The sequence below is a fragment of the Lysinibacillus xylanilyticus genome, assembly GCF_001708185.1.
Classification (GTDB): domain Bacteria; phylum Bacillota; class Bacilli; order Bacillales_A; family Planococcaceae; genus Lysinibacillus; species Lysinibacillus xylanilyticus_A.
Window position 1 is genome coordinate 288,356 of sequence record NZ_MDDN01000003.1, and the last position, 115,343, is coordinate 403,698.

Annotated in this window: 120 protein-coding genes, 7 pseudogenes and 1 other annotated feature (2 of these 128 running past the window's edge); of the genes and pseudogenes, 46 read left to right on the forward strand and 81 right to left on the reverse strand. The window is 35.0% G+C overall.

Going from position 1 to position 115,343, the window contains the following annotated elements; genetic code table 11:
• The 6 genes from BFJ97_RS09200 to BFJ97_RS09220 all read right to left on the reverse strand — a co-directional run.
• Nucleotides 1-1,020, reverse strand: partial view of a substrate-binding domain-containing protein gene (locus tag BFJ97_RS09200; protein ID WP_068984346.1) — the 5' portion only. Its footprint begins 219 nt before the window's first position; 1,020 of the gene's 1,239 nt are visible here — the first part of the coding sequence; it begins with the start codon at nucleotides 1,018-1,020; its stop codon lies beyond the left edge, outside the window.
• Nucleotides 1,021-2,155: 1,135 nt separating this feature from the next.
• Nucleotides 2,156-2,974: an alpha/beta fold hydrolase gene (locus tag BFJ97_RS09205; RefSeq protein ID WP_068984347.1), complete on the reverse strand. Its 819-nt coding sequence runs from the start codon at nucleotides 2,972-2,974 to the stop codon at nucleotides 2,156-2,158.
• A 20-nt stretch (nucleotides 2,975-2,994) separates the two neighbouring features.
• Nucleotides 2,995-3,144: a hypothetical protein gene (locus BFJ97_RS24645; protein ID WP_175401722.1), complete on the reverse strand. Its 150-nt coding sequence runs from the start codon at nucleotides 3,142-3,144 to the stop codon at nucleotides 2,995-2,997.
• Nucleotides 3,145-3,364: 220 nt separating this feature from the next.
• Nucleotides 3,365-6,553: a BTAD domain-containing putative transcriptional regulator gene (locus BFJ97_RS09210; RefSeq protein ID WP_068984348.1), complete on the reverse strand. Its 3,189-nt coding sequence runs from the start codon at nucleotides 6,551-6,553 to the stop codon at nucleotides 3,365-3,367.
• Nucleotides 6,554-6,656: 103 nt separating this feature from the next.
• Nucleotides 6,657-7,160, reverse strand: a complete 504-nt coding sequence (locus tag BFJ97_RS09215) for a GrpB family protein (RefSeq protein WP_068984349.1) — start codon at nucleotides 7,158-7,160, stop codon at nucleotides 6,657-6,659.
• 513 nt (nucleotides 7,161-7,673) lie between these two features.
• Nucleotides 7,674-8,654: a diaminopimelate dehydrogenase gene (locus BFJ97_RS09220; protein WP_068984350.1), complete on the reverse strand. Its 981-nt coding sequence runs from the start codon at nucleotides 8,652-8,654 to the stop codon at nucleotides 7,674-7,676.
• 463 nt (nucleotides 8,655-9,117) lie between these two features.
• Between BFJ97_RS09220 and BFJ97_RS09225 the strand changes: the two genes are divergently transcribed.
• Nucleotides 9,118-9,417, forward strand: coding sequence for a hypothetical protein (locus tag BFJ97_RS09225; protein WP_068984351.1), 300 nt, complete (start codon nucleotides 9,118-9,120; stop codon nucleotides 9,415-9,417).
• A 6-nt stretch (nucleotides 9,418-9,423) separates the two neighbouring features.
• Here the strand turns inward: BFJ97_RS09225 and yeiL are convergent, their stop codons facing one another.
• Complete coding sequence (yeiL, locus tag BFJ97_RS09230) at nucleotides 9,424-10,086, reverse strand: transcriptional regulator YeiL (protein ID WP_068984352.1); 663 nt, start codon at nucleotides 10,084-10,086, stop codon at nucleotides 9,424-9,426.
• A 96-nt stretch (nucleotides 10,087-10,182) separates the two neighbouring features.
• Here yeiL and BFJ97_RS09235 point away from each other — a divergent pair, with 96 nt between their 5' ends.
• Complete coding sequence (locus BFJ97_RS09235) at nucleotides 10,183-11,334, forward strand: MFS transporter (RefSeq protein WP_068984353.1); 1,152 nt, start codon at nucleotides 10,183-10,185, stop codon at nucleotides 11,332-11,334.
• Nucleotides 11,335-11,481: 147 nt separating this feature from the next.
• Here the strand turns inward: BFJ97_RS09235 and BFJ97_RS09240 are convergent, their stop codons facing one another.
• Nucleotides 11,482-11,997, reverse strand: coding sequence for a GNAT family N-acetyltransferase (locus BFJ97_RS09240; protein WP_068984354.1), 516 nt, complete (start codon nucleotides 11,995-11,997; stop codon nucleotides 11,482-11,484).
• A gap of 634 nt (nucleotides 11,998-12,631) precedes the next feature.
• Nucleotides 12,632-13,078 carry a hypothetical protein gene (locus BFJ97_RS09250; protein WP_068984356.1) on the reverse strand — a complete coding sequence of 149 codons (447 nt, stop codon included), beginning with the start codon at nucleotides 13,076-13,078 and terminating at the stop codon, nucleotides 12,632-12,634.
• A gap of 148 nt (nucleotides 13,079-13,226) precedes the next feature.
• Here BFJ97_RS09250 and BFJ97_RS09255 point away from each other — a divergent pair, with 148 nt between their 5' ends.
• Complete coding sequence (locus BFJ97_RS09255; protein WP_068984357.1) at nucleotides 13,227-13,835, forward strand: CPBP family intramembrane glutamic endopeptidase; 609 nt, start codon at nucleotides 13,227-13,229, stop codon at nucleotides 13,833-13,835.
• Between the two features lie 246 nt (nucleotides 13,836-14,081).
• On the opposite strand, the gene BFJ97_RS09260 is transcribed toward BFJ97_RS09255, so the two are convergent.
• Both BFJ97_RS09260 and BFJ97_RS09265 read right to left on the reverse strand, forming a co-directional pair.
• Entirely contained in the window at nucleotides 14,082-14,288 is a 207-nt protein-coding gene (locus tag BFJ97_RS09260) for a transcription initiation factor TFIIIB (protein ID WP_068984358.1), read from the reverse strand.
• 202 nt (nucleotides 14,289-14,490) lie between these two features.
• Nucleotides 14,491-15,935: pseudogene (locus BFJ97_RS09265) on the reverse strand (PLP-dependent aminotransferase family protein).
• A 103-nt stretch (nucleotides 15,936-16,038) separates the two neighbouring features.
• On the opposite strand from BFJ97_RS09265, the gene BFJ97_RS09270 reads away from it, so the two are divergent.
• Nucleotides 16,039-16,641 carry a LysE/ArgO family amino acid transporter gene (locus BFJ97_RS09270; protein ID WP_068984359.1) on the forward strand — a complete coding sequence of 201 codons (603 nt, stop codon included), beginning with the start codon at nucleotides 16,039-16,041 and terminating at the stop codon, nucleotides 16,639-16,641.
• A 168-nt stretch (nucleotides 16,642-16,809) separates the two neighbouring features.
• Here the strand turns inward: BFJ97_RS09270 and ileS are convergent.
• From ileS to BFJ97_RS09295, 5 genes and pseudogenes are all read right to left on the reverse strand, one after another.
• Nucleotides 16,810-19,899 (reverse strand): annotated as a pseudogene (ileS, locus tag BFJ97_RS09275) (isoleucine--tRNA ligase).
• 52 nt (nucleotides 19,900-19,951) lie between these two features.
• Nucleotides 19,952-20,191: a binding site (T-box leader), on the reverse strand.
• An 81-nt stretch (nucleotides 20,192-20,272) separates the two neighbouring features.
• Nucleotides 20,273-21,118, reverse strand: coding sequence for a DUF2785 domain-containing protein (locus BFJ97_RS09280; RefSeq protein WP_068984360.1), 846 nt, complete (start codon nucleotides 21,116-21,118; stop codon nucleotides 20,273-20,275).
• 174 nt (nucleotides 21,119-21,292) lie between these two features.
• Nucleotides 21,293-22,255 carry a DUF3221 domain-containing protein gene (locus BFJ97_RS09285; protein ID WP_068984361.1) on the reverse strand — a complete coding sequence of 321 codons (963 nt, stop codon included), beginning with the start codon at nucleotides 22,253-22,255 and terminating at the stop codon, nucleotides 21,293-21,295.
• The gene (locus tag BFJ97_RS09290) at nucleotides 22,248-22,766 is read right to left on the reverse strand and encodes a sigma-70 family RNA polymerase sigma factor (protein WP_254660143.1); all 519 of its coding nucleotides are present in this window, start codon (nucleotides 22,764-22,766) and stop codon (nucleotides 22,248-22,250) included. The genes BFJ97_RS09285 and BFJ97_RS09290 overlap by 8 nt, the downstream gene beginning before the upstream one ends.
• A 197-nt stretch (nucleotides 22,767-22,963) precedes the next feature.
• Nucleotides 22,964-23,410, reverse strand: a complete 447-nt coding sequence (locus BFJ97_RS09295; RefSeq protein WP_068984363.1) for an Lrp/AsnC family transcriptional regulator — start codon at nucleotides 23,408-23,410, stop codon at nucleotides 22,964-22,966.
• Nucleotides 23,411-23,551: 141 nt separating this feature from the next.
• Between BFJ97_RS09295 and BFJ97_RS09300 the strand changes: the two genes are divergently transcribed.
• A complete protein-coding gene (locus BFJ97_RS09300; RefSeq protein ID WP_068984364.1) occupies nucleotides 23,552-24,139 on the forward strand; it encodes a DJ-1/PfpI family protein in 588 nt (195 codons plus the stop codon).
• A 48-nt stretch (nucleotides 24,140-24,187) separates the two neighbouring features.
• Here BFJ97_RS09300 and BFJ97_RS09305 read toward each other — a convergent pair whose 3' ends face one another.
• Nucleotides 24,188-25,039 (reverse strand): LysR family transcriptional regulator, encoded by an 852-nt coding sequence (locus BFJ97_RS09305; RefSeq protein WP_068984365.1) that lies wholly within the window; start codon nucleotides 25,037-25,039, stop codon nucleotides 24,188-24,190.
• A 169-nt stretch (nucleotides 25,040-25,208) separates the two neighbouring features.
• On the opposite strand from BFJ97_RS09305, the gene BFJ97_RS09310 reads away from it, so the two are divergent.
• Both BFJ97_RS09310 and BFJ97_RS24060 read left to right on the forward strand, forming a co-directional pair.
• Nucleotides 25,209-26,351 (forward strand): MFS transporter, encoded by a 1,143-nt coding sequence (locus BFJ97_RS09310; protein WP_068984366.1) that lies wholly within the window; start codon nucleotides 25,209-25,211, stop codon nucleotides 26,349-26,351.
• Nucleotides 26,352-26,405: 54 nt separating this feature from the next.
• The gene (locus tag BFJ97_RS24060) at nucleotides 26,406-27,032 is read left to right on the forward strand and encodes a hypothetical protein (protein WP_139114407.1); all 627 of its coding nucleotides are present in this window, start codon (nucleotides 26,406-26,408) and stop codon (nucleotides 27,030-27,032) included.
• Here BFJ97_RS24060 and BFJ97_RS09320 read toward each other — a convergent pair.
• A complete protein-coding gene (locus tag BFJ97_RS09320; protein WP_254660144.1) occupies nucleotides 27,029-28,477 on the reverse strand; it encodes a YcdB/YcdC domain-containing protein in 1,449 nt (482 codons plus the stop codon). The genes BFJ97_RS24060 and BFJ97_RS09320 overlap by 4 nt on opposite strands.
• Before the next feature lie 40 nt (nucleotides 28,478-28,517).
• Nucleotides 28,518-31,223: an aconitate hydratase AcnA gene (acnA, locus tag BFJ97_RS09325; protein ID WP_068984368.1), complete on the reverse strand. Its 2,706-nt coding sequence runs from the start codon at nucleotides 31,221-31,223 to the stop codon at nucleotides 28,518-28,520.
• A gap of 665 nt (nucleotides 31,224-31,888) precedes the next feature.
• On the opposite strand from acnA, the gene BFJ97_RS09330 reads away from it, so the two are divergent.
• Nucleotides 31,889-32,230 carry an ATPase gene (locus BFJ97_RS09330; protein ID WP_068984369.1) on the forward strand — a complete coding sequence of 114 codons (342 nt, stop codon included), beginning with the start codon at nucleotides 31,889-31,891 and terminating at the stop codon, nucleotides 32,228-32,230.
• A 162-nt stretch (nucleotides 32,231-32,392) separates the two neighbouring features.
• On the opposite strand, the gene BFJ97_RS09335 is transcribed toward BFJ97_RS09330, so the two are convergent.
• The 3 genes from BFJ97_RS09335 to BFJ97_RS09345 all read right to left on the reverse strand — a co-directional run bounded on the left by BFJ97_RS09335 (nucleotide 32,393) and on the right by BFJ97_RS09345 (nucleotide 33,450).
• Nucleotides 32,393-32,608: a hypothetical protein gene (locus BFJ97_RS09335; RefSeq protein WP_068984370.1), complete on the reverse strand. Its 216-nt coding sequence runs from the start codon at nucleotides 32,606-32,608 to the stop codon at nucleotides 32,393-32,395.
• 204 nt (nucleotides 32,609-32,812) lie between these two features.
• Complete coding sequence (locus BFJ97_RS09340) at nucleotides 32,813-33,037, reverse strand: hypothetical protein (RefSeq protein ID WP_068984371.1); 225 nt, start codon at nucleotides 33,035-33,037, stop codon at nucleotides 32,813-32,815.
• 194 nt (nucleotides 33,038-33,231) lie between these two features.
• Nucleotides 33,232-33,450: a DUF3955 domain-containing protein gene (locus tag BFJ97_RS09345; protein ID WP_068984372.1), complete on the reverse strand. Its 219-nt coding sequence runs from the start codon at nucleotides 33,448-33,450 to the stop codon at nucleotides 33,232-33,234.
• Nucleotides 33,451-34,031: 581 nt separating this feature from the next.
• Here BFJ97_RS09345 and BFJ97_RS09350 point away from each other — a divergent pair.
• Nucleotides 34,032-35,285, forward strand: a complete 1,254-nt coding sequence (locus tag BFJ97_RS09350; protein ID WP_068984373.1) for a nucleoside permease — start codon at nucleotides 34,032-34,034, stop codon at nucleotides 35,283-35,285.
• Nucleotides 35,286-35,473: 188 nt separating this feature from the next.
• Here the strand turns inward: BFJ97_RS09350 and BFJ97_RS09355 are convergent, their stop codons facing one another.
• The 3 genes from BFJ97_RS09355 to BFJ97_RS09365 all read right to left on the reverse strand — a co-directional run bounded on the left by BFJ97_RS09355 (nucleotide 35,474) and on the right by BFJ97_RS09365 (nucleotide 37,120).
• Nucleotides 35,474-35,926 carry a VOC family protein gene (locus BFJ97_RS09355; RefSeq protein WP_068984374.1) on the reverse strand — a complete coding sequence of 151 codons (453 nt, stop codon included), beginning with the start codon at nucleotides 35,924-35,926 and terminating at the stop codon, nucleotides 35,474-35,476.
• Between the two features lie 66 nt (nucleotides 35,927-35,992).
• Entirely contained in the window at nucleotides 35,993-36,295 is a 303-nt protein-coding gene (locus tag BFJ97_RS09360) for a hypothetical protein (protein WP_068984375.1), read from the reverse strand.
• A 30-nt stretch (nucleotides 36,296-36,325) separates the two neighbouring features.
• Entirely contained in the window at nucleotides 36,326-37,120 is a 795-nt protein-coding gene (locus tag BFJ97_RS09365) for a phosphotransferase family protein (protein WP_068984376.1), read from the reverse strand.
• A 232-nt stretch (nucleotides 37,121-37,352) separates the two neighbouring features.
• Between BFJ97_RS09365 and BFJ97_RS09370 the strand changes: the two genes are divergently transcribed.
• Nucleotides 37,353-38,309 carry an MBL fold metallo-hydrolase gene (locus BFJ97_RS09370; RefSeq protein WP_068984377.1) on the forward strand — a complete coding sequence of 319 codons (957 nt, stop codon included), beginning with the start codon at nucleotides 37,353-37,355 and terminating at the stop codon, nucleotides 38,307-38,309.
• Between the two features lie 58 nt (nucleotides 38,310-38,367).
• Here BFJ97_RS09370 and BFJ97_RS09375 read toward each other — a convergent pair whose 3' ends face one another.
• Both BFJ97_RS09375 and BFJ97_RS24065 read right to left on the reverse strand, forming a co-directional pair.
• A complete protein-coding gene (locus BFJ97_RS09375) occupies nucleotides 38,368-38,868 on the reverse strand; it encodes an NUDIX hydrolase (RefSeq protein WP_068984378.1) in 501 nt (166 codons plus the stop codon).
• Between the two features lie 36 nt (nucleotides 38,869-38,904).
• Nucleotides 38,905-39,021: pseudogene (locus tag BFJ97_RS24065) on the reverse strand (IS3 family transposase); the annotation flags it as partial.
• A 228-nt stretch (nucleotides 39,022-39,249) separates the two neighbouring features.
• Here BFJ97_RS24065 and BFJ97_RS09380 point away from each other — a divergent pair.
• Nucleotides 39,250-40,170 (forward strand): MBL fold metallo-hydrolase, encoded by a 921-nt coding sequence (locus BFJ97_RS09380; protein ID WP_068984379.1) that lies wholly within the window; start codon nucleotides 39,250-39,252, stop codon nucleotides 40,168-40,170.
• A gap of 69 nt (nucleotides 40,171-40,239) precedes the next feature.
• Here the strand turns inward: BFJ97_RS09380 and BFJ97_RS09385 are convergent, their stop codons facing one another.
• Entirely contained in the window at nucleotides 40,240-42,060 is a 1,821-nt protein-coding gene (locus BFJ97_RS09385) for a DNA ligase D (RefSeq protein ID WP_068984380.1), read from the reverse strand.
• Nucleotides 42,061-42,164: 104 nt separating this feature from the next.
• Here BFJ97_RS09385 and BFJ97_RS09390 point away from each other — a divergent pair, with 104 nt between their 5' ends.
• Complete coding sequence (locus BFJ97_RS09390) at nucleotides 42,165-42,983, forward strand: non-homologous end joining protein Ku (RefSeq protein WP_068984381.1); 819 nt, start codon at nucleotides 42,165-42,167, stop codon at nucleotides 42,981-42,983.
• Between the two features lie 45 nt (nucleotides 42,984-43,028).
• Here BFJ97_RS09390 and BFJ97_RS09395 read toward each other — a convergent pair whose 3' ends face one another.
• Nucleotides 43,029-43,532 (reverse strand): AAA family ATPase, encoded by a 504-nt coding sequence (locus tag BFJ97_RS09395; RefSeq protein WP_068984382.1) that lies wholly within the window; start codon nucleotides 43,530-43,532, stop codon nucleotides 43,029-43,031.
• A 287-nt stretch (nucleotides 43,533-43,819) separates the two neighbouring features.
• Between BFJ97_RS09395 and BFJ97_RS09400 the strand changes: the two genes are divergently transcribed.
• Both BFJ97_RS09400 and BFJ97_RS09405 read left to right on the forward strand, forming a co-directional pair.
• Nucleotides 43,820-44,584, forward strand: a complete 765-nt coding sequence (locus BFJ97_RS09400; protein WP_068984383.1) for a class I SAM-dependent methyltransferase — start codon at nucleotides 43,820-43,822, stop codon at nucleotides 44,582-44,584.
• A gap of 57 nt (nucleotides 44,585-44,641) precedes the next feature.
• Nucleotides 44,642-45,667, forward strand: coding sequence for a serine hydrolase domain-containing protein (locus BFJ97_RS09405; RefSeq protein WP_175401723.1), 1,026 nt, complete (start codon nucleotides 44,642-44,644; stop codon nucleotides 45,665-45,667).
• A gap of 580 nt (nucleotides 45,668-46,247) precedes the next feature.
• Here BFJ97_RS09405 and BFJ97_RS09410 read toward each other — a convergent pair.
• Together BFJ97_RS09410 and BFJ97_RS09415 are read right to left on the reverse strand one after the other, a co-directional pair.
• On the reverse strand, nucleotides 46,248-49,982 hold the full coding sequence (locus tag BFJ97_RS09410; RefSeq protein ID WP_068984384.1) for a S8 family serine peptidase: 3,735 nt from the start codon (nucleotides 49,980-49,982) through the stop codon (nucleotides 46,248-46,250).
• Between the two features lie 663 nt (nucleotides 49,983-50,645).
• Nucleotides 50,646-51,176: pseudogene (locus tag BFJ97_RS09415) on the reverse strand (dihydrofolate reductase family protein).
• A gap of 102 nt (nucleotides 51,177-51,278) precedes the next feature.
• Between BFJ97_RS09415 and BFJ97_RS09420 the strand changes: the two are divergent.
• Nucleotides 51,279-52,223, forward strand: coding sequence for a helix-turn-helix transcriptional regulator (locus BFJ97_RS09420; RefSeq protein WP_068984385.1), 945 nt, complete (start codon nucleotides 51,279-51,281; stop codon nucleotides 52,221-52,223).
• 93 nt (nucleotides 52,224-52,316) lie between these two features.
• A complete protein-coding gene (locus BFJ97_RS09425; RefSeq protein WP_068984386.1) occupies nucleotides 52,317-53,354 on the forward strand; it encodes a DUF418 domain-containing protein in 1,038 nt (345 codons plus the stop codon).
• Between the two features lie 220 nt (nucleotides 53,355-53,574).
• Here BFJ97_RS09425 and BFJ97_RS09430 read toward each other — a convergent pair whose 3' ends face one another.
• The 3 genes from BFJ97_RS09430 to BFJ97_RS09440 all read right to left on the reverse strand — a co-directional run bounded on the left by BFJ97_RS09430 (nucleotide 53,575) and on the right by BFJ97_RS09440 (nucleotide 56,626).
• A complete protein-coding gene (locus BFJ97_RS09430; RefSeq protein ID WP_068984387.1) occupies nucleotides 53,575-53,967 on the reverse strand; it encodes a RidA family protein in 393 nt (130 codons plus the stop codon).
• A gap of 197 nt (nucleotides 53,968-54,164) precedes the next feature.
• Nucleotides 54,165-55,661 carry a serine hydrolase domain-containing protein gene (locus tag BFJ97_RS09435; protein WP_068984388.1) on the reverse strand — a complete coding sequence of 499 codons (1,497 nt, stop codon included), beginning with the start codon at nucleotides 55,659-55,661 and terminating at the stop codon, nucleotides 54,165-54,167.
• Nucleotides 55,662-55,924: 263 nt separating this feature from the next.
• Nucleotides 55,925-56,626, reverse strand: a complete 702-nt coding sequence (locus BFJ97_RS09440) for an SDR family oxidoreductase (RefSeq protein WP_068984389.1) — start codon at nucleotides 56,624-56,626, stop codon at nucleotides 55,925-55,927.
• A gap of 319 nt (nucleotides 56,627-56,945) precedes the next feature.
• On the opposite strand from BFJ97_RS09440, the gene BFJ97_RS09445 reads away from it, so the two are divergent.
• The 8 genes from BFJ97_RS09445 (at nucleotide 56,946) to BFJ97_RS09480 (ending at nucleotide 62,907) form a co-directional block, all read left to right on the forward strand.
• The gene (locus BFJ97_RS09445) at nucleotides 56,946-57,287 is read left to right on the forward strand and encodes an ATPase (protein WP_068984390.1); all 342 of its coding nucleotides are present in this window, start codon (nucleotides 56,946-56,948) and stop codon (nucleotides 57,285-57,287) included.
• A 552-nt stretch (nucleotides 57,288-57,839) separates the two neighbouring features.
• Nucleotides 57,840-58,964 carry a hypothetical protein gene (locus tag BFJ97_RS09450; protein WP_068984391.1) on the forward strand — a complete coding sequence of 375 codons (1,125 nt, stop codon included), beginning with the start codon at nucleotides 57,840-57,842 and terminating at the stop codon, nucleotides 58,962-58,964.
• A complete protein-coding gene (locus BFJ97_RS09455; RefSeq protein WP_068984392.1) occupies nucleotides 58,921-59,310 on the forward strand; it encodes a hypothetical protein in 390 nt (129 codons plus the stop codon). Before BFJ97_RS09450 ends, BFJ97_RS09455 begins: the two co-directional genes overlap by 44 nt.
• 125 nt (nucleotides 59,311-59,435) lie before the next feature.
• Nucleotides 59,436-59,768, forward strand: coding sequence for a hypothetical protein (locus BFJ97_RS09460; RefSeq protein WP_068984393.1), 333 nt, complete (start codon nucleotides 59,436-59,438; stop codon nucleotides 59,766-59,768).
• Nucleotides 59,769-60,328: 560 nt separating this feature from the next.
• On the forward strand, nucleotides 60,329-60,793 hold the full coding sequence (locus BFJ97_RS09465) for an aminoacyl-tRNA deacylase (RefSeq protein WP_068984394.1): 465 nt from the start codon (nucleotides 60,329-60,331) through the stop codon (nucleotides 60,791-60,793).
• 466 nt (nucleotides 60,794-61,259) lie between these two features.
• Nucleotides 61,260-61,811, forward strand: a complete 552-nt coding sequence (locus BFJ97_RS25100; RefSeq protein ID WP_254660145.1) for a hypothetical protein — start codon at nucleotides 61,260-61,262, stop codon at nucleotides 61,809-61,811.
• Between the two features lie 375 nt (nucleotides 61,812-62,186).
• Complete coding sequence (locus BFJ97_RS09475; protein ID WP_068984396.1) at nucleotides 62,187-62,393, forward strand: hypothetical protein; 207 nt, start codon at nucleotides 62,187-62,189, stop codon at nucleotides 62,391-62,393.
• 121 nt (nucleotides 62,394-62,514) lie between these two features.
• Nucleotides 62,515-62,907, forward strand: coding sequence for a YkvA family protein (locus tag BFJ97_RS09480; RefSeq protein WP_068984397.1), 393 nt, complete (start codon nucleotides 62,515-62,517; stop codon nucleotides 62,905-62,907).
• A 266-nt stretch (nucleotides 62,908-63,173) separates the two neighbouring features.
• On the opposite strand, the gene BFJ97_RS09485 is transcribed toward BFJ97_RS09480, so the two are convergent.
• From BFJ97_RS09485 to BFJ97_RS24650, 4 genes and pseudogenes are all read right to left on the reverse strand, one after another.
• Entirely contained in the window at nucleotides 63,174-63,743 is a 570-nt protein-coding gene (locus BFJ97_RS09485) for a hypothetical protein (protein ID WP_068984398.1), read from the reverse strand.
• A 273-nt stretch (nucleotides 63,744-64,016) separates the two neighbouring features.
• Nucleotides 64,017-64,267, reverse strand: a pseudogene (locus BFJ97_RS25800) (IS110 family transposase); the annotation flags it as partial.
• A 223-nt stretch (nucleotides 64,268-64,490) separates the two neighbouring features.
• A complete protein-coding gene (locus BFJ97_RS09490) occupies nucleotides 64,491-65,024 on the reverse strand; it encodes a hypothetical protein (RefSeq protein WP_175401724.1) in 534 nt (177 codons plus the stop codon).
• Between the two features lie 157 nt (nucleotides 65,025-65,181).
• On the reverse strand, nucleotides 65,182-65,580 hold the full coding sequence (locus BFJ97_RS24650; RefSeq protein WP_068984400.1) for a hypothetical protein: 399 nt from the start codon (nucleotides 65,578-65,580) through the stop codon (nucleotides 65,182-65,184).
• Nucleotides 65,581-65,926: 346 nt separating this feature from the next.
• On the opposite strand from BFJ97_RS24650, the gene BFJ97_RS23570 reads away from it, so the two are divergent.
• A complete protein-coding gene (locus BFJ97_RS23570; protein ID WP_368072741.1) occupies nucleotides 65,927-66,127 on the forward strand; it encodes a DUF3888 domain-containing protein in 201 nt (66 codons plus the stop codon).
• A gap of 141 nt (nucleotides 66,128-66,268) precedes the next feature.
• Here BFJ97_RS23570 and BFJ97_RS09500 read toward each other — a convergent pair whose 3' ends face one another.
• The 7 genes from BFJ97_RS09500 to BFJ97_RS09530 all read right to left on the reverse strand — a co-directional run bounded on the left by BFJ97_RS09500 (nucleotide 66,269) and on the right by BFJ97_RS09530 (nucleotide 71,426).
• Nucleotides 66,269-66,667 carry a hypothetical protein gene (locus tag BFJ97_RS09500; RefSeq protein WP_068984401.1) on the reverse strand — a complete coding sequence of 133 codons (399 nt, stop codon included), beginning with the start codon at nucleotides 66,665-66,667 and terminating at the stop codon, nucleotides 66,269-66,271.
• 834 nt (nucleotides 66,668-67,501) lie between these two features.
• Nucleotides 67,502-67,996, reverse strand: coding sequence for a CDI toxin immunity protein (locus tag BFJ97_RS09505; RefSeq protein ID WP_068984402.1), 495 nt, complete (start codon nucleotides 67,994-67,996; stop codon nucleotides 67,502-67,504).
• Nucleotides 67,997-68,211: 215 nt separating this feature from the next.
• The gene (locus BFJ97_RS09510; protein WP_068984403.1) at nucleotides 68,212-68,769 is read right to left on the reverse strand and encodes a helicase; all 558 of its coding nucleotides are present in this window, start codon (nucleotides 68,767-68,769) and stop codon (nucleotides 68,212-68,214) included.
• Nucleotides 68,770-69,046: 277 nt separating this feature from the next.
• Nucleotides 69,047-69,907 (reverse strand): alpha/beta fold hydrolase, encoded by an 861-nt coding sequence (locus tag BFJ97_RS09515; RefSeq protein WP_068984404.1) that lies wholly within the window; start codon nucleotides 69,905-69,907, stop codon nucleotides 69,047-69,049.
• Between the two features lie 273 nt (nucleotides 69,908-70,180).
• The gene (locus BFJ97_RS09520; protein ID WP_068984405.1) at nucleotides 70,181-70,396 is read right to left on the reverse strand and encodes a hypothetical protein; all 216 of its coding nucleotides are present in this window, start codon (nucleotides 70,394-70,396) and stop codon (nucleotides 70,181-70,183) included.
• A 17-nt stretch (nucleotides 70,397-70,413) separates the two neighbouring features.
• Nucleotides 70,414-70,779, reverse strand: a complete 366-nt coding sequence (locus tag BFJ97_RS09525) for a hypothetical protein (RefSeq protein WP_068984406.1) — start codon at nucleotides 70,777-70,779, stop codon at nucleotides 70,414-70,416.
• A 425-nt stretch (nucleotides 70,780-71,204) separates the two neighbouring features.
• Complete coding sequence (locus tag BFJ97_RS09530) at nucleotides 71,205-71,426, reverse strand: hypothetical protein (protein WP_068984407.1); 222 nt, start codon at nucleotides 71,424-71,426, stop codon at nucleotides 71,205-71,207.
• A gap of 185 nt (nucleotides 71,427-71,611) precedes the next feature.
• On the opposite strand from BFJ97_RS09530, the gene BFJ97_RS09535 reads away from it, so the two are divergent.
• Nucleotides 71,612-71,857 carry a gamma-type small acid-soluble spore protein gene (locus BFJ97_RS09535; protein ID WP_083226976.1) on the forward strand — a complete coding sequence of 82 codons (246 nt, stop codon included), beginning with the start codon at nucleotides 71,612-71,614 and terminating at the stop codon, nucleotides 71,855-71,857.
• Between the two features lie 342 nt (nucleotides 71,858-72,199).
• Here BFJ97_RS09535 and BFJ97_RS09540 read toward each other — a convergent pair whose 3' ends face one another.
• Nucleotides 72,200-72,874: a type 1 glutamine amidotransferase domain-containing protein gene (locus BFJ97_RS09540; RefSeq protein ID WP_068984409.1), complete on the reverse strand. Its 675-nt coding sequence runs from the start codon at nucleotides 72,872-72,874 to the stop codon at nucleotides 72,200-72,202.
• Nucleotides 72,874-73,209: an ArsR/SmtB family transcription factor gene (locus tag BFJ97_RS09545; protein ID WP_068984410.1), complete on the reverse strand. Its 336-nt coding sequence runs from the start codon at nucleotides 73,207-73,209 to the stop codon at nucleotides 72,874-72,876. Before BFJ97_RS09545 ends, BFJ97_RS09540 begins: the two co-directional genes overlap by 1 nt.
• A 176-nt stretch (nucleotides 73,210-73,385) precedes the next feature.
• Between BFJ97_RS09545 and BFJ97_RS09550 the strand changes: the two genes are divergently transcribed.
• The 3 genes from BFJ97_RS09550 to BFJ97_RS09560 all read left to right on the forward strand — a co-directional run bounded on the left by BFJ97_RS09550 (nucleotide 73,386) and on the right by BFJ97_RS09560 (nucleotide 76,276).
• On the forward strand, nucleotides 73,386-74,384 hold the full coding sequence (locus tag BFJ97_RS09550; RefSeq protein ID WP_068984487.1) for an NADP-dependent oxidoreductase: 999 nt from the start codon (nucleotides 73,386-73,388) through the stop codon (nucleotides 74,382-74,384).
• Between the two features lie 481 nt (nucleotides 74,385-74,865).
• Entirely contained in the window at nucleotides 74,866-75,375 is a 510-nt protein-coding gene (locus BFJ97_RS09555) for a DUF3231 family protein (protein WP_068984411.1), read from the forward strand.
• Nucleotides 75,376-76,051: 676 nt separating this feature from the next.
• Entirely contained in the window at nucleotides 76,052-76,276 is a 225-nt protein-coding gene (locus BFJ97_RS09560; RefSeq protein ID WP_068984412.1) for a hypothetical protein, read from the forward strand.
• A gap of 289 nt (nucleotides 76,277-76,565) precedes the next feature.
• Here the strand turns inward: BFJ97_RS09560 and BFJ97_RS09565 are convergent, their stop codons facing one another.
• Nucleotides 76,566-76,832: a hypothetical protein gene (locus BFJ97_RS09565; protein ID WP_068984413.1), complete on the reverse strand. Its 267-nt coding sequence runs from the start codon at nucleotides 76,830-76,832 to the stop codon at nucleotides 76,566-76,568.
• Nucleotides 76,833-77,210: 378 nt separating this feature from the next.
• Nucleotides 77,211-78,608, reverse strand: coding sequence for an MFS transporter (locus tag BFJ97_RS09570; RefSeq protein WP_068984414.1), 1,398 nt, complete (start codon nucleotides 78,606-78,608; stop codon nucleotides 77,211-77,213).
• Nucleotides 78,609-78,724: 116 nt separating this feature from the next.
• Here BFJ97_RS09570 and BFJ97_RS09575 point away from each other — a divergent pair, with 116 nt between their 5' ends.
• Nucleotides 78,725-79,612 (forward strand): LysR family transcriptional regulator, encoded by an 888-nt coding sequence (locus BFJ97_RS09575; RefSeq protein ID WP_068984415.1) that lies wholly within the window; start codon nucleotides 78,725-78,727, stop codon nucleotides 79,610-79,612.
• A 393-nt stretch (nucleotides 79,613-80,005) separates the two neighbouring features.
• Here BFJ97_RS09575 and BFJ97_RS09580 read toward each other — a convergent pair whose 3' ends face one another.
• From BFJ97_RS09580 to BFJ97_RS09595, 4 genes are all read right to left on the reverse strand, one after another.
• Nucleotides 80,006-80,206, reverse strand: coding sequence for a cold-shock protein (locus BFJ97_RS09580; protein ID WP_068984416.1), 201 nt, complete (start codon nucleotides 80,204-80,206; stop codon nucleotides 80,006-80,008).
• Nucleotides 80,207-80,697: 491 nt separating this feature from the next.
• On the reverse strand, nucleotides 80,698-81,903 hold the full coding sequence (locus BFJ97_RS09585; RefSeq protein ID WP_068984417.1) for an EAL domain-containing protein: 1,206 nt from the start codon (nucleotides 81,901-81,903) through the stop codon (nucleotides 80,698-80,700).
• Between the two features lie 655 nt (nucleotides 81,904-82,558).
• Entirely contained in the window at nucleotides 82,559-82,933 is a 375-nt protein-coding gene (locus BFJ97_RS09590) for a DUF423 domain-containing protein (RefSeq protein ID WP_068984418.1), read from the reverse strand.
• 11 nt (nucleotides 82,934-82,944) lie between these two features.
• On the reverse strand, nucleotides 82,945-83,370 hold the full coding sequence (locus BFJ97_RS09595; RefSeq protein WP_068984419.1) for an acyl-CoA thioesterase: 426 nt from the start codon (nucleotides 83,368-83,370) through the stop codon (nucleotides 82,945-82,947).
• Between the two features lie 443 nt (nucleotides 83,371-83,813).
• Between BFJ97_RS09595 and BFJ97_RS09600 the strand changes: the two genes are divergently transcribed.
• The 3 genes from BFJ97_RS09600 (at nucleotide 83,814) to BFJ97_RS09610 (ending at nucleotide 86,588) form a co-directional block, all read left to right on the forward strand.
• Nucleotides 83,814-84,428, forward strand: a complete 615-nt coding sequence (locus BFJ97_RS09600) for a DUF3862 domain-containing protein (RefSeq protein WP_068984420.1) — start codon at nucleotides 83,814-83,816, stop codon at nucleotides 84,426-84,428.
• Between the two features lie 157 nt (nucleotides 84,429-84,585).
• Nucleotides 84,586-85,632 (forward strand): Ig-like domain-containing protein, encoded by a 1,047-nt coding sequence (locus tag BFJ97_RS09605; protein WP_068984421.1) that lies wholly within the window; start codon nucleotides 84,586-84,588, stop codon nucleotides 85,630-85,632.
• Between the two features lie 443 nt (nucleotides 85,633-86,075).
• Nucleotides 86,076-86,588 carry a DUF6609 family protein gene (locus BFJ97_RS09610; RefSeq protein ID WP_068984422.1) on the forward strand — a complete coding sequence of 171 codons (513 nt, stop codon included), beginning with the start codon at nucleotides 86,076-86,078 and terminating at the stop codon, nucleotides 86,586-86,588.
• Nucleotides 86,589-86,694: 106 nt separating this feature from the next.
• Here BFJ97_RS09610 and BFJ97_RS25105 read toward each other — a convergent pair whose 3' ends face one another.
• The 4 genes and pseudogenes from BFJ97_RS25105 to BFJ97_RS09625 all read right to left on the reverse strand — a co-directional run.
• On the reverse strand, nucleotides 86,695-87,198 hold the full coding sequence (locus BFJ97_RS25105; protein ID WP_068984423.1) for an SPOR domain-containing protein: 504 nt from the start codon (nucleotides 87,196-87,198) through the stop codon (nucleotides 86,695-86,697).
• 21 nt (nucleotides 87,199-87,219) lie between these two features.
• Complete coding sequence (locus BFJ97_RS25110) at nucleotides 87,220-87,426, reverse strand: hypothetical protein (RefSeq protein WP_068984424.1); 207 nt, start codon at nucleotides 87,424-87,426, stop codon at nucleotides 87,220-87,222.
• The gene (locus BFJ97_RS25435; RefSeq protein ID WP_302621790.1) at nucleotides 87,426-87,551 is read right to left on the reverse strand and encodes a hypothetical protein; all 126 of its coding nucleotides are present in this window, start codon (nucleotides 87,549-87,551) and stop codon (nucleotides 87,426-87,428) included. Before BFJ97_RS25435 ends, BFJ97_RS25110 begins: the two co-directional genes overlap by 1 nt.
• Nucleotides 87,552-87,557: 6 nt before the next feature.
• Nucleotides 87,558-87,887, reverse strand: a pseudogene (locus BFJ97_RS09625) (phage holin family protein); the annotation flags it as partial.
• A gap of 591 nt (nucleotides 87,888-88,478) precedes the next feature.
• On the opposite strand from BFJ97_RS09625, the gene BFJ97_RS09630 reads away from it, so the two are divergent.
• Nucleotides 88,479-88,940 carry a GNAT family N-acetyltransferase gene (locus tag BFJ97_RS09630; protein WP_068984425.1) on the forward strand — a complete coding sequence of 154 codons (462 nt, stop codon included), beginning with the start codon at nucleotides 88,479-88,481 and terminating at the stop codon, nucleotides 88,938-88,940.
• Nucleotides 88,941-89,044: 104 nt separating this feature from the next.
• Here BFJ97_RS09630 and BFJ97_RS24655 read toward each other — a convergent pair whose 3' ends face one another.
• Entirely contained in the window at nucleotides 89,045-89,188 is a 144-nt protein-coding gene (locus BFJ97_RS24655; protein WP_175401725.1) for a hypothetical protein, read from the reverse strand.
• Nucleotides 89,189-89,390: 202 nt separating this feature from the next.
• On the opposite strand from BFJ97_RS24655, the gene BFJ97_RS09635 reads away from it, so the two are divergent.
• Nucleotides 89,391-89,645, forward strand: a complete 255-nt coding sequence (locus tag BFJ97_RS09635; RefSeq protein WP_068984426.1) for a hypothetical protein — start codon at nucleotides 89,391-89,393, stop codon at nucleotides 89,643-89,645.
• A gap of 52 nt (nucleotides 89,646-89,697) precedes the next feature.
• Here BFJ97_RS09635 and BFJ97_RS25805 read toward each other — a convergent pair whose 3' ends face one another.
• The 5 genes and pseudogenes from BFJ97_RS25805 to BFJ97_RS09650 all read right to left on the reverse strand — a co-directional run bounded on the left by BFJ97_RS25805 (nucleotide 89,698) and on the right by BFJ97_RS09650 (nucleotide 91,079).
• A complete protein-coding gene (locus BFJ97_RS25805; RefSeq protein ID WP_439097999.1) occupies nucleotides 89,698-89,802 on the reverse strand; it encodes a RusA family crossover junction endodeoxyribonuclease in 105 nt (34 codons plus the stop codon).
• Entirely contained in the window at nucleotides 89,777-90,103 is a 327-nt protein-coding gene (locus BFJ97_RS25810) for a RusA family crossover junction endodeoxyribonuclease (RefSeq protein WP_254660146.1), read from the reverse strand. Before BFJ97_RS25810 ends, BFJ97_RS25805 begins: the two co-directional genes overlap by 26 nt.
• A 16-nt stretch (nucleotides 90,104-90,119) precedes the next feature.
• Nucleotides 90,120-90,622 (reverse strand): annotated as a pseudogene (ssb, locus tag BFJ97_RS09645) (single-stranded DNA-binding protein).
• 80 nt (nucleotides 90,623-90,702) lie between these two features.
• Nucleotides 90,703-90,942 carry a YopX family protein gene (locus BFJ97_RS25660; protein WP_083226988.1) on the reverse strand — a complete coding sequence of 80 codons (240 nt, stop codon included), beginning with the start codon at nucleotides 90,940-90,942 and terminating at the stop codon, nucleotides 90,703-90,705.
• Nucleotides 90,894-91,079, reverse strand: a complete 186-nt coding sequence (locus BFJ97_RS09650; protein WP_068984427.1) for a hypothetical protein — start codon at nucleotides 91,077-91,079, stop codon at nucleotides 90,894-90,896. The genes BFJ97_RS25660 and BFJ97_RS09650 overlap by 49 nt, the downstream gene beginning before the upstream one ends.
• 384 nt (nucleotides 91,080-91,463) lie before the next feature.
• Here BFJ97_RS09650 and BFJ97_RS09655 point away from each other — a divergent pair, with 384 nt between their 5' ends.
• The gene (locus BFJ97_RS09655) at nucleotides 91,464-92,111 is read left to right on the forward strand and encodes a site-specific integrase (RefSeq protein WP_068984428.1); all 648 of its coding nucleotides are present in this window, start codon (nucleotides 91,464-91,466) and stop codon (nucleotides 92,109-92,111) included.
• Nucleotides 92,112-92,357: 246 nt separating this feature from the next.
• Here the strand turns inward: BFJ97_RS09655 and BFJ97_RS09660 are convergent, their stop codons facing one another.
• Nucleotides 92,358-93,128 (reverse strand): DUF2935 domain-containing protein, encoded by a 771-nt coding sequence (locus BFJ97_RS09660; protein WP_068984429.1) that lies wholly within the window; start codon nucleotides 93,126-93,128, stop codon nucleotides 92,358-92,360.
• A 636-nt stretch (nucleotides 93,129-93,764) separates the two neighbouring features.
• On the opposite strand from BFJ97_RS09660, the gene BFJ97_RS09665 reads away from it, so the two are divergent.
• Together BFJ97_RS09665 and BFJ97_RS09670 are read left to right on the forward strand one after the other, a co-directional pair.
• A complete protein-coding gene (locus BFJ97_RS09665) occupies nucleotides 93,765-94,253 on the forward strand; it encodes a hypothetical protein (RefSeq protein ID WP_068984430.1) in 489 nt (162 codons plus the stop codon).
• Between the two features lie 157 nt (nucleotides 94,254-94,410).
• A complete protein-coding gene (locus BFJ97_RS09670) occupies nucleotides 94,411-94,743 on the forward strand; it encodes a YxeA family protein (RefSeq protein WP_068984431.1) in 333 nt (110 codons plus the stop codon).
• Between the two features lie 58 nt (nucleotides 94,744-94,801).
• Here BFJ97_RS09670 and BFJ97_RS24660 read toward each other — a convergent pair whose 3' ends face one another.
• The 4 genes from BFJ97_RS24660 to BFJ97_RS09685 all read right to left on the reverse strand — a co-directional run bounded on the left by BFJ97_RS24660 (nucleotide 94,802) and on the right by BFJ97_RS09685 (nucleotide 97,370).
• On the reverse strand, nucleotides 94,802-94,966 hold the full coding sequence (locus BFJ97_RS24660; RefSeq protein ID WP_175401726.1) for a hypothetical protein: 165 nt from the start codon (nucleotides 94,964-94,966) through the stop codon (nucleotides 94,802-94,804).
• A gap of 86 nt (nucleotides 94,967-95,052) precedes the next feature.
• Nucleotides 95,053-95,292 carry a hypothetical protein gene (locus BFJ97_RS25665; protein WP_068984432.1) on the reverse strand — a complete coding sequence of 80 codons (240 nt, stop codon included), beginning with the start codon at nucleotides 95,290-95,292 and terminating at the stop codon, nucleotides 95,053-95,055.
• 41 nt (nucleotides 95,293-95,333) lie between these two features.
• On the reverse strand, nucleotides 95,334-95,507 hold the full coding sequence (locus tag BFJ97_RS24665) for a hypothetical protein (RefSeq protein WP_175401727.1): 174 nt from the start codon (nucleotides 95,505-95,507) through the stop codon (nucleotides 95,334-95,336).
• Nucleotides 95,508-96,551: 1,044 nt separating this feature from the next.
• Nucleotides 96,552-97,370 (reverse strand): hypothetical protein, encoded by an 819-nt coding sequence (locus tag BFJ97_RS09685; protein WP_068984434.1) that lies wholly within the window; start codon nucleotides 97,368-97,370, stop codon nucleotides 96,552-96,554.
• A gap of 435 nt (nucleotides 97,371-97,805) precedes the next feature.
• On the opposite strand from BFJ97_RS09685, the gene BFJ97_RS09690 reads away from it, so the two are divergent.
• Together BFJ97_RS09690 and BFJ97_RS09695 are read left to right on the forward strand one after the other, a co-directional pair.
• A complete protein-coding gene (locus BFJ97_RS09690) occupies nucleotides 97,806-98,138 on the forward strand; it encodes a cupin domain-containing protein (protein WP_068984435.1) in 333 nt (110 codons plus the stop codon).
• Nucleotides 98,139-99,342: 1,204 nt separating this feature from the next.
• Nucleotides 99,343-99,858 carry a TerB family tellurite resistance protein gene (locus BFJ97_RS09695; protein WP_068984436.1) on the forward strand — a complete coding sequence of 172 codons (516 nt, stop codon included), beginning with the start codon at nucleotides 99,343-99,345 and terminating at the stop codon, nucleotides 99,856-99,858.
• Nucleotides 99,859-99,947: 89 nt separating this feature from the next.
• On the opposite strand, the gene BFJ97_RS09700 is transcribed toward BFJ97_RS09695, so the two are convergent.
• The 3 genes from BFJ97_RS09700 to BFJ97_RS09705 all read right to left on the reverse strand — a co-directional run bounded on the left by BFJ97_RS09700 (nucleotide 99,948) and on the right by BFJ97_RS09705 (nucleotide 101,527).
• Nucleotides 99,948-100,535 carry a DJ-1/PfpI family protein gene (locus tag BFJ97_RS09700; protein ID WP_068984437.1) on the reverse strand — a complete coding sequence of 196 codons (588 nt, stop codon included), beginning with the start codon at nucleotides 100,533-100,535 and terminating at the stop codon, nucleotides 99,948-99,950.
• 155 nt (nucleotides 100,536-100,690) lie between these two features.
• Nucleotides 100,691-100,867 (reverse strand): hypothetical protein, encoded by a 177-nt coding sequence (locus BFJ97_RS24670; protein WP_175401728.1) that lies wholly within the window; start codon nucleotides 100,865-100,867, stop codon nucleotides 100,691-100,693.
• 87 nt (nucleotides 100,868-100,954) lie between these two features.
• Nucleotides 100,955-101,527 carry a histidine phosphatase family protein gene (locus BFJ97_RS09705; protein ID WP_068984438.1) on the reverse strand — a complete coding sequence of 191 codons (573 nt, stop codon included), beginning with the start codon at nucleotides 101,525-101,527 and terminating at the stop codon, nucleotides 100,955-100,957.
• Between the two features lie 205 nt (nucleotides 101,528-101,732).
• Between BFJ97_RS09705 and speG the strand changes: the two genes are divergently transcribed.
• On the forward strand, nucleotides 101,733-102,248 hold the full coding sequence (speG, locus tag BFJ97_RS09710) for a spermidine N1-acetyltransferase (RefSeq protein WP_068984439.1): 516 nt from the start codon (nucleotides 101,733-101,735) through the stop codon (nucleotides 102,246-102,248).
• Between the two features lie 97 nt (nucleotides 102,249-102,345).
• Here the strand turns inward: speG and BFJ97_RS09715 are convergent, their stop codons facing one another.
• The 3 genes from BFJ97_RS09715 to BFJ97_RS09725 all read right to left on the reverse strand — a co-directional run bounded on the left by BFJ97_RS09715 (nucleotide 102,346) and on the right by BFJ97_RS09725 (nucleotide 104,921).
• Complete coding sequence (locus tag BFJ97_RS09715) at nucleotides 102,346-102,564, reverse strand: hypothetical protein (protein ID WP_083226978.1); 219 nt, start codon at nucleotides 102,562-102,564, stop codon at nucleotides 102,346-102,348.
• Nucleotides 102,565-102,850: 286 nt separating this feature from the next.
• Complete coding sequence (locus tag BFJ97_RS09720; RefSeq protein WP_068984440.1) at nucleotides 102,851-103,477, reverse strand: DUF3267 domain-containing protein; 627 nt, start codon at nucleotides 103,475-103,477, stop codon at nucleotides 102,851-102,853.
• Between the two features lie 34 nt (nucleotides 103,478-103,511).
• Nucleotides 103,512-104,921: a PLP-dependent aminotransferase family protein gene (locus tag BFJ97_RS09725; RefSeq protein WP_068984441.1), complete on the reverse strand. Its 1,410-nt coding sequence runs from the start codon at nucleotides 104,919-104,921 to the stop codon at nucleotides 103,512-103,514.
• 461 nt (nucleotides 104,922-105,382) lie between these two features.
• Between BFJ97_RS09725 and BFJ97_RS09730 the strand changes: the two genes are divergently transcribed.
• Nucleotides 105,383-106,282 carry a DMT family transporter gene (locus BFJ97_RS09730; protein ID WP_068984442.1) on the forward strand — a complete coding sequence of 300 codons (900 nt, stop codon included), beginning with the start codon at nucleotides 105,383-105,385 and terminating at the stop codon, nucleotides 106,280-106,282.
• 239 nt (nucleotides 106,283-106,521) lie between these two features.
• Here BFJ97_RS09730 and BFJ97_RS09735 read toward each other — a convergent pair whose 3' ends face one another.
• The 4 genes from BFJ97_RS09735 to BFJ97_RS09750 form a co-directional block, all read right to left on the reverse strand.
• Nucleotides 106,522-107,265 carry an amidohydrolase family protein gene (locus BFJ97_RS09735; protein ID WP_068984443.1) on the reverse strand — a complete coding sequence of 248 codons (744 nt, stop codon included), beginning with the start codon at nucleotides 107,263-107,265 and terminating at the stop codon, nucleotides 106,522-106,524.
• Between the two features lie 305 nt (nucleotides 107,266-107,570).
• A complete protein-coding gene (locus tag BFJ97_RS09740) occupies nucleotides 107,571-108,143 on the reverse strand; it encodes a DUF1697 domain-containing protein (protein WP_068984444.1) in 573 nt (190 codons plus the stop codon).
• A gap of 25 nt (nucleotides 108,144-108,168) precedes the next feature.
• The gene (locus BFJ97_RS09745; protein WP_068984445.1) at nucleotides 108,169-108,987 is read right to left on the reverse strand and encodes an alpha/beta fold hydrolase; all 819 of its coding nucleotides are present in this window, start codon (nucleotides 108,985-108,987) and stop codon (nucleotides 108,169-108,171) included.
• Nucleotides 108,988-108,998: 11 nt separating this feature from the next.
• Nucleotides 108,999-109,466 carry a GbsR/MarR family transcriptional regulator gene (locus tag BFJ97_RS09750; RefSeq protein ID WP_068984446.1) on the reverse strand — a complete coding sequence of 156 codons (468 nt, stop codon included), beginning with the start codon at nucleotides 109,464-109,466 and terminating at the stop codon, nucleotides 108,999-109,001.
• A gap of 508 nt (nucleotides 109,467-109,974) precedes the next feature.
• Here BFJ97_RS09750 and BFJ97_RS09755 point away from each other — a divergent pair.
• A complete protein-coding gene (locus BFJ97_RS09755; protein ID WP_083226979.1) occupies nucleotides 109,975-110,280 on the forward strand; it encodes a hypothetical protein in 306 nt (101 codons plus the stop codon).
• A 215-nt stretch (nucleotides 110,281-110,495) separates the two neighbouring features.
• On the opposite strand, the gene BFJ97_RS09760 is transcribed toward BFJ97_RS09755, so the two are convergent.
• Complete coding sequence (locus BFJ97_RS09760) at nucleotides 110,496-111,053, reverse strand: isochorismatase family protein (protein WP_068984447.1); 558 nt, start codon at nucleotides 111,051-111,053, stop codon at nucleotides 110,496-110,498.
• Between the two features lie 714 nt (nucleotides 111,054-111,767).
• Here BFJ97_RS09760 and BFJ97_RS09765 point away from each other — a divergent pair.
• The gene (locus tag BFJ97_RS09765; RefSeq protein WP_223555508.1) at nucleotides 111,768-112,076 is read left to right on the forward strand and encodes a hydrolase; all 309 of its coding nucleotides are present in this window, start codon (nucleotides 111,768-111,770) and stop codon (nucleotides 112,074-112,076) included.
• Nucleotides 112,077-112,362: 286 nt separating this feature from the next.
• Nucleotides 112,363-113,277, forward strand: a complete 915-nt coding sequence (locus BFJ97_RS09770) for a class I SAM-dependent methyltransferase (RefSeq protein WP_068984448.1) — start codon at nucleotides 112,363-112,365, stop codon at nucleotides 113,275-113,277.
• Nucleotides 113,278-113,764: 487 nt separating this feature from the next.
• Here the strand turns inward: BFJ97_RS09770 and BFJ97_RS09780 are convergent, their stop codons facing one another.
• Together BFJ97_RS09780 and BFJ97_RS09785 are read right to left on the reverse strand one after the other, a co-directional pair.
• Complete coding sequence (locus BFJ97_RS09780) at nucleotides 113,765-114,151, reverse strand: VOC family protein (RefSeq protein WP_068984449.1); 387 nt, start codon at nucleotides 114,149-114,151, stop codon at nucleotides 113,765-113,767.
• A complete protein-coding gene (locus BFJ97_RS09785) occupies nucleotides 114,144-114,569 on the reverse strand; it encodes a VOC family protein (protein ID WP_068984450.1) in 426 nt (141 codons plus the stop codon). Before BFJ97_RS09785 ends, BFJ97_RS09780 begins: the two co-directional genes overlap by 8 nt.
• A gap of 433 nt (nucleotides 114,570-115,002) precedes the next feature.
• Between BFJ97_RS09785 and BFJ97_RS09790 the strand changes: the two genes are divergently transcribed.
• Nucleotides 115,003-115,343 carry the beginning of an alpha/beta hydrolase gene (locus tag BFJ97_RS09790; RefSeq protein WP_068984451.1) on the forward strand. Its footprint extends 859 nt past the window's final position, so only the first 341 of its 1,200 coding nucleotides appear in the window; it begins with the start codon at nucleotides 115,003-115,005; its stop codon lies beyond the right edge, outside the window.

Below are 115,343 nucleotides of genomic sequence, written 5' to 3' on the forward strand. Positions count from 1 at the left end.
TTTTTTCAGAGCCTCTACAATAGAGATTGCAGCTGACATCCCTCCTGGTGTAAATAAATCAGGAACCTCATTAAAGCGTTTTTGATGTTCTTCTACTAGCCATTTATTCACATCATTTTGTGGTAACGTATGATAATAAACTGAGAAGCCTTCCATACCTATTAACGGATTCATAAATTTAAGTGCGATAATATCAGGTGCACCTGTAGAAATTTTAATACCCTTCTCTTGAATTTTTAGATCCGCGATTTGATTCCAAGGTGAGTTTGCTCCTGCCCATACAACAAATAAATAATCTGGTTTTGCATCAATTACTTTTTGCAAATTCGATGTAAAATCCGTTGCTGCAGGATCAGCATATTCCTCTAAGACAATTTCTGCGCCTAGTTTTTCCGCCGCTCTTTTAAATGCATTCACCCCGTCCCAACCAAAAGAATAATCCGGTGCGAAAGTGGCAATCTTAACACCCTTCCCAGCAATTGCCGCGGCAGCTGCATAGGCATCCTGAGAAGAATTTCGACCTGTACGGAAAATATATTCATTAAATTCTGCGCCCGTAATACTATCCGCTACCGCAGGCTCCACAACCATAATCTTTTCGTATTCTTCAGCTAATGGTAATACAGCGAGCGTATCACCTGAGCTAGAGGAACCTACTAAGAAATCCACCTTGTCATCTTCCAATAGCTTTGTCGCTTTTTGTACCGCAACCTCAGGCTTTGTTTCTGTATCTTCATAGACAACTTCAATTTTCTTACCGTTAACCTCCATCGTACCGCCAGTAGCATAATCAATCCCTAATTCAAAGCCACGCTGCGTTTGTTTTCCATACGACTCAAGAGCTCCCGTCAATGACGCCAGTACACCGATTTTAATAGTAGCCCCTTCCTCAGCAGTCCCCTTTGTATCATCCTCCGATGCCTTACCATCTGTAGAACTATCCTTCGACCCATCTGAATTACAAGCCACCATCAACATCGCCAACATCAATAAAAGCACAAATAACCAATGCTTCTTCATCCCATAACCCCTTTCATAATAAGTTAAAAAGAAAGCGCTTTCGTTGCTAAATCCACTATATAAAACTGTAGTTACAAATTAGTTACAAGATAGTTGGGTCAGTTTACTGAGTCAACTATCTCTGCAGCGAAAGTGAAGCTTTAGCGCAACGACAGCTGCAAAATCTTTTAATGAGCTGCCCTTAAGGGAGCTCATTTTTCTGCGACGAAAGTGCTGCGGTGCGCAACGGCAGTCGCAAGTGTTCTCCGTCACGAAAGTACAGCGGAGCGCATCGGATGGGACAAAAAGAAAAAATGTTAGACCGATTGAAATGTCTAACATTTTTTTGATTTAGGAAGGAACACTCTACTCATTGAAGCGAAAAAGTTATTATCTGTTTTCGCTATTTTTCAAAATAATCGAGTTCTGTCCCAGCCTCATTTTTCTGCGACGAAAGAGTGGTTTTTCCGGGGAGGAGGGTTTATCGAAACAGGTTTGAGATTTATCGAGAACTGTTGATTGTTTATCGACCAACTTTATCAATTTATCACCCAACTTTTGAAAAATATCGATATCTACCTTCATGTACGCTATCTGACCGCACTGATAGTTTGCGGTGCTTCACTTAATCAAAGGGATATTTCTAAAGTCATTTACTTTCCGCTTTTTCAGTAGCACCCTTTTATCATCAATTCCGGGGTTGAGAATTTTATCGTAATAAATTTGTGTTTTATCGGAACAATCTTGAGGTTTATCGGAACAATTTCAGGTTTTATCGGAATGTTTTATCAACTTATCGGAACATTTTAGAAAATACAGTATATCTGACCGCACTGAAGTTTGCGTCGCCTACATTTAATTTAACAATTTAGCAGGTATTGTATATTTCCTGTTGTTGTTTTTACTAGACACTTCAAACTTTTGATATGTTGATACACTAGCACTCTCAGATTGAAGCTGAACATCATGTACTAAATAATGCGCATCCCCAAAATAGATTTCTTGTCATTCCTGATCTACTTTGCGCTCACCAGTAAAACCCGCCCTTCTACAGTCTTCGTGCTTCCGGGATTATCCTCTATAAATTTCGTTCATGATGGGGCATAAAAAAAAGGACTCACCTAATTCAGTGAATCCTTTTAGCTTGGCATAAAGATTAAACATTATATCCCTCTACCCTATCTAACCATTCATGCATATGGCTATTAAATAGATCTGCTTGTTCAATTTGCAAATTATGTCCAGCCTTATCTAAAATTGTGAAGGCCGCTCTTGGGAACTTATCGATAATATCAAAAGCATCTTTATAACCAACCATAGAGTCCTGTTTGCCAAGCAAGAAAATGCTAGGTTTGTCAAAAATCATTTCGTCAACAGCAAAAGAAAAACCATAGCTTTTTTGGATTCTTTCTAAAAATTCCACATCCGCCATTTTCTGACCTGCTAACACTTCATTTGTGTATCGATGACAATTATTTTCATTTAAAACAACTAGATGTGAGCTCAAATCATCAAGTTCCTGTTTTGTCAATGTTGATAAAAATTCCTTATCTGCCGAGACAATACTTTGTTCTGCTACTGTTCGACTTGGTTTATCAGGAATAATCAATGGACAAATAAATGCAGCCCCTAATATTTGTTCATGAAACTCCCTCAGAATCCCTCGCACTAAATATCCACCATAAGATTCCCCCACCAATAGATAACGTTCATTTGGGATTAAAGAGTGTATTAGTTCTACTACGGCCACTAGCATTTCATCCGAGTTATTGATTGTTTCATAGTCTGTTGTCTTGCCCATCCCCGGAAGATCAATATAAATTCGCTTCCAGCCTTCTCTTTCTACAAAAACAGGCTCCATACAACCCTTCATTAATCTATGATCAGGCGAATAGCCGTGAAGCATCACGATTGGTGTTCCAGTCCCAATGATTTCATAGTAAATATTCGCCTTCCTTACCTTACAAAATGCCATAGTAGTTCCTCCAAATATTATTATAAAAAATGGTTCATCACCAAAACGTGTGGTTGATTTCCGTTCCGACTGGGCGCTTTGTTGCTGTCGCTTCGCTTTCGCACAGATAAAACATTTGCCGCTGACGCTTCGCTTTCGCGCAGAGCAGAGCGTCCGATGAGCCGCTTCACTCGCGTTGCTCGCTCCAGGGTCTCGGGCCTACACGATGTTGGTCACGAAGGCGTTATCACAGGACGTGATGCTCTTAGCCTTCGTTCCTCTATCGCTGATCCCCAAGGAGTCACCCAGCCTCCACTCCAATCAACTAATTTACATAGTATATGTTTTAACAAATGTCACCCACGACTTTCGGTGATGAGCCTAAAAAACGGTATTTACTCCAAATATACACTAACCCATAATTAAATCATAAACAACCATCGTCGATTCCATTGGTGTTGTATTTAACTCTTTTTTTAATAACCTTATACATTTTTCATACCATTTCAACGCAAGGGAACGGTTTTGTAATTGATAGTAACTATACATCAACAATCGATAGCCTTCTTCCCATAACGCATCCTCACGAAGCATTTTTTCTGCATATAAAATAGCTTGCTTATAATTCTGTTGCCTTGTCGCATTTTGCGCTAATCTCTCAAGTACTTCAATATATAACGATTGCAGCTTTTCACGATCCTGCATGAGCCAATCTAACTGCTTTTTTTCAGCATAGAGTGCATCGGTATAACTAATCTCAGCAAGATGCAGCCAGTCATTTGACAATTGTGGATCGAACTCCTCCATCCCTAATTCATAAAAATAGAGAAAACGTTCAACATCAATCTGCAAAAATTGAATATGCTGTAATTGATACATATTATTTTTTCGCTGAATAAAAAAGCTATCTTGACGAGCACTTCTAGTTGGCTCTAGAACCTTTAATAACGCATTCAATACCACTTTAAAATCCCGATCTAGTGAATCAACATTCCGCTCTGGCCATAAAGCCTGCGCAATCTCTTCCTTTGGCGTAAATCGATTGCGATGACAATATAAATAAACGAAGAGCTCCTTCGATTTATCGCGCTGCCATTCTTTATCCTCTAGCTTTCGATTCTTTCTGATTAAGTCTAAACTTCCTAAAAAATTTACTTGCACCTCTTCATGTGGATAAACGACACTTTCATCTACTTGAAAATAACGACACATTGCCGAAATAGCCGCATTTTCACCACCACTATTTCTACTAAATTGTAAAAGCTCATAAAAAATCATTCTATTAGGCGGACCGAGAATGGTTTTTCTTTGTAAAAAATAGTCATAGCCATTGGTGATACACAGTTGTGCAAATTGCTGAAAAGAAAGATTGAATTGTTGAACATCATTTTCTTTATAGGCAATCACAGATTGATAGAATAGTACATGCATCTCACCGTTCTGGTCGCCACAATTATGGAAAAGTCGCTGTGCTTTTATTAATAATTGCCCTGCTCGAGCAAATTCATGTTGAGAAAGAATGATTTTCACCTCAGCAATTAATATAAGGGCAGTCATCCATGCATCTTGTACTTGCTCCGTTTCCTGTAGACCAAGTGCTAAATATTTTTTAGCAGAGATCATATCTCCTTGTGCATGCTTGACAATTGCTAGCCCCATAAATGGTTCAGCCTTAACCCGAGAAATATTAATGGTATTCATCAATGTTAGGGCCTTCTCATAAGCGTTACAGGCTCCTTGATAGTCAGGAAAATCTACTAATAGTAAAGCATGTGCTTTGCGAATATAGCCAACCGCCTCAATAAAAATAGACTTTTCACGTTGCCCCCTACGAATCCCATGCTGAGCGGCATACCAAGCATCCTTGCCCAACCCTAATAGTGCATAGACAAATGACGCTAACAGCTCACTCTCTCTATGTGTCGCCACTAGCTGTGGTGGTAATTCCAATCTCTTCGCCAGCAAAGTTCTAGCTTCCAATAACTGCCCAGTTCTTAACAGTATTCGAACATCGACATTCGCTCTTTGCAGCACATCCTCCGTCAAGGCAACCTCCTCTGTAAATATATGTGCATGTTTTGCTTTCCCTAAATTAACTAAATTTTCTGCATATTGACGCTGTAATTCTAAAAGTTCCTCTTTATTTAACGGTGTATGATTCGCTAACTCTAATGCCTTTTTTAAATGCGGCTCTGCCAATGCTGGCTGGATTGTATCGAGATAAATATGCGCTAAACCTGCCTGTGCTTTTGTCATAAAGAGATAATCATTCTTACTTTTCGCGAACATTGCACAATTTTCATAGGATTGCTTCGCTTTTTCATAATACGCACGGTAGCGATGGCACTCACCTTCAAAATAATATATTTTGTAATATTCCGATTTTTCGGCAGCTGTAAATCGATTTATTTTTTCTAATAACCACTCAAATTGTCCAGCACGGACAAGACTTTCAGCATGATTTTGTAATAGCTCACCACAAAAGTTCTGATCATTCGTTTTAAATGCATGATGAAGAACAGCTTGTATATTGTTTTGCTCTACATAATACAATGCTGCTTGTTTATGTAATGCAATATACTGTAAAGCATGTTGTTGCCATTTCAACTCTAAAAATCGACTGAACAAGGCATGGAAACGATATAAACCATCTGTTGTTATAGTTTGAATAAATAAGTGCCGTTGTACAAATTGACTGAGCGCCTCCGCTATTTCAATACCATAAAATTGTGTAATAAACTCCTCTGAAAAAGTGGGGAAAATCGCCAACTTTAATAATGTCTCTTGCTCGAATGTAGACATCTTAAGATAAACTTCCTCCGATAAATAGGTGAAAAGATCATTTGTAGAGATATTTAACCAATGATCTAATGTCTCGTTGTTCCATTGCTCAGCTAATAAAGAAATACTAATTGCCCATCCCTCTGTAATTTCCAAAACCTTAGCAATTTCATCTTCTGTTAAACGCACAGCTACATAATCCTCAAAAAAAACAGCAATCTCCTCTGAAGAAAATGCTAATTCTGCTTCAGAAATAACGAGTAATTTTTTTTGCAGCTTTAATTTTCTTGTAATATCCCAATTTGGCAGTGTTCTAGACGCTATTATAAAATGTACATTCGGTGGTGAAAATTCAATAATTTTTTCCATCACATAATTAATATGAAATTCATGGTCAACGAGATGGTAGTCGTCAATGACGATTAAAATTGGCTCTTCAATTTCACATAAATTATTAACAAATAATTTATATAAGCGATTGAGTTCTTCTATTTTCGGAAAACGTGATAATAGATTCCATGCATCAAATCCTTGACCGAAACCCGGAACGACTCGTTTAATACTAAAAAACAAATGCCTTAAAAACGGCAAGATATTATCATCTTCTTCCGATACACTATACCAAGAAAATCTGCTAGCTTCAGTGTGTAGAAATTGTGTAAGGATGGTTGTTTTGCCATATCCAGCACCACTATGAATAAGTGTGCAAGAATGGTCTAGGCTTTTTTTTAATGTTCTCATTAATGTAGCTCTACTAATACAATGATTGGACGGCCGCGGTGGAATACATTTCGATTGGATAATAATGTCTGTGGTCATTTTGTGATAACCTCCCCATTCAACTGGTTATGTAAGGTTACAAATCTTCAAAGTTTAAAATTATGAGCCCATCACCATAACGTGGAATTGTTCCATTCAAAAATTACTTCTCGTAATCCTTAAACTCAGGCGTTTCCATTAGTCTTTGGAAAAAGATATCTTTGGCTTCCCTGTAAGCATCCATTGATTTGGCTTCGTATTCCTTCTTCAAATTATCATATGCATCTCGATATTTTTTATTTGCCAGTAAAACTTCTCTAAATTTCCAAAAGAAATCAAACTCAGAATCAATTACAGTTAATTGAACTCCTAAAGGAAGATTACTTGTATCATCCTTAAAGGCCCTAAATGTATCTGTTTTGACACTTTCATCATTTCTTTCATATAAAATTGATAGAAGTTCTATTGCTTTCGAAAATTGTTCAGCACTAACACGTACTTGGATGTCTAAATCACCTTTAGTAACACTATTAGGAATTGCCGAACTACCTACATGCTGGATATCAGCCGCTGGTAGTAATTCTGTTATTTTATTTTTGTGTATCAAAAAAGCTTTCTCAGCATTTTTATGAAATAGTTCACTATTAAAAAAATTTACTTTCTCCATATAAAACTCCCCCAAATCTCCCCTTTTTTACAAAGCAGCAACGTTACATGGCACAACCAAATTAGTAGATCTTACTAAATTAATTCTAGAAAGTGTAATATTTCCAATCGGTACTTTATCCTTTATTTTACCATCATAGCCTACTTTTACCCTATCGCCAATATGAAACATTCCATCTGGATTCATCGTTAGATTTACAATAATTATTCTTACTGCCTAGTGGATGACGGACGGTCCAGAAAAATCAGCACTTTAACCAATAACCAGGATTTAAAAGATTTTTTTCTTTAAGTTTTTAACTTTAATCAAAAGAACTTTGAAACGTAAACTTAGGACTTCCGACTTTTACCTTTGAGCTTTTAACTCAGTTTGTTTAACGTATCATTTGTTGTAGGCATGCTGGTATATCCAGTTTTAGAATCCTTTATTTCACTCCCAAAGTTGAGTGATTTACTTAAAATGAAAAATCCCGATTATCAAATAACATGATAATCGGGTAGAAATAGTTTACTATTATAAAAGTTCTTTACGTAATTCAGCAGCAGATTTTGGTGATAACAGACCGAATGGAATATCGAATACTGTTTTTGCACCTTTATCTCCAGCTTTGCTTAGACGATGCGCCGCACGAGCATAAGCAACTAGAACACTGGACGTGAAGTTTGGATTGCTATCAAGTTTTAATGAAAATTCAAGAATTTGTTTATCGTTAGCGCCGCTTTCGCCACTGCGAATAACGAAACCACCATGTGGCATACCTGTGTGATTCGCTTTAAATTCCTCTTCAGAAATAAAGTTAACCGTTGTGTTATATTCGTCGAAATAGTTTGGCATTGACACAATTTCTTGCTCAATTTTTGCTGCATCCGCACCTTCTTCAAGAACAACCCAGCATTCACGAGCATGTTTTTCACGTGTCGACAGCTCAGGATTTTCACCATTTCGAACGCGTTCTACAGCATCTTTAATTGGTAAAGTGTATTGTACAGCGTTTTTAACGCCCTCAATACGACGCACAGCATCTGAGTGACCTTGACTTAAGCCATCTCCCCAGAATGTATATGTTGTACCTACTGGTAAAACGGACTCACCAAGCAAACGATTTAATGAGAATAAACCTGGATCCCAACCAACAGAAATGACTGATACTTTACCAGATTTTTGTGCTGCTGCATCTACCGCTTCAAAAAATTCAGGAATTTTCGCATGTGTATCAAAGCTATCTATTGTATTAAACCATTGTGCAAAGTGTGGTCCTTGCTCTGGTAAATCTGTTGCAGAGCCACCACATAAAATCATTACATCAATGTCATCTTGGAATTTTTCAGCATCGTCCACTAAATATACGTTGGCATTACTTGCAACGTTTACAGTTGAAGGATCACGACGTGTAAATACCGCTACTAATTCCATATCTGGATTTTGTGAAATAGCATATTCTACTCCGCGCCCTAAATTTCCATACCCTACAATACCTACTCGAATTGCACTCATTAAAATTCCTCCTCACGATTACGTGACTATGTGAAGCCCTTCACGTTAAATCTACTTACAATAATACGTCGTGTTAGGAAAATTCACAATAGTTTGAGTACGTATTTTTGTCTAGTAAATTATGCAAATTTTCTATGATATCTATCCATTCATGACATGAATACGGTTACAACTTCTTACACCGGGTGTACAAACATCAGCTGAAATAAAGGAACTCAGTCTAAGAATGACCACGTCCTGTGGCAACGACTGAGTGACCAACATCATGCTGTCGCTACGTTAACACTGCGCTTTCGCACATAAAACATTTGCTGGCCTAAGCACAAAGCCGATTCCGGACGCTATTAGGCCTCGGCATAATTGATAAACTAACCTTTAAGTTTTCGTAAAAGCCTTGTAAATAAAGACTTTTCCCACCACATGTCTTGTACAATAAAACTAACGACAAAAGGGGGCATGATGAATGAAAAGTAATTGTTACTCACCAAGCACAACATTGAAACAAGGAGAATTACTTGCTTGTCCATTCCAAAATGCACAAAAATCTGCTAAAACTCATTGTACAAACATCGAAAATAAGGAAATGCGTAAAAGATTTTCAACCGATCAATACCAATGTATTGGGGTTATACCTTTTGGCGTTATGGAAGAAACCTTAGACACCTCCACACAAAAACAAAGAGTCCATGAAATAAACTTCTACCATAGCGGTAAGGAGATTGCACGCTGGTTAGTTAAAAAAAGTGAATACAATAAGCTTTAGTATTCCTCACTGAATTTCCTGTGCCAAGTGCGCAAGACGCTTCTCATTAATAATGTGATAGCCATTCTTTCTCTTCTCTAAAATTTTTTCGTCACAAAATTGTGCAAGTACATATAATAAATGTCGATAGGAAACCCCTAAATATTCACAGATTTCAGTATGCTTTTCCTTATAAATCCCTTGATCAGACGATAATTGGATAAATGCAGCTAGCCGATTTTCAAGTGGATATGCCTGATTTTGTGTATATTTAGAAGTCATAATTGTCGCCTTTTCCCCTAAAAACACACAGAGTTTACGTAAAAAGAGCACATCAGTAAGTAACTTTTCTTTACAGGCCTGAGAAATAGAAAGACAGATCGTTTCGGTCACGGTCTGAATCCCCTTTGTATATCTCGCTTCATTAAGCAACTCAATTTCACCCATAAAAAGCGGAGCCTCAAGATACTCAATAAGCGAAACTTTACCGTTTTTATGCGTCATATATAGTTTCGCTTTTCCTTCGATCATGTAGTACAGCGTATCTGGAAATGATCCTTCCTTAAAAATCCATTCGCCTTTTTCAAATTTACACACTTCCAGAAATGGATCAATATCAAAGGAGAAAAAATCATCAATTGGATATTTTTCTAGATAATAGGAACGTGCTTCAGCTGTCAGTATTTGCATTTATTACTCTCTCCTATAATAAAATGTGAGATATCTCACATTATTGTAGCGTTGAACGTGCTATTATTCAACATAGTTAATGGAGGTACGTAATAAATGAACAATCAACGATGGCTTTCTCAAAATTTCTTTGCATTTTTTATTACATGGGGTATTTTCTTACCTTATTGGACAGGTTGGCTTGTAGATGTTAAACACCTTACAGTATCACAGGCAAGTGTCGTGATGGGCTGTGGTCTTTTAGCACGAGCCATTTCAAATCTTTTTTTCTTCCCGACTCTTGCTAAATATGTGCATAATAAACGACTCAGTAGCATCCTAGCAATAGGTGCCCTAATTACAACTTTACTTTACATACCAAGCACAAACTTTATCTCGCTACTTATCGTTACCCTTTTATTTAACATTTTTTATCCAGCTTTGTTACCTGCTGTAGAAAGTAGTGCTGCAACACTAATCCAGCATGGACATGTACACTATGGTAAAAGTCGCTCATATGGCTCTATTGGTTTTGTCATTGCGGTATTAATTATTAGTATGCTAACTGGTGTATTTGGTCAGAACGTTATCTATTGGAGTTTGGTCATTAGCCTTCTTGGTATGCTGTTCATGCAACAATTGGCTACACCAAAAGAGTTACTTGTTGTCCCAACAAAAGAACAACGTGCAAAATCATTGTCGATGAAATCATTATGGAGTATTAAAGGCTTCCCAATTGTTTTAGTAATCGTGATCCTATTGCAGGGCGCACATGCTTCTTATTACAGCTACGGCTATATCTATTTAGGTGATCTCCATGTCGATCCATTCTATATGGGAATGATTATTAATATCGCCGTTATTTGCGAAATTTTATATTTTCTGAAGGCTGATACACTATTTAAAAAATGGCGCTCATCTTCTTTATTACTTTTAGCAGCATGTGGTTCCTCATTACGTTGGTTACTGATTTACCTGTTCCCTAATGTCTGGGTATTTATCGCTTCTCAAACCTTGCATGCGTTATCATTTGCACTCGCACATTTCGCTTTTATTGGCTATTTAACAAAAACATTGCCGAAGGAACAAATTCCAAATGCTCAAGGTCTTTACTCAGCATTAGCAATGGGATTAAGTACAGCGATCCTTACATTTTTAGGCGGCTATTTATACGAAATTTCGCCTGGACTATCATTTGGCGCAATGCTTATTTGTACGATTCCAGCAATCGTTATTTTACTTACTACTAGAAATAAATATCAATATTAAAAAACAAGCAGGTGAAGACATTGTACCTTCACCTGCTTTTCTGTATGCTCACCTTCTTGGCCCTGTTCTCCAATGATCCACCCCTTCATAAAGAAATCGTTATTAAAAAAAGTATGGATTCATTACTTGAATTATTCTTTACGTGGTTCACGAAATAAAACCACCCAGTGTTGAAAAAATAATGACTTGTTTCCCTTTTAGTTCAATCTCTCTTTCCTTTTTCATGCCCATACTAATTGCTACTTTTTGAGATGCTGAATTGCCAATTTGAATAAGGGATATTAACTTATTTAATGATAATTCTTTTTCACCATAAGCTCTCAATGCTTTCGCCACCTCTGTTGCATAACCCATCCCCAAAAAATTGGGTGCAATCCAATAGCCTATTTCGATTTGTTCTTCCTCAATGACTCTTTGAGGCACAAGACCGGCATGTCCGATTCGTTCGTTGGTTGCTTTTAATTCAATTATTTTCAATCCATATGCTTCATTCTTTTCATAAGACTCAAAAATCCAATTAAAAAAAATTCTAGCTTGTTCTTCGTTACGAGTTTCGCCGCTTCCAATGTACTGCATCACCTGTGCATTTGATAAAAGTGATTGTAAAAAATCAAAATCCGCTTCGTTATAATCTCTAAGTTTCAATCTTTTAGTTTCTAACATGATAAACCTCACTTTCTAAAACCCTTAGCAATCAACATATTTACATGGCATACGTTTTAACAAAAGTAAAAAGTCACTCATTTAAAAAATAAAACATGAGTGAGTCCAACGCTTAATTTTTCATCCAAGTAAGTAATCTCACAATTTGAAATGGGTCGTACAAAGTAATGATGAAACTAAAAAGGAAAACTGTTAGAACAGGTAAAAACTTTATTTTTCCTTGTTCTCTTTTGAACACAGCACCAAAACTTAACAATAAACTGATAAATAATAAACTGAATCCATATATCATAAGAATCTCAAAGTTGGTTGAATAAATGTAAGAGGAACTTAATACAACAGCACCAATTACTGCAAAAATAATGGATAGTTTACTAAACATTTAAAAGCTCCCTTCTGAAAAAATCAATTCAATTTCCAATTTATTCTAACAAACTTTTTTGTTGATTTCTTCTGAAAATTAAGAAAAAACGAATGTTTATTGAAAATATCTAATTATACAAGAGCATATGGTAATCCGCATGAAAATTAGAAATTAATTCATTTTAGGGCTCGACACTAAAAGTTGCGGAAGACTAAATGCTCTTTTGTTCAGACAAAGACCAAAATGATTCATTTCATCTTGGCCTCGTATTTAAATTGCAGGTTTATGAATCCAATAATGCAAAGAATTTAAAATAAGCTTTCCTGAAGGTACAGTTATTGGAAGGAGTATAATACTGTAAATGACGCCCCATATCATTGAATCTTCTAGATTAAAAGTATTTAAATTACCGCGCAATATCATTTCACTAATTAAAATACCCAATGTGCCGGTTAATAAGCTGACAATTAAAGTTACAAAGAAACTAATCAACCACATTTTTTTATTTGGGATATTCTTTTGAGTAGATAGATAATACCCCATTATGACCATGGATAGAATCATAGGAATAGAAAATGCTATATATACCCAACTTGCTCCCCAGTAGTTTATACGACCTCCTGCTAAAGTATCCCCTACACTATTAAAAAGGTATGGAATGAAAATTGAACAAAAAATTCCTATAGAAATTCCTTTTAAAACACCTTTAACTTTCATTCAAGCCTCTCCTTTTTTGCTTGTAAATTTTACCACGCTAATACAATTCCTATTCTAGAAATCATTTTTAATAATTGCAATATTTTTCACTAAAATATTATGGTAAAATATCTCTTTACTCTATAACCATTTAGAAAGAAGGAAAGATATGGCGCATAACAAAGAAATACAAAAAAAGACTAAGAAGGATTTTAGCCCGAAAGACGCTGCATTTGTATTCTCTTCTTTCACATTCGTTTGTGTAGCTATCATTTTCGCTTTAATAGTTTATGATGTATTCACAATACAAAATTTCCTATCAATCGATCAGCCATTCAGAATGGTAATGGGCGTAGTTCTCGCTTCATTTGGTTTGCTTATGTTTGGGATAATTTTAACATTGTTTATTCCCTCGAAATATATTGATGAAACGAACAAAAGCTATCAACACTATTCGTTGTTAGGCATTTTTGCCTTTATGTTTACGGGGGCGTTATTTGAAGAAGTTTTATTTAGAGGAATTATTCAAAATTTGCTTTTTGTATTTATAGAACATCAGTGGACTGCAATTATATTAACAACTTTACTGTTCTTAGGGATTCATATTCAATACTTCAAAAAACCAATAATGCTAATAAATATAACCGTTCCAAGTTTGATTTTAGGCTGGATATATTTTGAAACAAACAATATTTTAGTACCAATGCTTGCACACTTTTTGATGAATTTAGGAATAACACTATTATTCAAGTACAATTTACTAAGTACTAAAAGGTAATTATCTACTATTTAAAACATCCCGTTTGAGGTCGTGTTGTAAAATGGGGATAAAGTTATTTAATTTTAAAAGCCAAACAAGCATTACCCCGTTCTAAATTTAGGATAGGCTGATGCTTGTCTAATTTTTGAAATAAGATATTTAACTACACTACAAAATATAACAATAGCGCACGTTACTTGAATAATTTCTATGCTAATTTAAAGATAGTCCTTTATGTGTTTAGTCTAATTTATAAATATTACCTCAAAAAAATGTATCTTTAAATTTCTCTGGCTTTTTTACATAGCTTTCGATTATAAATCCACATTCTGTGCAAATAATGTATGCAACATCTGAGCCTAAACTCATTTTATTTTCTGGGTACATAACTCCATATCCACTATGCTTGCCTTTCCCTAGTTCCTTCCCACCACATTTTGGACATTCAATTACTTTCGTAGTATTCTTCAATTCGAAACCCTCCCCTTATATATGTGAGCCAACTATTTTTTTGATATATCCTACTATCTAATATTACGAATGAGCTGTAAATTGGTTCCATTTTAAGAGAATTCCATTTCACTTTTAAATTTTTTACTAAACAATATAGAATGACTCACATGCTTTACACAATTTTATTGTCAACAAACGATATTTTTATTTCACAGATGCTTTATTCTTTATGTCGTTTTACAACCGCTTCAACCACGCATTCGTGTACTATTTGCAAGCCAATCTTCAACTCTTCATCTGTTGCATAAGCATATGATAATCGAATATGCTGGGTATCTTGCGGATCGTAAATATAGCCAGGGTTAATGAGGATTTGTCGCTGCAATAGTTTGGTAAACAATTCTTTATCAACGATTGGTTCATCAAACTTTAGCCAAATATAAAAGCCCCCTTTGGACTGACTCCAACTAGCAATTTCCGTAAACCTCTCTTGCAATATCCCCTCAACAAAATTAGCTCTTCGTACTAATTCTTTTCGTAAACTCCTGATATGCTTTTCGTACTTTCCAGTTTGCAGCCAATGCAGTACAATTTCCTGTGAGATCGCGCTTGAACCATAATCTGTTTGCATTTTTATATCTGCTAACCGCTCAATCACAGTTGTTGGACCGATTAACCAGCCAATGCGGAGTCCTGGACTTAATGTTTTTGAGACACTTCCAATGTAAAGGACTTGCCCGCTATCATCAATTGATTTTATGGGAGAAGTTGTCGCTTCAAAGAGCAATTCGTGATAGACGTCATCCTCAATAATGGGAATGCGAGATTGTTTACACGCTTCATAAAGCTGTTTTTTTTCAAGCTCTGTCCACACTTCTCCAGTCGGATTGTTTAACGTAGGAACTGCATAATACACAGCCTGTCTTTTTCTTTTCCTTTGTACTAAGGTTTTTGCAAGCTGTTCATCACGATTAATCGGCATCATTTGCATCCCGACTGATTGAAATGGATGGACTGAATTTATATAAGACGTATGTTCCTGGAACACAATGGAACCCTGCTCAAGCAATCCAACAGCAATAAGTTGCAATGCCTGAAGTGCACCAGATACAATGCAAACATTTTGCGGCTTTGCATGGATTCCTCTTTTTTTCACATATTCGCAAATCGCTTCTCGAAGTTGTTTGCTGCCTTGTGGTGAGGAATAACCTAAAGCTTTTGGCTGTAAGGAGAGCTCCTTTAACGATGCCTCAATTTCAGTAGTTGGCAATAGACTTGGTGCGAGCTCACCTGTACCTAATCGAATGACATCATCGCGCTGCTCGTATTCATTAATTAATTGTATCGTAAGATAATTCGGCTTATGGAGACTTGTGTCAATATAGGTTTGCCAATTTGGCTGTGTTTGTTTAATGAGCGAATGCCAAGAATTATGTGCTACATAAATACCAGATCCTACCTTTGCTTCCAATATTCCAGCTGCCTTTAACTCCTCTAATGCCAGCTGAACCGTACTACGATTTACCCCAAGCTGCATAGCAAGCTGTCTTTGTGTTGGCAGCTTTGTTCCTGCTACCAATCTCCTCGTTCTATTTGCTCCGTAATCCACGTCTCGATTTGTTGCTGTAATGTAATTTCTTCCTGTCTGCTTGGTTGCCAGTTCATTCGTATCACCTCAAATTGGGTGGATAAAAAACCATCCAATTGGTTGTTTTCTTTTTGTTATAACACAAATAGAATGATTAATGTAATGAAAGGAGGAATTTCATTGGAAGCATTTCTTCATGGAATGATTTTAGCATTTGGCCTTATTTTGCCCTTAGGCGTACAAAATGTCTTTATTTTTTCACAGGGTGCTACACAGCCACATCTAGCCCGAGCCTTGCCGGCCAGCATAACAGCTGCCATCTGTGATACGCTACTTATCATACTAGCTGTTTTTGGATTATCTCTGATCGTGCTACAATTTGAGTGGTTACGTATTACCTTAATGACTGTTGGTATACTTTTTTTACTTTATATGGGCTATTCAATTTGGCGTTCAAAACCGGCAACTACCGATCAAAACGAAGCACTCCCTGTCAAAAAACAAATTTTATTCGCACTCTCTGTATCACTCTTAAATCCACATGCCATTTTGGATACAATTGGCGTTATTGGGACGAGTGCTTTAAAATATAGCGGCACCGATCAAATTCTGTTTACTACTGCATGCGTTGTGATTTCTTGGTTATGGTTTTTAGGTCTTGCAGTCGTAGGAGCAGCATTTAAAAAACTTGATAACTCTGGAAAGCTAATGATTATTTTTAATAAATGTTCCGCTATCTTTATCTGGGCAACCGCTATTTATCTTTTCACTGGCTTACTGTAAATTTTCTTTACATAAAAACCGCTCAGGATACCCAAATCTTTGGGTACCTGAGCGTTGCCTTCGTTTAAAGAGCGTTTGAGGGGGATTACCCGATCACTTCTCCTACTGAACCGATCCGTTCCCGAGATTACCTGATCACTTCTTCTGCTGACCTGAGTAATATTGTTTTCACAGCTTAAAATATACGGTTACCTTTTCACCAAACACTTCAGTTTGCAAATACCGTTCACCATTGCAATCACTTACATAGTGAATATCTTTTAACAATACATTTGCTTTCAATAACGATTCGTGCCGCTGAATGATCGTTGTTACTTTGGAACTTCCATCAATCGAAATCGATACATACTGTTCAACAGGAAGTTTCCATTTTTTCCGTGTATCTTGAATTGTGCGAATTAGCTCTCTAATTTGCCCCTCATCAAGTAAGCTAGTTGTCAGCTGTATATTCAAAAGGACTCGACATGCAGCATCTTCTGCTAAGATGTAATGTTCTTTCACAATAGATTCAGTTAACACATGCGCTTTTAATAATGTTACCAATTCTCCATCAATTGTTAACATAACTGATCCCGTTTGCTGTAATAAATTTTTCTCCTCTTCACTTAAATTCATTACGTAATCTTTTACTTTGTTCACTTTAGCTCCAAATGTCGCACCTGCTGTTTTAAAATTAAGCTTATATTGAACGGTTTTGTATGCTGAGAAATCATTTGTCCAAATGCATTCTTTCATATTTAATTCATCTTGAATGAGCTCGCTATACGGTTGATAATCAGTTAGCTCCCCATCAACAGAAACAATGATTGCACTTAAAGGCTGCTTCACCTTAATGCTTTGACTATTACGTATGCTTCGGCCTAGTTCTACAATTGTTAAAATATTGGCCATTTCTTTTTCAAGCTTAGCATTCACGAGTGCTTCGTTGTAGTGCGGGTAGTCTTGTAAATGCACACTTTTTCCGGATAATTGTCGATATAAATCCTCGGCAATAAACGGTGTAAATGGAGCTAATAATTGACAAATTGCTGTGAGTAATTCATACAGCGTACTAAAGGCTCCTCGTTTATCCTCTGACAGCCCATTTGCCCAAAATCTTGCTCTTGAGCGTCGAATGTACCAGTTACTTAGCTCTTCCACAAGCTTGCCAATTTCACGTGTTGCCTGTGTGAATTGATAAGCATCCATACAAGTTGTCACAAGCTGAATGGTATGATGTAAGCGTGACACGATCCAATCATCTAACTTTGTGCGTGTGCCAGTATTGGTAGCATCGTACTGGAAGCCATCTATTTCTGCATAAAGCTGATAAAACTTGAACGTATGATCTAGCGTATCGACTAGCTTTGACTTCGCATCCATCACAATTTTCTTTGAGAAGCGTTTAGGATTCCAAGGAGAACTGTCTACTAAAAACGCCCATCTTAGAGCATCTGCCCCATACTGTTGAATTAATTCAACTGGCTCTAATGCATTTCCTTTACTTTTCGACATTTTCTGTCCATGTTCATCTAATACATGCCCTAATGAAAGGATATTTTTATAAGGTGCCTTTCCAGTAAATAATGTCGATACAGCTAATAAACTATAGAAAAAGCCTCGTGTCTGGTCGATGCCTTCGATAACAACATCAGCAGGGAATTGACTATTAAAAGTTTTAAGATTTCCAAAAGGATAATGTTGCTGAGCAAACGGCATGGAACCACTGTCAAACCATACATCAATCACTTCTGGTGTACGTTCCATTTCACCACTACAATTAGGACAAGTACACACAACCTCGTCGATATACGGCTTATGAAGTTCAATATCCTGTAAAGTACCCTTTGCTAATTCTTTTAAGGCAGCTAGACTATTTGGTGCCTCTTCATGATGACAATCCTGACAAACCCACACATTAAGTGGCGTACCCCAATAGCGATGACGACTAATATTCCAGTCCACTAAGTTTTCTAAAAAGTTTCCAAATCGACCATATTTAATGTGCTCAGGATACCACGTTACTTGGTCATTATTTTGTAAAAGCTGGTCTTTTAATGCAGACATGTTGATAAACCAGCTGTCAGTTGCATAATAAAGCAATGGTGAATCACAGCGCCAGCAATGAGGATAGCTATGTTCATATTTCTCCTTATCAAACAATAGCTCCTTTTTAGCGAGTATTTTTATAATATCGACATCACAATCTTTCACAAATTTACCTGCAAGCTCCGGAACCTCTTCTGTATAGCAGCCCTTTAAATCAACAACATTGACAAACGATAGCCCATTTTGCTGAACCGTTTTATAATCGTCCTACCCGTATGCAGGTGCGATATGGACGATTCCAGTTCCACTATGCTCTGTAACATAATCCGCTAGTAAAACGACATGCCCCTTCTCAACTGTTACATAGGAAAATGGTGGGGTGTACGATACACCTTCAAATTCACGCCCTTCATGTTCACTTAACACTTCAACAGAATCAGCAAAAACTTTATTCACTAGTGATTTTGCTAAAATATAGACTTTATCGTGCTGCTTCACTCGAACATACATGAGCTTAGGATTCATGGCTAATGCAACATTGGCAGGTAATGTCCATGGAGTCGTTGTCCAGCCTAGAAAATATTCATCTCGATCCTTCAGCTTAAACATTGCCGTGACAGATAAATCCTTTACATCCTTGTATCCTTGCGCTACTTCATGAGAACTTAAGGAAGTTTGACAGCTAGGGCAATATGGTGAGACACGGTGCCCCTTATATAAAAGCTTTTCCTTGTGCACGTGACTTAAAATATGCCAAACAGATTCGATGTAGTCATTACTTAGCGTTAAATATGGGTCATCCATGTCAATCCAATAGCCAAGCTCTTCTGTAAAGGAACGCCACTTTTTCTCATAGGTAAAGACACTTCCTTTACACTCCTGAATGAATTGTTCAACACCATATTCTTCAATCTCTTGCTTCCCAGAGATACCTAGTTTTTTTTCCACACCGAGTTCCACAGGCAAACCATGTGTATCCCAGCCAGCTTTCCGTTCAACTAAATACCCTTGCATCGTTTTATAACGAGCCACGACATCCTTAATTGTTCTGCCAAATGCGTGACCTACATGTGGTAATCCATTTGCTGTTGGTGGGCCTTCGTAAAATACAAAGGGCTTATGACCAGCACGATTCGCAACAGATGCTTGGAACGTTTTTTCTTGTTCCCACAACTGGCGAATCCTCGTTTCCCTCTCTACAGCCGTTTCTTTTTTCTTTTCACCTTGCATGTAATTCCCTCCTATACAAATGTATAAAAGGCATACAAAAACCCCGTCCCAAGCAAGGGACGGGGTTAACCGCGAATACCACCCTAATTCTATTGAATCAACGTTCAATAGCACTCAGCAACGTACAATCATACGTGTTCTTTTTAACGGTAGACACCCGGATTAGCTTACTATGTTCAGCCAATCTTCTCAGAGAGGATCTTCATGTATCATGTGCACACCGACTTCCACCATTATGTCGGCTCTCTGTAGAACAAAATGAAACACTACTCTTTCTCATCAACGAATTTGTATGCTTTTATTGTCACTCATCTTAACAAACTAACATTTGTCTGTCAATAATTTCAAAGTACTAATATTGGTAGTAATTTCCCTATAATTCATCGAGACATGCTTCGATGCATTTATGAAGAGTAGCGAACTTAGGCTTCCCATTTGTTTTAATATAAAAGCTTTTCACAAAGGATTTACAGTTAAAAACTAAAATTCTGTGATGCTGTACATCGAGCTGTTCTTTTTTTACTTTTAAAGTTGCAGGTAATTCTTGCAGTAATCTAATGATCTCTTGCTCCTCTAAACCATGCTCAAGCATTGTGAAAATAGGTACTAAAATCCGTTCATCTTCATTATGTATGAAAGCATGATTTTCTTGCAAAACGACGTTGTATAATGCGCTTACAATTTCACTATAAGAGGCTTTATTTAATTTCGGATTTTTCACCAATTCATCGATTGCATCAGCCATATGGGCAACACTATGAGCCCACCCTTTCACCGGCACGTAGCCTCTTACATCCTTTTCTGCCGCTAAATAAGCTAGTACTTTATCTTTACAATCAGCGATTTTCTGTTGGGATAAAAAATCGTCTGCGTTATCTCTAAATAATATTAGGGCGATTAATAGCGACGTAAATGTACGGGTAAAAACTAAATCTGATTCACTTTCTTCAATACCCTTACATAATAAATTATTCAAAGAATCCTCTAAAAGCTCCGTTAAAAGCGAATGCTCTAGTAAGTTTTTTTCATGGATCAATTCATAAAACGATCCATAAATTAAGTTATCTCGTAGTTCACTATCTAGTGAGCCGATATGTAGCAGCATTGATTGTACGAGATGTGTTTGGTCTTCTTGTTGCCACGTTTTATTTCCACTGCTTATATCTGTTAATATTTTTTTTAATTCAATTTCCTTCAGTAAGTTTTTATTTAGTATCATATTCGATCTTTCTCCCCATACCTATTAGTTTTGGTAAGAACTTGCATATTCATCCTTTACTACTCCCCCCTGATTATACAAATACTTACAATAATTGTACCATAATGCACATGTAAAAACAGCTTTCTAAAAAAAGCTAGACATTCTTGAAGCTTTTGAATGTCTAGCCTTGATTCATGGGTATTCTTCCAGTATTTCCATGCTATCTAAATCCCCAATCCTTATTATAGAATTATCATTTTTCCTGAGATCCATGCTATATTTAACTTCTACATAATCGCCAGGTGACAATGTTTTAGGAACATCAATTAATGGGAACCACGTACCATTACCATGTTTTTGTACGATTTCATCTATTGATAATTTCCCAATATTTGATTCATCAGCATGTGAAACGACTAAAAATTCATGTTCTTTGATTGCTACGACTGCCCCACGTTTTGAATGGATTCCTTTTTCGCCCACTGGAATATCATATTTTTCACGTAGGTATGCTATTTCTTGACTATAATGTTCTTCAAAATAGTTCAAAGCATCTCTTTCCACTAGGAAAAGTAGCATCATTCTTTCTACGTCTTTGTATTGATTTTTTTCCTGATCTAATAGTGAATTGATAGTAGTATATTTATAATTCATTGGTTTAGTGTATTGTTCAATATATTCTTCTTTTGTAAGATTCACCTTCTCCAATTGTTCAGTGAATTTCGCATTGTTCTCATTTATACTAAGTTCAATCAATGTTTCAAGCTCTTTATCTATTTTTTCTTGAGTAGGTACTATCCCCTTTGATTGTGCGTAAGCATATAAAGATTCCAACTGTAAATAGGATTCAAATTCTAGTTTTTCATCAGACGTTACTATTGGATCCTTTTCCTCAGGATCTATTCCCAGAGAGAATTTTAATAACTTTTCATCAAAAACAATTGGTATACTTGCTGATTGCTCCTGACTTCCACTGAATTGGGTATACAGAAATATACCAATACAAACTGTCAATATTATAGACATTACACTATATTGCCAACGCCAAGACCTTTTTTTCATCTCACGCTGTTCTAAATGCTGTACAACATTGGTCATAACACGTTTTTTGCTTTCAGTTAAATCCTTTAATACCCTCACATCGACTTTACTCATGCAGTAGGACCTCCCATTCAATATGCTGAAGCTTTGGCTTTAATAGCTTTCGTCCACGACGTAGCCTTGTTTTCACCGTACTCTCCGGAATACTTAAAAGCTCGGCAATTTCAATAACAGGCATTTCCTCAAAATAAAAATAAATGAGGACCTCGCGCTGTTTTAATGGTAGTACTAAGATGGCGTTTTCGATTAAAGTTTGTTCGTCTTGCTGCACTAGCATGTCCCTTTTCGTGACAGCCTGCTTGGCAAAAATCTTCTGTTGCACTTGTATTTTACGGTATGTCCAACTGCGTAAATAGTCTTTACTTTTGTTAATGACGAGCTTCGATAAATAGGCCCGTAATTCTCCTCTTTCTTCATAGTTTTGCTGATTATCGTAAAATTTAATAAATACATCTTGCACGATATCTTCGGCACTTTGTAAATCCTTGACGTAATAAAAGGCTAGTCGGATGAGCCTTTCTGTATGCTGCTGCATTATTTCTTCGAGTTCTTTAATTTCAAGCAACATCTCTCCCCCTCTCTGCCCTATAAACGGTGCTCACAGTATAGAGGTTTGCTTTTTCTGTATTTTTTTAAAAAAAATTCTTGATTTTAGGTTTCCGAGAATGTATGAATCGATGTGCTATGCTGTTCTCCTTCCTTATCCGAGCAAATAAGGGCTTTTCCTGAGCGTATCCCTTTGCTACCCGAGCAATTCCAGACTCATTCTTCTAAATTTTTATCGGAAAAAGGCGTAATGACCGTTTTTTCAGTTGAAGACAGCACAATATTCGTTGAAGGCGTTCCATAAGGCATCGCATCATCGATAAATTGCTCTAATGTTTCCACTGAATTAGTTGCAATTTTTACAATATAACTAATTTCCCCCGCTACCCGATAGCATTCAAGGACATCGGGATGTGCGTTACAAAAATCCGAAAGACTTTTACAATCAATTGATTTAAATAAAATAATAGCTTGAATATCACGATTGATCTTTTTTAAATTTACTTTTGCTCTATAACCTTCAATAATCCCCTGCTCTTCCAGTTTTCTTACACGTTCAATAACAGCTGGAGATGATAAATGAACCGTCGCCGCTAATTCCTTCATCGAGATTTTCGCATTTTGCTGTAATTGCTGTAAAATTTCAGTATCTATTTGGTCCATATGTATCCACCTTTTTTTATAAATTAGATTAATTAAAATTCCTTTTATTATAAAGCAAATCATTCAAATTACATTATACAGCTTCTGTAAATGTAAAGCTTTATTCACTACAATTAAACGTACAAAAGGAGGCAAAACAATATGAAAAAAATTTTATTACTATTAGCAAATGGATTTGAAGCTGTAGAAGCGAGTGTTTTTACAGATGTACTTGGCTGGAATAAGTGGGAAGGTGACGGCACAACAGAGGTCGTGACAGTAGGATTGCATCAGCAATTGCAATGTACATGGAACTTTAACGTTACCCCAGAAAAATTACTTCACGAAATTTCATTAGAGGACTTTGATGCTCTAGCGATTCCTGGAGGGTTTGAGGAAGCTGGCTTTTATGATGATGCCTTTAGTGAGGAATTTCAGGCAATTGTTCGTCATTTTGATGAACATAAAAAACCTATTGCTACGATTTGTGTAGCTTCCCTAATTCTAGGTCATAGCGGAATACTACATAATCGAAAAGCTACAACTTATAATCATCCAACTAGTAAACGATTAGGTCAGCTACAATCTTATGGTGCAGATATCGAGAATGAACGGATTGTTCAAACTGGGCATATTATTACATCTTCAAATCCTGGCACTGCATTCGACGTTGCATTCCGCTTACTGGAAATGCTGACCTCCGCGGAAAATACAAAAAAGGTAAAGGATTTAATGGGGTTTAACTCATAAAAAATTGAAGCTGTCTTAAGGCGTTTAGTTGAGACAGCTTCATTCTATTTAATTTGATATTAATTGATATAATTTCGCTCCAAATTCTTTATTTTTCGTAACCAATGAAATTGTTCTAGTTCTCCCAAAATTATTGATCGGTAAGGCAAAAAGCTGAAGATGACCGATATTTTTAGCCAGTAACTCTGGTACAATTGTAATCCCCATACCTGACGTTATAGCCCCAAAAATAAAATCGCCAAAGTTCACTTCACTTTTGATATTAGGCTTATAGCCAAGCGCTTGTATTTGTTCTACTATATCCTTCCTTGAATCACAAGGAGCTTGATGAACAATAAGCGGCTCCTCACACAATTCTTCCAGATCCACTGCTGTTCTTGAATTAAAACGATGATTCAACGGAAACACAGCATAGTAAGGCTCCGTAAACAACTCGCAACTCCACAAAGATTCTTCGGAATATTTCACATCCACAAAGACTGCATCAAGTCTACCTTTTTGTAAAGATTGCAACAGTTCATTTGAAGTATTTTGAATCATTAATGTTATAGGCCGATCTAGTTGCTTAAGTTCATTCATCTTGTTTGGCAAATAGTAAGTTGCTAAGCTAGGCAGACCACCAATTGCAATTGGGTTGCTCTGACTAAATTGCTGTAATTCTTCACGAATAGCTGTTATTTCAGTCAAAACTGGTGTAATGCGAGTGTAAAAACGTTCGCCAGCCTCAGTTAATTCAATACCAATGGATGTCCTAAGAAATAGCTCGATGCCAAGATTATTCTCTAGGTTTCGTATATGTTTACTTAGTGCCGGTTGAGAAAGATTAGTGATTTGAGCAGCTTTTGAAAAACTTTTCTGATTGGCTGCAGCAATAAAACTGTGTAACCATTCTACATTCATTATATTCCTCCACATCCTATAACGATTTGTTATACCCTTATAAAATAGTGATTGTTCCATATTCTTGTTTTTCTAGTAACCTATTAAATATAAAAGGTGCTTCGATTATAACATAACGTTATAGGTCGTCTATACTTAACATCTTTAATATTTTATGGAGGTTCAATATATGAAAAATGTTTTATTATTATCTTTCGGTATGTTTGCACTTGGCTTTGATGCCTATGTAATTGCAGGTCTTCTTCCAGGAATTAGCGATACGTATCAAAAAAGCACATCACAAGTCGGCCAGGCTGTGAGCATTTTTACATTATTTTACGCTATCTCAGCGCCGTTATTTTCTTCTTTACTCGCGGGAAAACCAATAAAAAAAATCTTAATATGGTCAATGCTTATCTTCACAATAGCGAATAGCATTACAGCTTTAGCACCGACCTTTTCTATTCTTCTACTATCGAGAGCAATTGCAGGGACAGGTGCTGGTTTATTTTCACCATTAGCTGTTGCGGCCTCTTCAAAGTTCGTTTCTAGTGAAAAGAGAGGGAGCGCTCTAGGGTTGACTATTGGAGGAATGAGTATGGGAACAGTGCTTGGCGTTCCCTTAGGCATCTATATATCAAACTTATTTGATTGGAAAGTAACACTTTGGCTATTAGTTATGATCGGTGTCATTGCTGTTTTATGTATGTATATTTTCCTGCCCGATTTTCCAACAATGCCTCCCCCTGCACTTAACGAACGATTAAAGATGTTCCTCGATAGAAGAGTAACTATAACTGTAGGTATAACATTTTTCGCCAGTGTTGCAAGCCTAGGATTGTATACATATCTATCTCCCCTATTAGAAGAAATAGCAAGCTCAAGTAACTTAACGATATATCTTTGGGCATGGGGATTAGGTGGGCTGGTTGGAAGTATAATGATCGGTTACTTAATCGACTATTTCGGAAAACCAAAAACTTTGGTTACAATCATTTTATTTACTTTAACTTTATCCATAATTTGTTTACCATTAATGATTAACTTACCTATATTAAAGTACTTACCGTTCTTTGTCTGGGGAGCAATGGGTTGGGCATGTGTAGCACCTCAACAACATATTTTACTATCATATCAGCCGAACAACGGGAGTTCGGCAGTGGCATTAAACAGTTCTGTAAATTATTTAGGAAGCGCAATTGGTGCAAGCTTAGGTGGAATTGTATTGTCCTTACAGATGGGAACTATAACATTGATTTATTTCGCCGTTATTTCTATGTCATTCGCAATTTGTTTACAGTTTTATAGTTTGAAGGGCAAATTTCGCGTTTAAACTTATTTAATAATTGCGGTTCTAACTATGGATTTGATGATCCTATTCGTCACTTTGATGGTTAGAATCGCTATTTTGTGTTTCTATCCTTCTTTTCAAGGTGAGGCTTTCCGTCGTTTTGCATTTCTTTCCGTCGGTTTAGCCGTTCTTTCCGTCGTTTTGATGGTTCCATCCGTCGCTCTGACGATTCTTTCGGTCACTTCGATGGGATCTTCCGTCGTTGGAGATTCTTTCCGTCGGTTTAGCCGTTCTTTCCGTCGTTTCGATGGTTCCATCCGTCGCTCTGATGATTCTTTCCGTCACTTCGAAGGAACCTTCCGTCGTTGGAGATTCTTTCGTCGGTTTAGCCGTTCTTTCCGTCGTTTCGATGGTTCCATCCGTCGCTCTGATGATTCTTTCTACCACTTCAGCCACACTTTAAAGACCCTATCCGTCACTTTGGCGTTTCTATCCACGATTTCGGAGGTTCTATCCATCATTTCAGCAGTTCTATCCACGATTTCGGAGGTTCTATCCATCACTCATAGTTCTATTCGCCATTTCAGAAGTTCTATTCGCTACTTAATTGATTTCTATACTGACCAAGGAATGGATAAAAAAACCGACTTCCCAGGAAATCGGTTTTATATTTTATATGATTACTCATCAGCCAACAAAAAACAATCCACCGAAAAAAGTTAAACGTTACTGACAATAATTTCGCCAGTAGTCGCGTCAATATACCGGATAGGTGATCTAGTATGCCGATCACAAGCTTGATAGACAAGGTGATAGGACTCTTTGTCATCATCGTAATTTTTGTCCCAAGCCAATTGAAAATCGACATTTTCTAGAAATTGACGATACGCTTCTTCCATAGAAATAGCTGGAACTGTAGGAATTTGGCTAAGTTCATCCATATCAAAATTTGGTCCACTATAATAATCAATCTGACCTGTTGTACGATTCACAACGACGATAACCATATCAAGAGTAGCTATACCTTGATTATGGGCATGGAATATAAATGATTTTGATTTTCTTTCATCCTCTTCCTCATCTTCTTGAATTAATCGTTGAAGATACGGATAGTAATCAGGAATTATTTTCAGTAAAAAGTCTATTGCTATTTGATAACATACTTCTTGACTAAGCTGTAGATTTCCTAAACGTTCATGCAGCCAACCAAAGCTTCGTATTTTACCAGTTTTCTTTGAAATCATAGCTTTTACTGTATCTTCTGACCGCATTTTAAAAAAGCTATTTATCGATAAATCTTTATCGCTCATCTCCCAATCCCACTTACGCCACACAATCCCTATCTCTGGTCCCATGTCTACTTCTCGAATCAGCTCCAGTTCATCTGTTATGCCAATGATTGCTTCCTTCGTAAATTCTTTGGCAATTAAGTTAGTTGGCAAAGGAGGAAGAGCAGCATAACTTTCAGGCTCATTTTCATCATGAACAATCGTTAATGATGGTTCTAGAGAATCTGCATGATACTTAAAAATTGAATTTACTTCATAAACTAGATAAAGTCCGTCTTTCTTCACATTGTAAACACCATGACTTAGATTTGTAATTTCTAGTTGTAGCATTAATGTATTTCGTACATGCTCCATTAAAGCTTCCTTAGAAACTAGCTTTGAAGGGATTTCAGGACTCGTTTTCACTCCGTTGTATTTAAATCTGACAATATTACCCATTGCATCAACATCTATAAAACAACCAGCATGTTCTAACGGTAAATCCATAACAATCTGTTCAAAATAAAAACGTTCCACTCCAGATAGTTCTTTAGCTTTTGAAAACGTTAAATCTTCCAGTGCAGATGGATAATGACTAAGTAAAAATTGTTCGGCACTTTTTCTTTTTTCATCAATAGATAAAGGATCAGCCTCAGAAACAGAATCATTTTTTTCAATTGATAAGTATATGAGGTTTCCAGTGCAATCTAATTCTACAGTCATACTTTCATCTTGTTGTTCATTTACCCACGAAAACATCACAATTTTATCTTCAGAATACTCTTCTATCATTAGTTTATAATGACTTGTTAATGGAACCATTGATAAAGCCCGTTCTTTTAGTTCACCTTTGTGCAAAACAAAGCCCCCCAATACGAATTTTTTTCTATGTATAGACAAAAACCGACCTCCTAAGAGATCGGTTTTTATATTTAAATGATTACTCAGCAGCTTTTGCGCGAAGTACCATTTGAAGGATACCACCATGACGGTAGTAGTCTACTTCTACCTCTGAGTCGAAACGAGCTAAAGCTTGGAAAGTTTTAACTGAACCGTCTTCAGATTTAGCAGTAACTGTTAAGATTTCACGTGGTTTTACGCTGTCAGTAATGTTAACAGAGATTTCTTCTTTACCAGTTAAGCCTAAAGTTTCAGCTGATTCACCTGGCATGAATTGAAGTGGAAGAACACCCATCATTACTAAGTTAGAACGGTGGATACGCTCGTAAGATTGTGCGATAACAGTTTTCACGCCAAGTAGGAATGTACCTTTCGCAGCCCAGTCACGAGAAGAACCCATACCGTAGTCGTTACCAGCAAGTACTACTAAGCCAGTACCTTGCTCTTGGTATTTCATACATGCGTCATAGATGTACTCTACTTCGCCTGTTGGCCAGTAAGTAGTGAATCCACCCTCTGTACCAGGAGCAACTTGGTTACGGATACGGATGTTTGCAAATGTACCACGCATCATAACTTCGTGGTTACCACGACGAGAACCGTATGAGTTGAAGTCACGGATTGCAACACCGTTTTCGATTAAATATTTACCTGCAGGTGTATCTTTACCGATTGCACCAGCTGGAGAAATATGGTCAGTTGTAATTGAGTCACCGAACTTCGCCATAATGCGTAAGCCGTCTAAGCCTTTAATAGCTTCTGGCTCTTTCGCAAGACCTTGGAAGAATGGTGGGTTTTGGATGTAAGTTGATTTATCATCAAATGTGTATAGAGACTCCGTTGATGTTTCAATTGCATTCCATTTTTCGTTCGCTGTGAATACAGTTTCGTATTCTTTTTGGAATAATTCACGGTTAACTACAGTACCTAATACAGCGTTAACTTCTTCAGTTGTAGGCCAGATATCAGCGAAGAATACTTCGTTGCCATCTTTGTCTTTACCGAATGAATCTTTTTGTAGGTCAACATCCACAGTACCAGCAAGTGCATAAGCAACAACAAGTGGTGGTGAAGCTAAGTAGTTAGCTTTTACAAGTGGGTGTACGCGACCTTCGAAGTTACGGTTACCAGAAAGAACTGATGTTACGAATAAGTCGTTATCTTTGATAGCTTCTTCGATTTCAGGAAGTAATGGACCTGAGTTACCGATACATGTTGTACAACCGTAACCTACAGTGTTGAAGCCGATTTGGTCAAGGTATGTTTGTAAACCTGAATCTTCAAGGTAACCAGTTACTACTTTAGAACCTGGTGCTAAAGAAGTTTTTACCCATTTAGGCACTGTTAGGCCTTTTTCTACAGCTTTTTTCGCAACTAAACCAGCAGCGATTAATACGTATGGGTTAGATGTATTTGTACAAGAAGTGATGGCAGCGATTGCTACAGCACCTGTTGGGATTTCTACATCACCTTCAGCAAATTTAGCTACAGATGTTTTAGCGAATTCAGCATCAGTTAAACCGAAACCTTGTGTACCTTGTGGTGCCACTACTGCTTCTTTGTAACGAGTACGCATTTGAGATAGTGGAATTAAGTCTTGTGGACGTTTTGGACCAGAAAGGTTTGGTTCGATTTCAGATAAGTTTACTTCTAATACGTCAGTGTAAACTGGCTCTAAAGTTGGATCGAAGAACATGTGGTTAGCTTTTAAGTAAGATTCTACAACCGCGATGTGCTCTTCGTCACGACCAGTTAAACGCATGTAGTTTAATGATTCTTCGTCAATTGCGAAGAAACCACATGTAGCACCATATTCAGGAGCCATGTTAGAGATTGTCGCACGGTCAGCTAGTGGTAATTTAGTTACGCCAGGTCCGAAGAACTCAACGAATTTACCAACTACGCCACGTTGACGTAATACTTGAGTTACTTTTAATGCTAAGTCAGTAGCAGTAGTTCCGTTTGGAAGATCGCCAACTAATTTAACACCGATAACTTCTGGGATTGGGAAGTATGAAGGTTGACCAAGCATACCTGCTTCAGCTTCGATACCACCAACGCCCCATCCAAGAACGCCGATACCGTTGATCATTGTTGTATGTGAGTCAGTACCTACTACTGAGTCTGGGAATGTTTCGAATGTACCGTCTGTATTTTCGTTTACGTGTACAACTGGAGCTAAATACTCTAAGTTTACTTGGTGAACGATACCAGTTGCTGGTGGTACAGCACGGAAGTTGTTGTAAGCAGTTTGAGCCCATTTTAAGAAGTTATAACGCTCAGCGTTACGTTCGAATTCAAGGTCCATGTTTGCTGCTAATGCAGATGCATTACCGTATTTGTCAACTTGTACTGAGTGGTCAATTACAAGGTCAACTGGAATAGCAGGGTTGATTTTGCTTGGGTCGCCGCCCATTTCTTTCATTGCTGAACGAAGAGATGCAAGGTCAACTACTACTGGTACACCAGTAAAGTCTTGTAATACAACGCGAGAAGGTTTGAATGGTACTTCTGCTTCTGGATCTGCACCGTTACCCCATTTTGCTAATTCGTTTACGTGCTCTTCTTTGATAACATATGCATCATATTGACGTAAAACAGATTCTAATAATACTTTGATTGAGTAAGGAAGGTTTGAAACTTTTGCAACGCCAGCTTTTTCAATCGCAGCTAAGTCATAATAATTATAAGTTTTACCATTAACTTCGAATGATGCGCGGCTGTTGTGTAAATTACCTTGTGCCATTTGCGGATCCCCCTAAATATCTTTTTGAAAAGGCCTATTTAAAAAAATTAAAGCATCTTTTCTCCAATACCCATGATAACGCATTAATATTCATAAGTAAATTACATTAATATTATCTTTTTCAATAAGTAATTCTTATGACCTTAATTTCTAATCTAATGCATTTGATTTTTAGTTGTGCATAATATGAAGGTTTTGCTGAAAGGATATTTTTATACATTTGAATGTGAATGTTTTTAACTGGAGTTTCTGAATGGACCGTCTATTTTACGGGTTCTTTGTTAATTATTTTACTACGACGATCATTAAAATTCCATCCTAGCAAGATTTATTTTGAATACCCACATAACCAGCGCCGCTCGTTACACATATTATCAAAAAACACGAATCAATGATTTCAGAATGTCACTAGGTTAATATACCTTTTGTATATTTGATGATAAAAAAATATCGGTTGTTTTCAATTAGAAACTAGGCTTAGTATATGTTTCTTCTCACGGACTCCAGATTTATCTTAAATTATTCTTCCTTTAAACCACTCACATTTCCCTTTAATTTATAACAAATTGATTAATATGACTAAAGCAATTCAATAGAGTTTGAATACTATAAAAATGTAATCTGCAGATTATAAAACTTTGATTTGGCAAGGAGGTGAATTTCAAATGCCTTTAACTACTGGTCCAATTGAAAACACAGGAAATCTACCAGCTGATGCTGCTAGCGTTCGTATTAAAGTCCTCAATCTCACTGGAGGCTTACTTTCCGGATTCATCAGAGTTTTTAGACTGAACGGTACTAGACAATTACTATCAACGACTGCTTTTAATGTAGGTGCTAATTCTTCTACTTTTATAAATGCAAGCGTAGGAAACGCGGCTCAATATGAAGTTGAAATTGCTCCAAATCAACCTGGCGGATTATATAGCGTTTACGGATTAACAGCTTCAGGTGTTATCATTACTGCCCAAAGAGTAGTGAACTCAGAGTTAACACAGATTCTTTAACTTTAAAAGCAGATCTTAACGGTTAAGATCGTCCAACAAGTCTCTTTTAAAATAATTTGTGTGACATTAAAAAGGCAGAAATGTTGTTAAATCAACGTTTCTGCCTTTCCCTATTTACTGTTCCTTAGCAAAAATCCTCTTTTAGGACAGCCCTTTTTTAAATTAGACTATTCTCACAATGATTTGAATTATATGTGAAATAATAATTAAACAACCTAAAACAATACAACCTGTTGCTACCGTACTCTTTTTATCATTTTTTTGCTTTACAAGACCAAAAATGATCAAGCTTAATCCAATCATTATAGATACTATTGATAAAATTATAAAAAACGGAGTACTAAATGATGGATTGAAAAAAATACTTTCTAATTGCATCACAATCTCTCCTTAAAGTTAGATTTGATAAATGACTGCCCATTTGCACCTTCCTTTGATTGTCCGTACTTCAAGTTAAATCGCACCCTCTTTTTCAATAGTACGAATGCGATAATCGACCTTTTACATACCAACCAAAATCAAAATTTCTTCAATCCCTGCTTTAGTTGCTGTAACATGTCTCTCCTCTTCCATATAGTCATCTCACTGCACGGTCATTAAAGTAAGTATTGGTAAACCATCACTATGCTTGTATTCACCCAATAATATATGGAAAAACATAACAGCTAAAAAAATGATAAATGCGAATTTCAAGAGTATATTCATGAATGCTAAATATTTTGTAACCTTCAGTCCCATCCCAACTGTAGATCCTAATGCCATAAAGCTGGATGCAAGGGAAATGACTACAACCATTAGTTTAAGCACGGATTCGCTCTCCTTTCATTATGTACTTTAATAGTACGAATCTATTTTCTCTTTTTTCTTACTCATTCCTTACAAATTTATTAATTTTAAAGATGAATACATAAAAAAGACCAGGATCTCATTTAGAGAATCCTGATCATTTCAATTTAAAGATATTTTATAGTTGGTAGCCTGCTATAGAAGAATTCATTATATTAGTTTAAAACTTGTGTTTTCTTAAACATTGAAATCATCGCCACTCCTCCTAATGACACAATCCCTAAGAAAACTAATAAATATCCAATTGGAATCAAGAAGAAAGGTTCTTCTAAAGTGCCATCAGCAGCTACATTACCTCCAATGATTGCCTTTGCAAGCAAGCAGATTACTCCTAAAAGAATTGGTGTAGATGCAATTACATATTTTATTTTCATAATATATTCCTCCATTAAAGTTAGTTTATTTTCTAACGACTTATTTGTTTTATCCTGTTTTAATTTTGAATCGAAAAATCATACTAATGTGCAAAACACAATTATAAATTTCAACCAATTTGACAATTCTTACTGTTTCATGCCCCACCGCTTTCTCAACTTTCTATAAACATAATATCCAAACTCTAATCCTTAGTCAATACTTTTTTATCGAAAAACAATAAATTATTATTGTTATGCATCACACTTAAAAATCATAGTTGGGCTAAAAGAATACTTCACCCTGGAAAAATGAAAACTTTGGAATCCTACTATTGAATATCAAGCAACAGACCATGTACATCGAATGGACAGTAATTCGTATGAATCTGATTAGTAGTAAAGGCTGTAGGTATGTCCACAGTTGTAGAGTCCGTGGTCAAATAAGAACAAAGAAATTATTGATGATCGAATAATGCATGAAAAAATTCATAAAAACAACAGTATTAGCTCAAATTATAAAAGGAAATATCTCAGGATAGCGCTAGTGCCATTTTTACGCAAAAAAAAAAGCACTTCATCACCTTCTATAGGAGGAAAAAATGAACATAAAATTACGTCTAAAAATAATGATTTTTCTGCAGTTTTTTATTTGGGGATCGTGGCTTGTTACACTCGGCTCTTATATGATCAATACGTTGAATTTTACTGGCTCACAAGTTGGAATTGTGTATAGTTCAATTGGTCTTGCTGCCATTTTTATGCCAAGTCTTATAGGCATTATTGCCGATCGTTGGGTAAAAGCAAATATTTTATATGGAATATTACATTTTCTCGGTGCGATTACCTTATTTGTCGCTGCTCAAATTTCAGATCCAACTTTCATGTTTTGGATCATGTTCTTTAACTCAATCGTTTATATGCCAACACTTGCCTTATCGAACACAATTTCTTATGTTAGCCTAGAAAAAGAAGGGTTTGATATTGTAAAGGACTTCCCACCTATTCGTGTCTACGGGACAATTGGTTTTATACTTGCAATGTGGATTATCAGTCTTGCTAAACTTGAATTAAGTAATATTCAGCTTTTCATAGCTAGTGGAGCGTCGATGTTACTTGCACTATACTCATTTTCTCTTCCAAATTGTCCAACTTCCAATGCAATAAAGGATAAGTCGTTGGTAAGCCTTTTGGGACTTGACGCTTTTATTCTTTTTAAACAAAAAAAAATGGCATTGTTTTTCCTTTTTTCAATGCTATTAGGTGTTGCACTTCAAATTGCAAATACATTTGGTGATCCTTTTTTACACGACTTCGCATTGAACCCAGAATATAAGGATAGCTTTGCTGTTAAATACCCAGCTATTTTATTATCAGTGTCACAAATTTCAGAAGTATTCTTTATTCTGACTATTCCTTTTTTCTTACGTAGATTTGGTATTAAGAAAGTAATACTTATTAGCATGGTTGCATGGACATTACGCTTTGCATTATTTGGATACGGAAGTCCAGTCGGTGTAGGATTCTTCTTGTTATTGTTATCGATGATCGTTTACGGATGTGCATTTGATTTCTTTAATATTTCGGGGGCCATTTTTGTAGAAAAAGAAGCCGATCCTCGAATGCGGGCAAGCGCTCAAGGATTATTCAGCACAATGGTCAATGGAATCGGCGCCTATGTGGGGGCTATCTTTAGCGGAACAGTAGTTGACTATTTCACAGTTGACGGAGTAAGGAATTGGCAAAATATTTGGTTATTTTTCGGAGCCTATACGTTCGTTTTAGCCATAATTTTTGCGATCACATTTAAATATACAAATGACAGCAATGAAATGAAAATTCAAAAAAGAATATAGATTATGAATTGAATTCTTTTGTCTCTCTAACACCAATAATTTGTTCACTTTTCGAGATGTCAAGGATGTCACCACAATGCTTACTTTCAAGTACAAATAAGAGCCTTACTGTTCATTGGTATAAGGCTCTTTTACTTTAGTAGAAATACTTGCTACCTACAGTTACTTCAGGATGCTGTTAAATGGCTTTAACGCTTTCTCCACTCTCCAAAAGACATCATTTTAAATTCTTCATCAACATCTAATCTCAATGGTGTAATTAATTCTAATGAATTCCCATCTGGGTCTGAGAAATAGATCGCAGCATGCGCATGAGGATTGTTTGGTAGTACTAGAGGTTGATGTTCGGAAGTAAAACCAAATTCTGTTCGAATTTCAATTCCAATTGAATTTAACCACCCTGCTACACGCTCAAGATCTTCTTCATCAATTTTAAACGCTATATGTCGGATTGATGGATGGTATTTTAATTGGACACGATCACTTTCCCATAAACCTAACCAGCTTTCACCTTTAACTATCCAAAAGAATGCAACTTTTCCTTTTTCATATGCAAGTTCTAACCCTAACTTTTTATAAAATACAATCGAGTTTTCTAGATTACTAACTGGTAGATGTGCTTCATATAAACCTTTAATCATTTTCTATATTCTCCTATTTCATCTCTATTAATGAAATAAATATATTAAAAACACTTTCCATTTACATCAATCTTTAGTCTGAACCTTTAAAAATCCTATTAAAACAGAAAAAATGCCAACTAATACATAAATCAAACTATTGAAAAAAACTATAATAGTGAAAAACATACTAATATAAGTAAAATCGTCACCGATACTAAAAATACTTGAGATTAATTTAACGAAAGATAGGAAAACAACTGGTATCAAAATTGCACCGAATAATCCAATACGTATCAATGAAATATTTTTTAATTTATAGAAATATAAAAACACACCATTAATTAAAAAAATTAAAAATAAAAAAAATCCAGCTATAGATATATCCATAATTAAACAAACGACCTCCAAAATTTAGCGTCAAAAGAACTCATATAATCCATTAACAAAATAATCATATATTTTGTCATCAATAATATTTTCACCATACCCTTCAAAAAAGATTTGTTTTTCGATTTCGTTTTCAAAGACATTTGGCTTTGGTCGAATCGCTAGTGAGACATCATATCTTGGATCTCCATATGCTCCACTCCCCCAATCAATCACACCTTTGATTTTCCCGTTGGAAACCAATACGTTATCAATTGTAAAGTCTCCGTGAATGAACGTCTGCATATAATGATCTGGTCTATTCTTTATAACCTGTTCCAATAACTCCTTCGTTCCATCTACTTCATTATTCATAAGATGATTGTGTGCTTGACTTATCATTTGCTCAAGCCAGTTTTTATTAGAAATTAGTTCCTTCGGGCAAGGCGTTGAATGAATATCAGCTAAGAGTTTGCCAAAGTTAAATATTATTTCTTGCCTAGTTTCCTTATTTTTCTCATCTTTTAAAGCAAGTCGGATCGTATCACCCTGTAAGTACTCAAAAAGTGCCCAACTTTGACTATTTTGCTTTTGTTCAACAAATAGCTTTACTTTCGGAATAAGTAGTTTTGTTTCCTTGGCCAAGCAGTTTAGTACTGAAACCTCTCTTTTTAACAAAGAACAAAAACATTCACCTGTTGTTCTTTTGAGGACATAAGAGCCTTGATGATTGTGAATAATCCCAACATCCGAGGTGTATCCTTGTCTTGGAAACTTAATTGAGTTAATGATTTTTAGATATTCTCCTATTTCATCTGGTATTTCACCTATCTGTATTGGCTGCAATTAAAACCCTCCTCTGAAAAGACTTTAGTCAAATGTTTGTGGAAGTTACATTTTGCTCAGTCATGTTATTCAGCTTTCTATCTTTGTTTGTATTCTACGACTGATTCCCCCTGAAAAAATGAATAGACACTCAGATTGTTTTTCTATTATTATAAAAGATAACAACTAATTTTCGAGATAAAAATTGCACCTTAGAGAATATTTCATACACATTCGAGGGGAGATTATTTAAATGGGGAGAGTCCAACAACTTGCATCAAACTTTTATTGTATTGATACACATGATTTAAATCGGGAACAACGTACAAGCTCCTATTTGCTAATCGATGAAAAAATTGCATTAATTGAGACTTCTGCTAGTCCGTCTATACCCTATATAATAGAGGGTTTAGAGGAATTACATATTTCTCTAGAGGATATTCAATATGTAATTGTTACGCATATCCATTTAGACCATGCTGGAGGTGCGGGATTATTTTTACAAAGTTGTCCAAATGCTTCATTCGTTGTACATCCACGAGGTGTCTCTCATATGGTTGATCCTAGTCGTCTAATCGAAAGTGCAAAAAGTGTTTATACTGCCGAATTCGAACGTCTATTTGATCCAATTGTTCCTATCGATGCTGAACGTATTATAGAAATTGGACATGAGGAAGTACTGTCGTTAGGTCAACATCAGCTAACGTTTTATCATACGGAAGGACATGCAAAGCATCATGTTTCCATGCTTTATTCTGCGACAAATGGTTTGTTTGTTGGAGATACAACAGGTGTACGTTACCCAGAGATGGACGGAGAGGCCATTGATTTAATCATTCCGTCCGCTTCACCAAATCAGTACGACCCAGATACAATGGAACAATCTATTCAGCTTTATGAGAAGCTCCATGCTACAGAATTGTATTTCGGTCATTACGGAGCGTATAAAAATCCAGCTGAAGCTTATAGACAAGTGCGCTACTGGACACCGTTCTTTCTAGCAGAAGGGGAAAAGGCACTAACTGTCTCAAGTGATTTGAAAGAACAAGTACAATTTTTAGATACTCGTTTAAAGAAGCTTTTACACAACTACTTACAGGAAAATGGCATTGAAGAAAGTCATCCCGTTTATCAAAACATCCCACTCGATACAAATGTTTCGGCAATGGGGATTCTCGGTTACTTAGAGAAAAAGAATTCCAAAAATTAAAGCATCGGCAGTGTTGTATTTTAGACTTACTTGGAGAGGAGTATTCCTCTCTGTTTTTTTATGTTCTTTTTTCTTGAATTGTTACGATATGTTTAATTTCAGTAGGCATGCAAGTAAGTTCTGATTTAAAGAACTCTGGGAATAGAAAGGCATCCTTAAGATTCGAAATAGGTAACCATTCTAATCTTTCTTCCATACCTTCACTGGTGTAGCTTTCACTTTTTACTTCGACTTCACTTGATTTCATCAAATAAAAGAATGATATTTCATGAAATTGCGTTTCTCCATATGGACCACTTTGAACGGGGAAAAAGTTTTCATGAAGAAACACTAAACGCTCAACTTCAAAATGCACTTTCGTTTCTTCAAAGCATTCGCGGATGATGGCTTCTTCCATCGTTTCCTGTAATTTTACTCTTCCCCCGACAGAATAGTAGTAAAGGTCACGACTATTTTTAACCATCAGCACGTTACCATCACGGAGAATTATTGCGCCCACCCTCATATTGAATACACCATCTTTAGTCGGGAATGTAATGTCTTGCTTTTGTTTATCCATCTAAATCCCTGCCTTTCAAATGTTAGCATTATCACTCTATATAGCCATCTTTTCTCGATATTGAACTGGACTACATTTGAGTTTATTCTTGATACGCTTACCGTTGTAGTAGTGAATATATCCATTAACAGCGAGCTTTAAATATTCAAAACTAGAGTAAGCTTCCCTCCCTCACCTATAAATAAGCATAGATTACACTCTATTTAATAACTTCTCATATTTTACCATACAAAAACGCCATTCATTAAAGTGCAAGACGAATATGCATACAATCTTTTTATTAAGATGCAGAACAGCTTTGTTAATATCTAAAAGGTATTGTTTTAATCATGATCGAATATAGAAAATATAGGTAATTTAAATAAATACGGGGTGAGTTAAATGAACGATGCATTTTATAGTAAACACTTTACGCTAGAGCAAATTAGTAAAAGTATCTTTGCAGCAATAGCCAAAGAAGGTAGCGGGGCTGTGGCAAATGCAGGTTTTGTGGATCTAGGAGATAAAATTATCATTTTTGATACATTTAACACACAACAAGCATCTGAAGACTTAAAACTCATAGCAGAAAAAATTACTAATCAAACCGTTACATGGGTTTTTAACAGTCATTGGCACGGCGACCATATTCGAGGCAACCAAACATTTAAAGATAGTATTATTATTTCAAGCAAAATTACACACTCAAAAATAAGAGACATGCATCCTTCTAGATTCAGTAAACAGAAAAATGATATTCAAGGCTTAAAAGACTATATTCAATCCTTAAAAGACCAGCTAAATCAAACCAACGATATCAAAATACAATATCAGATAAATTCACTGAGTGAGTTAAAAGATTCTATACCTACTTTGGAATTAGTATTACCGAACCGAACATTTAACAATGAAATAACCTTACAAGGAACCAAACGCTGTGCAAAACTTTTCACATTAGGAGGAGGTCATTCTTTTTGTGATGCTATGCTTTATATTCCGGATGAGAAAGTAATATTTATGGGGGACTTATTATCTGTGAATTGTCACCCAACGTTTTTCGAAGAGTCTGACCCTGTGAAATGGAGCAAAATTTTAAAAGAGGTTGAAAGACTAGAAATTGATGTGGCGGTACCCGGACACGGTCCAACGGGTACAAAAGAAGATATCTCAAAAATAATCAATTATATTTCTAAATTAACTTCCATTGCAGAAAAGAGCAGCTCAAATGAGAATATTGAAATCCCTGAAATCTTTAAAAAATGGAGTTCACCGGAGTTTTACCTACAAAATATAAAACGAATAAGAGAGTTGTCAAAACTTTAGTTTTTGTAGTATTGCATTTACAATATTCAAGTTTAGTAAAAGAGAAGGCTTATAATTTGGCCTCCTCTTTTATTCATTTAAATGATCCAAGACAGATCGAAAATCCTGCTCCTCCCCTATTTCTCGAAAATTCCGAAATGGATTCTCCATCTTTTTCATTCGATCAAGTACAGCTGGAATTGTAAAGAGATCTGGCGTTAACTGTTCATTGACCTCCTCCCAGTGTAATGGGGTTGCCACTAAACCCATTTCATTACCTCTAGTTGAATATGGAGCAATAATCGTCTTACCTTCTGCATGCTGTACATAATCTAAATATAATTTTTTATGCCTATTCTTCTTTAAACGCTCAATTGTATACAAGTCCGGTTTTTGCTCACATAAAAATCGACAAATAAATTCAGTAAATACTCGTACTTCTTCATAGGAAAATACATTTTCAGGTAACGGTATATATAGCTGCAACCCTTTACCTCCCGATGTTTTAACAAAAGATTGTAGCTTAAAATAATCGATAATTTCCTTTAAATCTAGCGCCCCACGAATGGCCAGTGAAAATTGCTCTACGGATGGAGGGTCTAGATCGAAAACAATCTCAGTCGGATGCTCTGTTTGCAACGTTTGGAATGGGATATGTAGCTCTAACGCAAGCTGATTGCCTAGCCACAATAATGTTTCTAGATTGTTACATACAAGATAATTAATGTCTTCTACCCTTCCCGTTGATACAAATGCAGGTATTTTCTCGGGACTACTTTTTTGATAAAAGCTTTCACCCGGAATCCCATGTGGAAACCGAATTAATGTAAGTGGCCGATTTCTCAGGAAAGGTAATAAATACGGAGAAATCATTTGTAAATAATGCAAATACCCATCCTTCGAAATACCGATTTCTGGCCAAACAGGCTTATCAGGATGCGTAATCTGAACAGTATCTGGAATCGGAAAAAGTTGACGCTGCATGTGCTGCCATTGACAATCCTCTGGCAACATCTCCAGGCGAAATGCATGGAAACGTGGTTCTCGAAGTTTGCTTCCATCAAAATCAATACATGCTATATCAACACAAATGGATGGCTCCAGTTCCCATGTTTCATTATTCCTCTGTCCATTTGCTTGAAAAAATGCAATGAGTGTTTTACGCTCTTCCTCTGACATTCCATGTTTAAAACTTACTATTTCTACTAGCTCGTCATGTTGATAAACAGAGCCGTGAAAATAACCATTTCCATGATCATATTTAGTAACTATGACCGTTACATAGCGCCAATTTTTAATTTTCACCCAATGTGTAGAGCGAGAATTCTCCATCCATTTACTCGTTTTCTTCTTTGCAACTATTCCCTCCCCATTGTAAACCTTTATAGCATGCCAAAGTGTTTCACTATGCTCCACACTGCTAATCGCTTGCAAAGGGCGTTGATCCTCATAATTGACAGTCACAGGGAGCTTTAAGATCGTAAAGAGCTTTGAAAGTTGCTGTTTACGTGTTTTTAAATATTTATTTGTCAGTGACTCGCCTTTAAAGCTTAGTAAATCAAAAGCAATATAATGAAACGGAAAGGAGCTTGCATGCGCAGCAATCACTTCTCTATTTTGCATCCTCCCTCTTTTTTGAACTAACGAAAAATCACTGTTAAAATCATTCGTTAAATAAACTAACTCACCATCAAATGTTAATGGTAAATACTTTTTAATTTTATTTAGTATACTTTTACAAAAATCGAGTATCTCCGGAAACAAGTGATTTAAGTTGTTGCCATTTCTGCTTATTAACAATGGCTGTTCGTCCCAAACTAACATACATCTAAATCCATCATATTTTGTTTCGTACAACCATTCCTCACCAATAGGCGTTTCGAGTACTTCTGTTAATAGCATTGGTTTCATTTGAATACCTACTTTGCTTTTTACCTTCAGTTTTTGACGATTTCACTTTAAGATACATAAAAATAAGTAAAATATATCATAGTAAGAAAAACGAGGTGATACAAATGCATACAGTTTGGAAAGGCAGTATCTCATTTGGTCTTGTCAATATACCGGTAAAACTACATGCCGCTACAGAAAATAAAGACATTAAATTGCGACAGCTCCATAAAGAATGTCATACACCTATTAGCTATAAAAAGGTTTGTGAAGGCTGTAACCAAGAAGTAAAAGATGAGGATATTGTTAAAGCATATGAATATGCCAAAAATAAGTTTGTCGTATTAGATCAAGAAGAGTTAGAGAACTTACGGAAGGAAAATGAAGATAAGGCCGTTGAAATCATTGATTTTGTGAAATTAACCGAAATCGATCCTATTTATTTTGAACGCACTTATTTTTTATCCCCTGATTCGACTGGCGGGAAGGCTTACTCCCTATTACGTCAAACATTAGAGCAATCCGGAAAAATAGGCGTTGCTAAAATTATGATCCGTTCAAAAGAGCAACTAGCAATTGTACGCGTTTATCAAAACGCTTTAGTAATGGAAACGATTCATTACCCTGATGAAGTTAGAAGTGTTGGTGATGTACCAAATGTTCCAAGCGAACCAAACATTGTTCCAAAAGAGCTAGAAACCGCACTGATGCTTGTCGATCAATTAACAACAGAATTTAATCCTGAAAAATATACAGATGATTATCGCAATGCTTTAATGGAGCTTATAGAAGAGAAAAAAGCTACGAATACAATATCGACTAGTGATAAACGTCCAGTACCTGATAATGTAACGGACTTAATGACAGCACTCCAAGCCTCATTAGAGAAAACGAAAAAGCCAGCAACAAGAAAACGAGCAACCAAAACGAAGAAAAATGCTTAAAATGTACATTTAAGAAGCGTATCCATTGTTTTTGGATATGCTTTTTTAAAGAATTTGCCTCTTACTAGATACGACCAATAGCTTGTCACAATACATTTCAAATTTATGATAAAAATTGGGCTTGACAATCTCTTCAAAACGGCGATTCCATTTAAGCAAGTTAATGAATATTGCAAAAGTAGGTTTGTAATTCGACTTTTCCAAACCTAGTTTTTGTAACGTAAATCTCTTTATTATTCGATAGATTCTGATGAAATACTTTGTATCTAAGAAAATAATTAAGTCGGCATTCGAAAAGCTTTGTGTTACCCAGTCTTCATTATGAACACCCTCAATAATCCACGCATTTGTAAGAATGATATTATTTAAATATGCAACTTTTTGTTGTTCGGTTCTTCTAATGTCACCGGAATTTTGCCTTAACCAAACAACATTATCTAGTTCATAATAAGGGATATTTAATTTCGCGGATAATTCTTTCGCTAAAGTTGTTTTCCCACTCCCAACAGAGCCAATGATATGTATTTTGCTCGGAAATTTCTTGTTCAAACGAACCCTCCTATCCTTTATAGTTTATTATTTTGTAGCTCATCACCAAAAGTTAGGATGGCAATTTAGTAAAAAGATTCACTATATACGTTGATCTAAGGTCCGGCTAGACGACTCCTTGGATTAGTTAAGATGAGACCCTGGAGCACAAGTGAAGCGGCTCACCGACGCGTCCAAGCTAGAAAGGAAATCAACCCTACATTTATGGTGCAAATCTAATTTGTGTGAATATTGGATTTATTATACAATATCTATTAAATAAAGTTAACGGTGAAGGAGTTAGAGGTATGTATCAAAATGAATTTAGTAGAAATTTAGAAAAATATAAAAATCCTATTGAATATGATGCACTTCATGAAAATTACAACGAGGATTTACTTTTTATTGAAAATCTTCTTAGCAAGAATAACGATACGATAATTGAATTAGCCTGTGGCACTGGTCGGTTAGCTATTCCACTAGCCAAGCAAGGCTTCAATGTTTATGCAGTAGATATCCATGAAGGGATGCTTCAATTGGCAATTGAAAAAGCGAAAAAACAAAATGTACATGTGCATTTTACTGTGCAAGATTGCACGCAACTTCAACTACCAATCACATCAAATTTTGTCTATATGACAGGAAATGCATTTCAACATTTTTTAAGTAATGAAAGCCAAAATGCTTTATTCCAATCCGTAAAAAAGCACTTACATCCAGGTGGAGAATTTGTATTTGATACGAGAAATGCTCTTCTAAATGAACTGTCTATCGTGGATGAATACGAAGAAAGTTCAGTCAATAGTAAAGGAGAAAAACTAACCATTCAGCATAAGGAAGAATATAATCCTGTCACACAAATCTTAACTTGTCGTTCTATAAATAAGCTAGAACATTCAACTTTCGAAGATTCAATTCTACTTCGCTATACATATCCAATGGAATTGAAAAGGCTATTAGAACAAAATGGGTTTGAATTATTACATCTATACGGTTCATGGAAAAAAAGTGAATTTACGAAGGATAGTCCTTCTATGATTGTACATGCGCGATTAACAAAACAAAACCCATAACACAAACATTCGTTCTGCTTTTCTGTTATAATAAAGAAAAAACCAGGAGCTAAATAGATGATAAACATTCTTGAACGCATGGAGCATTATCGAATAGCAGGTCTTAGCCTTGTAGCGATCGAAAAAGGAAAAATCAGTAAGGCAGATTATTTTGGTGTTTCTGAAGCAGGTACCGATCATAAAATTAATGAGCACACAATTTTCAATGCTTGTTCGATTAGCAAGTTTTTAACTAGTATTTTAGTGCTGAAATTAGTAGAACAAGGGCTAGTAGACTTAGATGAAGATGTCAATCAGAAGCTAGTTTCATGGAAGGTACCTGACAATGCATTTACAAAGCATAAAAAAGTTACATTACGCAACTTACTCTGTCATCAATCCGGTATTGTAGACCCGGAAGGCAGTTTTACGACGGTAGAAACTTTCAATGACATGCCATCCATGGTTGAAATACTGAATGGTAAAACTCCTTATTGCAATACCCCTATTGAGGTAACGTATGAACCCGAAAGTGAATTTCACTATTCGGATGCAGGCTTTTGCGTCATTCATTTACTTATTGAAGACACAATGAGCAAACCATTTTCAATTCTTATGGACGAACTTATTTTCAAACCGTTAAACATGACAAACAGTATATTTTCTACCAATATTCCAACATTCAATACGGCCTATTTAGCTTGCGGTCATGATCTAAATGGTGCGTTAATTTTAGGGAAATATTCTATTTATCCATATCTTGCAGCTTGTGGTATATGGACTACTCCAAACGATTTAGCAAAATTATTACTGGATAATATGAATGGTGTCAAAGGACGAAGTAAAATTGGTATTACGACAAAACAAGTAAATGAATTGTTTCAACCTCAAGGATGTAAGGAATGGTCAGGCCTTGGTGTATTTCTGGATGGGGCTGACAAGAAACTCGAATTTTCATCTCTTGGCTGGGGTGTTGGGTTTCAATGTATGCTCGTAGCCTATCCACATCTCGAACAAGGACTTGTTATGATGACGAATGCTGATACAGGGGTGCATCAAATGAAGGGAATTATGGGAGAAATCTATCATTCGCTTTACAAATAACCGAAAAAAAGCTGGATGATTTATCTTATGGTGACAACAACTCACGGAATAGTTTAGTTGAATGAGGAATTTCTTACTAAGCAGATTTAGTTATAATTGAAGAAACAGCAGATGGAACGCTTATCTTTAATTATTTTGGAGAAAGTCATGCAGGTTCACATATGATACATCCTTTAGAAATTGAAATAGATGGAGATCAGAAGCTTTGGAAACCTTACTGTCCGATTTTATTAAGTTATTTCTAGTTGAAGAATTAGCGATTGATTCAACATAATATATAAAGATCAATTTACTTTGCCAGACAGTCAATACACGGACTCTATCTATTATGAAGAATTTGATCATGACAAAGTAACGAAAGAAAAAAAGCAAACATGGGAAGAGCCTCTACAACAAATAACGTTGATTTGGGAGAGTTAAAGAGGAACTGATTTGTATCAAATAGGGCGAGAAAATCAGAAAGAATATGTCACAGTTAGTTTAGTAAGGGATAATCTTTTTAAATCGATTGCTTCACAATAAATACAAAAAAGAGAAATTGCGCTGTGCAATTTCTCTTTTTTGCTTGAACTGAAAATAATTATAACTCATCCTCGGTAACTTCATTATTATTTTTATTACCATTTCCATTACCATTTCCATTACCATTGCCATTACCATTGCCGTTTCCATTGCCGTTGCCATTTCCATTTCCGTTGTCATTCCCTGGCTTTACAACCAACACATCAAATGTTAGTGTATGCTCACCATACGTTACCGTAACCGTCGTATTACCTTGACCTTTTCCTTTTACAGCCCCTGCTTTTACAGTAGCTATTTTATCATTCGCTACTTCGTAGGTTGCAAGATTTGTAACATCTTTTTCTGTTGTTTTACCATCAAAAGTAGTTACTTCAGTAATCTTAACTGGAACTTCTTTACCTATTCTAGTTTCAACCTGAGCTTGATCAATTTCTAGTGTTACTATTGGTTTTTCTATAACAGGTGCTTTAACTGTAACATTTAAAGTAACTTTATTATCACCGTATGAAATAGTAATTGTAGTTGTGCCCTCACCTACTGCAGTTACTAATCCATTTACTATTGTTGCAACATTTTCATTTCCAACAACATAAGTAGCTTTTGAAGTTACGTCTTGCTTTGTTGCATCACCTTCTGCAGGCGTTGTCGTTTCTGTTACCGTAAGTTGTGCAGTTTCTCCAGCTGTTAGGTTTAGCTCAGTTGGATTTACTGAAAGTGTTACTACTGGTTCTACTACTTCTTTTTCATATATCTTCGCTTCACCAACATTCCCGGCAGCGTCTTTAATTATTACTGATACAGCATTAGTTTCTGCTGTTACTGGGAATGTGAAGCTACCATCTTGATTTAATTCAAAAGCAACTGGAGCTTGTACTTCGCCATTTACCGTCGAAATATAGGAAGCTTTTAATTTATCATTTAAATTGTAATTTAAACCATATGAATATAACTCTTCATTGTAGTCGATATACTTATCTGTTACCTGTCCTGTAGCGACACCTTTAGCTACTGAACCAGTAATTTCTGGTTTCGTCGTTTTCACGATAATTGGTCCAACATAATCGGAAACTACTCCTGATGCTGCAAGACCGGTGAAGTCAATTGTATACAGACCATCTGGAATCTTTGTGGCAGATGCTGTCCCCCATGGTTTGTACTGCCCACCAACCTTCAGCGTATAAGAGCCTTTTCCTAGTGAAGTACCTGCATGTAGATAACCAATGTAGCCGTCTCCGTATTCTCCACCTTTAGGATTCATAATATCCCAAAGCTCGATATAGTTAGTTGTTACATCTCCAGTTAATGTAAATGAAAGTACAGCTGAGTCTTTTACTCCATCTCCGTTAAAGGATAGGTCTGTTTCTGTAATCTTGAAATCTTTAATTTCAGTTGCTGCCGCGCCGCCAAAGTCTGCTGCGAATGGCAATGAAATTTCTGTATCTCCACCGCTGATGTCAATATATCCCAGTATTTCAGAGCCGTTTGGTGCTGTAGCTTGTGAAGCCGTTAATGTAATATTTAAAAGTTGCTCACCATCTAGATTAAATGTCGGCTGATCTACTGTAACAGTTGCATCACCAAAAGTTTTTGTTACATCTATTGATACGTTATAATTGCCGCCGTTCCCTTTAATATCTTTTACTAAAACTTGTTTTGTTACAGAAATATCTCGGTCTTTAAGCGATTGTGGACCGAAAGTAACTGTACCTTTCAAGTTTTCTGTAACTACACCAGTTCCATCTAAAATTGCGCTATCAAGTGCATAGGCAAGAATTTCTGGATGAGCTGCTGCATAAGGATCTACACGACCTGCACCTTGAGAAAACACATCGTATTTGGTTTTATCTATAACCTTTGCTGTATTAGAAAGCGCCACTTTTACATCGAACGCATTCCAATCCGGATTTGCTTGTTTAACTAATGCTGCAATACCTGCAATATGCGGTGTTGCCATAGAAGTTCCTGTTTTACGACCATATGCTTCCCCATAATCTGCATTAGGGAAATCTTTTTTATACATTGGAATCGTTGACATAATATTTGTTCCAGGTGCACTTACATCTGGTTTAATATCAAAGTTTGGTGTAGATGGTCCACGTGAACTTGAAGAGTTTACATCATCCCCTAGTGTCTTTGTGGAAGCAAATTTACTAAAGCTTACTTTTCCGGTTCCGCCTGCTAATGCAGCGCGAATTGCATCGCCATCCGTTTGGGACATATCAAATGTTGGCAGAAATTCAAAAGAATCACCAAGGAATGTACCTGAAATGTTCGGTGCATTCGTTCCACCGGCAAAGTTATGAATAATTGTTGCGACTGCTCCATTTGCCTTTGCATTCGCAATTTTATCAACGAATGCGATACTGCCACGAGAAATCAATGCCACTTTACCTCGTACATCAATTCCTTCATAGTCTTTTACTTCTCCGTTTCCAGGAACAGCAACTAGGTCAAATTCTCCTTGAAGCTGTGTTGCTAAATTTTTCGCAAAGGTCGTTCCCATTAATGGAAGCTGCTTTTTTAAGTTGTAGTTGCCAACTGTAACATTCACTTCACCGTTATACATTGTTTCAGGGTTTGTTGTGTTACCAACAGCAATTCCTAAACGAGCGGTTGCAGGCGTGCCCATTGTTCCGCGATTTGGACCATCGTTCCCTGTTGCAAGTACTCCGATTGTTCCAGCCATCATTGCATTATTAATAGCAAATGAACCAGCATCCGTTTCAGAGTTAGCTCCCCCGCCAAGTGAAAGGTTGATAATGTCCATTTTTTCGATTACAGCAGTTTCAATTGCTTTCACAATACCAGATGTAGATCCACTTCCGTATGCTCCAAGAACACGGTAAGCATAAAGGTCTACCTTTGGAGCAATTCCTTTAATACCAAATTCGTTAGCTCCGATTGCTGCAATTGTTCCAGCAACATGTGTACCGTGAGAAGTATAGAACGCGCTTCCCTTTTCATTAAATTCAGGTGTCCCGACTGGACGCTCCGAAGGCAATGTTTCCGATGCATCATCATCTGCCCGAGGCTTCGTGTAAGTTGCTGAATTCGGAATGAAGTTCTTTCCACCTTTATAAATTCCGGCAAACTCAGGGTGATCTACATCAATACCCGTATCTAATACTGCTACTTTTATTCCTTGTCCTTCAAGTCCTTCCTTCCAAAGCTGTTCGATGCCAAGGAAAGAATTACTTGTATTCATTTGAGCTTCTAATTGATCTTCTTTAATAAGTTCCGATGATTTCTTTGTATTATCTTCTGATGCGTAAACAATTGCATCAGGTTCGATTAATGTAATTCCTTCTACTGTAAGCAGTTTCGGGAGATCATTTGCTTTCACAGTTGCCGCAAAACCGTTTAAAACAGTATCAAATGTGTATCCTTGAGTCATCTGAACTTTTTTAGCAGCTAACTCTTGTTTAACCTCTGCTTGTTGTGCTTTTACATTTGAACGAACTTCATTTGCTCGAGCATTAGAGAATTTTTTGCCTTTGACTTGGCTCATTCCTTGCTCTAGTGCCACAGGCATTTCAGATAAATGAACGATGACTGCAACATCTTGATTGCCTGATACATTTTGTAAGCTTTCGTGAAGAGTTGGACCATCTTTAGACAAGCTTAGCTGTTCAGCGATAGCCGCCTTTAGTTGAATTATACTTTCACTTTGACTATCCTGCTTAAATGGTTTCGATTCTTCAGCACTAGCGCTCGACAATGGAACCAATAGAGAAAGCACCATAACGAAAGCTAGAATACTACTTAAGAACTTCGTAAACTTAAACTTTTTCAAATCTCATTTCCCCCTTCTGCTTTTAGTTGTCGCACTTTTCAGTATAGTGCGATATTTCAAATTTATCACAAAATTACCAATACTAATATCGGAATATTTAAACATTTTAAAATATTGATAATTAGTATCAGTTTATCAAATATAGATTAAATCTATCTTCCTAGTAATTTAATAAAAAAGTAGAACTTTCATATGAGAAATGACTTACAGTAATTCATTAATTTTTTCAATTAATCCTATCAAGGCAAGAGTTGTAGGTGCAATCGCCGGTGTAGTTGCTGATAGAAAATTAGAAGGGTAGTAAGAGGCGTGATTGGAGGTGAATCGATTTAGTATGTGATCCGGGAAATTAAAATAACTGGCGATTATTAAAAAAATCGCCAGTTAATAGGTTGTGATGAATCATATCAAAAGCTATTAGTGTTATTGTAAATAAATGATAAAGTTTATTCTTTCGAAAATGCTTATTTTTTGATGAGAAATAACTACATTATGATGAACCTAATTAGTTAGAGATTGGTGATTGAGAAAATATATATAGCTCTACGTGTAAAAAAGCTCTAAATTCTGTAACATAATTAAATTCTAGAAGTTATATATGTGAGGGAGGTGAAAAGAATGGACTTTGAGGAGATCTATCTATTCCATACCTTATATAAATCATCAAGCCTCTTTCATGACCATATAATGCATTTGCACCATTTGTCCATAGCGAGTCGTATGGATTAACTTCAAATCTTGAAATGGATTATTATACTTAAACAGCGGAATGCCAGTACCTAATAGATGTGGTGTGATTGTAATTATCAGTTCATCTATTAACTGTTCCTTCATAAATGCATCAAGTATGTCAGCTCCACCAACCATCCAAATTTTCGAGCCTTCCTGTTCCCTTAATTTTTTCGAAAACGCTACGACATCCTCATTCACAAACTCAACATGTTCGTTTTTACCTCTTAATGAAGTCGAGAAAACATAACATTTCTTATCGGGATATGGAAAAGTCTCCGAGTGCTCTATAACGTAATCATACGTTCTTTTCCCCATAATAATGGTATCGATGGCTTGATACATGTCGGAATAGCCAGCATCCCCTTCCACCTCTGCCTCTTCCAGCTATTGTAAATCATCATTTTCTTTCGCAATAAATCCATCCACACTAGTCGCAACATATAAAATGATTTCTCGAGACATATCGTCATCTCCCTTTCTCTTTTGAAAAACTCATGAACACTATCTATAATAAACCTAAAACATGACAATTACTGGCATGATTAAATGAAAAAAGGTGAGAAAATGTCAAAAGCAAAACGTTTATTAGATATTCTTCTATTTGTTAGCGCAAAAAAGAAATTTACTGCACAGGAAGTTGCTGATGAATTCAATATATCGATTCGCACTGTTCATCGATATATTTTAGATTTAAGCGATATGGGCTTGCCTATTTACGCAGAACAAGGACGAAACGGTGGCTATACTGTCCTAACGAGCAGACTTCTTCCCCCTATTTTATTTACAGAAGATGAGGTAGTTTCGATTTTCTTTGCGTTTCAATCACTGCACTATTACCGCGATTTACCTTTTAATACGGAAATTAAATCCGCTTCTCATAAGCTTTATAGCTCACTTCAAGAGGAAGCGAAGCGTAAAGTAGATAAACTTCAATCCTATATCGCCTTTTGGAATCCTAAAAGGGCAATTGAAACACCTTTATTGAAAGATGCTTTAGAGGCAGCCATAGAAAATAATAATCTTTATATTCAATATGAATCCAAATCAGGTACTACTACGAAACATATTCATCCACTAGGTGTTTATGCACATGATGCGTTATGGTATATGCCTGCCTTTGATTTCACTAAACAAAAAATATTACTATTTCGTGTAGATCGTATTCTTTCTATCGTAGAAAGTGAAGAAAACAAAGAAAAATTCTTAAATTTGGAGGAGTGGTTTGGCAGTCCATATGAAACTAAACAACCCATTCGTTTACACGTTTTATTATCAAGGGAAGGTGTAAGACAATGTAAAAGCGATCCAAGCCTGGGGGATTTTGTCGTCATAACACAAGACGGCACAGGCTATATTGATTCCATTATAGACAAAGGTGAGCTTAATTTTATCAGCCCCCTCTTTTACCGACTTGGTGTGCATGCTCAAATTGTAGAACCTAAAGAATTAATCAATATTTTACGACAGCAGGCAAAAGACATTCTATCTCTCTATCAAGAAAATGATTAATGTTATATGACGATTTTGTAAGATTGGCGTAACATTCATCGTTACTACTTTATGGATAATTTCCTTATACTTTGTAAGTGAGGAGGAGATAACATGCAACCAATTGAATTAAATAAACGAATTGATACATTAGATTATTTAAGGGGATTTGCTTTATTAGGAATTATTTTAGTAAATATCCCAGCATTATTGTGGATTAATCCACCAGAAACATCTATAGATATTGCATACAATAGATTTTTAACACTTTTTGTGGAAGGAAAGTTTTTCTCCATTTTTTCATTTTTATTTGGTGTAGGTTTTTATATTTTTATATCTCGTGCAATGGCTAAAAATAATAACGCAAATCTTTTATTTATTAGAAGAATGATTATCTTATTGTTAATCGGGCTTGTACATTTTTATTTCCAACCTGGAGAAGCATTAACCGTCTATGCAATTTTTGGCTTAATAGCGTTACCATTTTACAAAGTTCGTAAAGAAATAAACGTAACTATAGGACTTATATTGTTAGCTGTGACAGCTTTTTATGGCATCAAAATTGCTATGCCACTTCCACTTATTTTACTGGGATTAGCTGCGGGACAGTATCGAATTTTTGAAAAGATCAACGACAATCGTAAAAGCATATTTATCTTTACAATTATAATGTTCTTTATTAGCATAGGGGGCTTGCTGTATCAATGGCATTATGTCCCAGAGGCAATGGTGAACGTTGACAATTTGACAAAAGTTGAATTTACAGAACATATGACAAACATTGAGAAATTTTCATTAATCGGGCTTCAATTTAGCCCATTTGTATCTGCATTTTATGTGGGATTATTAATACTTTTACTGCAACACCCTGTATGTCAGACTTTGCTTTCACCGTTAAAAAACTATGGCCGAATGGCATTAACAAATTATTTAGGACAAACAGCGCTAATCTTACTAATCGGCAATGCTTTTCACCTGATAGGCAACATTCGTTTTATCCAATCTCTTTGGATTTGCATAGGCATTTACATTTTTCAATTATTATTTAGCGAAATTTGGCTGAAATTCTTTAGATTTGGTCCATTTGAATGGCTGTGGCGAATGGGCACGTACTTGACAATACCATCATTACGTAATAGTTCAAAAAAATAGAATGAAGAATGGCAGAGACCTAACAGCAAGTTTTTCATATAAACATAATGGTAGTGAACCTAATTTAATCCAATCTTTACTCAAACCTTCGACAAAAACAAACCTCATTATTTTGGGCATTTCTACTTAGGTAGTGACCTTTTTTGTTGTCCAATGCTTATGAAGTTGATTATATTAAAAAATCGACAAAACCTTTGTGGTTTTTGTCGATTTTTACTTTTTATTTAGCGGCCCAAATATCAATTTCTATTTTAATATCAGGAAGTCCTAATGCAGTAATATAAGCGATTGTCATAGAAGGATAAGGATTGCCAAACATGGTTTCCCAGTGTTGATAGAAATCATCCCAATCAATTTCTTCTGTTGCCCAAATATTAGCTTTCACCACATTGTCTGCGTTTAGTCCTTCTGTTTCTAATATAATTTGGATGTTTTTTAATGTATTCTTAACCTGCTCAGTTAGTAGTGATGGTAATTCCCCGGTTTGCCCTACCCCAATCTGTCCGGATAATGCGTACATTGTTGCATCTTTAGGGATGATGGTCAGATGGCTGTAATTGCCAACAGGACTAGGTGCTTGGATTGGATTTTTACGTGTAATTCTATTTTTCATGTTCAATCTCCTCTAGGTTTTTATTTTTCTAAAAAAGGGCAGACTTCTCCCTATAAACTCAATTTTAGAAAAAAACAGCAGTTGAGAATCCAATACCCATACTTAAAAAACACAATGATCTTTTTTTCATTTGGACTCTCCCCTTCCACCTAAAGTAGCTTTTACATTACCATATCTTTCATAAACAATCAAATCTCTTACTTATTTTCCTTTTTGGTAAAAATGCGCAATAACCCTAACAAATAAAATATAACACTTGTCACGATCGCATTATAAAATAACATAGAAATTGAAGTTGGACCCCATACTTTAATAAATTCCCAATTTACCCCTATTACAATTTTAGGGAACATCAATAAAAGTGTTAAAAATATTGCTACAACTAAAGAATGTATAATTAGGAAGAACGTCCTTTGTGCATTGAACGATACTCTAATTCGCTGTTTTTTAACAATCTTCCTCACCGTTGTTAGCAATAAAATACTTAAAAACATCACCAGTCCAACGACAATCACACACAAAAGCGTCATGATTTTATCTATCCTTTGTAAGTTGTCAGAATGATTATTGTTAACATTTTTCCCTTCCCACAGATCCATCACACCTTGACCAATAGCTGTTGTATAGCTCGAGTTCATATTGGACAGGACGGCCACTCCTAATTGTTCATCAGGCTGCATGATGAAATAAGATGTAAATGTTGGATTTTCACCTGCATGGAGGATATATTGTTTTTTGTCGCTTTCCATTACTCCCCATCCACTAGCGTAGTATGTATCCTTATCAAAAGGCTCTACAGACTGATCAGGAATATGCGATTCTTGAATTAATTTTTTATCAATAGAATAAATTTGGCTACTTTCTAACTGTAGTTTTAACCATTTCGCTATATCATTCGTGTTGCTTATCATATATCCAGCAGGTACATTTCCACGATAGATAGGCGGTGTGTAAGGCTGCTCTCTCATAAGTCCGATTTTATAACCAGACGCCATCTCATTAGAATTAACTTGATGAAGACCAACAAATGAATCATTCATATTGAGTGGCTCTAATATATGATGTTTGATATACACATCAAAGGGCTGTCTTGATACCTTTTCCACAATGAGTCCCAAAACATCATAATTGAGCGTTGCGTATTCAAATGAGCTACCTGGTTTTCGATCTAATGGCTGATCAAGTAATTTTCTCACAGTCAACTCAAGGGCATCACTTTCATTACTTTCAGGGATATTAGCTATAGTGATAGTTGGAATCCCACTTGTATGATATAGTAACTGATTAATCGTAATCGACTGTTGCTCCCCATTATATTTTAACTTCAACCATGGGATATACTTTTGGACATCATCAGATCGTTTTAACAATCCTTCCCTTTCCAATTGTAGAATGGCTAGTCCTGTAAATGCTTTCGATGTCGATCCAAGTTCAAATAATGTATCAGAAGTAACTGGTGTTTTGGACTTAACATCGGCATATCCGAAGCCTTTTTCATAGACCGTCTTCCCCTTTTCTACAATTACTAACGATATCCCTGGAATTTTACTAATCGCCATCTGCTCTTCGACAAATTGTTCAATTTTTTGAATTTTTTCATCTGAGTTTGCATTAACGATTATTGGCGAAAAACTATAAAACGCTACTATCATGGCTATCATAAACAGATAGATTTTGGATGATTTCATTTTCATTTCTCCTTTGGATCTATACTTTCAAAAAGTATCGCTAGGTATTAGCTAACAACATTGTTTACTATAACAGGCAATTAGTAGCGGAACCATCGTTCAACATGACTAAAAACGACACTACATGACAATTTTGTAACGTACAGGTTTTTTGCTACAAATCTGTATAGACGACCACATATTAGAAAGAGATCTTACGTAAACAAAAAAGACCAAGCTCAAAATTAATTGATGCATGGTCATCATCTTTTACGCAGCAAATTGCTGTGTTATCGTTTATTTTTAATCACAACTTCTGTTACAGTTAGTAATTTTCTTGGTTTAATATTATCCATGATAATATCCGCGATATCATTAGGATCCATTAAGTTCTTTGTACGTTCCTCCGAAAATATCCCGTCCCAAAACTCTGTTCTCATGCCACCCATGTATACAGCACATACATTAATGGCTGTTTCGTTTAATTCCAATGCTAGGCTCTCTGTAAATCCTTTAACTCCAAATTTACTTGCACAATAAACAGATTCCGTTACTTTCCCTTCTTTACCAGCTGTGGAAACTATATTGACGATCGTTCCTTCATTACGTTCTTTCATACCTTTTAACACTTCTTGTGTACAAAAAATTGTTCCTTTTAGATTAATATCAATCATTTGATGCACTGAATCTTCACTCAAGTTTTCAGCATTATCAAAATACCCAACACCAGCATTATTAATGAGTAATTGAATTGATCCAAATTCATCTTGTATAGTTTGAATGATCTGAGCGACCATTTGTTTTGAAGAAACATCAACCTCATAAATAGAATAACCATTGCTTAAAGTTTTAGCCGTTTCCTCAAGCTTTGATTTCGTTCTACCAAGCAAACAAATGTAATAGCCTAAACCTGAATATTTTTTTGCCAGTGCAGCACCTAATCCACTGCCAGCGCCTGTTATAACAACGATATTTTTGCTCAAATTTATCATCCTCTCTCGCAGTTAATTATAACAGAATAGAAATTTCTATCAATAAACGAGCGTTGAATTGTATGAGTCCCCTTGCCCTAGAACTGGCATGGTAAATCTCATAAATAGGAGTTACTCCTGACATGCTAATAAAGACATATCATTACTTATGTATAGTTACTAAAATACATGGATCCAGAATAGGTTTGCTTTCATATGTTTTCTTTTTATTTATAGCAAATTGATTCATATGTCTAAAGCATTACAATAGAGTTTGAATATTATGATTATGTAATCTGCAGATTATAAAACTTTTATTTCGCAAGGAGGTGAATTTCAAATGCCTTTGACTACAGGTCCAGTTGAAAATACAGGGAATCAACCAGCAAATGCAAATAGCGTTCGTATTAAAATTCTTAATCTCACTGGAGGTACGCTCACTGGAACAATCAGAGTTTTCAGACTGAATGGCACAAGACAACTACTGTCAACAACTTCCTTTAGCGTAGGTGCAAATGCTTCTACTTTTTTCACTCGAGGTTTAGGACTCTCAGCACAATATGAAGTAGAAATTTCTCCAAATCAAACTGGCGGATTATTTAGTGTTTACGGGCTAACAGCTTCAGGTGTTATCATTACTGCCCAAAGATTTGTTAACTCAGAATTAACACAAATTCTTTAAGTGTTAGAACAGGATTTTTCATTTAAAGGTTAAAGTTAATTCAACACTTCCCTTTGTACCCACTCGAAATTTTTAAATATAATAGAAGAAAGTCACTTATTTTTATTTTTAAATGAGTGACTTCTTATTGTTCTAAGAAGATTTCTTTTCAACCTTGCTTGCTTATCTAAATATCCCGAATTGCTTGGATCATCTTTACGCTCAAGTCATTTCTTCTTTTTGTGAAAACCCCTCACTTGTACCCACTCAAAATTTATATATTAATAGAAGAAAGTCACTTATTTTTTAAATGAGTGACTTTTTATAGTTCTTATAAGGTTTCTTTTCAATCTTGCTTGCATATCTAAATATTCCTAATTACGTGGATCATCTTGACGCTCAAGTCATTACGTCTAATTTTTATTCATTTTTACGTATACAAGTTTCAAGTCATCTCGACTTCTTTCTATTAGTATTATTTTGTAATTTTTTGGGTATGCAATGCATATAATATTAATTAATATAAACGGCATACATTCATTGAATGAAGAATATAATTCTGGAGGGTGTTAAATGAATACAATTAAATCTTTAATTTTCCCCCAAGACTTGAATAGATTGACCAAAACTCTACTTAAAGAGGTTTGTAGTGATATGACTTTAGAAGCAACAGGTAATGTAAATGAACTAGCAAGTAGAGTATGGAACGCTTTTGAACGTATTGAAGGAGATGTTCTTACAACGATAAGCAATAATATTTTTACTGGGGCCGTTTCTTTAGTTTGGTATCGAACTACAAATCCAGCTGGTTTAACTGGGCTTAAACAAAGTATTATTAATAAAATGCCATTTAACCCTTTCGAAACAGTAATTACACCAAATTGCGAAAATGTTCCCATTGAACCTGCCATTATTGCTGCTACTGAAATCGATGGTTCACAAGCTTATTATTTAAGGTTTATTCATAGAACCGGGGTAAATGTAGATTACTTTTTAACTCATCGAAGAGAATACATTAAACATGAAATTACGACAGTTTATATTGATGAAGTTAAGGGAATAATTGAAGTACGAGCAAGTTCAGCAGTTGCAAAGAAAATTATTGCTGGATTAGCTAAAATTGTAGATGATGAATATGAATTCAAACAATATGATTTCTTACAGAAGTATGGCGGAACTCTTGAGCCTTTAGCTGATATTCTTCAAGGAAGGCTTATTGATGCTACAGGAAGACCAGCAGGATTAGTAAATACATTTGAAGAAACGCAAGGTAAATCTATTGTAAGAATACTTTCCGCAATTGATGAATACTATACTAATGGTGAATTATCAGCTCTTGAGCAAAACTTAAATAGCGAAGATATTACCAGTATTTTAGAAACAACACCTTTTACTTTGTTACTTTTAAGTGGTCTTGAAACAATTGGATTAGGTAGCATTAGAGAGTTAAGAGGCTTACCATTGTATAATTATTTAGAGCCTTATTTATCCAAACAAAAAGGATCAATACTATTTGAACATAGTGTTGGTGGTGTGGTACAAGAATATTCTATTCGAATTGGCGTAACTACAAAGACATTTAAGTTCAATGTATTTGCGTCTGAACATGTATTGGATTATATTAGAGAAAAATTGATTCTGCGAGGTAAAAGTTTTGAGCAATTTAAAACCATGGGAAATTTCTCAAAAAATAGATAATGCACTCGAAGCAATTGCTATAAGTAAAGTTGATAAATTTTACCATAGTTATATTGCAGAAATAACTGGCTTACCTCTTGGAGTAGTTATTGATAAATTATCTGAATTAGAAAAACAAGAAGCGCTCGTTATAGAATTAGAATTCCACTGTGAGGAATGTAGTAGAAGTATTTTAACCGCCAATAAACATGAATTGGAAAATATGGATTCACTTACTTGTAAGTATTGTGGGGCCGAAAATTGTTTTGATCCTTTAAACGCTATTCCAATCATCAAATTAAGTGAAGATTTCAAACAAAGTTTTTCTAAAAAAAAAATAATAACAAAAGGGCTAATGTCGGGTTAAGTAAAGAAAATAAACCTGAGAGTTTAAGAGAAATTATTGATATTTTAGCAAAAGAAAATTCTGGTCAATTATTAGATACAGTATCGAAACTCGGGCAAGTCACTATTATTTTAGGAGATGGTTATATGGGTGAATCTAGTAAATATGGTGGTTTAACTTTCGGAGAAAACAAAGGTAATATAACGATTGAGAACAACGGTACACTGAATCAAGGAATAGCTAGCCGATCTGATGATATTATTCTTGCGTTAAAACAACTTCACGAAGATATTCAATGCCTATCAGATGAACAACGAGAAATTGCAGAAGCGCATTTTGAACTCCTTCAAACTCATATAAACAATGGAGATAAAGAGAAAGCTAAAAAACCATTAGAGAAATTGACTGAAATACTTGGTGTAATTACCTCTCTTATAACTATTGCTTCTGCCTTAGGACTTGGAATTCCTTTAAAATAATAATTTATATGAGATTCAAAATTAAACTGCCCTTCAATTGTCGGACATAACTAACCCTAGGACACTAGGAGGTGCAATTTTTATGTGGAGAAATATAGTATATAACTATGGAATGATAAGCCTGACACACAGTCACGCTCAAGTATTTTGGACGCTTTCTCCACTTTACAATTGCCCTTTATTCTATAATTGTCATGTTATTAGATCCCTTTACATATATTAGTTTCGGGATAGCTTCTTTACATCGCCCCAAGCTGTAATCGCATTTTGCTATCCCACCACTTTTGTTAATTCCTTAGATCGGTAAGATTTTTGAAAAACAACTACCTATGGGGATTGAAGCTGGGACATAAGTATCCTTTCTCAGCAAAATAAAAAAGTCACATCAGAAAAGCGCGAGAAATCAACGTTAAAATTGATTTCTCGTGCTTTTTAAGGTTTTGACCAGTTACGTCCAATCCCCTTTCATTTAATCCTCATATTGTTTAGTAATAGAGGTATTAAAGTTCGCGTTATTGTGCTAATATTTACACAAATAAGAATATTAAAAGGAGACCTTTATGAATTCATATGAAACTAGAGTTAAAGAATTTTTAGACTCTAATAATGTAAAAGCTGAACACTTCGTATTTAATCAATCATGCCACTCCGTAAAAGAGGCTGCTGAAGCAGTTAATGGTTCGGAAGACGATTTTGTAAAAAATATTTGCATGATTGACTCAAATAATGAATTAATAGTTGCTATTGTAAAAGGAAACAATAGAGCTAGTACAACTCGTGTTGCCAAATCATTAAACATAGAAAAACCAAGACTTGCTAACGGAAATGAAATTATTGAACATACAGGTTTCCCCCCAGGTGGAGTTCCTTCGTTTGGTTTTCAAGCAAAGTTTTTAGTTGACCCCAAAGTAATAAATATGGATTACATATATACCGGTGGTGGTTCTGAGAACTCATTAGTTAAAATAAGTGTTCAAGACTTATTAAGAATCAATCAAGGTACTATCATTAAAGTAAGTAAATAGCAATGCAAAACAACCGTATAAAATGACGGTTGTTTTGCATTGTAAGAACAACATACTCTTCTCTACTGCACATTTTCTTTCTGTTGCCCAAGCGGCTCATCAGACGCCCCTAGGAAGCTCTGCTCTGTGCGAAAGCAAAGCGTCAGCACCAAAGCGTTAAGTCGGAACGGAAATTAACCACACGTTATGATGATGAGCCTAAAAGGCAGAAACATTTTCCAATTTTAATCGTTTATTACTTTGTAAAGGAGATATGAAAAAGTTCAGTTTACTTAATCTAGGAAGTCTTGTTCTTGGAATAATCGCTTGACTATTACCAATCGGAAATCTTTTGCATTCTAATATGCAAGTTCATAATAATGGGATAATAATTTGTATGTTGAGCTACAGTGCTTGTACGACATCGATAAGTTTCCAGTTATTTTATTATGACCAACTAGTGAAAATTGAGGATTGGACTGCTCTTATGGATACATCAGGAAGTACAGTTGTTGCTGTAACCATCCTGCTCATCGGTACGATTCTCTTAAATATTTTAACTATAATTGTACATCGTATTAAAAAAGAAACCTATATTCGTAAACGGAGTGAAAAAATGTACAGAAATAACCGTTCCTACTACATAGTTGCTATAACAAATATAATTATTGTTTGTTTAGCCCAAATTTTTTACCAGACACTACTTGAAGAATCAATAAATATTGCAATTTTTGAATTTTTGATTTTCCCTTTACTTTTTGTACTTATCAATTTTTTTCTTTGGTTTAGCCAATTCAAACTAGAATTTTATGAACACACATTATTTGCCTATCTAGCCTTCTTTGTTTACGTCATTGTATCTTCTATATTGAAATTAGTAATCATAGGACCTGCTCAAGAACTACCTCCAGGCGAAATCGTATTAGGGGCAGATTTGATAATGATTCTTGCCATCTCAATAATACAGTGTCTAATTTTACTGTTTTTAAATTTCATTTGTTATATAGGTTATCGAATCTTTGGAACTCAAAAAAAATAATAATTATTTCCAAATAAAGAATGATACGGGATCAGTAATTTTCCTTAATATAGAAAAGTAAATTACTGATAAACACCCTAATTCCTTTCTATCAGCAGCGAATAATTAATCATCAAGCTTTAACGATCTGTACTTCAATCCTGCGTATACTTATCTTATTCTAACTTATTACTCAATTTGTACTTCCACCATTTCCACTTCGCCATCTTTTGTTATTTTATCTGTCCCAGATTCTTTATTTGTTTTATTTCCCATTGCACATAATAAGCATTATTTTTTACCTCTACGAATACAAAATATTGTAACGGCAAATTTATTAATTAGTTCCATCAATATGTGTTACAATTTTCACGAAATTCATTATGAGGTGATATTATGGAGAGTAATAAATTAGTCTGCAAGGCTTGTGGTTACGACTCTTTTGCAACTGGTCAACTTGGTCATGGTAGTTTTACTACAGATAGTAATATTAGGCCTATAGGATCTTTAATTGCTTCTGGTTCCCCCCTCATTTTGTCATTTTGCAAAAATTGTGGGGAAGTAACTTCAATCAAAGTTGCTAAGCCCAAAAAATTCAAATAATCAGTTTATTATGGTCACTTTCAGCCGAGTGACCCTTTTCCCTCATACTTGTTCATTAGTTTTTATTTCCCTTTTTACTAAGATAACTTATACTTCATAGTAACGAAAGGGAAGATTTTCAATGAACAACAGTTTAATATCAAAATTAAAAGCCTTTGCAAAAAAATTAAAACAAAATTTATTTGTACTTTATCTGTCCTATAAAGATCCCAGAACACCCTGGTATGCTAAGCTTGTGGCAATGTTCGTAGTTGCATATGCTTTTAGCCCAATAGATTTAATTCCAGATTTCATTCCAGTTCTAGGATATCTAGATGATTTAATAATTGTACCTTTTGGAATTATCCTCGCTTTAAAATTAATTCCTCCACATGTAATTGAGGATAATAAAGAAGCTGCTGAGAGGTTGAAACTATCTGCAAAACCAAAGAATTGGTTTGTTGGAATACTTTTTATAATTATCTGGATTATCTTTGCTGCTTGGATTAGTAAAATTATTATTCAACATATTTAAAGAAATGTGCAGCAAAATTTTTCCTCCCTTGCTGCACATGTTCTTTCAAGTATTCACTAAGAGAGCCTCATTCAAAATGCATTTACTAAGGCTCTCTATTATAAACCTCACTTACATATGATACGGTTCACCGAAACTAACTAACCTGCTTAATTAGCTCAATAAGAAAAGCTGCCTTTGACTTCGGCAGCTTGATCTTAAACTCTTGCCTTCGATAGTAGAACAAAACGAGCCTAACCTTTTTGTTACTTCACCTAAATTTATCCTTATTTATCGTAAGTGTTTCTTGTAAGATTGAGCTTTGGCATATAAGTACCTCCACCTGCTACCGTTTCTTTTGTTTCAACATCATAAATTGCATATCTTCCTCTAAATTCTTTTTCTGTGTCTTTAAAGGAATAAAAGAAATAAACTTGCCTATCAGGGCTAACAGTCTGATGGTAGTTAATATCTATATCAGGGTAGGAGCGAAGAATATTTCCATCCAAAGTTATATAATTTAATCTTTCTACCTCTTTAAACAATAACTTTTTTCTAATACTTACAGATGCATCAGGCATTTCTTTAAAAAGAACCGTATCCAAATGGATTTGCTGTTCCTTTGACCGTTGCTTATATCTTTGATAAACCTCCTGATGTACAGGATACTTTAAGTCCCTTAATGCCTGGTAAAATTCATCTACAGTTTCATCAAAAACTTTTTCCTTATTTACAGGATATAAATATTCAATTTTATCTGAAGGTGTAGATTGTGAATAAACAGAATTTCCTATTAACATGGAAAGACTGCACGAAAATATAAACGTAGACAAACTAATTAAGAATGGATTTTTCATATAGGTTACTCCCTTTTTAAAAGTAACGTACCCTAAATGTTCTTTAACTATCCTCCCTCTATAAACATTGATGTATCAACGGTTTCCACCACTCAGTGATGAAGAAAAAATATTATATTTTTCCACTTGATTTATTAATCGTATTTTTAATTTATAGTTATAATTTACATTCTGAGTGTACGCTTCGCTAAAACTAATGGAAATCATTAGCTTTTTAATCCACTATGTGATGTACAATGGATCTCTGCGTTACTTATGACGACGTACCCTCCCCATCCAGTAGTGACCTATAGGCTCAATCCCTATTATTTCTTCAGTTCTCTTAGTTCCTTCATCGTTTGAAGAATCTTTTCATACAAGTTTTCGAAGCCTTCTTTCGATTGATGTACGGCAAAGGCTTTTTCTATTATTCACCCGCGTTCATCGACAAAGCATGCGTAATGAATACGCTTTGCAATATCTATACCGACAACGAGTGTATTTTCAGTAACTTGATTAAATTTATTATTCCATTTAAAATGCATAAAGGAGTCCTCCTTGTTTGATGATGGGTCAATGGTCGTTGACACTCATGCATCATACTAGAGAGCTCCTTTTCTTTTCAAGACCTTGAATATCCTTCAAACAGGACAGGAATGCTGCTCCGTTAGAATAATAAGAAAAAGAGCTACCTAAGCAGCTCAATGACCTTCAGTAAAGTATTCGATTAGTTCTTTAAGACTTATTCTAACCTTTTTGTTTTTGGTATTACTCTGACGGTATGAGATTCTCCAACCATTGTAAAAATACTTCCTCTGTATTTTCATTGACGTCTATCTGAATCCATCGTTTATCTTTTGGTATTCGACTGTACCAACTTAGTTCTTTAACGTTAAAATGTTGTTTTCCATTGTCACTGTATTCTTGTAAGAAAAGTATCTTTTTATCTTCATTATCTAAATAATAACAATAACCTTCATAATATACCCCTAGAACCCAAGCATATGGATGCTCGTGTTTTTCTTTACATAAGGACACATTTCCGTTTAAAGCTTTGAAGATGTTTAAGAATTTAGATAAATATTCTTTCTTCACTGGGATGACAGGACAAGCGTAAATAGGCTCTCTATATGTGAGACCAGTATACTGTTCCTCTATCCTTACATCACAATATCTATCTTCTTGAAAGCCTTCCCTGTTCATATCCCTTAAATAGTATTGACCATACTTATTTAGGATTTTCAAAATATGTTTAGATGGAGGTAATACATCACCGTATAAAATCATTACTTTTGTCACCATAAATTCATGATCATTCTCGTTTCTGTCCAATATTTACTTTTAATCACTATAAGAAATCTAATCATTAAATGCTGAATTTGATAATATCATACGAACAAATTAGTAAGCTAACCTGCTTCGTCGTAAAGATAATTCAATTTCTTTCATGGGAGTTGAATTAACGATTGGGATTACGGTCAATAAACTCATCGATTTCATCCGATAACATAAAAACAAGGTGAAAATAATCTTTTTCTGTCATTGGACCTTCAACTCTCCACTTTTGCATTTCTTTATAGTGGAAATCATAAAAATAACCCACCAAATCATGTCTCGATACTCCCTGTTTCTTTGCCATATCCGAAATAGAAAGTCCCTTTTTCCAATATTTTTTATATTGATCAAGACTTATTCCCAAAAATTTAGATATTGCATCATAATCGTATTTGACATGGTAAACTATAGTTCCTTCGACACTTTTCCCTTGTTCTTGTTCATTTTTTTCCGCATGGACTACTAATGAATAAAATAAAGCTAAGGTAAAGAAAAGAAGTAATCCTTTAAAAATAGACTTCAATATCGAACCTCCTTTTTCTTTATTGTGTGAGGTTTTTGATATGTTATGTCCATCGTTTAAAAAACTTAAATATGCAATAGTAAACAAGCCTGCGCAGTTAGTTGACCCTATTAACTACCTAAAATGATGGATATCTCTAACTTATTATTAACCTAAATCGTCCGATAGCTTATATTGAATAAAAATGAAATATTTGGTTGAGATAAATTAATCTTTTACGAACAAAATAAACATAAAAAAGGAGATGCAAAAATGAAAAAAATTATTATAGTTCCTTATTTTTTTCACTACTATTACCCAATATCCAAGAAGCAGTCCTTTGGTGTATCTATAAGAAATAAAAATTATAAATTTGGAAATAATAGGAACAAGTTTTATGTTTTTAGTAACCCTCGAAGTCACTCCAGTTTTAGGTGCACATAACTCAGTAGGAAGAGATCAACTAACGTTTTCTATAAATCCAAATGAAATCAAGCTTAAAGATTTTAAACACATGGAAAATTTTGGACTTCCACCGCATTTACAAAATATCATAAAGAAAAAGTAAATGATTAATGATTAGAATTTTTGGATTCACTTCCCATTTTTTGGGTTTTTCATTCCTAACCTTCAAGTAATTTAGCCAATATCTTCAATTATTCTGCCTGTTAGTTCAACAATGAATTATAATGATCTTTTACAAAAATCCCTATATTCCGTAATACTTTTTATAAAAATTCAGGACTTCTTCTACATTATAATCCTCAAAATCTTCTTTACATTTCCGTAAATAGCTTAATTCTTCCTTTGCCTCTAAAGTATTCATTTTTTTGAGAAAACCCATTGTCTTTTCCAATCCTGCACCACATAATAGTTGAACATCAACATAGCCATGTGTATCAAAGTCCTTTTCCTTTGCTCTCCAAATTAACAGCGTATCGTCAACACATCCTAAAGCAAATAATTGAATACATAGTGTTTTTAAGTATTCATTATCTTCAGATGATTCATTCTCTATTTCTTCTTTTAATAAATTTCTGATTCTATCAACAAAATCTATCTTAGGTACTAAACCAAAATTTTTTAAAAGTTCTTCAGTTTTATCCATAAATCACAGTTCCCCCTGTTTTCCATTTGATGAACTAAATTCTCCTAATTCATTGTACTCCTTCTTGAACTAACCTTCCCGTTAGCCATACATGAAGCGCAATTGTAGTCACTCCTATCAAATTTGTTACAGAATTTAAAAAACAATATCGTTGAAGTAAATTTTCTTACGTTACCTTGTTTTGGTCTTGACATTCCACCTTTTAACATAGGCTGCTAATATTTTTGAGAACCTCAACCCTGAGCTGTAGCGTGTGACGACGCTACGGCTTTTTATTTTATAATCTTATCCATTCAACTTTAAAAGAATCTAGCTCACCATCTTCATCTCAAACAGTGTTCCGCGTAACCAATTTGATCAACAATTTTGCCATCTTCGTCATTAAAGCTGGTGGTCTCGTATAAAAGCAGCTTTAAGTGGAACTTCAGCAGAAGCACCTGTTAAAAAGTTAAAACTAACAAATAGTATTAATAATAATACCCTAATTGCCATTAATCACATCTCCATTTAATAGGATGTCTTGACGAATGACAAATATTCGACCAGTGAGCCTAACAATATCTGGCACCAATCAGTGACAAATAAATCATTTTGTCCACGAGTGTTTACGTCACGTGGTTCTATAATAAATAGTCGTTACTTTCCACCGCTTCCATATTGAACAACCTCCATCGTTAGCTCAAAAGCGATTGCTCTTATTGCAATCGCGCCCGTTTGTTGAATTAGGAAATTCCTCTTAAGGTTACAGAGTAGGTCTGTCCTTTTGCGTTAATCCTCGTCAATGATGTAAGAAAAAGAAACGTTATTCCAAAGCCAATCTCGGAAAAAAGACTCTTATTTCTTCCATCCTACCGCTATATCATTAGAGGGGAATTCAATAACCAATTTAATTTGAGGTGAATAAATATATCTGCCCCAATTTCTAACTTCTTCAATTCTGTGTATAATTCTAATCAGTTTTGTTTTAATAACATGTTGATAGTTAAGGTCAATAATATAGCATATTTCATTATTTACATTATGATTTTTAATGACTAGTTCTGCTAATGCACCTTCATAGTCAACTAAGTTAGAAAATATAGTTTTATAAAACATCAGTGTCCATTCAATTCCACTTCTGTAAAATGGAAATTCTTTGAATAATTCATCAGTAATTTTTTTTGAATCCTCTTTTGATAATATTTCTACTTTCTCTTCAGAACCAGTATTCGGAAATAACTCTTTAACTTCCTCTAAAACAGTTTCGTATTCTCTTTTTTCCTGTTCTTTAATTCCTTTTTGTTTTTGCTTGTCTAGCAACTCTTTTAAACGTTCCTTTTTATCCTTCACCATATTCACCTAACTATTTTGTTTATTATATTTGATAGTATATCAATTCCACCTCTCACTAACCTCCCCCGTTATTTCAATAAAAAAAGAGCTGCATATGCAACTCTTTGATCTTCAAGTAAATGTATCCGTTAGTTCAGAAAGTTCTACACAATCGGGTCTAGTAGTAAGTTTGTTTTAGGTTTTGCATTTGTTCCTTTTGCTGCAACAACGCATTACTTGTCCTGTAGCGTTTTTTTACAAAAGATAAAATGATCATTAGGGTTCCAAACGTGTAGATGATCAGCACAATATCCTCGAAGCCACAAAACACCGTTAATTCGTCTTAGGTAGAAGCCTTTCGGAAACTCATCATCTTCAGTTAGTATCTCTGATGCTATTGTGATGGAGCCTGATGGAGCTTGTTGTTGCTTTAAAGGATTTCCTGAATTACCCTCAAGCTGATCCAGATACTCCATCCTTAGGTGCGGTCCCAGCTCAAGTGGACACAATTTCAACCCAAGTTCATCAGCTTTTTTAAAGATTCGATTCGTATTAGCTCCATCAGGAAAGCCAAGATTTCCAACAGTTAGTTCAACAGTCTGCAGGCTGTACTTCTTATTAGAAGTCGTAAATTTATCATCAGCAAATAACTTCTCTCCATACTCATTCATCAAAATAGAGTACTGTTGCAATTTCTGAATAAGCTGTGATTTAGTAAGTCCGCCAACTTCCACTATTCTGGTGATAAATGGACAATGAGGATATATTTCACCATCGTTTTCAAAGTGCAATGTATTCACTCCTATCTAATTTGTTACTGAATTTGAAAAAACAATAAAGAAGATTATTTTTAATCATTTACAAAACCCATAATCCCCTTGTTCAACTAAACTTAAATGTTAGGAAGAAAACAGACTAAAAAGAAGCAACCTTTTGGCTACTTCATCATCTGAACTAAAATATTGTTTCTTACTTTACATTAATGGTTACCCAAAATGATGAATTAATAGAATCGAATTTTATTTTACAGTCATCTATATAGTTTGTTCAGCTGGTGTACTTCATTAGTTACTTCTTAAGAAAATCAACGATCATTTTCTTTTCACGCTTTGGCAACATATGCATGTGTCCGCACCCTTTTAGCATATGAACTGTGTTATTTGGTATGATTCTTTTTGCTCTTGGTAATACTTTTCTCGCGGGAAATAAACAATCTTTTTCTCCTGCCATAATAAGTGTCGGTGCTTTACACTGTTGCATTAATCTCTCATTCACATTGGATGGCATCCCTACTTTTGTTTTTACATGATCAAAACTATCTTTCACCATATCCAAAGTATCTTTATCAAGAACTTCTTCTTTAAGAGCCATAAATAAAGCTGTTTCTTTTATATATTTTTCCATCTTTGTTAGTTTATATTTAAGTAGTGGTATCATCATTTTCACGGTACTGATTGGAAAGGCATTATTAATACCTGATGGCACAATTAATACGGATTTTTCTATCTTTTCCGGTGCGAAACACATCAGTTTTGCCAAAACTCCACCTCCAAACGAAACCCCAAAACAAGCTATTTTATCAAATCCAAGTCCTATTATAACGTCATTTGCCCACTTTCCATAATCATAATTTCTAGGAGAGAGGCTCACTTCATCGCTTTTTCCAGGGTGACCAATAATATCAACGCCATAGATGTGAAAATCCTTAAGCAAGAATCTATACATTAGTAAATTATAGGCAGTCGTACTATTCCCGCCATGAAATACAAGCAATGGTTCACCTGATAGATTGCCAGTTTCAATGATATGGGTTCTTCCAAAACGAGTATGAACGTAAACATCCTTACATGAATAATCCAATTTATTCAATTGAGCTTCATAAAGCTTTAAAGACATTTCTCTTCCCGATTGTGTTTTGTATATACTCATCTGGTCCTCTCCCTCCTATCATTGAATATTGCAGCGTTTTTAAACCAATCTTTTCTTTTTACATCTAACTGTGTTAAATCAGATTTTTCACCTAAAAGATATGCTGTGATAATTTCCTTACTTAGAATCATACAGTTTACATATTCATAGATCCCTATATTAGCATTTCTTGAATTCCCATGTGAAGCAGCGTTATTCCGAAGTCTAACTAATTTACCGCAATAATCAACCTCCCTCTCCAATTTTAAAAAAAGGAGGGTATTTTTAATTTTTCTACGTTGCGTTAATATTCCTTCTCGGAACTATCAAGTTATTAATATCATTATCTTTTCCTTCCTCTTTAAATTCTTCATCAAATAATTCCTTGAGTAAATTAGGCACTACTGAAGATATGGCATCATTAAAATCTTTTTGATGATGATTTTTGTAAACATTATTAGAAATTAATTTAATAGGTTTGTATACAGATAAAAATGCTTCTTCATACAACTCAAGTTCTGATAACTTTAAAGAGCGAGAATAATAATGTAGAGATTTTTTGATAAGTTTTTTTTGTTTTTAGTTTCGTTAGAATGGATCCATTTGGTCATTGGTAAATTTTTCGTTTCTGAGATCATATAACTGGTAGTAATAGTTAAATCTATATTGTACATAAAATTTAATAATTCTATCATAAAACGTATATCTTTATTCGCTTTTTCTTTATCTTCTACATCTACATAAATAGATAAAGTATTTATAGAACCTGAACGATTAGTACTCCATTCACTTAGTAGATAAAAATTATGTATTTTAAACAAATTATTACGAGGTAACTTGATTAAAATCTTATTATCACTTAAATCTTCTAATTTTAATGTTGTGACAAACATTTTTATCCTCCCCAAATAATGAAAAGTTAAAATTCCAACCTCCAGAAAATTATACAACATTTAACAAAAATAAAGAACTGATGGTAGATTCTGTCTTTAAATATTTTCTCTACAGTAATATGTGTATGTCTTCATTCCATATTAGATGCTATCCATAAAGGGCATAAACCAATTCGAGCTGTAGCGTCTGATCAAGCTGTGGCTATTTTAAATGTATCAGTAACTTTAATTTGCATACACTAATATTGAGTGTATCGCACGCATTTAGAAAGGCTGTGGCGTTGGTTGACCGCCGTGGCTTTTTTTATGTATAAATAAACAAACTGTGTATTTATATTGTCATGAAGTTTTCTCTTGATTTAAAGCAACAGCTTTTCCCTTCGCTGTTGCTTTTTTTATTTTTTAACTAACTTTTCTCAAAACGTTCAAAACATAAGTTTTTCCATAACGGCCCAGACTTTATTGCATGTTGTATCACATTTATTTCGATTAAGCGTTTTGAATCGTTCGTTTTGAGTACCACGCCTTACTAAACGAAACCCTCTTGCTTCAAGATCAGCAATAGCAATATCTAACTCTGTGTCGTTTTTCCGCTGTATTGGTGGTAATCTAAATACGCCATTATGTGCTGATAAACGATTGAACATTAAATCCATCTCCTTGAGAAAATATTCAGCTTATCGTGAGCAACATTGCCATATTTTATTCTGTGAATATCTATGGATTTTTGGTTATTAAATATAGTTTGTTGATTCAGTAATTTTTCAAATCAGAAAAAATCTAAGGATAATAAAACATTTTCTGAACAGACTAAATTCGGGAGGTGAAATCCATGCCAAATAATAACAACAACCAATACGTTAACCAAATCAAACAACAAATCCAACAAGCAGAAGCTAACAAAAATCAAGCATCCGGTCGATTCGCAACTCCGAATGCAATGAACTCAATGAACGAAGAATTCGGGACTGAGACTGATGTTAACCAAGTCAGACAACAAATCCAACAAGCAGAAGCTAACAAATACCAAGCTTCTGGTAGCAATGCAAATAATGGTTACGATAACAATACAAATTAAGTTGATTGATCCTAAACCGGCAACCCTTTTTGCCGGTTTTTTGTTTTCACCTGCTGAACACTGAAAGTTGCTTACGCAGAAGTTTATAAGAAGTTATGAGGGAGGATTCTCCCCTTCTTATTCAACTAACGGTGCAGGTTAGTTAAATTCATAAAAAAAACGCCATCCTTTCTTATAATTCCTACAGAAAGAATAACGTTTTTTGGGCTTTATGGAAAGTGTAAAAACCTTAGTTTGATAGTGATGGTGGATGTATGGTGCCTGCCTCCTACTAGAGTGCAAATCGAGTCTGTGTTCTCTTACTCCTACCATCTTTTTAAAGTCGCTATTACTTTAATTAATTTATAAATTAGTTAGCAACTTTTTAGCAACTTCTCTAGTTGAAAATGGATTTTGACCAGTTATTAGGTTGCCATCTTGCACCACAAAAGAACGAAAGGCTCTAGCTTTCTGGAAAATTGCCCCATGCTTAATAGCTATATCTTTGTTTAAAAATGGTACAATAGATTTTTTAGTACTTAAAATTTCCTCAGTTGTAGTAAAGCCTGTAATCTTCTTATTTCTAATAAGATAATCACCATTCTTATCTTTAATATTTAATAAACCTGCTATACCATGACAAACTGATGCAATATAACCACCGTTATTATAAATGGTTAAGCTAATTTGTTGTAATTCAGGATTATTAGGAAAATCCCACATAACACCATGGCCACCTGTATAATAAATCGCAATATAATCATTGGGATTAACCTCTGAAGGGTGCATAGAATTTCTTAATGCTCGATTTTGAAAATCTTCACTTTCATAGATAGAAAATGTGGATTCATCAGCATATTTCATACTACGTGGATCAACAGGTACAAATCCTCCCTTAGGACTGACATAATCTACTTCAAGTCCACTTTTGGTAACTTCCTCAACAAATTCAGTAGCTTCACCAATCCATAATCCTGTAGCCTCAGTTGTATTTGCGTATCTTGTTATGTTAGTTAAAACTACTAAAATTTTCTTCATTATTTCCCCTCACTTTTTTCAATAATAGTTGTAACGTGATTTAATAAATTTTTTAACTTATCAATTTCGGTAGTTGTATGCGATAGAAAATAATAATTTTTAGTTCCTTCACTACGCATTTCGATAAGCCCAACTTGTTTTAAAATTTTCAAATGATGTGACACTGCTGGCCGTGATAATTGAGTCGCATCAGTTAAATCGTTGACACGTAGCCCTTTACATGAATTATTTTGTAAAAGCGTAATGATAATAGATTGACGTTTCTCATCACCTAAAGCAATGAGAAAGTCGCTAATATCGTTAAATTCTTTTTTTAATTGTTCTAATCTTTCCATAAGCCCTCTCCTTAGTTTGTATTTTTAAACCATTAAACCATCGGTCTTTATTTTTGTCAAAAAATCAGTAGATGCTGCTATGGTTGACAATTTAAATATTCCACCGTAATATGTTCATTAGTTTAAATGATTAAACCATTAAACTGAAAATGGAGGTTACAACAATGAATAAATATATGAATGCCGCAGTAATCCATCGCTATGGTCAAAAAAATTTAGAATTAACAAAAATAGAAATTCCGAAGATTTCTTCTGATGATTTATTAGTAGAGATCCATGCAGCAAGTATAAATCCCATTGATTATAAAGTACGTGATGGTAAAGTAAAGATGCTGTTAAGCTATAAAATGCCACTAGTTTTAGGTAATGATTTTTCAGGGGTTATTGTAAAAGTTGGGAAAAGTGTAACTGAATTTCAAGTAGGTGATGAGGTATATGGCCGACCAAGAAAGTCTAGAATTGGAACATTTGCAGAATACATTGCCATTCATAAAGATGATATTGCTATAAAACCAAAAAATTTAAGTTTTGAAGAAGCTGCCGCTATTCCATTAATCGGCTTGACCACTTATCAAGCATTTTATGATATTATGCAAATAAAACCGAATGATAAAGTACTTATTCAGGCTGGTTCAGGTGGTGTAGGAACATTTGCTATTCAATTAGCAAAGTTAATGGGAGCATACGTAGCAACCACTACGAGTAGTAGAAATGAAGCACTAGTTAAACGTTTAGGTGCGGATAAAGTCATCAATTATAAAAACGAGAATTTTGAAGATATATTGTCTGATTATGATTATGTTTACGATACATTAGGCGGGGAAGCATTACAAAATTCGTTTAAAATTCTTAAGCCTGGTGGGAAAATTGTATCTCTTTCAGGTACACCTAACTATCGCTTTGCCAAAGCGTATGGTTTAAATTTATGGAAATCATTACTGCTTAAATTTGCTACTAGAAAACTGACTGATCTGGAAAAACAGTATGAAGTAGAATATCATTTCTTATTTATGAAGCCGAGTGGAACACAACTAGAAATTATCCGGGAATTTATTGAAGCAAAAAAAATTGTACCTATTATTGATCGAGTAGTATTAATGGATGACATTCAAAAAGCTTTTGAATATTCCGAGTCCGGTAGAGCTAAGGGGAAAGTTATTGTAAAAATAAAGTGATAGCTAATATAAATAAATACTTTGTAAGAGTAGAATTATTAGTGAGTGTACCTTTATAAGGGGAGCACTACATTCTCATTAACTTAATTTCACATGGAGATGCCAATTTTCTCGTTTTGGAGGATTAGCTTTTCTTAACAGATATTAGTGTGACAGAACCCCCATATAGATAATTCTTTGAACAAATTTTTAAAAATGCACTTAAAACAAGGGTGGAGAATTATATCATAAGTAAATACGTTTCTTTAGTAAGATTATCTTTTCTTATTCAACGGGTGCTTTAGTAAAAAAAGAAAGGGTTCTACATATTAGTCCTATCTAATATATAGAACCCTTTAAATTTCCTATCTTTTTTAAATGAGGTCTTGATAAGAAAGAAATTGTTCAGTAACCTTGTTTTTTTATAAGAATAAATTTTTTCATTTCAACCATACTATCCTTGTTAAAAAAAATGGCGAAAAACCAGAAAAGGAAGTGTAGGATGGGAATACTTAGCGGAAATCCAAAAGATGAACCATTGCATTATGGTGAAGTGTTTAGTGTTTGGTCAGGCTTAGTTGCAGACTATGGTATGATTGCTGGATATCAAACATTTTATAATCACGCAGGTGACGAAGATCTAAAAAAAATTATTGAAGATATAATCGAACTTTGCAGGGAAGAAGTAAAACAATTTGAAAAAATCCTAAAAACTAATGGTATTGGTTTACCTCCTGCTCCACCTGAACGACCTGTAGCCAGACTGGAAGATATCCCTCCAGGAGCAAAGTTTAATGATCCAGAAATAAGCGCAGCGCTTACTGCCGATCTAGCTGCTGGATTAGTTGCATGCAGTCAAGCGATGGGCACTTCTACTCGAGAAGATATCGCATTAATGTATGGTCAATTCCATGTAGCAAAAGCTCAAATTGGCGCTAAACTACTACGTCTTAATAAAAGTAAAGGTTGGTTAGTTCCACCACCATTACACGTAGATTATCCAGAAAAATAATATTTATTTACCTGACAAACCGTCTCCCCAGTATAAACTGGGGTTTTTTCCTTTTTATTACCTTATTCATCGCTCCAGAATGTTTTGTACAACGCTATCCCACTACTGCACATTTTCTTTCGATTAATCACAACGTCCATGTTTTTTCATCACTTCTACAATCACATCGATTAATGGCTCATCTGTATTAATCACAATGTAATGTTACTGCCACCTGGCTCTATTCCGTCTCTTCTCGCCCTTTTTCAATATTTTCTAAAAGATAAGTACTACCCACATTTCTTTTGGAGTGGATGGATCAAGAACTTCGTCTTATGGCTTAATATCGAGTAATTTCTTGATTTCCCTTCCAATACTGTTCCTTAGAAAACTTCATCTATTTACTGCGCAATTGCTTCAAAAGCATTTTGCAATCGGCTTTTCTTTATGTTCTTTAGTCTCTTCACCAAAAGTTGCTGATGACATTTGTTTAGATATATGCCTTTGCTATAAGTCCTAACGGAAATCAATCACACGTTATGATAATGAGCCGTTCTTTAACTTTGTTAACCATTACCAATAAACTAGTTTTCAAATTTGTCCTCCTGCACATTGTTTTTCCGTTATTTCGAATCTTTATCAAACAAGCACCAATACTTTCCAAAAACATATAATGCAATTGAAAGGAGTGGCAAACATGCCTTGGCAATATAAGATTAGATTTTTATTAGGTCAGCCAGTTGGTGTTTCCTTTACAAATGGTCAAGGAACTTCTGGAGTATTGTGTGGGGTTTCTGGTGGGAAATTACAAGTGATGGAATACTTATATCAAAGTCAATTTGCATTAAAACAATACGACTTTCGGATGATTAGCGATGTTAACGGGTTCCCATCTTGTCATATGCAACAACCGTTATATTAGCCGAATTAAATCAAAAGGCTGAAGCTTAAGCATCTCAAAAACGATATAAATATTGGTGTGCGGAAACATAAGAAAGAATATGATAGTGAATTAGAAGAGGACAGATTACGTATTACTACCGCAAATCTAAAACCAATAAGTAGAGTTACATTGTGATAATGTTCAATGCCATAAAAAAACATCAAAGCGAAAGCTTTCTTCCCAGATATTGAGTCACACTTTTTCTAAGCATTTGATTATGACATACTTTACATGAAAATAAAAAACACTCAGCTCTCTTAATAAGTGGCTAAGTGCTCATTTCATTATATTCTTGAATGGCTTCCTGAATCAGTTTATTCACTTCAACCATTTCATCATCTTGAATAGCTTCGTTCAAGATGTATTTCATTCTCTCAATCGTATATAATTTCAAAAATTTACGGTACTTTTGCATCGAATAACCTTCTCCTGCAAAATCAATCCATTCTGGAACACCATCGAGCGTATGTTGATATTCAAAAAGATTTTCAATGTATCGCTCTGGTAATTCTAAATTCATAAGTTCTTTCTTCACTTTATATTTCCTCCGTATAAACTACATTCCATAATATCTAGCAATCGCAACTTTTACATCAGCTTCAAAGAGCGAGTGCTTTCAAGATAATCATCAATGCCATCAACACCTTGAATACTTTGGTAAAATCATCAGTGAAATAGGCTTAGAGTTGTAAATACGCATTTTCCAGACGCTATCCTTTGAATTTACGTGTTCCGTCCGTTTTTGACCTACATTTCCAAGGGTATTCGCGGCGAAATTTTGCGCTCTCGCCTTGCACTACTGGATGACTTTCTCTCCTTGGGGTTGTTGATCCTTTTGCATTTCCTGCCAAGCTCGATTCCATGTGGACCAATCCTTGATATCAACAGTTGTCACTATACTCCTATTTTTATTTTACTTACTTGTACTCAGTTCGTCCAATTGCTCTGAATATCTGAGCCGCAGACTTATAAATACTAAGAACAATGCAATGACCGTTAGGAAAACTCCAAGCAAACGAAATCCTGTAAAGTTGAACTCCCCTCCCATGATGATGCCTGTCAACAGTGAAGATAAAATTGTTCCCAAGTATCTCGAGGTATTAAATAGGCCAGATGCTACACCAACAATTTCTTTTGGAGAGCTATTAAACAAAGCCGCCTGCATACCAACAGCGTTTAGCCCGTTGCTAAAACCGAATGCAGCTAACGCCAGGCACACACTGATGACCGGTGAATTTTGCGTCCATGTCACGATCCACACTGAACCAACTACCATCAATAATGAGGATACGATCAATGCAGGTCTGGGTCCCGATTTACCGACCCATTTTCCAGCTATCGGCGAAGCTACGATCGAGCTCAAGCCCAAGGTTAACATAAGAATACCTGTCTGAAATTCGCTGACATGCCGCACCATTTGCAGGTATGATGGGATCCCGAAAAAGAGTGCATAATAAAGCAAGTTAACGAGCATGTATTGTATATTGACCCAAGTCATCGCAGGATATTTGGCGAAGGTGTGCAAAGGAATAAAGGGCGACACCGTTCTTAACTCATGTCGTACGAATATCCCCAACGCAACGAGGCCGATTATCCCAACAACGATATTCCACATAGAGAAATGCCCGGATGATTTCGCTGACAGCAAGCCAACTAGAAGGGCAATCAGTCCCACCGCAAAGAGCAGAATTCCTGACACATCAATTACACTCCATAATTTTCGAAGCGACATGTCACGTGAAACCGATGCTACCGGCTCGTCTTTAGGAATCATTTTCCAAGCTAAAAGAAAGCTCGCCACTACAAACGGAATATTGACGATGAAGATCGCTGGCCAGTCCCACCACTGAATAAGTACTCCTCCTACAAAAGGTCCTATAGCTGCCGCACCGGATAGAAAAATCGATAATCCTGCCAACGCATCTGCTTGCTTATCTGTAATATGAATGCGTACAATTGCTGTTCCAACTGCGATCAGCATACTAGTTCCGATTGATTGCACGATTCGGGATACGATAAGCCATCCAAAATTCGGAGAAAACGGGGCCAGAATAGAAGAAACCAAGGATACAACAAGACCAGCCAGAAATATCTTCCTTCGACCAAATAAATCGCTAGCCTTCCCCATTACAGGTTGCGCGATAGCACTAGCAATATAAAAAGAAAATACAATCCAAGAAACAGTGGTAAAATCAATGCGATACACATGTTGCAACCTAGCAATAGCAACAGAAATCATCGATGAATTTAAAGGGTTTAATAATATTCCTAGTCCAACGGATATCATTAACCACCTACTGCAAGAATTCATTTTTATCCCCCCTCGTATATTTGTTATATTGATATCTTACTTGAAATTCAACATTCACTCCAACGCATTTCAAGTTATGTTATCATTGATCAAAAGGAATGAATGGAGAGAAAAAAATGGAACTTCTTCAACTACAATATTTTCTAGCGGTAGCTCGATTAGAGCATGTAACCGAAGCTGCACGAAGTCTCCACGTTACGCAATCATCGCTAAGTAAAACGATTCAACGCCTGGAAGAAGATTTAGGGGTACCATTATTTGATCGAACAGGGAGGAAACTGCGATTGAATGAGTTTGGCAACAAATTCCTTTGTCGCGTGGAAAGGGCTTTGTTCGAGTTGGAACAAGGGAAGCAGGAGATTAGCGATTTGTCCAGCGCAGAATTTGGCACACTCAAGCTGGCAGTAACCACAGCAAGCACATTGCCCCAGATTCTGCGAGAGTTTCGTAAAAAACGGCCTAATATCCAATTTCATGTGCAAATGCTCACCACGCTGGAAATGGTCACGCTTTTACATCGAGGTGAAGTCGATTTTTGCTTATCGTCCCCTCCTATCCAAGGGGAAGACATCGAATGTCAAGTTGTCTTCGTTGATCCCATTCTTGTAGCTGTTCCTATTGGGCATCGGCTAGCAGACCGAAGTAGCGTAACTTTGACAGAACTAAAGGATGAATGCTTTGTCGGTGTGAAGAGAGGCTACGGCACTCGCGATTTAGTGGACTCTGTATGTAAATCGGCCGGAATTGACCTTAAATATGTGTATGAGGGCGATGAACCTACACGGCTGATCAATCTTGTAGAAGCTGGAATAGGACTTGCTTTCATACCAAGCACAGCAAAGATGCCATGGGAAAAAATTAAATATCTTCAAGTTGAGAATCACGAACTTGTACGCGATATCGCTTTACTATGGCATAAAAGTCGGTACATGACGCAAGCTTCTTTGGAATTCCACGAGGTCGTTCTGGACTATTTTGAAACAATATCGAACCAGTCCGATTAAATATTACAGCATGATTCATACTGATTCGATTGGTTATTATGTGGGTTGAGCACAATAATTACAACGGTAAAATTTTATTCAACTACTAAATCAGAACTTTGAGATTTTATGAGAAGAATGGTCGGAAGAAGAACACATCCAAAGTGAAAGTTGAAATGTTCAAAAAGGTTCGCGTCATCAGCCATTAATGAATCACTTTAATTACCCAAATTTGGGGTGCAAAATGGGGTACAAACATATATAACGTATTACAATACAAAAAGAATTAAGGCAAGATAAAAAGGCATGAGCCCGATACAATATCGAACTCATGCCCAAACCGCTGCTTAATGAAATAACCGTGTCTAACTTTTAGGGGTCACTTCAACTAAGAGTGGTTTTCTTCATTAAAAATTAAAGTTTTACGATGTTTGCAGCTTGTGGTCCACGTTGGCCTTCTTCTACTGAGAATTCAACTTTTTGACCTTCTTCAAGTGATTTGAATCCGTCACCTTGGATAGCTGAGAAGTGAGCGAATACATCATTCCCGCCTTCCATTTCGATGAAACCAAAACCTTTGTCTGCGTTAAACCATTTCACTGTACCTTGTGCCATTTAAATGACCTCCATTAATTGTATTAAATAAAATCATACTACTTCAAAAGAAAAAATTCACATATTACAAAAAGTATCTAACAAAACACGATTACTCTTTGTAATATGTGAATTCATTGTTCCTTTGTAAACGATTCTATTACATCAACTATATGTTAAAAAAACATATTTGTATAGTGTAAAAGCAAATTTATTAACTATCAACTAAGCTAAATGACTTTTAAGCGCTGTTCCAGCATCAGTAAAAGACATAGCTCTTAAAAGAGAAAGACGGACCGAACTTAGCTCTAGTCGCATCTACCGTATGCTGGGAGATACACCTGAAATGGCAATGAAAGCATATGCACATTCGCTTGATGATGAAGAATTAAAAGCCACTAAAATTCTTACATCATTAATAAAACTTGAGTAAATTACTTATTTTCACTCAAATTCAGGGGTACAAATTTAATTTGTACCCCTGAAACATTGATATATAAGCATTTATAAGGCTATCTAAATATATTGTGTTCATAAAGGTAATCATAGGAAAGATCGACGAACAAATACTCATGCTCGTTGATAGCAATCGAAAACGTTCTCGTAATTTCCCCTGTCTCAATATCTCGATAAAGCTCTGAAATTTCCCCGCTTTGATCGTTGCGCATTTTAATGATGGTTTGTAGGAAATATGGACGCCAACTCCAGTTTTTCTTAATAGCACTAGGCTGCAATTCCCACTGTCCATCTATACGCATTACGTTTGGAGATAGCTGGAAGCCATCTTCATTACAAATATATAATCTGAATGAATAACTATCCAACAACTTAGCTAAATGCTCTAAATGTGAGATGTTATCACTAGAAGGTTTAATACGATGAACAATTGCCTCTAGCTCCTCCCGCAGTTTTTTCAGTTGAAAATATTGCGCATTTAATATTTTCTTTTCAGTAGTAATAAATTGCTGACACTCCTCTTTAAACCGCTCCTTTAAGATATCCTTCTCAACAAATGTTAGTGCAGGATTTGCTAAGTATCGCCCTTGATAGAAGCGCCCCCCATTTTTCCAGGCAAACTGTAATTGATAAACAGTTTCGATTCCTTCAAATAAGAGGTTTGCGCCAATTTTATAAGCTAGACTACCTATTGCTGATATCATATCCGACTGCGCAGACCAAGAATCATAATTTAAATCTCGAATATTAACCTTTAAAATTTGTGGGGATAATAGAGCAATATGTTCTAAATGACTCTCCGCTCCCACTTCTTGCACAGCAATTTTCACACCAAAAGTCGTAAAATAACGTAGTGCATGATGCAACTTATTAATGTCACCTAAAAAACGGTGTTCAGAAACAACTAACACAATACGATGTAACTCTTCTTCACTTATATATTGTTGAATAATATTAAAGTGACTTTCGCCAAAATCCTGCATCAGTACGTTCGGATTACTTGGAATATAAATATCAAATTCCGGTGCAATTTCTTCTATTCTGGCTAAAGCAGCATGTAGAATTTTATGTTCCATGTCAATACGGTACTCTTCTGGAATATCTTCATTATTTAAAAAATCTTTTAAATTAATTTGTTGACCCTCAATTTGTAACTGTCCGGAAATTTCGTAGGCAATCACCGTATGCGCATCTGCGCTAAATATAGGTTGAAAATACCCATGTATTTGATCTAAATTTGTTAACACTTCAATTGCGTCCATTGTCGAAACCCCCATACATGAATAACGCCAAAACTGTTACTCAAGAATAGCATTACATTCACAGCTCATTTCATAAAAAAAGCTCTCTGACTGTATAATAATTCGTTTATGGTAAATTCGCAACTTCACTTGGCAAAATTTGATGGGAATAACAGTTCTGAATTTTCAGATAAAAATTACCAAACTCTTTTTAGAACGAGGTAGCTACCAATTCATTTTCACAATAAGGGATCCTAAAACTTTATTAAGTTTCTAATACATTAAATTTGCTAAATTCACCATCACTTTAAATAAGGATCACTGTTTTTCTTGTACTGCTGAGTAAAGAATGTAAAAATTTCTTTATCACTATAACTTATGCAACTAACCGCCACGAATGCCGTGATAATTAGAGTTATTCATCCAATTTACTTATATTTTCGGTCGTTCACCCATTTATTCAGAGTAATTGAGCTATTGTCGCATTACCTTCTTTTCATGTTAAAAAAGTAAAATCCCTCACAATGATAAAATGATAGCCATTCTAACACGAAGCGGTGAAATGAAGGGATCTCCACATGTTTCATATTTTTCAAACAACATGCAAAAAAACGAGGTCATACCATCTGCTAGTATACCTCGTTTAATTTTGTTTAGATCGATATTTAATTGTTTCTTAAGCAAATGCTGAAATAGCAACTAGCACCCAGGCAACGATAAATAACATACCGCCGATTGGTGTAATCGCTCCAAGCTTTTTCACGCCTGTAACGGCTAAAACATATAAACTTCCAGAGAAAAACACAATACCAGCAAACATTAAATAACCTGCCCACGAAAGCATACTAGATGCTCCTAAAAGGGCGTCACTAGATAAAATACCAAGTCCCAATAAACCTAATGAGTGATACATATGATATTGTACCGCAGTTTCCCAAATGGCCGCATAATGTGGTGACGCAAATTTATCTTTAAGTGCATGTGCCCCAAAAGCACCTAGCACAACACCAAGACAAGCCATAATAGCCCCTAAAACTAATAACATTTCCATATATACGTCTCCTATTTCGTCTCACATGCGATTTCTTTATATTTCGCATCCCATGCTGGATCAATTTTACTCAGGGATACCGGACGTAACGTATCTTTATGCGCTAAAATATGTACGGACTGAGCAGTCGCAGCTATTGTGCCATCTTCATGTAAAATTTCATAGCCATATGTTGTACGTAAACGATCATGTTTTTCCACCCATGTACGCACAGTTGCTACTTGACCATAATGCATAGCTGCCTTATAAGAAATGGATAAATCCATCACTGGTGATACATAACCATCTTTTTCTAATGCTGCATACTCAAAGCCTGCATCATTTACTAACTGTGAACGACCAATCTCCATCCAAATGATGTAGTTGGCATGATACACCACGCCCATTTGGTCAGTCTCAGCATATCGAATTTCAATTTGTTTCTCACTAACAAACATTTTCTTCACCTCGTCCTTCATTATAGCGTAAAAATATTGATTTGGCGGGTTTTTGCTCTATTGAATTTTGTGAGGTGAAAAACAATGGTTCGATTAAGTGTGATGATTAATGAAAAAACAAATTTATTATATGTTTATCTCTATTCCATATAAACTCGTATAAAATCTTTTAATTGGGGTACTTTCTGGGGTACCGTGGGGTACCATTATTTTAAACATAAAATACAACAGCATTGAGCAGGTACAATACTATAAATATATAATCATTAAAAAATCACTCATTTTTTTCGAATGAGTGATTTTTATGTCCATTTCTATTATCTGAGAACAACGAACTATCCATTAAATTAGTGGGTACCTTAAAAACAATACTGACAACACTTACCAATATTGATATAATTTTAATGATACAAATATATACAATAGAGGAGAATACTTTACAAATGAAGAAAAAATTAATTTTTAGTGCAGCACTAGTACTATCTCTTGGACTAGCTGGATGTGGAGAAGATACTACAAAGGATACTTCAGATAAACCTGTTGAAGAATCTAAAAAAGAAGATACAACTAAACAAAAAACTACTGCACCTGCTACTAAAGAAGAAACTAAATCAGATAAATTAACAGAGGAAAAGTTCAAACAAATCAAAGAAGGTATGACATATGAGGAAGTAGTTAAAATTGTCGGTTCTGAAGGTAAAGTAATTTCAGAAACAGGCGTTGCTGGTGATCCGTATCATACTGTAATGTACGAATTTGAAACTGATGGAACTTTCTCAACATCTAGTATGATGTTCCAAGGTGGTAAATTAATTAATAAAACTCAAATTGGTGTGGGTTCGTCTGATGTTAAAATAACAATTGATGAGTTTAATAAACTTGAAAATGGTATGCCAGAAGCTAAAGTATTTGAAATTCTTGGTGGTGAAGGAGATTTAATTTCCGAATCAGGTAATCTAAAAATGTATAATTACGCTGGCGAAAAAGCATTATCTAATGCTTCTATTACCATTCAGGATGGTAAATTGATGAACAAAACACAAATGGGATTAGAATAATATATAAAGGAAAGTCACTCATTATTTTTTAAATGAGTGACTTTTTTACCAAAAATAAACGATTTTTATCATGGTAAAGAAGTCTCTTTTTGGTTAAAGTTGTTTCTGGAGGTTTTTTTAAGAAATTACCTTTGACAACTTTAAGGAGGATACATATATGAGTAAGTTATTCAAAAAAAGTTTTATTTATCTAGCATTAATACTGCTAGCACTAATTAGCTATAACATTGAAGATGCACATGCTGAAGATGGTTATTCAGAAAATTTAATACCTAAAATGACTTCAATTGAATCAGAATTTGGTAAAGCATCCTCTTCGAATAACTATATTAGTACACCAAGTTGGCTAGCATTCGATGGTGAACTAAGTTATTATAAGACGGATTACACTGCTTGGGCATCTACCCAAGAAACAGGTTGGCTAGCCTACGAATTTACTACTCCAAAAGCAATAAGTAAATACGTAATGCATAATAGTGGTACCTCTCCAACATTATTCCCAAACACATGGACTTTTGAAGCTTGGAATGGTTCGGAATGGATAGTATTAGATTCTCAAAATAATGTTACAACAAAGGATTGGGCGAAGAACCCCGAACAAAGCTTTACCTTTGATAACAATAATTATTATAACAAGTATAGAATAAATATCAGCAAGGCTAATGGGGCATCTGGTACTGCCAGAGTTGGAATATGCGAACTTCAAATGATGGAAAAGAATTCAAACCCATCTGAACCTAACACTCAATCCATCACATTAGACAGAAATGTATTAGAACTTCTAGAAGGTAGCCAAGATAAGTTAATTGCAACAGTTACACCTGATACAGCAAAAGTAATTTGGTCATCTAGTGATGAATCAATTGCTACTGTAGATCAAGATGGTAATGTAACGGCTCTTCGCGAAGGTGAAGCAATAATTACTGCAAAAATAGAAAACACAGATATTACTGCCACTAGTACAGTAATTGTTAAGAAACCAATCAATGATTCTTCAAATGCTATTTTAAGCATTACATTAGTAAACGGTATAACAAAAGAGTATGACGTTACTAATAAAGTATTAAATGACTATTTGAAATGGTTTGATAGTGCACAAGGTAAATCAACATTCAAATTTTCAAAAACAATTTCACCTTATAAAAAGGTAACTGAATATATCGTACATGATAAGATTGCTTCATTTGAAGTAAGAGAATATTAAACACAAAATGACCAAGTACTCACTTTTTAACGAGTACTTGGTCATTGTTTATATGGCTTAAAAGTAATTTCTCAACCTATGTCTTAAATGCTTGATTGGCATATCAGAGAACTTCATCTTACCCAGCAATTTTAATACTTAGCTTACTGAATGCTCATTTGTTTTAACCCGTTTTACAGGGTAAACCTTTAATTTATTAACCTCTTAACACCTTAACCCTATATTTTTCCCACTCCGAAAAATTGTGACAAAAAGATGTATTCAATATGTTATAATGTTCCAATGTTCTAGAAATCTTTATTATTTGAAACGAGGTTGACAACAAGATGTAATCTTAAGAAATTTTGTATTAATTAAATATTTTCCAACATTTGATGAAGGAAAATGTTAGTAGAGGTTTAGACAAAAAGCAGATTCAAACGTTCGAGGCAGGAGAATAAGACATGGAAACACAAACGTACAAATATCCAAGACAAAAGATTAATGGAATTTGGCTAATAATTGCTGGCATAGCAATGTTTTTACTTTTAATAAAATATAACGGATATCCAAATGTTTGGCCTTTTATTTTCGTTTATATATTAGGCATGATTTGGCAATTAAACCCTAAAACTAGAAAGAGATTAGCGATTAGTTCTGGAACACCGAAACAAAATAAGTGGTCTAATTTTTCAATTATTTTACTATCTATTTTAGTTTTTCTCGTTATTAATTTATTTTCTAATGATTATAGAATTTGCTGGCTATTAATCCTTTTAGCTGTAGGTGTTCACTTCTTACCTTTTATCCCAGTGCATGGAAAATTAATGTTTTTTCTATCAATCAGTTTAATAATTAATGCATTCATTGGATTAAACTTCACAAACACAAGTCTGGATGTCTTTTTTGTAATAGATGGCTTAATCAAAATTTTATTTGGAAGCATTTTTATTAAGTTAAGTCCAATTAATTTTTAAAAAAAGGAGCTTTTTCAAAAACACTCTTAGATGAACATTTGCAAATATATGCATAATAAATGAACAAAAAAGCCCAGGCTCAAAAATGAGGACCTGGGCTTTAAAATTATGCTGGAATTGATTCAGCGTAAACTAAAATGTTTCTACGTTTCATTTCAGCAATAGCATTATTTGCAACAGCTTGTGATGGGTACGTGCCTGTTACAAAACGCCACTTGCCACTATCTTGAACGATCTGTACACATTCAGGCTTCGCTAAATTATGCTTACCAAGTGCTTGTCTTGCAGCATTTGCCTGAGACTGTGTATTAAATGTTCCTGATTGTACACGGTACAGCTTTCCATCGTTTACACCTTCAACAGCCTGATCTTTATCTTTAACAATCAGTTGTACTTTCATTTTACTGTTGGATGGTACAATTACAGTACCTTCTAACTTATAACCTACAGGTGCTTTCCAATTATTCGGAATCTCAAAATGATGTGCGTCATAATTATTCGCTGGCCAATAGCCTCCCCAAGAAATGCCCAACTTTTTAGCGATTGCCCCTACTCTAGAAAGTGTTTTAATGTCATATAAATCTTTTGGAGGTGCAACAGCAATATCCAAGCTCTACGTGACGTATGATTACTAGATTTTGTCCATGTAACTTTGGAACCTGGTCGTTCGCCCTTGCTCATATAAATAGTTTTGGCGCCCTTGAGATCGATAAGTTTCTGTGATGAAAATATCGAATATACCATCCTTATAACACTCCTGGAATAGTAGCCGACATGCTAATTGTGCACCTGATGTTAATTCGCTCAAATCTCGACATGTAGTAGTTACACTTGTCATTACTTATTCGCCTCCTCTTTTGATTTCAATTCCTTTTCAACGTCTTTACCTGCTAACTCATTTAATACTTCATTAGTGAAACGTTCCTCTGATTGGCTCTCGATGACTTTTAACTTTTCAGCCAAATGTTAAGGTACGAATACACCTAGTTGAGCCATGTTTTCAGTTATAGATAAAGCCTCATTAGCGATATAAAAAAGTACTGTTGCAAATGTTAACGTTCCATTTAACGACAGTACTTGATCAATAATATTCGCTGTGATAATAACAATTAAAACCAATAATTTACGTGCATATCCGAATAAACTTTTTCGACTCCACAAATTATCGTTTTTAATAGCCTTTATGATCCCAGTTAAAATATCTAAACCCATCAACAATAGTAATAGGTGTAAAAACTTTACCCCGCCAAATAAATATAAATGTGCTACTTCTAAATACTCCAAATTTAAACCTCCCATACTGTACACTCCTTTTGATTGCAAAATAAAAAGCACCCTCGGTTGAGAGTGCTAAATACGTTAATCGTCGATAAAATCAAGAGGGTTAAGCGTATATTTGTTGAAAATACCATATACATGCCCACAGTTGTCACAAAAAGCAACATTAAACCATGGATTTCCGCTCTCTGATTCTTCAGTACTATCTTCAGATACTATGTGTTCTAAACCTTCAATTTTACATTCAGGACACTTTGGTTTTGCCCTCCTACGGTGTGTTATAATAATTTCGAGAAACCTCAAAGGGCATTACCAATTCTGAGCTGTAGCGTGTGACGACGCTGCGGCTTTTTTAATGTATAAGGAACTTCAATTTGCACAAATTAACGTTGAGTGTATAGCACGCACTTACTAGGTTGTGACGCTAGTTGACCGTCACATCATCCCTCTACAGGGTCACTTCCATCTTGAGTGACCCTTTCTTAGTTTCTTTCTTCAAAGTGTTCAGTAGTTTAATTTATAAATATATCTATTAATCAACCAATAATGTAAAATATTACTTAATCCCATTTATCAGTCTTCTGATACAAAAACACACAACGGAGGTATACTATGGAAATAAAAATTGCAACACTAGATGAAGTTCAACAAATTGAGGTTCTATACCAAGAGCTTTTTTTAGAAATGTCAATCTTACAACCAAAATATATGCAACCTGCTAAACAAGATGTGAACTTTATTAGGAACTCAATAAATGAAAACGAATCAGATATTTTAATTGCTGAAAAAGATAATCAAGTATTAGGCTTTTTGCTTATTAAAGAAACGATAACACCTCCATATTCATGTCTGGTTGAACACAAATATGCCTTTATTATCGATGTAATTGTTGGAAACCAATACCAAAGTAAAGGAATTGGTTCAGCTTTACTTTTAGAAGCCAAAAAATGGGCAGAAAATCGCAATTTGGAATACTTGGAGTTAAACGTATTATCTGAAAATATTGGCGCTATAACTTTATATGAAAAACATGGGTTCAAAGATATGAACCATAGAATGCGTTTTGAATTATAGACGTTGAACACAGAATTCATTATGATGAGGAGCTGTTAACTACGGCTCCCAATACATCACTTCTCCTATCCCTTCCTGCACAATTTCTTTCAATCGTTCAACAACTATTTGCTTTTGATTTCTATAATTTCGACTTCTACATTTTGTTCACTTTGGATAATTACCTGTGCATCTTCATCAGAATGAATACCTTCTATTTCTCCGGTTTCTAAGCCCTTTACATGTTGTGTACCAATATGTGATGCCACATATCCCAATACTTCTTCTTGTTCATATCCTTTTAAGCCCCAATAATTTCGAACTTGTTCAATGGCTCCTGATAGGTTTTAGATTTTTTTGATCACTTACTAGTGTCATTGGTAAATATTGGTAACTTAATGAGTATTACATAATAATTTCTAGTGATAATAAAACCTCTTCTGAACAGACTAACTTGAGGAGGTGAAATCCATGTCAAAAAATCGAAACAAGAACCGAACTGCTGACCAAATTAGACAAAGAATCCAGCAAGCTGAAGCTAACAAAAATCAAGCTTCTGGTCGTTTTTCAAATCAAAATTTTATGAGATCAACGAACAACGTAGAATTCGGAACTGAGACTGATGCGAACCAAGTAAGACAACAAATTCAAAATGTGGAAGCAGAGTACCTCCAAGGAGCTTCTGGCCCTAAAGCAAATTATGGTTTTGGAAATAACTTAAATTAATTTTTTATTCGGCAGATTTTTTCTGCCGGTTTATGATTTTAATCCCCAAAATTTACCATTCAATCGTCACCTCTGCTCTAGGCTGCTCTGAATAAAATTTTCTCACGGTCATATCTACAATCTGAGAATCATCATGCCAAATAATTGTTACACCCATCCTTGATACCCTTAATCAAGTTGTCGAGATCAGGCTTTGTCATTGGACGTAATTCACCACTTGCTATAAGCTTTCTCTTTGGACCTGTATGGTATTTCTTTGGAGGCATGAAAAAAATATCAGCTTTTAGTTTAATAGGCTCTGTAATCAGTTCAGACGGCTTATTTTGCCATGCTACGATCTTTACGAAGTCTTTGCTCTTTGGTGCGTCATGTGTGACAACTTTCTTACCTCGCCTACTAAATCGAGGTCGCTCTTGCGGTTGAATGACCCCTGGTATTTCAAATGTTAAAGTGTTCATATTTGTATCACCTCTTTTAAAATGGGAGATCGTCCTCAGATACCTCAATCGGTCCCTTGCTATTAGCAAACGGATCTTCATCTGCTCTCGTATAACTCGGCTGATTATTACCGCCATTTTGCCCCTGTAGATTACCTTGATACGATCCACCTGTATTTGTTCTAGATTCGTAGTTTGAAGTGTTCTGTGAGCCTCCTGTGCCGTTTTTCGGCTCTAAAAACTGAATGCTGTCGGCTACAACGTTCGTAAAATAGATTCTTTGCCCGTCTCTCTCATACGAACCAGATTGTATCTTTCCATCAATCCCAACCAGTGATCCTTTCTTCAGAAAGTTAGCTGCATTCTCCGCCTGTTTTCTCCAAGTTTGTATTTGGATGAAGTCAGCCTCCGGTCACCACTCTGATTAGCAAATGCTCTGTTAACTGCTAATGTAAATTGAGCCTTTGCAGACCCTTGTGGTGTATATGAAAGGTCAACGTCTTTTGTAAGCCGACCAGTTAGGCAAACTCGGTTGATCATGCTGTTCCCTCCAGTAATTCAGGGTTTTCGTAGATGTTGCCGATTACTTGCAATTCATCGTTATATGCAGCAGGTGTAGATCATTCATCATAAGAACCACGGTAGTAATTTCCTGTATAACCAACAAGCCATTTGTAAGTTTGGTTCCAACCTTCTTCAACTAGGTTTTCAGACCATTTAACAATAGCTGCGTAACTTTCGATTCCTACGCCGTTGTCGATTTCCCAATAAATAACATCCCCCTCATAAATCTCCTTGCCGTTCTTGTCCTTTAAGCCTGTGTATTGATGTAAGTAATTTTGTTGTGAAGTTGATTTAATGGCTCTTTACCACTTGTGGCAAAAATATCGTTTATTAGCCCTCCCATAAATTCGATATGTTGGTTCATAAACGGATATGGACCATTTTTGACGTGTTCATTTTCAACCCAAGCACGAAACTTAATCTCTCTACTCATGCAGCAACCTCCCTTTCTCCAGCTTGGTAATAAGCATAGCCTCGTGGATCGTTTTAAACCCTTTGAATTCTTGAAGACGTAGCATCCACTTTTTAAACTCATTGAAGTAATGTTCATCACCTGTAATGTTCATCACCATAGACGTAATGATTTCGATGATTTAAGACGATTTGAGTTATGATGTCCTTCTCGTTATTCATGATCTTCACCACCTAAAGCTTCACGAGCAATTTTGTAAGCAGGTGTTTCCAACCTTCCATGATAGGTGCTGCTAGTCTCTTATAGATTAATGCGTCCTACTGTCCAAGGAGTATTTCGAGTTTTTAAATCAGCTGTTCCTATGCTGTTGAAGAAGAAATTCTTATTCGTGATCGTTTTAAAAAAATGGACTTTAGTGCTGCCCCTACCAGTGATAAAGAAAACTACTATAATGAAGAAGAGTTAGAGGTTTTCTTATTACGTGTTAAAGAAAATGACCCTACTACTCGATATTCATCTATTTTAACTTTAGCAATGACCGGGATGCGTAAAGGAGAAATGATGGAATTAACATGGAATGATCTTGATTTTAAAAACAGGATTATAAACATTAATAAAGCGCGCACACGCACTGGACTTGGGCCACCAAAAAGTGATAATGGTTATCGGAAAATTAGTATGAATGATGAATTATTTGCCCAATTAAAGAAGTATAAAGCGTGGTGTATTAAAATGAAATGGGAACGGAGTTTGAAACACGAAGATTCAGACTACGTATTTATATCTCGTCAGGGCTGCCGTCCGATAGGATTGACTTATGTTGAGGATGCAATTGATATGATATGTAAAAAATACGAATTGAGAAGAATCTCTCCTCATGGATTAAGACATACAGTTGCGTCTGTTTTACTTTCACGTGGAGAAACACTTGTCACTGTGGCAAAGGTATTAGGTGATGATCCTAATACTATTCTAAAAGAATATGTTCACTCATTTGAAAAAGACGAAATAAAATCAATTGAATTAATGAATCAGTTTGCAACAGGTGGATAACGAGAAAAAAGCCATATTTAGATGAATTTGGGGTACAAATTGGGGTACAGACTTTTTACGCAGCATTTGACTGACTTAGGTGTTAATAATGTAGTAGAAAATAACAGGCGGAAAGAACGCTATTGGAAATTAGTGTCCAGAGGGATTGAAATGATAAAATCGCTTAAATTGTAGTACCCCAATATTTAGATTTTTAGTCTAACTATTGGGGTGCAGTTAATGTCATCTTTAACAGTTTTATGAACTTTATCCTTTTTCACCACTTGCTTGTGCTAGCTTCGATAAATAATACTGTTCCTCCCTCCACATATGATCTGCCATTGGCGCTGTAAAAGTTCCTAATACTTCAGCGCTAAGTTCCATTTCCTCTAACTCTCGTAAAAAGGTCTTAAATAAAGTCATTTCTATCTCTACATCTTTATTAAAGCGCGTTAACGCCGGGAATGATTGTAAATTGGAACGTAAATAACCAGTTAGCTCTACTGCCTTTAAATAAAAGTGTTCAAAATGTTGGGTAAAAGCATTACTCTTTTGTTTCAGTCTTTTTTCTACACCATCTAACCCGTCATTAATGGCGCCAGCATGTCCTGATGCATCTAATAGCCAGACTAAGTGATGATGTAGTTCATGAAAGATCGGTGGAACTTCACCTTTTTTTAGATAACTAAGAACATTTTGATATTCCTCTAATTCATTGACCATATGATTCACAAAAGTAGGTGTTAAATGAATACCAATATCAGCTGTCAGTTGGTGTCTAAGAATATGAAACTTAAATTGCTTGAATTGTTCAACAGTCTCATCGACAGTGATTGAAAAGGAAATTGCTACATCAGGGGCATTAAGTGAATTTACAAAGGCAAGTAGCTGGGAAAATTGCTGAATAAATGAATTTGCTCTTTTTATATCCTCCGTCTCTGAAGGATACAAAGAATCATGAATAAATTGACCATGATCTTTCATTATTTCTAACCAAAATCTATGTTCAAATAATGCATGCTGTACATAATTTGACAACCATTCTCATCCCCTTTATTCTTTACGTCCTTCCATTCTATTCTTCTTTAATATCTAATATTAATTCACAATATAAGTTGCTTAAACGTATTTCTGCTACTTGTTAAAAGGCCTCTGCTTTTTTCTATTACACTTGCCTATACAGAATTTATTTAAATAGCATATGTTATGTCTACATGACAAAGAAAGGCAGAAGTTAATGGATCCACGTTTAGCACAATTATTTCAAAAGGTAAGTTTATATCTTTGGCAAATTACTATGAACATATTGATCCAGAAAAACATATGTATTTTTACGAAAAGCATTTTAAGTATGAAATCCAACTAGCTCAACTTTATTGGCAACTTCACAGAGAAACTCCTTATGTATACTAATCTAAATAACCAGGTACTCATTTTTGAAGTGAGTCCTGGTCATTTGTTTATATAACTTAAAATTAATTCCTCAACCTGTGTTTTCAGAGCATGATTGGCATATCGTAGCACTTGGTCCTCTTAAAAATGACTAAGATTTCAAGAAGTTGTTATTATCTACCACTTGATGTTTGTTTGGTAATTTTTAAATGTTGCTCTATTTTATGATGTACATTTTTCAGTCGCGCACTTAAAATGGGGATTGAAAGGAAGTGTAGGGAGTTGAAAAAACTATTTTATATTGGGGCATTATCCACACTACTACTTACAGCTTGTGGCGATGAAGCTGAAAAGCCAATTTCTGAAAATAAAACAAATGAAACATCGAAGCAAGAAGAAAAGGTAGAAAGTAAATACCCTTTCCCAAATAGTGAATTAATTGGGGACGCATCATTTATTATTAGCACTCCTGAAGATGATAGCTTAGATGGGAATGTACCAGTGCTATTTGTATCAAAAGATGATGTTCTAAAGGAAATTAGTATCTATTATGAAAACTTCGATAGTAGTGTTGAAACATACATATATATTAACGAAATATTTTATACTAAAGAACAAGTTGGAGAACTATCACAATCTGTATTGGAATTAAAAGAGGATAATTTAAAGGCTGGGGACTATACTATTACAGCTGTTCAATTCCCGGATAATGATCCAACCAAAAAGCCTATTAATTTAACTCAATCTAAATTTAAAATTGAAGAAAAATAAAGTAAATAAAACACAAAAAGCCCAGGCTCAAAATTAAATTGAGTACCTGGGCTTTATTGTGTCAATTTTGTCATCTTACTGTCATGTATAGAAATTTTAAACGTTAACCCGTTTAGTTATAGTTAAAGTAATTACAATATCAAGGAGAGAAAGAAAAATGAAATTAATAAAAATATTAACTTTACTGAGCTGTTTAACTATTTTTACTTTAGTAGGCTGTAGTTCTAACGATGTAGCACTTGAAAAAGATTACTATGTTCAAATCCAAGGAAAAGCAGAGAAAACAAATAACGAAGGACAGTATGTATATAATTTAAACGGATATGATAAAGATGGAAATGAGAAAATAGTCTCTTTCTTCGTTGAAGAAATGTTCGAAGAAGGAACAATTCTACTAGTTCCAAGAAGCTATGATGGATACACAGGAGAAATTAAAGTCATTCACGAAGATGAATTACCTAAAGAAATTAAAAAGAAATTTAATTTTTAACAAAAAAGGCCCAGGGCTCAAAATTAATTGAGTACCTGGGCTTTAATCGTAAATTTTATTATAACGTTCGTTTCACTACTGAAATTAGTAAGCTTAACGCTTCTCCATCCGTCATAGAGCCTACTCTATTACTATGATCCACCTTTAAAATACCTCGTTTATGAGTTTCTTTCAGTAATCCTTTTAAATCCTCTTTACCTGTTGATGTTAATGAATTTGCCATCTATGTTTCTTCCTTTGGTTTAATAGTTGTTGCTGGCTCCATAGCCTGTTCGATTCGTTTCACGAAGCTATTCCAGCGGTTTTCACTCAAGATACGGTGCCGACAGTATTTCCCGTTCCAATCCTGATGTTAGGTGGTTCACTTGAGTTTTGAAACTCAAATGATTCAATTAAATTTTCAATAGGTATTTCTTTTAGTTGTTTTGTTATTTCTTTGTACTGTTCAGGTGAGATTTCTCCAAATGGATGAGCTTCCGTTTTTACTGCTAATCGCAATTGCGCTGCTGTCACCCATTTATACATAAAAGCGATTTGCCAGAATTTCATTATGCCCACCACCTTTCAAGGCCATTACTTCTAGCTTTAGCTTAGTAACTAGTTTCACCAAGACTATTAATAAGCAAATCTTTCTGAATACCCTTTAGTTTTTCTTGTGCAAGCTGCTCCCCTAGAGATGCCACTCGTTCCTCCAATTTCAATCCTGTGCCAATTTTGATTGGCTCACCAAGAGTCCCATCTTCTGTGCGTTTTTTATATTCCATTACTCAACAGCCCCCGATATTAAGTGGATTTTGTGACTCAATGATAAGTCAGTGAGCGAAACTTCAAACTCCCACTCTCCACCTTGGCCACTGTAAATTCCGACAGTATTTCCTGCATTAATGCGTCTTGTCACTTTTACACTTGATTAGCATCTTGATCCGATGCGGTACCGGTAATTTTGAATATATCAGCATCAACTACACCTAACGTGTGAAGCATCAACCTACGCAATATTTTTTAACTGTTTTACCAAAAGCTATATGGAAAGTGGTTTCTCAGGTAAAGAAATAAGAAATAATTTCCCGGGTAAGCGCAAGAAATGACAAGTTTAGTCTTACATTCCAGCAACAAGCGACTGATTTTATCATCACCCTCCGCATTTCTGAAAATCCAAGCCAGAAATAAATCTCTGGTCTGTACATCATTCATCCAATTGCCCCACCTAATCTAGTAAATTCTCAATTTCGAATGTACTTTCTAACTTCTTTGTAGCCGACAGTATTCGCACTTATCACATCGATGAGGTTTTTTATGTCCTAGTTTCGCTTTTACAATGCTAGGTAGCATCTTTTGGTTCCTTGTTCTTTTCTGCATCTGCTTGTACGGGTTGTGTAGTGTCTTTTTCTGTTTCTCCGCATCCAGCTAAACCTAAACTTAGTAATCATATGCTTTAGATAACAGTATAGGAGCCGTTGCCTGTGGTAAGAAAGTTCAAGAGTTCAACACTTTGGTATAATGGAAGGTGGAAAAATCGAAATTCATTATAAGCCTGTTATTTCATTCGATGATGCCACAGTATTTGAAATAGAAGTTAAATAGCATATCATTCTTCACAGACAATTGCGGTAGGCTTATCACAAGTCACTCAAAATAAAACACCCCAATCGTTAGATTTTTAGTCTAACGATTGGGGGTGGCAGTTCATAATGGGTGGTTTTTTTCATATAAAGCTATTCATGGCTTCTTTTGTCTCGATTGAAAACGACTCTTCCTCATGGAAATCTTTTTAGTTCTTTTAATAAACCTTCTATACTATTGGCACCTTAATTCTCTAAAGTAGCTTTTTCAATTACATAGCTTTGAGGTATGAAAAATGTTCTGGTGTAAAATTCTGGATGTGGTTCAGTTAAATTCACTGCGTAATAGTTGCCAATTTTAAAGCCTTCACTTTTTAGAACAGTTCCTGCTTTCAATTTACCAGCAATTCTTTGATAATAATCATTATTGTTAATTAAATATGGTTTTATATGCTGCACTGTATCCTTTGTTACAATAAATAATTTATCCGTATTAACAAGTTCAGGTTCTATTATTTGAATGTCAGTTGGATCAATTTTATTTCTTTCAATACCGCCACCTACAAAACCCATATTATAGGTATGGACAAGCTCTCCTTGTTCAATTTCAAAATCTCCCCAAATATTTAAATACGTGTAATAGGAATGTGTATGAGTCCCCGAACTATCATCTTCCATGTAAAATGATTCAAATGGTTTATCTCTATTTATCCACAAATATGCTGGGTTATCATAAAATTGTACACGCTGTTCAAATGGAATCGCCGTAAATACTGTTAAATTTGTGGCTTGTACACGATATCCAGAGCTCATCCAATAATACGTTTGCCCATTGTATTTTTCGATATTATATACGCGGAAGTAGTTTCCCTTTTTAACTAACATCGATTCAAACTGTCCATTGACGTTTTTCTTGTACACTTTCACATCTTTTGAAAACGTCATTTTCCCTGTTTGCCCTTTGACAATTTCTGCTCCATTATACACCACTTTTGCTTCTGATTTTATTGGATTTACTACCGCAAATACAAATGCTGCTAGGAACACAATAAATAATTTTTTCATTATTCTCCCCCTCACCTTTATTTTAGAAAGGATAATTTATTAGTACTATATACCAGTAAAGCTAATATTTTACCAATAGAAATTAAGGATGTCAAAAATCTAAAAAGTTGATTGTTTTTCCATAACATAACTTCATCTATCGACCATTCAAACCAATTTTCTAAATTTGATCTACTATTTATTTGTGTACGACTATCACGTTATGAAGCCAGTTATATAACGGCACTGGTTGTTCTCTATTTGCTGTTTCTTCCACAAACTCATATTCACTAATGCGTTGTCTTGCTTGCATACACTCGTAGTTGTATCTCAATCCATATATTTCACATTCCCCCAATTCTTTTAATTGTTTTTTAGCCATTTCTTCATTATTGTATTTTTAATACTAATCTTATAAAATACCAATAATACCCATTATTGATAGGAGTTAATTAAATGAATCCAATACTTGAAAAAATGAATCTACTACAAACAGTTTCTGATATCTCAGAGTATACAAATTTTATAGTCTCTGAAGTAAATGATCATGTTGTAAGAATAGCCGTTATAGACGGTGAGTATCATTGGCATGAACATGATACAGATGAATTATTTATGGTTCTTGAAGGAGAGTTATTTATTGATCTAGAAAATAACGAAACTATTTCTTTACTTCCAGGTGAAATATTTAAAGTACCAGCTTTCACCCAACATAGAACACGTTCAACTGGAAGAACAGTAAATCTATGCTTTGAAAAAAAAGAAAACGATATTAAAGGAAAATCTTAAGTGCCAGTAAATGGCGCTTTTTTTACATTTTTTTATTATGAATACTCCTCAAAATCCTCATATTGTGCAGTAATATTGATAGTCAGGAGCATATCCAGCTTTACTGTATAGCCTTTATTTTTTTCTACTCGTACGATGCTTCTACTCCATTGCGCCCTCTGTAATCACAATATTCTGAACTTACTCACAGACTTATTAACAAAATCCACAAATACTAGAAATAACAACCACCAGTATAAAGTTGACATCTAAACCAAAAAATATTAAGTTACAATAATCCAATAAGGAGGTTTTTATACAATTATGGAACTATTACTCGGTTTTATACCTATTCTATTTCTATTACTTTTCTATCTTGCACCATTAGTATTTATAGTTTGGTTTGTATTTAAAATTATTAACATACAAAATGAACAAACTGAAATTCTAAAACGTATAGCGGATAAACTAGATAAGTAATGGACTAATTGGAGATTACCTATAACAAGCTTTCTAACCTCTCGCATACCGCGAAACTATTACTTACTATGATAATTCGATAGTTTGGATACCTAGTCATGTATTCCAGCACCAAAAGTCTGATTTCAACTTTGGGCTCATTATAGTTGCAAAGATCTTTGCTTTTTTACATTGCCAGAATGAGAACAAGAGGTAGAGACAAAGCTGAACAAATCCTAAAAATGCGCGAGAAATCAATTTTAGAAACGTTGATTTCTCGCGCTTTTCTGATGGGATTTTTCGAATATGTACCTATGTCCCAGCCTCTTTTACATTTTTTTAATACCTACAAAACTAAATAATATTGAATATTAATAATGTACATTGTTAATTTTATTTTCAGTATAAAGCTGTTCTGAAACGTTTCGCGACATCAATGTCTGATTAAACAGCTTTTATGGTACGAACGTTATTTTACAAAAGTGATGCAGAAACCTTTTCCAATTCTTTTCGTTCTTTAATATATAAAGGGAAATGAATATGTTCGGTTTGCTTAATCTTGGACGCCCTGTACTTGGCTATTTCCAATCGGAATTCTTTTACGTTCTAATAAGCAAGTTCATACTAATGGGATCGTATTTTGTAAGATTTAAGGGGTTATATTAGTACATAAAAATACTATTATAATATGATAAACTATTACATTTTTGTATAAAACGATGTAATTTTTTATAAATTTCTTTTAAAATCATAGGAGGCTTTTATTATGGGATTATTTGATATGTTTAAAGGTGACAAAGAACACAACGAACAAGGTATGAACCCTCACTTCGCATTCGCAACATCTTTACTTTATATGATGGGTGCAGATGGAGAATACGATAACGAGGAGTTAGGTCAATTATTAGCAGTTCTCGGTGGGGCGAAAAAAGGTAACTCTGTATATATCGGTGGTAATAATGGTGATTTAATGGACAAAGCTATAAAATATGTGCGAACTAATTCTGTAGAACAATTTTTAAGCGAAGCTTCACCAGTCTTAACGGATGCTCAAAAAATGTGTATTTTAGTTAATATTATTGATTCTTCATTTGCTGATGGCGAAGCTGAAATTGAAGAACAACAATTATTCGGCAAATTCTTAAATGCTTTCGGAATTTCTGAAGAAAGATTCAAACCATTCTTTGAAGTTATTGTACTAAAGAATGACCGTTCTGTATTCATTAATCCAAACCACGCTAAAAATCAACCAGGATTTAAAGTAGAGCTTCCTGTTGGGTGACACTTAAAAAGACTAGGTACTCATATTAATGAGTACCTAGTCTTTTTATTTAGATGACTAGTAATTCTTCCACTTGTCTTTTAAGCGAATTAAATCTGCGTTTTTTGGAAATATAAACCTTGTCCTACTGGTTGAACAGTTTCTAGTACAATGTCAACCATTTTTTCATTAACAAGAGTTTTTATTATCCATGCTGATAAATCTTGTGCAGCAAAACAGCCAGCTGCAGTAGAGACATTGCCTTCATTTACGAAACTTTGTTCAATTACATCTACATCAAATTGTTTAAGTTGATCTACTACAGTCGGATATGTTGTTGCTTTTTTACCCGTTAACAAATTTTTAGCTCCTAGTAGCAGAGCACCTGAACACATAGAACCTATTAATTGTCTTTGAGGATCTATATGAATTTTATCGAGATATTCTTGATTTTTATATAAGTCTTGTATTCCCTTACCACTGGCAAATATTACAGCGTCAGCAATAGGAATATCGGATATGTTTCCTGTCATTGGTATTCTCAAACCTGACATAGATATATGTGTTGTTTCTGTCCCCAATAATTGGACATCCCATTCTGACATACCACCAACTAGACGTACACGATTTAATATATCCCATGGTAAAAAAACATCTATATCAGTGAAGTTATCGAAACAAACAATGGCAATTTTCATTCTCTAATCCTCCATTATTTTAATATTAAAATATTTCTATTATATTAATTATAAGCATAATCAAGGGAATTTAAGGCCCCTCATCATATTTCCGTTCCGACTGGGCGTTTTTATTCTGTAAGTCCTTCAAGGTAAAGCCTCTTGCTAAATTCGTTTTATAAAAGTGAATTATATTTTTTTACAACTAATGGAATAGATAGTACATATAAATCAATAGCATACGTAATAATCGTTATCCCTTTACCTTCTTCAGTAAATTTTGCTTGTTGAAACTCTTCTGAAACCTTTCTTTTTCCCCATTTTTTAGGTAACCATTCAAATCCTAAAAACATAACATTAATCTACCTTCTTTTCGCATAAATTGCACCATAAAGGGCCATTAATTCAAATTCCACTACTACACTGACTTATGTATAAAATTAAGAAATTTCCCACAATCTTTTGACCTCCACCAATTCTTGCCCATCAAATTCCATTCTGTATATGTCCGGTTTTGTTGTTTGAAGTAAAAAGTTCAAATCGTACTTACTGTCATAATACCCCATCATCAAAGTCATAACAGCACCATGCGTGCCAATCACTACTCTCTTTCCTTGATATATGTTTAATATATCTTTCAAAACTGTTATAGCTCGTTCCTGGCAATCAGCATTGGACTCTCCTCCCTTTAAAGCAAAGTTTGAATCAGAAAATGACTTTTGTATTAAAGGAAATAATTCCTTGTCAGACATCCGCGTGTCTTCAGCATTAAAAATTCTCTCTTTAAGGTCTTCAAAGACAATTACTTCTTTTTCAATTAGCTCAGCTACTTTTTGAACAGTTAGGATTGAACGACGATACGGGCTTGAGATAACAGTGTCAATCCCCTCTTCCTGTAATATGTCAGTTATTAGATGAGCGTCTAATCTACCTTTTTCAGATAATTCTCTTGTTCTTTCGTCCCCATATTTTGGCGAATCACCGTGTCGAACCATATATATGAATGTCTCCATAAATGCCCTCTATCTTTTCATTGTTATTTACTATGTATTCTAAATCTTTACATATAAGAAAACAAAATGATATGCTTAAAAAAATTAACACTTATAATTTTTTGCCCCTTGACTATATAGTTACTATATAGCTTAAAGTGTGAAACGAACATAATTGATTGTATGTAAAACATACAACTTTATCATTTTAGGAGGATCATTGATTATGGGAGAAAGTATTAAGTTAAGACCGTTAGAAAGAGAAGATTTAAAGTATGTTCATAAATTAAATAATGATTCTAGAATCATGTCCTATTGGTTTGAAGAACCATATGAATCTTTTGTAGAACTCCAAGACCTATTTGAAAAGCATATCCATAAACAAAGTGAAAGACGTTTTATAGTTGAAAAAGAAAATGAAATTCTTGGATTAGTCGAATTAGTTGAAATTGACCTGATTCACCGCAATGCAGAATTTCAAATTATTATTGATCCTAATTGCCAAGGAAAAGGATATGCCTATACTGCTACTACTTTGGCAATGAAATACGCCTTTCATATTTTAAACCTACACAAATTATATTTAATTGTTGATAAGGAAAACGAAAAAGCTATTTACGTTTACAAAAAAGCAGGATTTCATATTGAGGGAGAACTTCAAGAAGAATTTTTTACGGAAGGCAAATATCGAGACGCCTTTCGCATGTGTGTATTCCAATATGAATTTAATAATAAAAAATAACTATACATTTAATTGTATTTTTTCTATAGTTATGCCCTCCTATGACGAACAAGCCATAGAAGGGCATAACCAAGCTAAGCTGAAGCGTATTACGAAGTTATTCGAATAAGGAGATGATTGCAACAATCCACGCTGCTATCACAAGTAATAAAAACCACCAACCCATAAACTTTATAAACATCTTTAAAAATGGTTTCTTTTTGAATTTATCTGAAAAGGAACTCATCTGTATTGCACCCTCAGGATGCTTCAACAGCATATAAGAAATACTGCCAAAAATTAATGTAATCAATATTGCCACTATAAACAATTCCAATAGTCCCACCTTTACGTTTAATTCATTATCCCTCTGACAAGAACCTCGAAGTGTTTGTTCATTTTCATTAACACTCGTAAATTTCCCAAACAAATACTCTTTTGGCTATCAGCTTGTATATTTTACTATTTTCTACTCTATAAATCTCCCCTTTTTTCGTAGAATAATTATTCTTCCATACAATCTTCATTCCATTTTGTTAGCAATGTAGCATTATGGATGCTTTTGGATTCGATTAGTGAGACTCGACATTAACGATATTATTCCTTTTAAGATGACTTTCTCTTTACCCTTCTTGTTCCGCCTGAGCGTTTTTCCAATAAGTGTTTGCTCCATTACTTGTTAAAGTTGCATTTTTCGGTACTTGTTTCATTATTAGTAGAACATTTAGCAAATCCACTGATGATCCCATTGAGTTTAGTATGATCAAGAATTTTATTGTCGCAGTTAATAGTCCACATATACTTAAAATAAGTGGGAAAATTACTGAAATAATCGTAAAAGGAGCAATAGTAATGAACATATATCTTGGTTTTGAAATCTTTTCTTCCGTCATTACAAAAGCTCCGAATAGAGTAAGCCCTACAGAAGTTTTTTCCGATTTCATAAAATTTGGGATGAACATCAAATGAAGTAATTCGTGAATTATTAATAGAAAGACTATCCCCAAAATAACGCTTAAGTTAATGTTTATTGATATTCCACCGGATGTAAATCCAAAATCTCTCCAAGAAATACTAGAAAAAATATTAATTACCCCAATAGAGATCATTGAAGCGACAATCATTAAAGGGATAGATAACAATATAGCACTTATTAAATTCTTAGGTTCTTTCATAGGAATCCAACCATTTTTAATTAAATCAAAATGTAGATTTGGGTTACTTTTTGGCAATTTGTATAGTAATTTCATTTAACCCCTCCATCTAAATCAAGAACTTTACAATCTATTGATTTTTAATAATTTCTCTTAATTGAAAAATCCCTTCGTTAATTTCGTCGAGTGAAGCATAGCCATAAGAGATTCGTATAAACTGTCCTGATTTTTCAGCATAAATACTACCGGGATTTAGAAGAATATTGTTGGATAATGCTTTTTCGAATAGTCTTTTTACTTTAAATTCAGGTTTTATTTTAACCCATATGAACAATCCACCTTTTGGGATGTCCCATGTAGCGTAAGGACTCAAATATTTGTCCATTGCGTCTAGAGCAACTTTTCTACGAGTCTTAAGTTGTTCTCTTACTTTATGAAGGTGATCATCATAGAAATTACTAGATAACCACTCTGCTGCAACTAGCTGAGAAAGCGTACTTGATCCATAATCGGATTGCATTTTTAAATCTGCTAATCGATTAATGACTGACTCCGAACCAACTATCCAGCCAATTCGTAATCCCGGACTAAGGGTTTTTGATAAACTCCCAACATATAATACATTTCCGAAATGGTCCATTGCTTTCAATGGTATAGGTGGTGGATTATCAATCCATAAATCACGGTACACATCATCTTCTATAACTGGCAGCTGCTCTCTTTCACAGTATGCAATTAATTTTTCACGTCTGTCTTCCTTCATTAAGGCGCCGGTTGGATTATGGAAGGTTGGAATCGTATATAAAATATTCTTCCCTTTTTCCTTTGTCGGATAAATGGAATCAATAATAATCCCCTCATTGTCCATCGTTAATCCTTGCAGCTCCATCCCTGCAGACTCAAAAACAGTCAACGAGTAAAGATAGGACGGCATTTCTAACAATACCGTCGAACCTCTTTTTAGGAGTCCGATTGAAATTAGATGTAAGGCTTGGAGCGCACCAGAAACTACAAGAATGGACAACGGAGATGCCTCTATTCCTCTTACCTTTAAATAGTCACTAATTGCTTGGCGTAATTTTATATTTCCTTTTGGCTCTTCATAGCCAAATGAAGTTAATTGATTCGATACCTTCTGCACGATGACTTTCATCTCTTCTAACGGGAACATCTCAGGTGATAGCTCCCCTTTACTCAATTGAATAAGATTCGAATTCGATTCCGCTTCGTTAATCTCCTGCACCATAGAAACACTAGGCTTATGAATGCCTACAGTGACATTTTCATTCCAGTTAGTTGAAGATTTTGACCCCATCAAAGTCCAAGTATTATTAGTGACGATTGTTTCCTTCCCTGCTTTACCTTCCAGTAGCCCGTCTGCCATTAGTTCCTCTAATGCTGTAATAACCGTACTGCGATTAACATCAAACTGTTTTGCCAGATTACGTTGACTTGGTATGGGGCTGCCGATTGCCCACTCCCCTTTAGCAATTTTTTCTTTAATAAAATCAATAATCAATTGATATTTTGGTTTTTTCATATGTATGCCCTCATTTAAATCAATTTTGCCTAGGCATAAGTGTGTCCGGAATCTGCTATGTGCTTAGGCCTGCAAATGTTCTTTGTGCGAAAGCCTAGTGCTAACGCAGCGTCAGCAGCACGATGTTTTTTGCGCGAAAGCGTAGTGCTAACGTAGCGTCAGCAGCACGATGTTTTTTGCGCGAAAGCGTAGTGCTAACGTAGCGGCAGCAGCACGATGTTGATCACTCAGTCGTATGTTGTTGTTGTTGTTGCTGCTGTCGCTGCGCTTTCGCACAGATAAATTGCCACAGGACGTGGCGTTCTTAGACTGAGTTCCTCTATTCCGGAGGATGTTTACCTAACAGCTGAAAGAAGTTAAACTGGTTGGTTTTTTTCATTTTTACCTGTTGGAGAAATTTTACCAAAATCCTATTAATATTGAAAACATGAATTTAATTAGTTGGATAAAGAGGTGTATTCATGTTAAAAACATTAGATATTAAGATTATTTCGGCTCATTTCATAACAATCATTTTATGGGCTTCAGCTTTTCCAGGAATACGGGTGGCATTGACAGCATATTCTCCTGAACATATATCACTTTTACGATTATTAGTCGGCTCATTCATATTAATAATCATAGCAATTATTACAAAAACTCCTTTACCTGCGTTAAAAGATATCCCCATTATTTTATTTCTTGGCTTTTTAGGTTTCACCGTGTATCAAGTAGCGCTAAATTATGGAGAGCAAACGATTAGTGCTGGCGTTGCAAGTTTACTTGTTTCAACTACCCCTATATTCACCGCTTTATTAGCAGTAGTCTTTTATCGTGAGAAGCTTGGATTATGGGGATGGGTAGGTTCGTTGCTTAGCTTTTCTGGTGTAGCATTTATTACAGTTGGAGGTTCAACAGAAGGTTTTTCTTTTAATACGGGGATTATTATTGTTTTAGTAGCATCTCTTTCAGAAAGTATTTACTTTGTTTTTCAACATCGTTTTCTAGAAAAATACGGAGCTATTCCCTTCACAATGTACGCCATTTGGTCAGGTACCATTTTTATGTTAATTTTTTCACCTGGCCTTGGTGAAGCAATTTTGAATGCGCCGTTAAATGCAACATTAGTCACTTTGTATCTTGGAATTTTCCCAACAATCATTCCTTATTTTATGCTAGCCTATGTTACCTCACGAACAGGAGCAGCTGAAGCAACAAGTACGCTTTATTTAACTTCTGTTTTTGCATTTCTTATTGCATGGATTTGGCTTGGTGAAATTCCGCATTCTTCTGCCATAACAGGTGGCTTAATTACTTTAGCAGGTGTAATTATTTCAAACATAAAGAAAGAAGATGTTAATAATGCTCAAAGTTTAAACTAACTTGAATAATTGCTCCGTTGATCATTACAACAGGTATTATTTCCATACCTGTTGTCATTTTTCAAGAGGCATTTTCTAACCTTTGTAGATGATGCTTGATTGGAACATGTACACCTGTTTGCCCTATTTAACTTTAAAAATGCTTGAAAATCATTACGCCCTCTTTTTCTCTTAAACCGCATAATAAAAACCCTTCACAATTATGTGAAAGGCAATTAGCGATTTAGATGCGAAAAAACTCACTTGAAATAAAAATTCATCGCGTTTTGATAAAGAATTTTTTCCGCAGCCATTGCATCAAACAATTCTTGAATTAGTTCAACATCCTCATAAGCAAAAGGTCTTTTTGCTCGTGTGGATGGCAAGTCTGTTCCGAACATTAACACCTCAGGATTGGTAGCATAAATGGATTTCAAAGCATTTTTTACATCAAGCTCCACACGACCAAAACCCGTCGCCTTTACTCGTACACCTTTTTCTACGAGCTTTAACAAATGAGGTAAGCCTTCCTCGGATAACCCTAAATGATCAATCGAAATAGCCGGTAATTTTTCAATCGTTGGGGCAATGTCAGGCAAGTCTTTTGCGTCTATATATAGTTCACTATGCCAACCGGCTAAATCATGAACTCGTCTCGCAAAGTAATCGAGCTTCGATAAATCTTCGGAGCCCCCACGCTTCACATTGAATCGTAGTGCGCGTACCCCTTTTTTATGTAAATCAATAATCTCATCATCGGTCACCGAAAATGGTAGTTGCGTAACACCACAAAATGCCGAACCCATTTTCTCTAAAGCATTCACTAAATAACCTTGGTCAAAACCTTGGAAAGAACCAGATACAATGGCACCCCCTCCAATAGTATAAGTAGCTGTGTCTTTTTGGTAATCTTCTACAACATAACTCGGTGGTACATATCCTTGATTTTCAGTAATAGGAAAATCAAAATCAATAATGTGAAAGTGTGCATCAAAAATTTTCATCTTTCCGCCTCCTTTCTTTTACGTTATCAAATATAAAACATAAAGAAAAGTGATGAATATTTATAGAATCACATAAGTTTATCTTATTAAGATACAGGTCATCTTAATAAGCCGCTCTGCTTAGCCACCAGATACAACTTTATAAAGCCCAATTTATCAAAACGAAAAAAGGGCAGGCTCACAAAAATTTGGTGATTGCCCGGGCTTTTGGTTTTATGCATGCTCATTTGTTCACCATGACATTGATAGGTTTCCACATCATTCACAATTGATTCTGAACAGATCATGAAATTATTTACTGTAGATCACTTATTTTTAGATTGTTTGAGTTCTACGACCATATTAGAAAGCTTCATAAGCGTTTTCCAATTACGGACCGTTGCTGGAACCTCAAGCTTTTTTAGATTATTAATAAGTTTGGCATTGCGAATGCTGTCATAGAATAAAAGATACACATCTCTTCCATTTATGACACTGAGTTCTCTTTCATTTGTAAAAGATAAGAACTTGTCACTATCGACCTTAGTTGGAGCTGCAGGTAACAAAGCAACATGCAAACATTCCCCATTAGAGGAATTACTCGCTGCTGAAACCTCTTCCTCTGAAAATGGAGATTGACGAACAATTTGCTGTAATTCTTCTGCTGTCCTAATGACAACAACACTAGATACCCCAAAATCTTCTTTAATTTTATCGTGAATTTTCTTTTGCAAAATGTCCTCATGTTCATTTGATTCAAAAAGGATGTTTCCACTTTGGATATATGTCTTCACATTTTGTAATCCTAGTTGCTCCATGGAACTTCTTAATTCGGCCATGATTATTTTATTGTGTCCGCCTACATTTATGCCTCTAAGTAGTGCGATATAAATGGTCATACGATCCCGCCTTTTTATCTCCATTTTATTTACTAAAAATTTCTACATCCTTATATTCCTTCAAAGGTTGATTCTCTAGAAAGTCAATAATCATCTCGTTAAATATATCTCGGCGCATCGTACTTAATGGATCGAATGCATTTTTGAATAATGCTAGTTGTGCATGTTGAATATGGTTAAAAATAGTTCGGGATCCTTTCCCTTCATCAACGCCCGTCATCATTTTTCCTTCACCACCCATTACAAGCGTAGGCGATTTTATTCGATGCAATTGATCAGTATGCGTTGGAAATGGTGCTTTTTTCATTGCAAGAAGCATTTTCTTATCAATTGAAAAAGACTCCCTTAAAATCCGCTGAGTATAAGCGTCGTCCTTATAAAATTTCATCATGAGATTTATAATTGTACGGTATGGAAGTAGACTGAATATAAAATTTGATATGGATAGTACCCAGTTAGCTGCAATTGTCGGCATCTCACTATAACTATTAGAGACTACGAGCTTATCTACATATGTTGGATATTTTATCGCGAGCAGTGTAGCCAATTGGCCGCCTTGCGATACACCGACTACATGAATTTTGCTAATTCCAAGTACATCTAGAAAACATTTGATATCTTCCACAATTATATGATGATCGTATTTATTATTAGGGAAATCCTTTGTCGTTTCACCATGTCCTCTATAATCAGGCATAAGCATTTGATAGCGCGAAGAAAATGCTTCAAATTGAGGCTCCCACATTTTCCATGATGCTCCGCTCCCGTGCAAAAACAATATAGGCGTCCCTTGACCTTTAATTTCGTAATGGATCATGATACCGTTCGCATTAACTTTTGGCATAAAGATTCCTCCTACTTACTACCCTTTCGTTCTTCCCACTGAACTAAAATTTGCTGGGTCTGTTGAATAACAAATTCAAAAAACTCGATACTCTCATCGATGGTTGATACAGCCTGTTCCTCAAGAACTAACTCTTTCGCTCGACGCAAATATTGTCCCATCAATACACCCTGAGCAATGCTCGTATGCAAAGTTGATGCCCATGCGTCTGCATTCAGTTGATAGAAATCTCGTTTGCTACCAGGAATCCCTACTTTACGAAATAAAGAGATTTGAACACCCTGTCGAACGGACAATGACGCCATCCCTTTGCTAATTCGCAAATCGTTCACCATGTCATCGAGTGACTTCGGAATACCCGATATCAACAAGTAGCCCCATATCTTGCCAAGTGATCTTGCACCACCTGAGGATTCTATATAAGTTCCAAAATCCTCTATTAATACCTTCTGCTCATCGTTTAATAGTATGTTTTTCATGTCGTCCACCTCTTAACATTCATTGTGTTTAATATATATTAAACACAATGAATGCAATTTGCAATAGGCGATATAATGTACAGTAAAGTTTTAATGCGCTAATTAGCATACAAATTAAAGTAGGCTAGGATAACATAAAAAGCGCGAGAAATCAATTTTAGAAACGTTGATTTCTCGCGCTTTTTTAATTTGAAATTTTTTATTTTTACTTTAATTATATACTATGTCCCAGCCTCTGTTAAAACATGTGCCAAAACTGAATAAAATAGTATAAATAACCATCGCAATCCGTCGAACCTATTATAATTTTTGTTTCGCATATAAATCTAACAAAACAAATGGAAACGTCCGAACAACGATTAGGAATCGCTGATAAAAAATTCGATTTAAAAGATATAATTTATCTAAGGTGTTTAACTTTTTTAAGAGAATTAATTTTTCAATGTAATGGGAAATTTATGTTAAAATATTTTATAGATTATTAACGTCAATTGGTGGGGAGGATGACTTGAAGAAAAAGGTTATAATTATTGTTTCTTTTTTGGTTGTAATTATCTTGATGCATTCAACACCAAGTATGGCATTAAGAACACATATATTTTTTATGGGTTATCCAAAAGCCGCAATTTCTTCAGGAATTATTGAAGATAAAGAACATAATGAAATAGATAAAGATAAATTTGCTGAATTAAATGCCAAAGCATACACCCTAACAAATCCTCCAATAGAAAAAGCTACTCAGGGCGAATTAAAAAACTTTCTTGTAAGGAAATTTGGATTTTTACATTTTGCAGAATACTACGGTGATACTTAATAACCTTAGTCAGTCAAACGGGGGCATTAGTTCAATTAGGTTAATAAATTATTACACAAAAAAACGCTTAGATTACTAAGCGCTTTTTTTCTGCCGTTTATGCTACTAACTTACTATTAAAATGAGTGTCAATTAAGTTGTTTTTCACATTACTTTTAGTGTTTTTCTCCCCATCAGCCGAACCCGTAATCAAATATGAGTGCCCTTTGATATTTTTATCGATACGAATCATGTGTAGGTTGAAATAAGTCTTCTTCTGCATTCCTAACAACAGAAAAACGGTCAACATTGTAATGACCATGAAGAGTTCTGTTATGATGCTTGATAATTTGCTCCGCACTTAAATCATCACTGTCCACTGTTGAATGCCCATCACCCACTAAGGTAACATCTAAACCATTAATTGTCGCGGTTCTTACTGCACTATCAATACAATGTTGCGTTGAACAACCCATCACAACAACATGTATAATCGATTGAGACTGTATATGATTTAGAAGCCCTGTCCCATGAAAGCAATTTGTTGCCGCTTTATCGAAAATCTTTGCTTCTTTAGGTACATTAATTCCATTATGAATATCAAACCCAGTACCTTTCCCTTCTGCAACATCGAGATCCCTTACAAACACAACCGGAACATTGGATTCCTTTGCTTTCTCAATCACTAAATTGATATTCCTAACAAGCTGTTCTTTATTAAAAACAGCTCTTTCCTCCTGATTACCGTCAATTAACTCTTGTTGAGCATCAATAATGAGTAATGCTTGATTCACACAATTTTCCCCTTTCATTTTGAGGAAACACTATATAATCAATAGTTAGACGTTTTCCTCTTTTTATTTATTAAGTTAACATTATTTTTGTTTGTCATCATACATACCCCCTAAACAAAATTGTCTTTTAAAAATTTTCAGACAATAAAATTTTATCATAATTTTCCATGACAAGAAACATAAATAACAGGTATGTTGATTAACCATTTTTATACACTCTGATTAATTTGAAGGCTCTGATTTCCGCTACGTACAGGGTCTCGTCTGTCTCACTTTCTCGCGGGAAGCTTTGCTCTGCGACGAAAGCGAAGCGACAGGAGCACTCGAGTAGCCCTACGCTACAATCAGTTAAAAATGAGAATATATTAGCAAAAATTGCGGAAAAATCCTTTTATCGCTCAATAATAAACTATTTTCCCTAATCAACACGCTTAATAAATTTCTATTAAGTAGGTTATGTGAAATAATGATGATTTCCTACTATTTCAATATTGATCACTATGAGGTAATCAATAGAAGATATACAGCATCCTCCGTTACGGCCTTTTTTTATAAGCCCTTCTAATACTTCCGTCATTACATTACTTTATTGTTGTTTTGGCAAAATTAATTTAATTGTTCATAGACAAATTGCCAATCAATCTTCATCTTAGAACCATATCTTACAAGTGTAAGGCTATTATTTCTTTAATAAACTAGTAAGGAGGATTGAATATGAGCATTAATAGAAATATTAATAGTAATACACGGAAAAAGTGTTTATCTTGCGGTGAAAAAGAAAACCATGTTCAAAAAACTATTCATCGTTGTAGAGGTTGTGTTTGTAATCAATTAAGGAAATTACCAGTTCAGACAGAAGTAGATCTTTTCTTATTGGGGGGTCAAATAATTGAAGATGTTGTATTTATTAACTTCGATCAAAAAGATTGTTGCGCGTTTTTCACAGATCCAACCACTGAACCTGGTTCAACGATTATTGTCGATTGCCAAGATATTCAAGCTATCCGAATTGAATCTGACTAGTTTAAAGAAATGGTTCTTTCAACTAATATAGCCCTTACACCTATGAAATTTGTTACTAGGGTCACTGAAATCTATGTGGCTCTAGTATTTACTTTCGCTTACATGGACCTTGCGAATGGATTTTTTGGAAATTTACGAATTAGGAAACCAAAATTTCAATGATCCCAAGACCGAAAACTTGACAAAAAAATCATTTTATGTAATAATTTACTTTTATAGAATAAATTTATATAATAGGATTCTCCTGGCCAGGGGAATCCTATTTTTTTTAAAGGAGTGTATTTGCATGAACAAAGGTGAATCCAGTTTAACTTCATTAATCTCAGCCTTTAGCAGAGCTTATCATAGCCAATTCGATACCCTTAAAATTTTTGATGACTATATAGCAAAAGATTTAATCACAGAAAAAGAATTTAATGATATTCAAACAAATATGGTGCAAGGCATACAGTTTTTCAACAAAGAAATCGCAGAAAAACTAAACGGAAATACGAAAGAACTATTGAAATGGATTGTGCAAATTCAACTCTCCCCTACGCCCTTAGCACGTGCAGCATATTGTGAAAAGGTTTTACTGAATGAAGTAATGCTAGGCTTACAACAATATGTCATTCTCGGAGCAGGATTAGATACTTTTAGTTTTAGACACCCAGAACTTGAACATATTTTGGAAATCTTTGAAATCGACCATCCAGCAACACAGCAATTTAAAAAGACAAGATTAAATGAAGCTCATTTTAAACTTCCTAGTAATGTACATTTTGTTGCGATGGACTTCACAAAAAAATTTTTACATCAAAATCTAATAAATAGCGGCTTTGACAACAATAAAACTTTCTTTAGTCTACTAGGTGTTTCTTATTATTTAACGAAAGAGGAAACTTCAAGTTTGATCGAGCATTTGTTTGCCAATTTACCATCTGGAAGCTCTATAGTAATGGATTATGCAGACGAAAACTTATTTAAAGAAAAAGGACTCTCTAATCGAGTGGACAACATGGTGAAAATGGCTGCAGCAAGTGGTGAACCGATGAAATCGTGTTTTACTTATGAAGAAATGGAAAAAATGTTAGAAAATTCAGGACTACTTATTTATGAACATTTATCTCCAAGTAACATCAATGAGCTTTACTTTGACAATCGAGAAGATTATCTAACAGCTTTTGAAACGATCCATTACGTGCATGCTGTGAAAAAATAAATTGAAGTTTTTGGAGGAATTTAATGAAGTATTTGTAAAAACATCTCACAGTTTAACTCAAAATTTATCATGTCTCGGATTATAAACACCGATGCATCAGCTAGTATCGGTTGCATGTATTTAGAAGAAAACGGTATTATAGGCTATCATCAAGCTGTAGTCCCCCAGCTTCTCTTAATTTTAGATGGTGATAAAGTCCAAACAGGTGACGCAATTTTTGGGGAGAAGGACTGAAACAAAATCGCATAAAGGATTAACTGCCATCGTGATAGAATCTGAACAATTGAATCTTACAACTTTTATGGCTTTAAAGTGAGTTACTTATTTTCAAAATATTTCTCAGGCAATTAACTATGTAAGAATAACATCGTATCATATGTTAGTAATGTAAGATGGTTTAGTCTTACACCTCCAAAGCTTCGTTACTATGGGTCACTTATAATAATAAGTGACCCTCTATAAATATACTGTTCAGGAAATAGAGTTGCTAGATAGTTAATTGACAAACTCCCAGTGGATTTCCATCAGGATCATAAAAGGTGAAAAATTTTGTCTGTCCTTCTCCATCTATTTCATTAACTCTTACATTCTTTTCAATTAATGATTGATAAGTTTCTTCAATGTTTTGCGAAATAAAATTAAAGTATTTTCCGACGCCAAAATAATTGTCTTGGAAATTTAGTGGTGTATGATTTTTTGCTTTTACTAAACATACGACCGTTTGAGATTCTTCATCAATTTTCATAACTGCCGCGCCTTCTTCTATATATAGAAGTGTAAATCCCAGTTTCTCTTCATACCATGTAGCAGATAATTCAGGATCCTTAATCGGAATAAAAATGGCTTCTACTCCTTTCAATATAGGTTTACTCATTCTTCTCCTCCTTGAATTTTTCTTTAAAAGTAGGACTCAGCTCACTCCACACATCGAATTTATTTCCATTTAAATCCCAGAAATCAAAATTTCTTCCCGCATGTCCCCTATTTTCAACTTCTCCAACTGTAATACCTTTAGCGATAAAATCTTTATGGATAGTCGTTAATGCACTTAATCCATCCACCTCAAATGTTATCGAAAAATGTTCTTCCCCATAGCAATCAATGAAATTTGAACTTTGATTGCTCATTGACCTAACAAGAAAAAAACTTTGATTGGCAAAATTTAGAATGGCTTTATCATTATCTTGATAACTACATTTTGCTCCCAGATTATTTACATACCAATCACATGACAGTTCTACATTGTTAACTGGAATATAAGTAGTTCCTATTTTTATTAACGTTTCACTCATCCCATCACCCTCTCCTATGTCCTTAGTGAATTATTCTATTTTCGGGTTTTATATCCCTTTTAAGTCAATGCTACAATTTCATCCTCACAAAATGCTAAGTTTAGTCTGGAAAACAGTGTTTGACTACAGTCTAAAATGACCAGACTCAATTCCGAGTTCTGGTCTCATAAACTTTAAAGAATCTATAACATTTTCAATCATAAATAATTTATGTGTGCGTCTAATACGTAAATCCACTATCTATTATTTTTTTATCTATATTTCTTTTTTGTAGATTAACTATACTAATAAAAAAATTGATTCTATATAATATTGAGAGAGGATTGTATAAGGTACTTTAATATCCGAGTTATTTGATTCATAAATTTTTTGGAGGATGGATATGTACTGTCGGAGATAAACTATATTCTTTAGCATGGAGGAATTTTGAAATATGGAACAAAAACAATTAACCTTATGGCGCCCTAAAGGTTTTTTTCAGTGGCTACTTACAGGCTTTTCAATAGTACTAACACTTCTTATTGCCATGATAACATATGCCATTTTTAATACAACTAATATTCTTAGTGTAGTTGGTTTCCTTGGATCGCTTGCATTGTACACTCCATGGTTTTTATTAATGCTAACATTTTTTATCATAGTGCTATTAATACTTGCTTCTTGGAAGAAAGCTAGAATCGCTCAATTTATTTCGATCCCACTATTGTTAATAAATACATTTTTAATTATAGAGCCAATTATAGAAATGGAGAACTATGCTAAAAAAGAAAATGT

Coding starts and splice junctions, on each gene's coding strand:
- BFJ97_RS09610 (WP_068984422.1), top strand. CDS start 86,076: ATGGAAACACAAACGTACAAATATCCAAGACAAAAGATTAATGGAATT.
- BFJ97_RS09250 (WP_068984356.1), bottom strand. CDS start 13,078: ATGAAAGTTAAAGGTGTTTTAAAAGGAATTTCTATAGGAATTTTTTGT.
- BFJ97_RS09655 (WP_068984428.1), top strand. CDS start 91,464: ATGGACTTTAGTGCTGCCCCTACCAGTGATAAAGAAAACTACTATAAT.
- BFJ97_RS24670 (WP_175401728.1), bottom strand. CDS start 100,867: ATGTTTTTAGGATTTGAATGGTTACCTAAAAAATGGGGAAAAAGAAAG.
- BFJ97_RS09370 (WP_068984377.1), top strand. CDS start 37,353: ATGGGGAGAGTCCAACAACTTGCATCAAACTTTTATTGTATTGATACA.
- BFJ97_RS09740 (WP_068984444.1), bottom strand. CDS start 108,143: ATGACCATTTATATCGCACTACTTAGAGGCATAAATGTAGGCGGACAC.
- BFJ97_RS09550 (WP_068984487.1), top strand. CDS start 73,386: ATGAATGCCGCAGTAATCCATCGCTATGGTCAAAAAAATTTAGAATTA.
- BFJ97_RS09380 (WP_068984379.1), top strand. CDS start 39,250: ATGAACGATGCATTTTATAGTAAACACTTTACGCTAGAGCAAATTAGT.
- BFJ97_RS09225 (WP_068984351.1), top strand. CDS start 9,118: ATGAAAAGTAATTGTTACTCACCAAGCACAACATTGAAACAAGGAGAA.
- BFJ97_RS09630 (WP_068984425.1), top strand. CDS start 88,479: ATGGAAATAAAAATTGCAACACTAGATGAAGTTCAACAAATTGAGGTT.
- BFJ97_RS09235 (WP_068984353.1), top strand. CDS start 10,183: ATGAACAATCAACGATGGCTTTCTCAAAATTTCTTTGCATTTTTTATT.
- BFJ97_RS09575 (WP_068984415.1), top strand. CDS start 78,725: ATGGAACTTCTTCAACTACAATATTTTCTAGCGGTAGCTCGATTAGAG.
- BFJ97_RS09330 (WP_068984369.1), top strand. CDS start 31,889: ATGCCTTTAACTACTGGTCCAATTGAAAACACAGGAAATCTACCAGCT.
- BFJ97_RS09440 (WP_068984389.1), bottom strand. CDS start 56,626: ATGATAAATTTGAGCAAAAATATCGTTGTTATAACAGGCGCTGGCAGT.
- BFJ97_RS09750 (WP_068984446.1), bottom strand. CDS start 109,466: ATGAAAAACATACTATTAAACGATGAGCAGAAGGTATTAATAGAGGAT.
- BFJ97_RS09600 (WP_068984420.1), top strand. CDS start 83,814: ATGAAGAAAAAATTAATTTTTAGTGCAGCACTAGTACTATCTCTTGGA.
- BFJ97_RS25805 (WP_439097999.1), bottom strand. CDS start 89,802: ATGGGTGTAACAATTATTTGGCATGATGATTCTCAGATTGTAGATATG.
- BFJ97_RS09400 (WP_068984383.1), top strand. CDS start 43,820: ATGTATCAAAATGAATTTAGTAGAAATTTAGAAAAATATAAAAATCCT.
- BFJ97_RS09535 (WP_083226976.1), top strand. CDS start 71,612: ATGCCAAATAATAACAACAACCAATACGTTAACCAAATCAAACAACAA.
- BFJ97_RS09375 (WP_068984378.1), bottom strand. CDS start 38,868: ATGGATAAACAAAAGCAAGACATTACATTCCCGACTAAAGATGGTGTA.
- BFJ97_RS09695 (WP_068984436.1), top strand. CDS start 99,343: ATGGGATTATTTGATATGTTTAAAGGTGACAAAGAACACAACGAACAA.
- BFJ97_RS09480 (WP_068984397.1), top strand. CDS start 62,515: ATGAACAACAGTTTAATATCAAAATTAAAAGCCTTTGCAAAAAAATTA.
- BFJ97_RS09595 (WP_068984419.1), bottom strand. CDS start 83,370: ATGTTTGTTAGTGAGAAACAAATTGAAATTCGATATGCTGAGACTGAC.
- BFJ97_RS09525 (WP_068984406.1), bottom strand. CDS start 70,779: ATGTTTGTCACAACATTAAAATTAGAAGATTTAAGTGATAATAAGATT.
- BFJ97_RS09570 (WP_068984414.1), bottom strand. CDS start 78,608: ATGAATTCTTGCAGTAGGTGGTTAATGATATCCGTTGGACTAGGAATA.
- BFJ97_RS09240 (WP_068984354.1), bottom strand. CDS start 11,997: ATGTTAGAAACTAAAAGATTGAAACTTAGAGATTATAACGAAGCGGAT.
- BFJ97_RS09360 (WP_068984375.1), bottom strand. CDS start 36,295: ATGGATATATCTATAGCTGGATTTTTTTTATTTTTAATTTTTTTAATT.
- BFJ97_RS09460 (WP_068984393.1), top strand. CDS start 59,436: ATGGGTGAATCTAGTAAATATGGTGGTTTAACTTTCGGAGAAAACAAA.
- BFJ97_RS09785 (WP_068984450.1), bottom strand. CDS start 114,569: ATGAGTGAAACGTTAATAAAAATAGGAACTACTTATATTCCAGTTAAC.
- BFJ97_RS09490 (WP_175401724.1), bottom strand. CDS start 65,024: ATGGTGACAAAAGTAATGATTTTATACGGTGATGTATTACCTCCATCT.
- BFJ97_RS09745 (WP_068984445.1), bottom strand. CDS start 108,987: ATGCCAAAAGTTAATGCGAACGGTATCATGATCCATTACGAAATTAAA.
- BFJ97_RS09465 (WP_068984394.1), top strand. CDS start 60,329: ATGAATTCATATGAAACTAGAGTTAAAGAATTTTTAGACTCTAATAAT.
- BFJ97_RS09450 (WP_068984391.1), top strand. CDS start 57,840: ATGAATACAATTAAATCTTTAATTTTCCCCCAAGACTTGAATAGATTG.
- BFJ97_RS09765 (WP_223555508.1), top strand. CDS start 111,768: ATGAGCATTAATAGAAATATTAATAGTAATACACGGAAAAAGTGTTTA.
- BFJ97_RS09310 (WP_068984366.1), top strand. CDS start 25,209: ATGAAAAATGTTTTATTATTATCTTTCGGTATGTTTGCACTTGGCTTT.
- BFJ97_RS24665 (WP_175401727.1), bottom strand. CDS start 95,507: ATGGAATATAAAAAACGCACAGAAGATGGGACTCTTGGTGAGCCAATC.
- BFJ97_RS09690 (WP_068984435.1), top strand. CDS start 97,806: ATGAATCCAATACTTGAAAAAATGAATCTACTACAAACAGTTTCTGAT.
- BFJ97_RS09405 (WP_175401723.1), top strand. CDS start 44,642: ATGATAAACATTCTTGAACGCATGGAGCATTATCGAATAGCAGGTCTT.
- BFJ97_RS09585 (WP_068984417.1), bottom strand. CDS start 81,903: ATGGACGCAATTGAAGTGTTAACAAATTTAGATCAAATACATGGGTAT.
- acnA (WP_068984368.1), bottom strand. CDS start 31,223: ATGGCACAAGGTAATTTACACAACAGCCGCGCATCATTCGAAGTTAAT.
- BFJ97_RS09420 (WP_068984385.1), top strand. CDS start 51,279: ATGTCAAAAGCAAAACGTTTATTAGATATTCTTCTATTTGTTAGCGCA.
- BFJ97_RS09515 (WP_068984404.1), bottom strand. CDS start 69,907: ATGAGTATATACAAAACACAATCGGGAAGAGAAATGTCTTTAAAGCTT.
- BFJ97_RS09430 (WP_068984387.1), bottom strand. CDS start 53,967: ATGAAAAATAGAATTACACGTAAAAATCCAATCCAAGCACCTAGTCCT.
- BFJ97_RS25810 (WP_254660146.1), bottom strand. CDS start 90,103: ATGAACACTTTAACATTTGAAATACCAGGGGTCATTCAACCGCAAGAG.
- yeiL (WP_068984352.1), bottom strand. CDS start 10,086: ATGCAAATACTGACAGCTGAAGCACGTTCCTATTATCTAGAAAAATAT.
- BFJ97_RS09220 (WP_068984350.1), bottom strand. CDS start 8,654: ATGAGTGCAATTCGAGTAGGTATTGTAGGGTATGGAAATTTAGGGCGC.
- BFJ97_RS09540 (WP_068984409.1), bottom strand. CDS start 72,874: ATGAAGAAAATTTTAGTAGTTTTAACTAACATAACAAGATACGCAAAT.
- BFJ97_RS09580 (WP_068984416.1), bottom strand. CDS start 80,206: ATGGCACAAGGTACAGTGAAATGGTTTAACGCAGACAAAGGTTTTGGT.
- BFJ97_RS09210 (WP_068984348.1), bottom strand. CDS start 6,553: ATGACCACAGACATTATTATCCAATCGAAATGTATTCCACCGCGGCCG.
- BFJ97_RS09590 (WP_068984418.1), bottom strand. CDS start 82,933: ATGGAAATGTTATTAGTTTTAGGGGCTATTATGGCTTGTCTTGGTGTT.
- BFJ97_RS09650 (WP_068984427.1), bottom strand. CDS start 91,079: ATGAGTAGAGAGATTAAGTTTCGTGCTTGGGTTGAAAATGAACACGTC.
- BFJ97_RS09390 (WP_068984381.1), top strand. CDS start 42,165: ATGCATACAGTTTGGAAAGGCAGTATCTCATTTGGTCTTGTCAATATA.
- BFJ97_RS09685 (WP_068984434.1), bottom strand. CDS start 97,370: ATGAAAAAATTATTTATTGTGTTCCTAGCAGCATTTGTATTTGCGGTA.
- BFJ97_RS09770 (WP_068984448.1), top strand. CDS start 112,363: ATGAACAAAGGTGAATCCAGTTTAACTTCATTAATCTCAGCCTTTAGC.
- BFJ97_RS09295 (WP_068984363.1), bottom strand. CDS start 23,410: ATGGACCAAATAGATACTGAAATTTTACAGCAATTACAGCAAAATGCG.
- BFJ97_RS25110 (WP_068984424.1), bottom strand. CDS start 87,426: ATGACAAGTGTAACTACTACATGTCGAGATTTGAGCGAATTAACATCA.
- BFJ97_RS24660 (WP_175401726.1), bottom strand. CDS start 94,966: ATGGCAAATTCATTAACATCAACAGGTAAAGAGGATTTAAAAGGATTA.
- BFJ97_RS09425 (WP_068984386.1), top strand. CDS start 52,317: ATGCAACCAATTGAATTAAATAAACGAATTGATACATTAGATTATTTA.
- BFJ97_RS09780 (WP_068984449.1), bottom strand. CDS start 114,151: ATGAGTAAACCTATATTGAAAGGAGTAGAAGCCATTTTTATTCCGATT.
- BFJ97_RS09345 (WP_068984372.1), bottom strand. CDS start 33,450: ATGAAAATAAAATATGTAATTGCATCTACACCAATTCTTTTAGGAGTA.
- BFJ97_RS09285 (WP_068984361.1), bottom strand. CDS start 22,255: ATGAGTAAAGTCGATGTGAGGGTATTAAAGGATTTAACTGAAAGCAAA.
- BFJ97_RS09605 (WP_068984421.1), top strand. CDS start 84,586: ATGAGTAAGTTATTCAAAAAAAGTTTTATTTATCTAGCATTAATACTG.
- BFJ97_RS09205 (WP_068984347.1), bottom strand. CDS start 2,974: ATGGCATTTTGTAAGGTAAGGAAGGCGAATATTTACTATGAAATCATT.
- BFJ97_RS09705 (WP_068984438.1), bottom strand. CDS start 101,527: ATGGAGACATTCATATATATGGTTCGACACGGTGATTCGCCAAAATAT.
- BFJ97_RS09355 (WP_068984374.1), bottom strand. CDS start 35,926: ATGATTAAAGGTTTATATGAAGCACATCTACCAGTTAGTAATCTAGAA.
- BFJ97_RS09730 (WP_068984442.1), top strand. CDS start 105,383: ATGTTAAAAACATTAGATATTAAGATTATTTCGGCTCATTTCATAACA.
- BFJ97_RS09700 (WP_068984437.1), bottom strand. CDS start 100,535: ATGAAAATTGCCATTGTTTGTTTCGATAACTTCACTGATATAGATGTT.
- BFJ97_RS09670 (WP_068984431.1), top strand. CDS start 94,411: ATGAAATTAATAAAAATATTAACTTTACTGAGCTGTTTAACTATTTTT.
- BFJ97_RS09385 (WP_068984380.1), bottom strand. CDS start 42,060: ATGAAACCAATGCTATTAACAGAAGTACTCGAAACGCCTATTGGTGAG.
- BFJ97_RS09735 (WP_068984443.1), bottom strand. CDS start 107,265: ATGAAAATTTTTGATGCACACTTTCACATTATTGATTTTGATTTTCCT.
- BFJ97_RS09445 (WP_068984390.1), top strand. CDS start 56,946: ATGCCTTTGACTACAGGTCCAGTTGAAAATACAGGGAATCAACCAGCA.
- BFJ97_RS09530 (WP_068984407.1), bottom strand. CDS start 71,426: ATGTTCAATCGTTTATCAGCACATAATGGCGTATTTAGATTACCACCA.
- BFJ97_RS09500 (WP_068984401.1), bottom strand. CDS start 66,667: ATGGATAAAACTGAAGAACTTTTAAAAAATTTTGGTTTAGTACCTAAG.
- BFJ97_RS09435 (WP_068984388.1), bottom strand. CDS start 55,661: ATGAAAATGAAATCATCCAAAATCTATCTGTTTATGATAGCCATGATA.
- BFJ97_RS09720 (WP_068984440.1), bottom strand. CDS start 103,477: ATGAAATTACTATACAAATTGCCAAAAAGTAACCCAAATCTACATTTT.
- BFJ97_RS09725 (WP_068984441.1), bottom strand. CDS start 104,921: ATGAAAAAACCAAAATATCAATTGATTATTGATTTTATTAAAGAAAAA.
- BFJ97_RS09300 (WP_068984364.1), top strand. CDS start 23,552: ATGAAAAAAATTTTATTACTATTAGCAAATGGATTTGAAGCTGTAGAA.
- BFJ97_RS09485 (WP_068984398.1), bottom strand. CDS start 63,743: ATGAAAAATCCATTCTTAATTAGTTTGTCTACGTTTATATTTTCGTGC.
- BFJ97_RS09255 (WP_068984357.1), top strand. CDS start 13,227: ATGGCGCATAACAAAGAAATACAAAAAAAGACTAAGAAGGATTTTAGC.
- BFJ97_RS09350 (WP_068984373.1), top strand. CDS start 34,032: ATGAACATAAAATTACGTCTAAAAATAATGATTTTTCTGCAGTTTTTT.
- BFJ97_RS09475 (WP_068984396.1), top strand. CDS start 62,187: ATGGAGAGTAATAAATTAGTCTGCAAGGCTTGTGGTTACGACTCTTTT.
- BFJ97_RS09545 (WP_068984410.1), bottom strand. CDS start 73,209: ATGGAAAGATTAGAACAATTAAAAAAAGAATTTAACGATATTAGCGAC.
- BFJ97_RS09305 (WP_068984365.1), bottom strand. CDS start 25,039: ATGAATGTAGAATGGTTACACAGTTTTATTGCTGCAGCCAATCAGAAA.
- BFJ97_RS09560 (WP_068984412.1), top strand. CDS start 76,052: ATGCCTTGGCAATATAAGATTAGATTTTTATTAGGTCAGCCAGTTGGT.
- BFJ97_RS09555 (WP_068984411.1), top strand. CDS start 74,866: ATGGGAATACTTAGCGGAAATCCAAAAGATGAACCATTGCATTATGGT.
- BFJ97_RS25100 (WP_254660145.1), top strand. CDS start 61,260: ATGGATACATCAGGAAGTACAGTTGTTGCTGTAACCATCCTGCTCATC.
- BFJ97_RS09335 (WP_068984370.1), bottom strand. CDS start 32,608: ATGCAATTAGAAAGTATTTTTTTCAATCCATCATTTAGTACTCCGTTT.
- BFJ97_RS09280 (WP_068984360.1), bottom strand. CDS start 21,118: ATGATACTAAATAAAAACTTACTGAAGGAAATTGAATTAAAAAAAATA.
- BFJ97_RS09635 (WP_068984426.1), top strand. CDS start 89,391: ATGTCAAAAAATCGAAACAAGAACCGAACTGCTGACCAAATTAGACAA.
- BFJ97_RS09215 (WP_068984349.1), bottom strand. CDS start 7,160: ATGGAGAAAGTAAATTTTTTTAATAGTGAACTATTTCATAAAAATGCT.
- BFJ97_RS25665 (WP_068984432.1), bottom strand. CDS start 95,292: ATGAAATTCTGGCAAATCGCTTTTATGTATAAATGGGTGACAGCAGCG.
- speG (WP_068984439.1), top strand. CDS start 101,733: ATGGGAGAAAGTATTAAGTTAAGACCGTTAGAAAGAGAAGATTTAAAG.